Genomic DNA, 115,343 nt, shown 5'->3' with positions numbered 1-115,343 from the left:
GACCGCGCACACGAGCTCGACCTGTGCGCGTGGCACTTCCGCCTCGACGACAACCCCAGTCTTTCCGCCGCCTACGTCGCCGCCCTGGCCGCCGAGTACGTCGGTCTGTGGAAACGCCGCATGATCGACGGTGCATGGGTCGTCGCCGAGGGCGCCGTATTCGACATGTACGACGAGCAGCAGCAAGTCGTCGACACCCTGCCCCCGATGCGCCGGCACTGGCTCGGCATCGACTACGGCACCACCAACGCCACCAGCGCCGTACTGCTCGGCCTCGGCACCGACGACCGGCTGTACGCCTGCGCCGAGTGGCGTTGGGACTCACGCACCGCGCACCGGCAGCTCACCGACATGCAGTACAGCGCCCGCATACGGGCCTGGCTCGACGAGCAGGACGTCGTGCCCGAGTGGACGTTCATCGACCCGAGCGCCGCGTCGTTCACGGTGCAGATGTGGAACGACGGACACCCCGGCATCGCGCGTGCCAATAACGACGTGCTTGACGGGATCCGCTCGACGGCGACCGCGCTCGACTCCGGGCTGCTGCTCATTCACCGTTCCTGCTCCGGGCTGCTGGATGAACTGCCCGCGTACGCGTGGGATCCGGCCGCCTCCGAGCGCGGCGAGGACAAGCCGATCAAGCGCGACGATCACAGCGTCGACGCGCTGCGCTACGCCGTGCACTCCGCCGCCCATGAGTGGCGTCACTTGCTACCCGTCCCAACTGCCCAGGGGGTGAGCTGACGTGCCGTTGCCAGAGAACGGGGCCCCGTGGCCGCCGACGCAGTTCGCCGCCGAGTACGCCGAGATGCGGGTCGACGACGCGTGGTACGCCGGCGACCGCAAGCGACTGTCCGAGGTCTACGCCCGCGACCAGCTGCGCCCCGACGGTCGCCGCCGTCTGTGGGGCCGGCGCCCGCCAGCACCGGGACAGGCCGATACACGGCTGCACATCCCGCTCCCCGCCGACATCGCGAACACCTCGGCCTCGCTGCTGTTCTCCGAACCCCCGACGTTCACCGTCGAGGACACCGCCACGCAGACCAGGCTCGACAAGCTCGCCGAGGCCGGCGGTGTGGCAAACACGCTGCTTGAGGCCGCCGAGGTCGCCGCAGCGCTCGGCGGGGTCTTCCTGCGCGTCACGTGGGATGCCAGCCTCGCCGCCCGCCCGCTGCTCACCGTGGTGCATGCCGACAGCGCACTGCCCGAGTTCCGGTTCGGCATCCTGTCGGCCGTGACGTTCTGGCACGAGTTGCCGAGCGACTCGGTGACCGTATGGCGCCACCTTGAGCGGCACGAGCCCGGCCGCATCCTGCACGGCCTCTACCAGGGCGACGCCGACCGCCTCGGCGTGCGCGTGCCCCTGGTCGAGCACCCCACCGTCGCCGGTCTGGTCGACTCCCTCGGCGAGGCCGGCGACACCATCGAGACCGGACTGCCAGACGCGATCACCGCCGCCTACGTGCCCAACATGCGGCCGAACCGAGCGCACCGCGGCAGCCCGCTCGGCCGGTCCGACTTCCAAGGGGGCGCGCACGACCAGTTCGACGCCCTCGACACCACTTGGACCAGTTGGATGCGCGACATTCGCCTCGCCCGCGCCCGGCTGATCGTGCCCGACGGGTACCTGCGATCCAACGGCGCCGGCAGTGGCGCGTCGTTCGACGCCGACCGCGAGATCTGGCAGACACTGAACATTCCGCCGACCGAGACCGGCGCGGCGGGAATCACCCTGTCGCAGTTCGCTATCAGGGTGGCCGAGCACCAACAGACCGCCGAAGCCATCGTGCGGCAGACCGTACACAGCGCCGGCTACTCCGCTCAGTCCTTCGGACTCGGCGACGCCACCGCGGTTACCGCAACCGAGGTTGTCGCCCGAGAGCGACGCAGCATGATCACGCGTGACGTGAAGGGCCGCTACTGGGCGCCGGCCCTCGCCGACATGCTGCACGTGATGCTGCGTCTTGACCGGGCCCTCGGATTCTCGGCGGTGGCCGTCGACGAGCGACCGCACATCCAGTTCGGCGACGCGGTGTCGGAGGACCCACAGACGACCGCGCAAACGCTCGCGCTACTGGCGCAAGCCGAGGCCGCGAGCACCGACACCAAGGTGCGCATCCTGCATCCGGATTGGTCCGACGAGCAGGTGCAGGCCGAGGTCGACCGTATCCGCGAGGAGGCTGGCACGGCCGTGCCCAGCCCCATGGGTGCGTTTCCGATGTAAGAGGAGCGGGCCGCCCACAAGGCGACCCGCTCTCTGGTGACGGGTTGACGGGCCACTTCCAACCGCCCGCCTGGTAACTACTGGCGGAGCATGCATCCACCAGCGAGAAAGAGTCAGACGACGACTAGCGCTAGAAAACCGTCGAGTGACTCGACCTGCTACCTACACAGTTACTCAGTGAGACGCTGGCACACCGTCTCAACCACTTCGATCGAATGCTTCTTCGATACACACGTTTGATCGACCGTGTTGACAGTGTCGATCACGTAATGGCCCACGACCACGAGCTTGAAGGCGAGCATGGCGGCTGCGAACCATCGGCGAGTGCCAGGGGTTGCGCTGGCCCCGCCGCGGCACCCTCGGAACGCGTCACCAACGAACCTCAGTAGCCGCTGCGGGCACCGATCACCGGATGGTGGTGATTTACTCATTTCTGCCTCCTAATAGGTTGTTTTCACACGCTAGATCGCGTGAAGGAACAGCTTCTCAACCTGCTTCTACGAGCTCAAGCGGTTCACTCATAAACGGAGTTGGGAGAGAAGCATCTTGGCCATCCATCCGGGCATGGTCGAACCCTTGGCGGAGCGCACCCGCGACCTGTATGCCGAGGCAGAGGAGCGACTGCTGGGCATCGTCGCTCGCCAGCTCGCCGGCGGTTACGAGGCGCCCGGGTGGGCGCAGCGCAAGCTCGCCGCGATCCAGCCGCTTCGCCGTGCGGCGCAGGCTGTTGTCGACGAGCTCGGCCGCGCCGTGACGCTTGAGGTGTTCGATGTGGTGGCCGAGAGCTACAACCGCGGGCACCGTGCCGCGGTTGACGAGCTCGGCGCGCTGCCAGATGCCGCCCGCCGACTGGTCGACGAGATCACCCCGAATGCACAGGCTGTGGACAGGTTGGCGCACGAGGCCGTTGAGGTGGTTACCGCGACGCACCGCGGCATTCTCCGGGCGATCGTCGACGCGTTCCGCGACGTCGTCGCCCGCGTGACCTCAACGCCCCTGCTCGGTACGGGGACGCGTCGGCAGGCCACGCAGGACGCCATGCGGGATTTCGCCGACCGTGGCATCTCCGGTTTCACCGATCGGGCCGGCCGACGCTGGCAGCTGACGAGCTATGCCGAGATGGCGGTGCGGACGTCGGCGGCGCGCGCCGCGGTCGAGGCGCACACCCGCACTCTGACCGAGGCCGGCCTCGACCTGGTGATCGTCTCGGATGCGCCGCGCGAGTGCCCGCTGTGCCGTCCCTGGGAAGGCAAGTTGCTCGCGATCGACGGGCCCGACGGACGCCGCACGGTCGAGGTCGAGCACGCCGTCGAGGACGGACGCATGCTGCGCGTGGTCGTGCAAGGCACCCTCGACGAGGCGCGTCGCGCCGGTTTCCAGCATCCGAACTGCCGGCACTCGGTCTCGGCGTACATCCCCGGTGTCTCGTCGCTCATTCCGCCGATGCGCTCGGACGGCAAGAGTTACGAGGCAGGGCAGCGGCAGCGCGCCATTGAGCGCAACATCCGCAAGCACAAGAAGCGGGCAGCCGCCGCCGTCACGCCCGAGGCCAAGAAGGCTGCCGAGGCCAAGGTGCGCACGTGGCAGGGCACCATGCGCGAGCACCTCGCCGAACACCCGCAGCTGCGCCGCAACCGCACGCGCGAGCAGCTCGGCGCCGGCAACCTTCCCTCTGCCCGCACCGAGGCGCCGCAGGCCGCGGTCGAGGCCGCGCGGCTGCGTGCCGGCGACGCGGACACCCCGCGCGAGATGGACGAGCAGCAGCTCGCCGACGCGATCGGATCGGGCCTGAACGACGAGCGCGACCTCGACCGTGCCGCGGCCGAGCTCGACCGGCGCGACGAGCAGGCCCTGCTCGACCGCATCCGCCCCGGCGGGCAACTCGTCGACGATCTCACCCCCTACAGCGACGCCGAGCTCGGCCGAGTACTGCGCCACCTCGACGACGACCAGGTGCTGCGCGTCGCCGCCGAGATGGACAGGCGCGACACCGCCGCCCACCTGCCCAAGGTGCGCGCGGACCTGGTGGGGCTCTCCGAGGCCGACCTCGCGCACCGCACACGGATCGCCACTGACGCCGAGGAGTTCGCCGCTCTCGCGGCCGAAGCCGACCGCCGGCAGCTGCTCGCCGCGTTGTTCCCCGGCGGGCAGCTCGCCGGCGAACTCTCTGGATTCCCCGACGAGGTGCTCGGGTGGGCCGTGCTCTACGCCCGCGCGGACGAAGCCGAACGCCTCGCCGCCGAGGTCGACCGCCGACACCCCGTGCAGCTTCCGCCGGCCGCCACCGACCGCGGAACCGCGGGGCAGCTCGACGACGCCGCGGCGATCGACCAGACGCTCGCCCCGCTCCCCTCGCCGGCCGCGTGGGGATGGCTCGCACTCGACGAACCCGACCGGTTCGCCGGCATGAGCGACACCGAGCGATGGATCGCCGAACGCGAGGCCGAACAGCAGGCCGCCCGCGGCGCCTACACTCGCGCGCAGATCCGCGAGATGTACCGGGAGTACGTCTACCGGCAGTGGCTCGCCGCCGAGGACTGGTGCCGCGGCTACCTGCTCAGCAGGCGCGCGCAGCACGAGGGCATCGACCCCGAGTCGCTGTTCTCCGGCCCCGCGCACGTCGCCTACGCACGCGCCTCGGAAGAGCTCAAACGCTATTGGGCCGAGGTCGAGCCGCGGCTGACTCTGGCAGAATTTACGGAGCAGATCAGCGGGCAGCGCAGCGACGAGGCCGAGCGCGCGCGGCAGTCCCGAGGCGACCAGGAACACCGCCAGTAGAGGAGGGGGCACGTGGAAGCGCGAGCGCAGTTGGTACGCGCGATTACCGAAGGTCAGCAGGCTGGCATCGACCGGCAGCCCGTGACCGCATGCCCCTACCCCGCCGGCGATCTGCGCCGCTCAGCTTGGGTACGCGGGTATGCCGCCGGCCGTCGAGCCGCGAGCTAGGCTCGTGGGCTTTGCCGATTCCGCTGCCAAGCCCTGAATGCGCGAACCGATGCTGGCGCCAACGCCCCCATTGGTGAGAATGAGCCGAGACCTTCAGCGAATTCCAACGCCACGTCGATCTCCCGTCCGGGACGGAGCAGCCGAAGGTCTACCCCTTCCAGGGCAGCCACACTGGTCAAGTTCGGCTGTCCGTCGACGAGTAGCGTGTACGTGACCATGTGCCGCTTCTTGAGCAAGCTGGGGCCAATCTTCAGTGTCGTACCGTCCAGCGCCATTCGGGGCGCAGGACTTGTGACGGGCTGATTCTCCGTTTCGAGGACGCCCAAGACCGGCACGCCCATGTCGAAGGTGATTGGCTGCCCGGCGTCATAGCTGCTGCTGGGGATGTCGTGTCGTCCACGGCTCACCATGCGGAACTCGACGATATATGGGTCTTCCAGAACAGCGCCTCTTTGCCGAACCTCCAGCTCGGGGACTCTCCCGGTCTCTTCGGCCAGTAGTCGGGTCGTCCTGTAGATCCCGTACCACAAGCGCCGCTTCGGTGTTCCCACCCGATGCGTGATCACGGCTGCGGCGAACCCCGTCGCGAGCGTCGCGACGCCACCGACAGCGGCCCAGAAGACGTCAGAGGCGTACCACTCTTCCGCAAGAAGCATGGCGCCATCCAAGCAGCGCCGGACCGCACTGCAAACGCCTCAGACACCCCAACCTGCCGCCGCAGCCCCCCTCTTGGCGGGCCTTTCTCATCCCTGTATGAGCCATGGAGGAACGATCCGGTATGCCATCCGAGACCGCCAACACCCCCGCCGCAACAGACTGCAGCGATCAAGGCGAGCCATCCAGCATCGACAGTGCGCGAACCGCGACGACGACGCCCGGCACTACGCCGGATCCAGTCGAAGAGCGGCAGCTCGCCGTGGCTGAGCAGCGCGCGACCGAACAGAGCGAGCGGGCCGAGCAGCTACAGGCCGCGCTCGACGCCGTGCACCAGGCACTCAACCCCGACGGTGGCGAGGGTGGGCAGGACCCCGCGCAGCTCGCTGCCCAGGTCGCCGACCGCGACAAGCAGCTCGCCGACATCGGAGCGCAGCTGCGTACGGCTCAGGTTGAGCTCGCCGCCCACCGCGCCGCCGCCGAACACGGGGCACGCGCCGATCGGTTGCTCAACTCCCGTGCGTTCCTCGACTCGGTCGCCGCCCTCGACCCCAGCGGGCCGAAGTTCGAGCAGCAGCTCGGCGCCGCCATCAAGGGCGCCGTCGATGCCGACCCCGACCTCTACCGCGCCGCGCCGGGCGGCCCGCCCCGCGGCGGCGCGGAGTTCAACGGACCCCCTTCTGCCGACCAGCGGCCGAAGTCGCTGCACGACGCCGTCGCCGCCCGCCTTGCCGGCTGACCGATAGGAGACACCCCACGTGATCACACTCGCCGACGCACACCTCAACGCGCTTGAGGACCTCGATCACCTCGTGATCGATGAGTTCCGCAAGTCGTCGTGGTTGCTGGACAACATGCCGTTTCACGACGCCGTCAACCCGGCCGGTGCTGGAACGACGCTCAGTTACACCTACCTACGCACCATCACCGAGCGCCCCGCCAGCTTCCGGCGGTACAACACCGAATACCAGGACGCCGAGGCCAAGCGTGCCAAGTTCGGCGTAGAGCTCGCCCCGCTGGGCGGCTCCTTCCGCCTCGACCGGGTGCTCGCCAACATCGGGCCGGCCGCGACCGATGAAGTCACGTTCCAGGTGCAGCAGGCCATCAAGAGCGCCCGTGCGTTCTTCTCCGACCAGGTCATCAACGGCATGCGCGTGAAGACCCCCAACGATGAGGAGGGTTTCGACGGTCTCGACTTCGCCCTCGCCGGCAGCTCCACCGAGGTGGGGCTCGGGACCGTCACCGACTGGACCGGGCCGGGTCTGGAGACCTCGGCCGACAAGCACGCCGCGCTCGACCTGCTCGACGCCTTCCTCGCCAAGCTGGACGACCGCCCGTCGGCGATCCTCGGCAACGAGGCCACCATCGCCCGCGTGCGCTCCCTGGCCCGCCGCTCCGGCTACTACACCCGCAGCGAGGACTCGTTCGGCGAGTCGGTCGAGACGTACAACGGCATCCCGTTCATCGACCTCGGTGCGAAGGCCGGCAGCTCTGCCCCCGTGATCCCGGTCGAGTCCCGCATGGTCGCGCCGGAAGGTGCGCCGTCCGGCCCCACCGTGGACGGCCTCTCCGACCTCTACGCGATCCGGCTCGGACTCGATGGGTTCCACGGTGTCTCGACGGCCGGCGGGCAGCTCGTGCGGCAGTGGCTGCCCGACTTCAACACCGCCGGCGCCGTCAAGCGTGGCGAGGTCGAAATGGGCCCCATCGCCGTCGTGCTCAAGGCAACCCGTGCCGCAGCTGTGCTGCGAAACATCAAGGTCAAGTGAGAGGAAACGTTCATGCAGTACCGCATCACCGCCCCGGTTCACGGACACACCGGTGTCATTGCCGGGGTGGCCTTCGCTGAGGGAGTCGCGACGTGCTGCGACCCGGCGCTCGGCGCCATCGAATACTTCCGCCGCCACGGCTACGAGCTCGTGTGCCTGGATATCGAGCCCGAGCCCGACACCGTGATCGGGTTCACCGCCGAGGCGCCCGAGGCGCCGGTCACCCCCAAGGATGCTCCGCCCAAGCCGGCCGGCCGCAACCGCACCGCGGGCAAGCGCGGCGACGAGGAGTAGCCGCATGGGGCGCCTGTTCGCCAGCGTCGAGCAGTACGTCGCACGGTGCGGGCAGCCGGCCCCCGCCGAGGTCGAGGTGCTGCTCGCCCGCGCGTCTGACGACGTCGGCGCCGCGCTGATCACTGCCGTCTACGACCCCACCCTCGACGACGTCGCCGGCCCCCTGGTCGAAGCCGTGTGCGCTCAGGTCGAATACTGGCTCGCCACCGGAAGCGATGGCATCACCACCGGTGAAGCGTGGGACGCCGTGAGCATCGGGCCCGTGTCGCTGTCCGGCCGCAGCGCGCCCGCCGCACCCCCGGTCCTGGTGGCCGGCGTCGAGCTCGCCCCGCGCGCCTACCGCACGCTGCACCTGGCCGGACTGCTGCCCGGGGAGGTGACCGACGCATGGTGACCCGCGTTCCCGGGTGGCTGCTGCGGCACCGCATCACCGTCGAGTGCTACCAGGGCGACAGCGCGTACGGCCCGGCCTACGGCGTGCCCGTGTGCGCACCGGCCCTGGTCGCCGCGATGCGCAAGCAGGTCGCCGACAAGGACGGCCGCGAAACCCTCGCGACCGCACAGATCATCGCCGGCCCCGAGCTGGAGTGCCCGCCCGGTTCCCGCATCACGCTGCCCGACGGGCGCAGGGCAACCGCCATCAGCACCGCACGGCACACGGCTCCCGGGCTGCCCGTGCCCGCCTGTACGGAGGTGATGTGCCAGTGACACAGCGCACCCGCCTGCACTGGCGCGGCGAGCAGGCCCTCGCCGGCACCCAAACCGGCGCCGCCCGCGGGCTACGCCTGGCAGCCGAGCACGTGCTCGCCAAGTCACGCGAGCGCGTACCGATTGAAGAGGGCACCCTCGAACGGTCCGGCGTCGCCACGGTCGACGAGAGCTCGCTTACGGCCACGGTGTCCTACGACACCGTGTACGCGGTGCGGCAGCATGAAGAGCTCGGTTACCGCCACGATGCCGGCCGCACGGCGAAATACCTTGAGGGCCCGCTCAATGAGCAGGCCGCCATCGTCGCGGAGATCATCGCCGCCGCGGTGCGCAGGGCGCTGGATGGCTGAGCCGCTCGACTACCTCGACGCGCTCGCCCGCTACCTGCACGAGCTCGACTTGCTGACCTACGACCCGCACGGCGTGTTCGGCGATTGCTTCGTCGAGGCCATGCCGCCGGCGCCCGACGAGGCCGTGTGCCTGTCCCTGTACGGGGCCGGCGCCACCGATGCCCGCAACGGGTGGGACGAGCGCAGCGTGCAGGTACGCGTGCGCGGCACCGCCGACCCGCGCATTTCCCGCCGGCGCTGCGAGGCGGTCTACAGCGCGCTGCACGGCCTCGCCGGCGTGGCGCTGCCCGGCGACATCTGGCTCGTGCTCGCCGCCGCCGTCGCTGCCCCCGCATCGATGGGTGTCGACGAGGCCGGCCGGCACGAGCACGTCGTGAATCTGCGCCTCGATATCGAGGCTCCCACCCTTCACCGAAATCCGTAGTACCGCAGAAAGGAAGTCCCCGTATGGGCCGACCCATTGATGCCCGCGGCTGGATTTTCGAGGTACGCGACCAGTCGACAACTGTCGAGCGGTGGCTGCCGATTGAGAATCTGACCAAGTGGACGCACAACGCCAGCGAAAATGAAGAGACCGCCGAGACGACGAATTTCGACTCGAAGGGCTGGTTCGAGCAGGACGTCATGCAGCGCGGCGGGCAGATTGAGCTCGAAGGGCAGTATGCCCTTGATCCGCGCACCGGGCGGCAGGTCGCCGGTCAGGCGTATGTCGACCAGTTTTGGGGGCAGCGCCTCGGCATCGATTCCCGCAACGAAATCCGGTACCGCCACGACTCCCAAAACATGTGGGTTGTCTGGGACGCCACGGTGACGCCCGACAAGCAAGAGGGTGAGGTCAACGACAAGACCGGATGGAACGCCACCTTCACGCAGTGCGGACGCCCGCGCTACGAGCCCGTAATCCCGATCCGCATGGACTGTGATGCTGCATGACTGACCACACCCACAACCGCGACCAGGTCGCGGACTTCGACGCGTTCTTCGCTGAGCAGAACGAGGTGCGGTTCGGGGCGACGCTGCGCCTGTACGGACGCGAGTACGTGCTGCCGACCGCGCTGCCGCTGCTGTTCACGCTCCAGATGGAGCGCGTACAGAACTCCAGCGAACCGGACGATATCCGCCGGCTGCTGTCCTCGCTGTTCGGGCCGGCCGCGCTGGATGAGTGGGCTGATCACGGGATGACCGACCGGCAGCTCGGTGTCGTGCTGCTGTGGTCCGCGGCGAATGCCCGCGAGCCCGGGTGCCTTTCGATCGCCGAGGCGGTCGAGCTGTACGACGAGCAGGAAGCAGCGAAGCAGGAAGAGGGCGAGGAGGGAAAAGAGCGGCCGACCCCGAAGACGATCGCCAACGGTTCTGGGCGACAGTCCTAGCGCATTGGGGCGCGGCCGAATCTGACCTCGCCCGCGTATACGGAGTTACCGCCGAGCAGCTCGCCGCCATGAGCACTCGGCGTTTTTTGGTGCTGATCGGGGGTCTTCCTTCCGAGGCCCAATTCCCGCGCATCTGGCAGGGAACGCCGCGCGCTGTGACTGACCCGCGCGAAATCGCCGCGCTTACTGGCATGCCCGCTTAGTCGGCCGCACGGCACAACTTCATATCGACAACTGAATAAGGGGGTGACCCATGGCCCTCACGGTCGGCGAACTCGTCGGGTATATCGACCTCGACGCATCCGGCGCCCGCCGCGGTATCGCGCAGGCCAACCAAGCTATGCAGGGGTTGCAGCGGTCGGCCGACGGCCGGCTGCGGGACATGCGCGGCCGTTTCGTCGCCGCTTCCGCCGCGCTCGGTGCAGCGGTCGGCGACGGCATCGCCAGCGGGGCGAACCAGGCCCGCGCCGGGGGCGACGAGCTCGGCAATGCTCTCGCTGACGGTGTGGGCGACGGGGCCGATCGGGCGCGCGCGAGCGTGGCCGGACTGGGCAACCAGATCGGCAACGAGGTCGGGGGCGGGGCGCAGCGGGCGCGCGCCGCCCTCGGCGCGCTCGGGCCCACCCTTAACGCGCTCAAGCTGTCCACGGTGGCGCTGTCGGGCGGGGCGCTGGCAGCCGGCGGGGCTCTTGCCGCGGTGCCGGCGCTGTTCGCCGCGATCGGCATCAAGGCCGCAGCGTCGTCGCAGCAGGTCAAGGGCGCATTTTCGGGCCTGAAAGACCATGTCACCAGCCAAGTGCAGGGCATGGTCGGGCCGATCAAGCAGCAGCTTGTCGGCATTGCCGGCGACGCTCGGGCGACGTTCGACAAGATCGCCCCGAGCCTGAAGACAGCGTTCGCCGCGGTCGCCCCACAGGTGCGTACCCTGGGGCAGGGCGTGCTCGGCATGGTCGAGAAGCTCGCCCCCGCGCTCGCGCGAATAGCCTCGGCCGCCGCTCCGGTGATGCAGGCGATATCGGGCGGTCTGGTCAAGCTCGGGGCAGGGCTGGCCGGGTTCTTCAACGGGATCGCCAAGGGTGCGGCCGGCGCCGCACAGGGGTTCTCGGGTCTGTTCGCCGGTATCGGGCAGTTGCTGCCCGCGCTGGGGCAGCTGCTCGGGACGCTGGCTCAGGCCGGCGGGCCGGTACTCGGCGCCTTCGCAAAGACGCTCGGGTCGCTGGTGTCCACGCTCGCCGGCGCGCTCGGGCCGGCGCTGGCCAAGCTCGGACCGCCGCTTACCATCCTGATCACCTCCCTGGGCGCCGGGTTGCAGCCTGTCGTCGCCGCCCTGGGGACGGTGCTCTCCGCTGCTGCCGGCGCGGTCGGGGCGCTGGTGAGCGCCGTTGCGCCGCTGCTGCCCATCGTGGGTCGGCTCGTCGCTGCGGTGCTGCCTGCTCTTACGCCGATCTTGACTGCCGTGGGGCAGGTCTTTCGGCAGCTCGCCCCCGTCGTCAAGCAGCTCGCCACCACCTTGGCGACCGCGCTTACGCCGATCCTGGCGCAGCTGCCCGCGATCACGGGGCCCCTGGTGGGGATCCTGACTCGACTGATCTCCGGCGTACTGCCGATCCTTTCCTCACTGATCAAGGCCATTTCCCCGGCACTGGCCAGCCTCGGGCGGACCTTTGCTCAGCTACTGGTCGCCGTAAGCCCGCTGCTAACGGCTTTGGGGCAGTTGGTGAGCAGCATTCTGCGGCCCTTGATGCCGATCCTTACGCCGATCATTGGCCTTATCGGCAGGCTCGCGACGATCTTCGCGAAGGTCTTTGCCGCGCAGATCACCATGGTGGTGATCCCGGTTCTCAAGATCCTCACCAGCCTGCTCAAGGGCGACTTTTCCGGGGCGTGGCGGCAGACAAAGGGCCTGATCTTGGGGTTCGGGTTCTTCCTGCTCGGTCTGTTCAAGAAGCTGGGCGTATGGGCGCAGGCTGGCATCGGTAGGGCCGTCGCCTGGATCAAGTCGCTTCCTGGGCGCGCCGTGGCAGCGGTCGCCCCGCTCGCGGGCCGGCTGTTCACCTCGGCGAGCAACGCTTTCCAGCGCATGAACCTCGCGATCATCGCCAAGGCGAATCAGGCCCTTGCATGGCTGCGGGGGCTGCCCGGTCGCATGGCTGCCGCGCTCGGCAGTCTCGGCTCGCTGCTCGTCGGTAAGGGTCGCGACCTGGTCGCCGGCCTGTGGCGCGGCATCCAAGGCATGGGCGGCTGGATTGCGTCCAAGCTCGCCGGCTGGGCGAAGTCGATGATCCCGGGCCCGATCGCAAAGGCCCTCGGCATCGCCTCACCGAGCCGCGTCATGGCGCGCGATGTCGGGCGCTGGATCCCGGCCGGCGTCGTCGCCGGCATCACCTCCGGACAAGGCGCCGTCCAAAGCGCCATGCGCCGACTCGTACCTGTACCCGCCGCGCCCGCCATGGCCGCGCCCGGCATGGTCGGCGCCCCCTACGGCCGGTCGGCCGGATCCAGCCCCCGCACCAGTTCGGGGGCGCTGTTGCACGTCGAGCACTGGCACGCCGGCACCGCCTCGCCGGATCAGACCGCCGCGGCGCTCGCCTGGAAGATGAAAGCGAGGGGATGACCCCTGATGGACCGCACAACCGTCGACGTCATGCCGACCGCAGCCGGCATGGTCGTCGGCCAACTCCGCTACGGCAACCTTCTGATCGGGGCTGGAACCCCCTACAAGTGGCGCAAGCTGACCGGTTGGGAAGAGCTGCCCGAGGTCGATAACGGCAGTGTTCCGCGCCCGGCTGCGCACGGCGCTTTCTTGGGCCGGCTGCTGTCCCAGACACGCACGATCGGGCTCGACGAGATGATCGTGCGCGCCCCCGTCGAGCAGCTCGGCCTCGCTGTTGAGACCCTGTCCGCGGGTACCGCGCTCGTCGAGGACGAGCAGCCGCTGCTCGTCCACATCGACGAGCGGGGCCCGCTGCTGGCGTGGGCCCGCGCGGTGCGCCGGAGCGTCCCGGTAGAGCTCGGGTACGCGGTCGGCACGGTCGTCGAGGCCAAACTCGAATTCGAGGCCACCGACCCCCGCCGGTACTCCCCGGCGGTGCAGCACGCCGAGCTCGGGCTGCCCGAGCCCTGTCTGCCCTGGCACGCCGACTACGGCCACGGTCCCCGCGGCATTCCGGCCAGCACCGGCGACCACCTCGCATGCAACCTGGGCAGCGCGCCGACGCACCCCGTCGTCGAACTGCACGGCCCCGTCGACACCCCACGATTGACCAACGCAACGACGGGCGCCGTTCTTGAGTACGACGTGATTCTCGACCCCGGGGAAGTGCTCACGGTCGACACGTTCGCCGGCACCGCCACGCTTCCGGACGGCTCCAGCCTGCTGACCGCCGCGAGCGTCGAGTGCTGGCCCGAGCCTGCGTTCACCCTCGCCGGCGGTACCAACTGCCTGGCGTTCCGGGCTGCCCCGGATACGCCGGCCGACCCGCGCGCCGCCGCCGTTCTTCGGTGGCGCTCGGCGCACTGGTGAAAGGGGGCGTCACCGTGAACACCTCCCGTTACCGGGTGCTCGTCTGTGATCTGCGCTCCGACCGGCTGCTCGACGTGCTGCCCCTGCAAGAGGTCACCGTCGAGGACTACATCGGCAAGGCAGGCACGTTGCAGGGCACCGTGCCGATACCCAACGGGGCCATGGCTGACCGTGTGCGCCCGATCCTCATCCCGGCCCGTACGGCGCTGTGGGTTGAGCGCGACCGCGAGATCTGGTGGGGCGGGGTCCTGTGGTCGGTCAACCCCAAGAGTGACGAGCGCGGCCGGATCTCCATCGAGGTCCAGGCCGGCACCTTTGACACCTACCTCGATCACCGGCAGCTGCGCACCACGCACCGCGCCAAGGGGGTGGATCAGCTCGATATCGCCCGCGACCTCGTCGACCAGGCCCAGAACCAGCCCGGCGGCGATATCGGCATCACCTACGACACCGAGCTCTCTGGTGTCCGGCGCGACCGGACGTTCAGCGCGTCGGATCAGCCGAAGATTCGCGAGCTGCTCGACAAGCTCGCCGCGGCCGAGAACGGGTTTGAGTGGCGCATCCGCTGCTACCGCGACCCCATCAGCGGGGCGCGTGTGAAGCTGCTCGACCTCGGATACCCGCGCCTGGTCCGCGGCGGCGACGACGTCGTGCTCACCCACCCCGGGCACATGGTGAGCTATGAATTCCCGGCCGACGGTACGACCGTGGCGAACGTCTGGCAGAGCAGGGGCGCGAGCGACAACCGCAACCAGGCAGCAGCCTCGAAACCGCTGCTTTCCGAGCTGCTCGTCGCCGAGGAAGACCTCGCCGACGGATGGCCGCGCCTCGACGGCAGCAACGACCACCAAAGCATCGACGACCCGCAGGTGCTCGCCGAGCATGCGCGGGCCGAGGCCGCGCTCGCTCGCCGGCCGCAGGTGATTCCCGAGATCACCGTGCACCTCGACGAGCAGATCAGCCCCGACCTGCTCGGCCGCACCGTCCGTATCCGCATCCGAGACGACTGGTTTCCCGAGGGGCTCGACGTCCGGCACCGGGTCGTCGGCATCTCCGTCACGCCGCCCGAGCGCGGCAAGTCCGAATCCGCGAAACTCACTTTGGAGACCCCCTATGGCGACAGTCCGCAATGATCTGCTGGACCGCATCCGAGACCTTGAGCGCCAGGTGCGCGAGATCGCCGGCCGTTCCCAGACCCGGCCCCCGCTCGACCAGATCAAGAACGGCGACGTGAAGATCTCCGAGGGCGGGCAGCTCGTCGTCGTCCCTCCCGACAAGGATTTCTCAACGTTCACCGTCGGTCACTGGCCCGACGGGGCGTTCGGCATGGTCGCGCGCCGCATGGATGGCAGCTTTGCCCTGACCGTCGAGGGCGAGGCCGAAGACCGCGGCACGGTCCGGCTGTGGTCGCGTGACCTCGCTGAGCGCGACCGGATCCTCGTCATGGACGACAAGCACAGCCCGCGCCACCTCGGCCGGCCGTGGTTGCCGCTCCAGCTGCACCCGACCGCCAACCAGCGCACCACCGACACCGCGTGGGGGCACGCGTGGGTCGGCATCTCCCCCGTGCACAACGCCGTCGCCCACCTCCAGCTCACCACCTACGCCGAGGCCGGCGGGCGCGTCCGCGTCCGCATGCGCGTCGGGGGCGGCGAGCCCGAGGTAATCGACGACTGGGAGGTGCCGGCGGGGAAGTGGACCGCGCACACCGTCGAGCGCCCGCTGCACGGCTCGGCGTTCCTCGACGACGTCGCCATACAGGTCGAGCACCTCAGCGCCAAGCGTCGTAAGGCCATCGAGACCCGGCTGCTGTCCGCCTACACCCGCAACACGTTCCGGGCCACCGAGGCACCCGAGCCGGCCGCCGGCCGCGAGGGCGACACCGGCAAGCCCGACCCGACTCTGCCCGTCGAGCACGACGACCAGGGCGACGGGGCCGGCAAGGCCGAGCAGGCCAAGACCAAGAAGTGAGAGGAGACCTCGCCATGACGGACGCAGCCCGCCGCACGGTCCGCACTGTGGTGCAGACCGTGCTCGGCCTCGCCGCCGCGCTCCCCCTGATCATCTCCGCCGCCGGCATCCCCCGCACCGTCGCCGGAATCGCAACCGCCCTCGCCGTCGCGGCCGGCGTCACCCGCGTTATGCAGCTCGACGCCGTGCAGCGGCTCATGCCGCGGTGGCTGCGCAGCGCCGTACCCGACCCGGGCAACGGCGCCGCCGGCGCTCCGAGCACCCCCGCGCCGAGCCGCGCCCCGAACGGGGGCGCCGTGTGACCGAGCCTGGCCCGCACGACGTCGCCCTCGAACTGGAGCGGCTGCGCACCGCCGTCGAGACCGGGTTTGCCCGTATCGACGGCCGCCTCGACCTGCTCGCCCAACGCGACGACCAGACCGACAAGACCCTCGACGACCACGAACAGCGCCTTACCGCCCTCGAACGGGCACGCTGGCCCCTGCCGAGCCTCGCCGTACTCGTCGGCACCGCCGGCTGCGCCCTGTCCGCATGGCAACTCATCCGCTGACACACCGCGCCCCCGCTCCGGCCATGTGCCGAAGCGGGGGCGCTCTTGTCTTACGGCCGTGCGTGGCTGACTACGAGCCCGTGCCCGCTTCGGCAGCAGCACATACGGCCGACGGCCCGGGGAAATCTTCGGGCAGTGCGTCCATAATCAGCTCGTCGGCAGGCTTCCCAAGCCAATAGCCCGACTGCCGGAGCCGCCCGGCCGAGCGGAACCCGGCCTTCTCGTATGCGGCGATGCCCGCCCGGTTCGGTTCGAGGACCTTCAGCCACACCATGCGCAGCGAGCCGAGGTGGAATGCCCAGTCCAGCGTCAGACGAGTGGCCTCGGCTGCATAGCCCTTACCCCGTTCCTCGGGGGCAACGAGCATGATGTACTCCGCTGTTCGCACAGCTTGGTCGACGTACAGCACGGTCATGCCGACCGGCTGCTCATCTTCCAGGCGAACCACCTCGAAGGCGGGGCGCATGCTGTTGCGTGCCTGCCCGTCCCAACCGGCGGCACGGGCTTCCCACGTCTGCGGCATCTGGTTGCCGTAGCCGAGGACTGTGCGCGGATCGTTCTCCCATCGGTGGTAGTTGGGCAGCATGTCCTGCCGTGGCAGGCCAAGGGCGAGTCGGTCGCCGCGCAGAAGAATGTGAGGACCACTCACGGGATGCCTCCTTGTGAGCCCCGGGGAGATGCACCGGGGCCGTCTGGCGTATAGATCGGTGTGAAGAGGAACGTCTCGGCCGGCTCCTCAACCGGCCGCCCTTCTTGGTCAGCTATCCAGGCATGAAGCCGCACCGGATCGGCGGCGACACCGTGCCGCCACTCCGCACGGCGTCCAGTAGCCGCAAGCAGCAGCGCGGCAGCGGCTGACTGCTCAAGGCACGACCACCGCGCAGGGACCATGCTCGACGCCCAGCGGACAGCGCGTACCGCATACACGGCTTGTTCATGCCTAGCGGGTGGAAGGCGTCGACCGCAGCAACTCAGCCGAACGAGGCGCGAAAAACGGCCGGCGGTACGGCCAATCACTCGAACAGCTGAGGTGATGAGCAGTGCTGGTACGGCGGCGAACTTCCATGGTGCGGGCACCGGGGCGTCGTCCGGCAGAACTGCCAGCACCTCCATAGTCCCCCATGATGCGCCTGTGGTGGCGAGCCGTACGGCAGTGTCATCGACAGGCGCATGGGGTGGCCTGGGCCGCAACTCGGTACGGCCGGTCCGGTAGTTGATGCTTATGGAGGAATGATCGGTGAGCACAGTCACTATGTGGGCGTCGGTCACCTGGCACGCTCCGCAATGCCGTGCCACTCGATCGAGGGCGATCGTTCGATCGCTGCAAGCCACATTTCCGCGTTGAGCACAGGGAGCAGCGCCGGCCATGCCGTTTTGGCTCCGAGTGCCGCAGCGTGCAGAGCTGCCCGCAAGGGTGCCGGCTCAACGAGACCGAGCCCGGCAAGTCGGCCGTCGGCGAGGCTGATTACGCGTCGCAGGTTCGCCCGCATCCCGCGGTGGAACTCGCCAACGAACACCCCCTTGGTCTGGCGGTGCCCCACGGCGTAGGGCAGCAATGGGCCGACGGCATCGGCGAGTAGTGGTTTGTACCGGGTGGTGGAACACCGGTACTGCGGCCCTACCGAGAGCACCGCGTCGACGATCCGGCCATCCAGATAGGGATTGTGCAGCTCAATCCCATAGATGTCAGCGAGCTGTTGCTCGGTTCGAGCCGACCGCGCCACATAGTGCGCCTCGCCGAGCAATACGGAGTCCGAGAGACCTTCCGCCTTGTGCGCCCTGGTCAGGTGGTGGGGTATAGCTGCGGAGAGCCACACTGGCCGCGCACCGCCGCCGCCAACCAGGGCATACCTATCGCGACGGGCCGCCGCTTTCAGCAGGCCCCACGGGCTCACTCGGCGAAGCAACGCCCACGATTGCGCGTCGACGATCAGGCGGCCCCAATTGCCGGCGCGGGCGAGGTCGCATAGGTGTGTAGGTGGTGGCAGAAACAGAGTGTCCCCGCCATCTCCGGTCAGGTGGCACAAGACCCCGGCTCGGCCGATGGCCTCTAACTGCGCCGAGAGCCTCGACCAGGTGCTCGACGATGGTGCCGGCTCGTCCGTCGCCGGCAGCATCCTCTCGGCGTTACTCAACGGAAGGTGCCGTTCGTCTAACGGAAACAGCTCATGCCGTAACCGTGGGAGCGCCTTGGCGAGCTCGCGGGCGTAGGTCACATCACCCCCCTCGGCGTTTCCGGCAGGATGGACGGTCATGCCCATCACCGGGCCGTGATGGGTGGCCAGGACGGCGAGGGTGCTGGAGTCCAGCCCTGCAACGTCCGATGAGGTCGGAACACCTTGGACCCGGGTCCGGACCCCTTCGACGAGGGCATCACGCAGTAGGCCGACAGCCTCGCCGTACGGCCGTCGGCGGATCGTCCACCATGACGACACCCGCGCCACGGAGCCGCCAGGCATGGTGAGCTGATGTCCCGCCGGCACCAGATCGACACCGGTCCACGCGCTACTCGCCCCTGTATCCGCCTGCACGTCGAGGAGATAGGCGGCAAGCCATTCCTTGTTGACCTGCGCGTCTGTCAGGCCGGAAAGCGCCCATGAGCTCGAACCCCACACCACACCACCGTCAGGAAGGCGCACCGTATACACCGGGCAGGCGCCGGCCGCGTCGCCGAGCACCTCGACTTGGCCAGAAATACCAGTGCGCACGATGGCGTGAGTCCCTGCCCATGCACCCCCGAACGTGGATAGATCCGGAGCGACCAGCGCACGGGCGAGATCACGCTCATCGGCAGAGCAGGGACCGAACACAGCAAGTCGAGTGCCGCCATCGGCGACCGTGCGCACACGGCCATCTGGCCAAGCTCCCACTGTCCAAAGCGGCGGATCGTCCCAGATCAGCCGCGCTCCCGCCGGAACGACAGGGCGCCCCCCGGGCCCGCACCCTCCGAACCACTTCACTCCACACCTCCCGTTCGCAGCCGGTTACAACGAAGCGGCGGCCCTCCCCTTGGGGAAGGCCGCCGCCGTGTTCATCAGCCGTACTGGTAACGCTTGTCCTCGGTGCTGCTGCCCTGGCCACCCTGCGTGAGGTTGGCCGCGTCGTCGAGGACGATCACCGCCGGCGCGCCGTCGTCCTGCTGCGCCTGGTCGGATGCCCGCTCAGCCTGCATCATGTGCGTTCCTCCTCTCAATCATCTCTGTGGAGCAACGTCGCCCGAGTCGTGCTGTCAGCCCGGGGAAGGGGCGTTGAACCCCCGGGCAGACCCGCCCTCGATGTATGCGGAAGGCGGGCGTCTGGAACCCGCTTCGGTACCGTTACGGTTTGCCGCGAGCCTCGGGGGTCGTGCCCACGGCCTGATGATCGACGCTACCGAAGCGGGGGTTTTGTGGGCCCTGCTGCCGCGGTCTCATGTCCTACCGCCGACGGTTCCTTGTCCGGAACCATCGCGGACGCGAGGACGGGCCGGCTCGAATCAGTCGCAGCCGCAGTGCCGAGTGCCAGGACAGTTAAGAACTGGAGCGCATGCCATAGCGCCTGTCCCGGTTCGAGGCGCTGAGCGCGTATCTGGTGTCGCCTCTTCTTCAACGTGACCGCCCCTTGCCACGTCGTGCCGGGAGACCTGCCGAGCACCGATGGCACCGGCACGGGGGAAACGCCAAACTCACGGGCGGTGGCTTCACGCACGACGGCGGCGCCGGGACTGAGACTGAACCCAAACTCGTGCGAGCCATTGTCCTGGGGTTGACCCGGTACACCTTCATGGTCATCCCCGTCACGACGCACCGCCGAGCTGTAGGTACGTCTTCCAGGCTTCTGTGGACCAGCGACAAGGGTCGCCGTGCCGGTCAACGAACTGCTGGGCCTCGGGCGGCATCGGACGCGGCACAGACGAGTTTGCGACGTACCCCGCACCCGCCCGCGTGCAGCTCCGTACCTTGTTCGCGATCGAACGGCGCGAATTTTGTGCAGTGGACACGGTGACGGTCCTCTCCGTAAGGCTGCGGTGGGGCTGCTCTCATCAAGGCGCGGCAGTCGACAGGAGCAGCCCCGCTGCGTCACTGCGGCCATTCCAGCTCTCCAAAACTGGCCTGAGAGCCAGGGGCGCCGCGGTGGCTGATGTTCAGTGAAGCCCTCCGCGCAGGCTGCTGTAATCCCGCGATGGGGGCCCCACGAGGGGTACACACCATGGGGGTTAGGAGTACGCTCCGTGCGGAATGGGTTACTGACGCACTGTCATCGCCTCGGGGGTGGGATGGAGTACCCGCTGTCACCAGCAGCACTGCCGCGCGCTCTACTCGCCGATACGCGCTTGCACCACGCCCTACAACGCAGGGATTTCGGGGTGGTGTTCGAGCTCGCTCACGAAGCGGCAGGCATCAGCTACAACAAGATCGCCGAAGCATGTGGGCTCAAAGCGGAACGGGTCGGCAAGCTCGCCCGGGGCGACGGAACTGTCACTACGCTTGCCGCCATCGAACGGATTGCAGACGGACTGCGCATTCCGGGGCGACACTTGGGCTTAGCTGCGCGACCCTGGGAGAAGAGCGCCAGTGCCTCCCCTCCCCGCATGGAGCACCAAAATGGAGACGATCCGATGAAGCGCCGCAACCTCCTCCGCGGCGCCCTCGCCGCCGGCCTTACCGGCGCCGGTGCCGCCGCACTCACCGCCGCCCGTCAAGATCTCGACTCGGCTCTGGCCGACCCACCCACCGCGGACCTTTCGTACTGGGAATCCACGGCTGAGCGGTACGGCTACGGATACAACGGCAAAGCCCCTACTGACGTACTGTCCGGGCTTGTCCTCGATTTCGACGACATGAAACCGCTATTCGGGGCCCCGCAATCGGTCAAGTCACGGACACGGTTGTGCCATGTGGCAGGCCAGATGGCGGGCATGACGGCGATCGTCCTCCACGATCTCGGCGATCACCGCGAAGCACATGCGTGGTTCCACACCGCTCGGCGCGCCGCCGGCGAGTCCGGAGACACCGGCCTCCATGCTTGGGCGTTGGCCCGTGAGGCAATGGTGCCGCTGAACTTCGGCGCACCTGCCGTAGCCGCAGACCTGGCCGAACAATCCCGCAGCCTGGCCGGCGGCCAACCATCCGCCGCCGCGGCGCTCGCGTGCGCGGTTGCTGCCCGTGCCCATGCCGCCCATGGCAATCGTGATGCCGCACTGGCCGCCGTCACCGAGGCCGAGCGGCTGATGGACCGCCTTACGCCACAGCAGGCAGCCGACACGTGGTTCGGCTATCCCGAGCAGAAGCACCACGTACACCTAAGCCAGGCGCTCACCATTCTCGGCGAGACGGCACGGGCCTACGCCACCCAGGCCCGCGCCTTGGAACTGTCCCGCAGCCCCAGCCTGATGACGCGCGCCCTAATCTCCATCGACCGGGCTACCTGCCTCGCCCACGATGGAGAGCCCGAAGAGGCGGCCCGCGTCGCTGCGCAGGCATTCGGAGAACTGCCGACCGCCTATCGAACCGGTCTCACCCGTACCCGCGCGCTCACCCTGTACAGGTCCATCCAGACGTCACCGGGCGTAGGACAGCTACGTGACGTCTTGGCTGTGTCTGCCGCCTGAATCGATCCCGGACGGAACACGGCGCACAGCCTGCCTGCCGTGCCGCCCGCTCGCCCGACTGCCCGACTGCCCGACTGCCCGACTGCCCGACTGCCCGAGGCCAACGACGACCTCGAATTCGTCGACAACCTCGGCGAGGTCGCCGGCAACGGGGTCATGCACGGCTGCGGTAACGACGACAACCCGCTTAGCCGCCACCACACCGCGGCCGTCCCCGCCCTCTACACTCCCGCCGTGGCGACCATGAGAATGCATTGGGACGACCTACCGACCGCCACCCGCGCCGCCGTCGCCGCCCATACCGGCCCGATCTACACAGCGACAACCGCCGGAACGGGCCTAAACAGCGAAATCGCCGCCACTCTCGATACACGCGCCGGCCACGTCTTCGTCAAGGGACTGCGCTGCGATCACCCTCGCGTCTGGACACAGCAACGCGAGGCAATCATTAACCCCCACGTCGCCCCCCTCGCCCCCCGCCTGCTGTGGGCTATCGACGACGGCGAGTGGAACCTGCTCGGCTTCGAGCACCTCGACGGCCGCCCCGCCGACTACCGCCCCGGCGCCGACGACCTACCGCTCGTCGCCGAGGCGATCATCAGGCTATCCGCCGTACGCGCCCCCGCCGACGTCGAGCTGAAACACATCGAGCAGCGCCTCGCCGACTACCTCGACCACCCCGACGACAGGGAACTGCTGCTTCCGACACACCAGCACCCCCGGATGCGGAACCGTTCGCATCAAGTCCGAGGTACCGCAGCAGGTCATAGCGCGTCACTCGGTACTGACGCCCCAACCGCAGCACGCGGACCGGGTACACCCCTCGTTTAGCGAGCGCGAACCCTGTCGTACGCCCCAGGCCAAGAGCGCGGTTCGCGACATCAAGCGGGAAGCTCACCGGCAAAGCCAGCAGCTCGTCATGCGTCATCCCCCGGGGCTCCCCCACCCCGTCAGCGGCGCGGATTGTCGACACCGTGCACCTCCTGATCAAAGTAAGTGATCACCGGACACGCTATCGTTTTGCGTTGCTGCGTGCCAGAACATATGGAAGATTGCTCCACCATGAAGCAAGCAGACTGGCCGGAACGGCTCACCGCCACAATCGCGGCCGAGATCTTGAGATACCGGCGTAACCAGAAGATGAGCGCGCAACAGCTCTCCGACCGATGCGCAGAGCTCGGCATGGAGATACCGCGTGCCGTGATCTCCAACCTGGAAAACGGTCGACGTACCTCCATCTCCGTCGCCGAGCTGCTCGTGCTCGCCGCAGCTCTCGACGTACCACCGGCCGCCCTCGCCTTCCCCGTTGGCTACGCCGAGGAGACCGAAGCCCTACCCGGCGCTCACGTGCCCCCATTCGAAGCTGTCCGTTGGTTCGGTGGCGAACCACACTCCGCGCCCCCACAGGCCCCACAGACGGACACCTCGGCCCCACTGCGGCACCTCTCCTGGCGCACGGAAGGCGCCGCCGGCGAGGCCCTCAGCGGCTACCGCCGCGCCGAGCAGATCGCCGAGGACGGACTCAAGTTCGCCGACCGCGCCGACCACATGCGTGCCGACGCCTACGACTTGGAAGAGGAACAGGCACGGGCCGCGCTGGTCCAAGCCGCACAGAAGCAGGACGCCAAGGCCCGCAACGAACACACCAGCCTCATGCAGGTACTCGACACCCTTCACGACCTCGGCGCCACCGTCGAGCCGAACACCCTGCACGTCAGCCTCTTCCGTCAGACCACCCAGGGCAACCAGCCAAGGGACACCCACACAAAGGAATCGGAGTGAAAGGCCAGACGTTCCGTCGCTGCTACTGCCGCGACCCCCAGACCGGCAAGGAACTCTCCACCTCTTGCCCGAAGTTGAAGAACAAGAACCACGGCGTATGGCTCATACGGCAGGAACTGCCCCCGCGGCAGGACGGCACACGCCGCTCGTTCCGCCGCCACGGCTACGACACCAAGACCGAGGCGCAGGCAGACCTCGACAAGGTCCGCGCCCTGCTCGGCATCCCCAGCAAGGACGACACCGAGGGGCGCCAGCGCATCGGCGACCTTCTCGAAACGGTCTCGTCCACCAAGGAAAACATCCCAAGCTACGAAGACACCAAGCGACGGTTCGTCACTGGGGAGACACTCAACTCACACACGACAGTCGGCGAGTGGCTCGAATCCTGGCTCGGCGGTAAGAAGGCACTTCGCACGAGCGGAAAGACCCGGTACGACGTCGACATTCGATGCCACCTGGTCCCCCGTATCGGGCACGTGCGCCTCGACCGACTCACGGTGCCACACCTCGACGTCATGTTCGAAGGCATCGACGAGACCAACGAGGAGATCCTCGACGCGAACAGCATGCGCCACGCGGCACTCGACGACTTGAAGCTCATTCCCTGGAAAGGCACCGAAAACCGCGCCCGGCGCAAGGCGTTGAAAGAAGCCATCGATGCCATGCCGCCCTTCCGGCGGGTTACCGGCCCCGCGACACAGCAACACATCCGGGCGACGCTACGTTCGGCCCTGAACACCGCCATCGCTCGCGGAATGATCACGTTCAACGCCGCGTCGTTCGTCGAGCTCGCGCCCGCCAAACGGCCAAAGGCTCGGGTCTGGGAAGACCATCTCGTCGAGGAATGGCTGCGCACCGGCGTGAAGCCGAGCCCGGTCATGGTCTGGACTCCCGAACAGGCCGGCGAGTGGCTCGACTTCCTCGCCGAGCGCCGCGAGCGCCTGTACGGGCTCTACCACCTGATCACCTTCCGCGGTCTGCGCCGCGGTGAGTCGTGCGGACTCCGCCGGTACGACCGGAACCGCAAGCGGAGCACACTCACCATCGCAACGCAGCTCGTGCAGGACGGTTGGAATGTCGTCGAGAACGCGCCGAAGACCGACAGCGGCGAGCGCGAGATCACACTCGACGGGTACACCGAGCAGGTTCTCGACGAGCACGAGGCGAGGCAGGACGCTGAGCGGGCCGAGTGGGGCGAGGCATGGGTCGACTCGGGCCGCATGTTCACGATGGAGGACGGATCGCCCATTCACCCCGGCTGGCTGTCGGATCACTTCGAGCGGCTCGTCGAGATCTCCGGTCTGCCGCCGATCCGGCTGCACGATCTGCGGCACGTCGCTGCCTCGCTCATGCTCGCCGCCGGCGTCGACGTCAAGATTGTCTCTGACACGCTCGGCCACAGTGACACCCGGATTACACGGGACATCTATCAGTCGGTCATGCCGAAGGCTGCGCGCGAGGCTGCCGAGGCAACTGCCGCCATGGTTCCACGCGGCACCGCCCGCAGCGCCAAGCAAGCGCCGGCCGAGGCGACTGCCGATACCCGAGTCGAGGCGGCCGCGCAGACCGCCCTCGAACGCCTCGTCGCGCAGATCGCCGAGGCTGCCGCGCACGACGGGCGGGCAGTTGAAGACATCGCGCAGCAGGCCCTCGAACAGCTCGCCCAGCAGGCGGGAGAGGCAACTTCCGAGGCCGCCGCGCTCGCATCGCGCTCGCAGGAGGGAGCGAAGATCATCGCGTTTCCGTCCCGCCGAGCTCAGGACAAAGAAAAGCCCAGGTCAGACGATGTCCAACCTGGGCTTTCGCTGAGCCGCCTTCGGGATTCGAACCCGAGACCTACGCATTACGAGTGCGTTGCTCTGGCCAACTGAGCTAAGGCGGCGTGGTGCGCGGCCCAGTCTACACACCACTGAGGGGTGGTCCGTAACCGATTGCGGGGCTGGTCAGAGGTGGGCGGGGAGGGGTGTGGGGCGGGATGTGGGGAGGGGTGTGGGGTGGGTCACGTGACGGGTCGGGTGGGGTCAGGTGCAGTGCTTGTTCTTGGGCGGGGTGGTGCCGGTCAGGAGGTAGGTGTTGATCGCGTTGTCGATGCACTTGCTGCCGCGGCCGTAGGCGGTGTGGCCGTCGCCCTCGTAGGTGAGGAGGGTGGCGCCGGAGAGCTGGGCGGCGAGGGCCTGGGCCCAGGTGTACGGGGTGGCCGGGTCGCGGGTGGTGCCGACCACGACGATCGGGGCGGCGCCCTTGGCCGGGATGCGGTGGGCCGTGCCGGTGGGCTTCACCGGCCAGTACGCGCAGTTCAGCGAGGCCCAGGCGAAGCTCTCGCCGAAGACCGGGGAGGCCTTGCGGAAGGCGGGGAGGGCGGCACGGACCTGGTCGGGGCCGGTGAAGGGGGGCGCCAGGTCGAGGCAGTTGACGGCGGGGTTCGCGTACATCTGGTTGGCGTACTTGCCGCTGGGGTCACGCTCGTAATAGCTGTCCGAGAGGGTGAGCAGCCCGCGGCCGTTGCCCGCCTCGGCCTGGGCGAGGTATTCGCGCAGGACGGGCCAGGCGCGCTGGTCGTACATCGCGGCGATGACGCCCGTGGTGGCCAGGGATTCGGTGAGCTTGCGGGCCTCGCCGGTCGCCGCCGGGTGGGCGTCGAGCTTCTTGAACAGGGCGGCGAGCCGCTTCCCGGCGTCGGCGGTGTTCTTGTGGCCGAGCGGGCACTCCTTCTGCTTGATGCAGTCCGCGGCGAACGCGGTGAAGGCGGTGTTGAAGCCCTTGGTCTGGTCGAGGTTGATCGTGCGGGAGCCCAACGCCGGGTTCATGGCCCCGTCCAGGACGATGCGGCCGGTGCGGGAGGGGTAGAGCCCGGCGTAGGTGGCGCCGAGGAAGGTGCCGTAGGAGGCGCCGACGTAGGTCAGCTTCTTGTCGCCCAGGACGGCGCGCAGGATGTCCATGTCGCGGGCCGCCTCGATCGTGGAGACGTGCCGGAGCACCTTGCCGGAGCGGGCCTGGCAGCCCTTGGCGAAGTCGCGGTACGCGGTGACGAGCTTGTTGACCTCGGCCGGGGAGTCCGGGGTCTGGTCGGTCTGGGTGTAGCGGTCCATCTGCGGGTTGGTGAGGCACTCGACCGGTTCGCTGCGGGCCACGCCGCGCGGGTCCATCGCCACCATGTCGTAGCGGGCGCGGACCGACGCGGGCTGTGGTGCGTACTGCTGGAGGTAGTCGATCGCCGAACCGCCGGGGCCGCCCGGGTTGACCATGAGGGAGCCGAGCCGGCTGCCGGAGCCGGTGGCCTTCTTACGGGCCACCGCGAGCTTCAGGTCGGTGGCCGCGGAGGGGTGCGCGTAGTCCAGGGGCGCCTTCATCGTCGCGCACTCGAAGCCGGCGACCCCGCAGGGATGCCAGGTCAGCTTCTGGTCGTAGTACGGGCGGAGGTCGGCAGGGATCGCGGCCGGCAGGGGCCGGAGGGTGGCGTCGTCGGTGGGCCGCTGGGCGCCGGCCTCCGTCGTACGGCCCGAGGACGCCTGGGCATCGGGGGACGAACTGCCCGAGGAGCAGCCGGAGATCAGCAGAGCGGTGACCGCCACGACGACGGCGGAGGTGCGGAGCAGACGGCTGGTGGCCATGGACGGTCCCTTGGTCGCGGTCCCTGGAAGCTGGAGCCTGGGTCTGGTGCCGGGAGAGCGGGAGAGCTGGGGTCGGGGGGCTGGGTACCTCGTGGTGGTGGTGCTTCGGTGGAGTTGGTGAGGTTGGTGGGGTTGGTGGGGCTCTGGTGACGTTGCCGGGGCTGTGGGCTGTGGGCTGTTGGCTGTGGCTGGTTTACGGAGGGGGACGGCCGGGCCGGGGGTCAGCCGGCTCGGAGGGCGGCGGTCATGGCCTCGACCGCCAGGAGGGGGGCGACGTTCCGGTCGAGGGCCTCGCGGCAGGCGATCACCGCTTCTATCCGGCGGAGGGTGCGCTGGGGGGTGGAACCGGCGGCGATGCGCTGCAGGCTGTCGCGCACCTCGTCGTTGGCGAGCGGGACCGAGGCGCCCATCTGGAGGGCGAGGACATCGCGGTAGAAGCCGGTGAGGTCGACCAGGGCCAGGTCGAGGCTGTCGCGCTGGGTGCGGGTCGCGCGGCGCTTCTGCTTGTCCTGGAGCTCCTTCATGGCGCCGGCGGTGCCCCGGGGCAGCCGGCCGCCCGTACCGGCGGCGGCGCCGAGCGCGGCGCGCAGGTCCTCGGTCTCCTTGGCGTCGACATCCTCGGCGACCTGCTTGGCGTCCTCCCCGGCGGCGTCGATCAGCTCCTGGGCGGCCTTGAGGCAGCCGCCGATGTCGTCGATGCGGAGTGGGAGCTTCAGGACGGCGGCGCGGCGGGCGCGGGCGCGCTCGTCGGTGGCCAGGCGGCGGGCCCGGCCGATGTGCCCCTGGGTGGCGCGGGCGGCGCGGTCGGCGGCCTCCGGGTCGATGCCGTCCCGGCGGACGAGGACGTCGGCGACCGCGGCGACCGGCGGGGTCCGCAGGGAGAGGTGACGGCAGCGGGAGCGGATGGTGGGGAGGACGTCCTCGATGGAGGGCGCGCAGAGCAGCCAGACCGTACGGGGCGCGGGCTCCTCGACGGCCTTGAGGAGGACGTTGCCGGCGCCTTCGGTGAGGCGGTCGGCGTCCTCCAGGACGATCACCTGCCAGCGGCCGCCGGCCGGGGAGAGCGAGGACCGGCGGACCAGGTCGCGGGTCTCCTTCACGCCGATGGACAGCAGGTCCGTACGGACGATCTCGACGTCGGCGTGGGTGCCGACCAGGCTGGTGTGGCAGCCGTCGCAGAAGCCGCAGCCGGGGGCGCCTCCGAGGGCGCGGTCGGGGCTGACGCACTGCAGGGCGGCGGCGAAGGCGCGGGCGGCGGTGGCCCGGCCGGAGCCGGGCGGGCCGGTGAACAGCCAGGCGTGGGTCATCTGGGAGGCCCCGCCCCGCTCCCCCGAAGGCGTCCCGGCCCGGCCCTCCGCCTCACCGGTCCGGCCCTCCGCTTCGGCGGTGACGAGGGCGTCCGCGTCCCGCGCGGCGGCGGCCAGCTGAGCCGTCACCCGCTCCTGGCCGACCACGTCGTCCCACACCGCCATCGCTGTCGCCGTTCCTCTCCCGGAATCTGCTGTCTTCGGCCGCGGTCGCCGCAGCGGCCGGGATCGCCGTCCGCGCGTCGCCCGCGACGGGACCCATTGTGGTGCAACCCACTGACAAACGAATCCGGAAGCCGGTGCCGGCGGCAGCCTGACGGGGCCCGCGCGCCCCGGCGGAAGGCCCGCCCGGGACCTTCACGACGCCCGCAAAAGGGCCGTGGCCGCAGTGTTTCCACCGCGGCCACGGCCCTTCCCCGCAACGGCTTACGCAACGGCTTCCGCCAGGCTCCCGGCCCGGCCATGACCCGTCGGACAGGCCCTAACGGCGCCGGCCCCGGCCCCCGCGACGGCCGTCGTCGTCCGCGCCGTCGTCCGCGTTCTCGTCCTCACGCGGCCCGAGCAATTCGTCGGCGAGCGTCGGCAGATCGTCCAGCGGGGTCTCCTCCGCCCATTCGGGTCGCCGGCGGGTGCGCGGCGGGGTCTCTGCCGGCTGGCCCGTCGACGGGTCGATCTGCGGGAGTTCGCGGGTGCGCTCGACGCCGGACTCGGCGGTGGAGGCACCGTTCGGGGTCTCCTTGCGGAACATCCACGACGGGACCCGCTCGGTGGGGTCCTCGCCCCGGGCGTCCCGCGCCTGCCCGTCGTTCCGCTGCTCCTGGGTGTCCTGGTGCCAGCCGCTCCGCTGCTGCTCCTGACGGGTGCCCTGGTGCCAGCTGTCCTGGCCCCCCGGCCAGGTGTCCTGACCACCCTGGCGGGTGTCCCGTACGGGCGGCAGGACGGCCGTCTGCTCGGCGTCCGTGCCTGCGTCGTGGCCTGCACCGGGGTCCGCATCGCGGCCGGCGTCCCGGAACGGCGGCAGCACCGCCGTCTCGTCCACCGCGCCGGGCGCGTCGCCGCCCCGCGTCTCGGGCCGCGGCAGCGACTCCGTCCGCTCGTGCGGCGCGACACCCGCCGAACCGGAACCGGACGCCCCCGAACCGGACGGCCCCGAGGCGGAAGCCCCTGACGTCCCCGGCCCGGACGAGGAGCCGTCGCCGCGCTCCTCCCCCAGCCGCTTCCGCAGGTCCGCCACCGGTGTCTCCTTGGTGGGCGCCTCCGCCGACTCGGTGGCCGCGGCCGCCTCGGCCGCCGCCTTCGCCTCCGCCGCGGCCGCCGCCTCCGCGGCCGCGATCCGGGCCTGCTCGGCGCGGAGCAGGGCTTCCTCCGCCTTGCGCTGCTTCTCCAGGCGGCGCTCCTCGGCCTCCTGGCGCAGCCGGGCCTGCTCCTCGTGCTGCTTGCGCAGCCGCTCCTGCTCGGCCTGGCGGGCCCGCTCCTCGGCCTCCCGGCGCTGCCGCTCGGCCTCGGCCGCCTGGCGGGCCTCCTCGGCACGCTGCCGGGCCTCCGCCGCCTGGCGGGCGGCCTCCAGCGCCTTGGCCTGCTCGGCCTCCTGGCGCTTGCGCTCCTCTTCCTCGGCGCGCAGCTTGGCGAGCTGCTCCTGGCGCTCCCGCTCCAGGCGCGCCTCCTCGGCCTTGCGCGCGGCCTCCTCCTCGGCCCGGCGGCGGGCCTCTTCCTCGGCCGCCTTACGGGCCTCCTCCTGCGCCTTGGTCTCGGCCTCGGACAGCGGGAGCACCTGGTCGAGGCGGTGCCGTACGACGGTGGTGACGGCCTCGGGGTCCTGACCGGCGTCGACGACCAGATAGCGCGCGGGGTCGGCGGCGGCCAGGGTGAGGAAGCCGGCCCGGACCCGCTGGTGGAACTCGGCGGGCTCGGACTCCAGCCGGTCGGGGGCCTCGGTGAAGCGCTCCCGGGCGGTCTCCGGGGAGATGTCGAGCAGGACGGTCAGGTGCGGGACGAGGCCGTCCGTTGCCCAGCGGTTGATCCGCGCGATCTCCGTGGGGGCGAGGTTCCGTCCGGCGCCCTGATAGGCGACCGAGGAGTCGATGTACCGGTCGGAGATGACGACCGCGCCGCGCTCCAGGGCGGGCCGGATGACGCTGTCGACGTGCTCGGCGCGGTCGGCGGCGAACATCAGCGCCTCCGCCCGGTCGGACAGCCCGGTCGTCGCGACGTCCAGGATGATCGAGCGCAGTCGCTTGCCGATGGCGGTGGCGCCCGGTTCGCGGGTCACCACGACCTCGTGGCCCTTGTTGCGGATCCACTCCGCGAGCGCCTCTACCTGGGTGGACTTGCCGGCCCCGTCGCCGCCTTCGAGGGCGATGAAGAAGCCGGTGGGCGCGGGCGCCTGCGCCGGGTCGCCGCCGCGCAGCGCCTCGCGCAGGTCGCGGCGCAGCGGGACGCCGTGCCGGTCGTCGACCTTGCCGAGGACCCAGGCGGCGACCGGCAGCAGCAGCGCGCCGGTGAGCATCAGGGTGTAGGCGGCGCCCCCGTAGGCGAAGTCGAAGGTGTCGTTGCCCAGGTGGTGCGGGCCGATGAGGGCGGCGAGCAGCGGCGCCACGATGGCGGCCAGCGCGATCGCGAGCCGTACGACGGCGTGCAGGTGCTCGGTCGTACGGGCGGCGCGGAACTCCTCGGCCTCCTGTTCCAGCAGGACGTGCCCCGTATTGGCGGCGATGCCGGCGCCGACACCGGCCAGCAGGGCGAGGACGAGGACGGTGGTCATGTCCGGGACCAGGCCCATGGCCAGCAGGGCGACGCCGGTGGCGGCCACCGCGAGGGCGAGCAGCCGGCGCCGGGAGAGCCCGGGCAGCACCCGGTGGGCGCCGCGGATGCCGGCGGCCGTACCGCCGGTGAGGACGAGTACCAGGAGGGCGAAGGAGGCCGGTCCGCCCGCGAGGTCGTAGGCGTGCAGCACGGCCAGCGAGACGGCCGCGGCGATCCCGGCGGCGACCGCCGCACATGCCGTGACCAGCAGCGGGATGGCGCCCGTACGGCCCTTGGCGGCGCCGGCCGGCTCGCCCTGCGCGGACTTCGCGGCCTTCGGGCGGCGCAGCCCCTCCAGAGGGGAGCGCGGCCGCGGCGTCTGCCCACCGGGGAGCTCGATGAAGTAGAGGATCGACACGGAGGCGGCGAACAGTCCGGCCGCCACATAGGAGGCGAGCGCCACCTGGTGGAGGTGGAACCAGTCGATGCCGGTGCCCAGGAGCTTGCTGATGAGGGTGACGACCACCAGGGCGGCGGCCGCGATCGGCAGCGAGACGAAGGTGGTGCGCAGCGAGAGGCGGCGCAGGGCGTCCAGGTTGTCCGGCAGCGGCCGGACCGCGGCGCCTTCGGGGGGCGGCGCGGGCAGCAGGCCGGGCGCCGCGCTCTCCCTGGCGACGGTCCAGAAGCGCTCCGCGACACCGGTGACGAAGACGGTGACCAGCACCCAGGCCAGGGCGTTGCCGGGCATCCAGTCGATCCAGAGGGGGGCGATGACCAGCAGCGCGAGCCGCACCACGTCCGCGCCGATCATCGTCCAGCGGCGGTCCAGCGGCCCGGAGGGCGCCGTCAGCGCGGACAACGGGCCCAGGAGGACGGCCCCGAAGAGGAGCGTCGCCAGCATCCGGGCGCCGAAGACCGCGGTCACGGCGAGGGCGGCACCGCGATAGCCGCCGCCGAAGACGGCCTCACCGCCCAGCGGCACATACAGCGCCGCCTGCAGGGCGAGCACCACCAGGACAAGCATGGACAGGGCATCGCCGATGCCCCCGACGAACTGGGCGCTCCACAGTCGCTTCAGTGGGGGGAAGCGGAGCAGGGCTCGCACGGCGCGCTCGCGGGAATCCGCCGCTAGGGCGCCTGAAGTGGGGGTCACGACCGTTGGCTGCTCGGCACGCGTCATCCCGCCAGCCTATCGGGAGGGCGCGGACCGCCGGGCGCCCACCCGAACAAAGGGGCGGGCACGACGGAACGCGTCCGTCGTGCCCGCCCGCACACCATGCCTCACCAGCGGCGCAGGGCCTTCGCCCCGGCCCGGCCCTGGCCTCAGTCCTCCGCCGAAGCCGCCGTCTTCTTGGCCGCCGCGGTCTTCGCGGTGGCCTTCTTGGCGGTCGTCTTCTTCGCGGTGGTCTTCTTGGCCGCGGTCTTCTTCGCCGTCGTCGTCTTCTTGGCGGCCGTCTTCTTCGCCGGCGCCTTCTTGGCCGTCTTCTTCTTCGCCGGCCCCTTGGCGCGCTTCTCCGCCAGCAGCTCGTAACCGCGCTCGGGAGTGATCGTCTCGACGTCGTCGTCCCGCCGCAGCGTCGCGTTGGTCTCACCGTCGGTCACATACGCACCGAACCGGCCGTCCTTGACCACCACCGGCTTGCCGCTGACCGGGTCCGTGCCCAGCTCCTTCAGCGGCGGCTTGGCGGCGGCCCGCCCGCGCTGCTTGGGCTGGGCGTAGATCGCCAGCGCCTCGTCGAGGGTGATGCTGAAGAGCTGCTCCTCGTTCTCCAGGGAGCGCGAGTCCGTGCCCTTCTTCAGGTACGGGCCGTAGCGGCCGTTCTGCGCGGTGATCTCCACGCCCTCGGGGTCCTTGCCGACGACCCGCGGCAGCGACATCAGCTTGAGCGCGTCCGCCAGCGTCACGGTGTCCAGGGACATCGACTTGAAGAGCGAGGCGGTGCGCGGCTTGACCGCGTTCTTGCCGGTCTTCGGGGTGCCCTCGGGGAGGATCTCGGTGACGTACGGGCCGTATCTGCCGTCCTTGGCGACGATCTGGTGGCCGCTCTCCGGGTCCGTGCCCAGCTCGAAGTCGCCGCTCGGCTTGGCGAGCAGCTCCTCCGCGTACGCCACGGTCAGCTCGTCGGGCGCGAGGTCGTCGGGGACGTCGGCGCGCTGGTGGCCCTCGCTGTCCTTCTCGCCGCGCTCGACGTACGGGCCGTAGCGGCCGACCCGCAGCACGATGCCCTCGCCGACCGGGAAGGACGAGATCTCCCGGGCGTCGATCGCGCCGAGGTCCGTGACCAGTTCCTTCAGCCCGCCGAGGTGGTCGCCGTCGCCGTTGCCGGCGTCCGACGCGGCACCCACCGAACTCGCTTCGCCCTCGCCGAAGTAGAAGCGCCGCAGCCACGGCACGGCTTGCGCCTCACCACGGGCGATGCGGTCGAGGTCGTCCTCCATCTTGGCGGTGAAGTCGTAGTCGACCAGCCGGCCGAAGTGCTTCTCCAGGAGGTTGACCACCGCGAAGGAGAGGAAGGAGGGGACCAGCGCGGTGCCCTTCTTGAAGACGTAGCCGCGGTCGAGGATGGTGCCGATGATCGACGCGTACGTCGACGGGCGGCCGATCTCCCGCTCTTCCAGCTCCTTGACCAGCGTGGCCTCGGTGTAGCGGGCGGGCGGCTTGGTGGCGTGCCCGTCGGCGGTGATCTCCTGGGCGGCCAGCGCGTCGCCCTCGGCCACCTGCGGCAGCCGGCGCTCGCGGTCGTCCAGCTCGGCGTTGGGGTCGTCGGCGCCCTCCACGTAGGCCTTGAGGAAGCCGTGGAAGGTGATGGTCTTGCCGGACGCGCTGAACTCGGCGTCCCGGCCGTCACTGGAGGTGCCGCCGATCTTGACGGTGACGGAGTTACCGGTCGCGTCCTTCATCTGGGAGGCGACGGTCCGCTTCCAGATCAGCTCGTAGAGCCGGAACTGGTCGCCGGTCAGGCCGGTCTCGGCGGGCGTGCGGAAGCGGTCGCCGGAGGGGCGGATCGCCTCGTGCGCCTCCTGCGCGTTCTTGACCTTGCCGGCGTACGTGCGCGGCTTGTCCGGCAGATAGCCGGCGCCGTACAGCTGCGTCACCTGCGCCCGGGCCGCGGCGACCGCGGTGTCCGAGAGCGTGGTGGAGTCCGTACGCATATAGGTGATGTAGCCGTTCTCGTACAGCTTCTGCGCCACCTGCATCGTGGCCTTGGCGCCGAAGCCGAGCTTCCGGCTGGCCTCCTGCTGGAGGGTGGTCGTCCGGAACGGCGCGTACGGGGAGCGCCGGTACGGCTTGGACTCCACCGAGCGCACCGAGAAGTCGGTGTTCTCCAGGGCGGCGGCGAGCGCGCGGGCGTTCGCCTCGTCCAGGTGGAGTACGTCGTTGTTCTTGAGCTGCCCGTTGGGGCCGAAGTCGCGGCCCTGCGCGACGCGGCGGCCGTCGACGGTGTTCAGGCGGGCGGTCAGCGTGGACGGGTCGCTGGAATCGCCGGCCCGCCCGGTGGAGAACGTGCCGGTCAGGTCCCAGTACTCGGCGGAGCGGAAGGCGATGCGCTCGCGTTCCCGCTCGACGACGAGACGGGTCGCCACGGACTGCACCCGGCCGGCCGACAGGCGCGGCATGACCTTCTTCCACAGGACCGGCGAGACCTCGTAGCCGTAGAGGCGGTCGAGGATCCGGCGGGTCTCCTGGGCGTCGACCAGCTTCTGGTTCAGATCGCGCGGATTGGCGACGGCCTCGCGGATCGCGTCCTTGGTGATCTCGTGGAACACCATGCGGTGGACCGGGACCTTGGGCTTGAGGATCTCCTGGAGGTGCCAGGCGATGGCCTCGCCCTCGCGGTCCTCATCGGTGGCGAGGTACAGCTCGTCGGATTCGGCCAGCAGCTCCTTGAGCTTCCTGACCTGGTCCTTCTTATCGCTGTTCACCACATAGATGGGCTGGAAATCGGCGTCGACGTTCACCCCGAGGCGGGCCCAGGGCTCGCCCTTGTACTTCGCCGGGACCTCCGCCGCGCCGTTGGGCAGGTCACGGATGTGCCCCACGCTGGCCTCGACCACATAGCCCGGGCCGAGGTAGCCCTTGATCGTCTTCGCCTTGGCAGGCGACTCGACGATGACAAGTCGGCGGCCGCCGCCCTTCGTGGCTTCGTTGGTCGGGGACAACTTCGCTCTTCTCTCCGGTCGACGCGGGAAATGCCCCCCGGCCGGATGCGGGGGCGCACTGCGGTGACGCTTGACGCTGCGGAGTGTGACGGTACCTCCCGCCCCCGTGTCAAACGGAAAAACCCCGCAACGCCACTCGAACGGTAACCCGACTACATGCCTTCATGCCGCCCGGACCACCTGAGCCGTCCGCCACGGTCCCGGCACGCGGCATCTGGATCATGACGGCTCGACGGCTCCGGCCGGCGGCCGGCGCGCGCCCTGGTTCATGATCCGCACGCCGCCCCGGCGACTGTCACAAGGCGGCCCCGGATCCGGTCGTTGTCTTGATACGTCGGGTGAGCGGGCTGGCAGGATGGGCGCAGGATGGACACGGCACGGCCCACCGCTCGGGCCGGGTACCGCCGTCGTCACGCACACTCTCGGGGGGAATCTCACCCATGGCGAACCAGTACCCCGGACCGCCACCGGAGCAGCCCGGCCAGCCCGGTCAGCCCGGTCAGCCCGGCCAGAATCCGTACGCCACACCGCCCGGCCCGGCCGACTCCGCCTACGGCTATCCGCAGGGCGGCCGCCCCGGCGAGCCCGGGTACGGCTATCCGCAGCCCGCCCCGACGCCCCCGCCGCCCGGTTTCCCGCCTCCCGGCGCTCCGGCCGCACCGCCGCCGGGGCCCGCCGGCTTCCCGCCGGGTCCGCAGCCCGGCGGGATGGCGCTGTCGCTCGGTGACATCGCGGTGAGCGGCGACACGATCTCGACGCCCACGGGGTCGATGCCGCTCAAGGGCGCCGTGTGGACCGCGACGGACATGTCGCGGACCGAGGAGAAGATGCCGGCGCACGCGGTCGTGCTCGCCATCATCTTTTTCTTCTTCTGTCTGCTGGGCCTGCTCTTCCTGCTGATGAAGGAGCGGACGACGACCGGCTTCGTGCAGGTCACGGTGGCCAGCGGGGGCCGGCACCACTCCACGATGGTCCCGGTGCAGTCGCGCGAGCAGGTGATGTTCGTGCTCAACCAGGTCAATTACGCCCGGTCGTTGAGCGTGTGAGCGGCGTGGAACAGGCCGGGCCGCCCTCCGGGACGGCGATCCGGAGCCGCACCGTCCGGCGGGCGTCGCTCGCCCTCGCCGCCGGTGCGGCGGCCGCCGTCTACCTCTGGCACACCGATCCGCACCAGCCCGGCCAGGTATTGATCCCCTGCCCGTTCCGGCTGATGACCGGGGTGCTGTGCCCGGCGTGCGGCGGCACGCGGATGGCGTACGACCTGCTGCACGGCGATGTCGTACGGGCCTTCCACGACAACGCCGTGCTGCTCGTCCTGGGCGTGCCGGCGCTCGCGTACGTCCTGCTGCGCTGGCTGGTCCAGGGGCTGCGCGGGCGCGCTTTTCGGCTGCAACTGACGGGCCGCGGCAATGCCGTGGTGTTCGGCATTGCCGCGGTCTGGATGCTCGTCCGCAATCTCGCGGGCTGACGCCCGGCGGCCTCGGCGCACGGTGACCGAGACCACCGGGGTCAGCGCACGGTGACGGAGACCACCGGCGAGACGGTCCTGGCCGCGGCGATCCGGAGCTGGTTGACGCCCTTGATGCCGAGCTTGACCCGCACCGAGTAGGCGCCGGTCCTGCCGACCGGGGACTGCGCGGGCAGCGAGACCCACTTGGTGCCCTGCTTCTGCTGCACGGTGACCTTGGTGCCCGCCGTGATGCCCTTGGCGGCGCCGGAGATCCGGAACTCCTGCCACGCCTTGACGGAGTTCACGCTGGCCTTGGCGGTCAGCGACGCGGCGGCCGGGGCGGCGGCCACGACCGGCTTGGCGGTGTGGAGGTCCTGCGGCGCGGCGAAGGCGGCGGCCGAGCCCCCGGCGAGCAGGGAGACGGCGATGGCGCCGACGGTGGCGTAGCGGAGTGCGCGGTTCATGGGAGTTCCTCACTGTCGGTGTGGTGGCCGTGGCGACCTTCACCGAGGAACATGACGGACGACCCGCGGGCGTTCCACGTACCGTCACAGATCAGCCATCCGTTACAGAACTGTCTGGAACTGGACGTACCGCCGCGCGCCGACCTCCCTGTGTCCGATGCCCGGCTACAGGGCCAGCAGCAGCCAGGCCCCGGTGGCCAGGAACAGCAACCCCGCGAAGAGCGCGGTGACCGCGGCGACCGGCCGGCTGACCCCGTCGGCGACCGGCGTACCGGTCCGGGCGCACGCCCCCGTCCACACCAGCAGTCCGGCGCCGAACAGCGCGAAGGCCACACCGGCGAATGCCTCGGGTCCACTCTCCATGCGGGCAGCGTGGCACCCCGGGGCGGCATCCCGGCGAACACCGGATGAACGCCTTCCGCCCGTCCTGCACGAACCCCGTTCCGCCCCGGTCACCCGTCACGGGCCCGCTCCGACCCGCGTGCTCCCCCCTTACTCCTCACTCCCCGCTCCCTACTCCTTGCCCCTACTCCTCCGTCACCGGCTCCAGGAAGCCCTGCTCGACCAGCATCCGGATCGAGGCGGGCGTACGGTCCCGCAGCAGCACCGGGTCCTCGCCGACGAGTTGGGCGATGGCATCCAGGATCCGTCCGGCGGGCAGCGTGCCGTCACACACACCGGCGAAGCCCGCCCCGACGGTGTCCACCTTCGTCGCCCGCCGCATCCCGCGGTTCTGACGGAGCACCACATGCTCGGGGTCCTCGGCCCCCGGCAGCCCGACCTGCTCCTGCACCACGCCGTCCGCGAGCCGGAAGCGCCCGGCCAGCAGCGCGGCGTCGTCCGTGGCACGCAGGTAGTCCTGGCGCTCGAAGTGGGCCACGACCACGTCCCCCAGCGGCTGTTCGACCGGATGCGGCCATTCCTCGACCGTGATGGACGGGGCGTCGGACCCGGACTTGCGCAGCGTGATCCAGCCGAAGCCGACGGCCTTGGTCTTCCGGGCCGCGAACTCCTCCAGCCAGGCGTCGTACCGCGCGGCGTACTCCTCGTCACCGGCGCGGTGGTCACCGGCGTCCCGCAGCCACAGCTCGGCGTACTGGGTGACGTCCTGCACCTCACGCTGCACGATCCAGGCGTCACAGCCGCGCGGCACCCAGGAGCGCAGCCGGTCCTGCCACTCCTCACCCCCCACGTGCTGCCAGTTGGCGAGCATCTGGCAGTACCCGCCGTCGTTGAGGTGCGCGGCGGACTGCTGGACGAGGATCCGGCACAGGTCGTCGCCGCCCATCCCGCCGTCCCGGTACGTCAGACGGGCGCCGTCCGGCCCGAGGGGCGAGATCACGAACGGCGGGTTCGACACGATCAGGTCGTACGTCTCGTCCCCGACCGGTTCGAACAGCGAGCCTTCCCTGAGGTCCGCCGCGCCCGCCCCGGAGAGGGCCAGCGTCAGCGCGGTGATCCGCAGGGCGCGGGGGTTGAGGTCGGTGGCGGTGACCCGGGTGGCGTGCCGGGCGGCGTGCAGCGCCTGGATGCCGGAGCCCGTGCCGAGGTCGAGCGCCTTGCCGACCGGCCGGCGCACGGTGATCCCGGAGAGGGTGGTGGACGCGCCGCCGACGCCGAGCACCAGTTGCGCGCGCTCGGCCGCCCCGGCGCCCCGGATGCCGCCGGCGCCGCCGACCGCGCAGCCCAGGTCGGAGACGATCCACCAGTCCTGCCCCTCGGGGCCGCCGTACGGGCGGACGTCCACCGTGGCGCGCACGGTGTCGCCGTCCTGGACCACCCAGCCGTCGGCCAGGCAGTCCTCGACGGGCAGGGCCGCCCGCGCCCGCCCCAGCTCCACCGGACGCTGCAGCAGGAACAGCCGCACCAGGGTCTCCAGCGGGCTGTCGCCGCTGGTCGCGCGCAGCGCGGGGACGGTCTCGTTGCGCGCCAGCGCCGCGTAGGCGGGCGCGCCGAGCAGATCCAGCAGCCCGTCGGCGGTGAAGGCGGCGGTCAGCAGCGCCTCACGCAGCCGGGCGGTGCGGGCGTTGCTCTCGGGGTCCTGGACATCTGCGGTGGGGAGGTGCGTACTCACACCGACCATTGTCCGTGCTGCCACTGACAATCGGCGCCGGCCCGGCGGCACGCCCTTCCCGGGCGCGTCGCCGGGCCGGCGGAAGGCCCTGCGGAGGCGTTACGACTTCTTGGACGGCGTGGGCACCGGGGACCCGGACGCGGCCTGGTTCTGACAGCCCTTCTGCTTCGCCATCGCGGCGCCGACGTCACCGGCCTCCAGGTTCTTGAAGGCGGCCTCGCTCTGCTTGTTGAGCTTGTTGATGCCGTTGGACAGGTCGCGCAGCCCGTCGGCGAACTTGAGCTTGTCCGAGGTGTCGAGGTTGTTGACCTGCTTCTGCAGGTCCGCGTAGCCCTTGGAGAGCGAGTTGAGTTCCTTGACCGCGTTCTCCTGCGCCTGCTTGCCCTGGTCGGTGGGCGGCGGACCGGCCTGCTGCAGGGACTTGGCCAGTGAGGCGTACGCCTGCGAAATCTTCTGGAAGGCCGCCGAGTCGGTCTGCTGGACCGTCTTGGAGTTCGCGCTGGCGTTGTCCGCCTTCTGCATGGCGGCGTTGGCGTCCTGGATCTGCTTGAACGGAGCCTGCGCGGGGTCGCAGAAACTCTTCGCCCAGTCGTTGAGCTTCTTGCTGTTGTCCTCGCTGCAGCCGGTCAGCGCGAGCATCAGTGCCGCCCCGCCGGACAGTGCAGCCACAAGCTTCTTGTTCACCGGATTGGTCCCTTCCATGGCTCTCGGCCCCGGAACATACACGTCCGAACGCCCTGGTCCCCGGGTCGGGCATCCGGCCCCGCCCTCATTGCAGCCATTTGCACCAAGGAGCACAGGGCCACCCGGGCAGACCGAGGGCGGGTGGCCGGCGCCTGCAAAATGCGCCGGCCACCCGCCCAGTTGAGCGGTCCGCGAGCCCTTCCGACGGTCGGTTCCGGTTAGGACGCCACCGCCGTCTCGGCCGACTTGGCGACGCCGTCGGGCTCCGCGGAGTTGCCTTCGTCACCCACGGCGATCCCGCGCCGCTTGGAGGCGTACACGGCGCCGATGATGACGGCGAGGGCCAGTGCGGCCGCCGCGATCCGGATGCCGATGTTCTTGTCCTCGCCGTATGAGAACTTCACCACAGCGGGCGCGATCAGCAGCGCCACCAGGTTCATCACCTTCAGCAGCGGGTTGATCGCCGGTCCTGCGGTGTCCTTGAACGGGTCTCCTACGGTGTCACCGATGACGGTGGCGGCGTGTGCCTCGCTGCCCTTGCCGCCGTGGTGGCCGTCCTCGACCAGCTTCTTGGCGTTGTCCCAGGCGCCACCGGAGTTGGCGAGGAAGACCGCCATCAGGGTGCCGGTGCCGATCGCCCCGGCCAGGAACGAGCCCAGCGCGCCCACGCCCAGCGCGAAGCCGACCGCGATCGGGGTGAGCACCGCCAGCAGGCCCGGTGTGGCCAGCTCGCGCAGCGCGTCCTTGGTGCAGATGTCGACCACCCGCCCGTACTCGGGGGTCTGGGTGTAGTCCATGATCCCGGGCTTCTCCCGGAACTGCCGGCGCACCTCGAAGACCACCGCTCCCGCCGACCGCGAAACGGCGTTGATCGCCAGCCCGGAGAACAGGAAGACGACCGAGGCCCCGAGGACCAGCCCGACCAGGTTGTTGGGCTGTGAGATGTCCAGGCTGAGCCCCATACCGCCGGCCGCCCGGCCGATGCCGCGCACGGCGGTGGCGATCGCGTCCCGGTAGGAGCCGAAGAGCGCGGAGGCGGCCAGTACGGCGGTCGCGATGGCGATGCCCTTGGTGATGGCCTTGGTGGTGTTGCCGACCGCGTCCAGGTCGGTCAGCACCTGCGCGCCGTCCCCGGAGACGTCGCCGGACATCTCGGCGATGCCCTGGGCGTTGTCGGAGACCGGTCCGAAGGTGTCCATCGCCACGATCACGCCGACCGTGGTCAGCAGACCGGTGCCGGCCAGCGCCACCGCGAACAGCGCCAGCGTGATGGACGCGCCGCCCAGCAGGAACGCCCCGTAGACGGCCAGGCCGATCAGCACCGCCGAGTAGACGGCCGACTCCAGGCCGACCGAGATGCCGGAGAGGACGACGGTGGCCGGGCCGGTCAGCGAGGTCTTGCCGATGTCCCGTACCGGGCGCCGGGTGGTCTCGGTGAAGTAGCCGGTCAGCTGCTGGATCAGCGCGGCGAGCACGATGCCGATGGCGACCGCGACCAGGGCCAGCATCCGCGGGTCACCGCTGTGGCCCAGGACCAGGGGGTCGCTGACGCCGGTCAGATCGCGGTAGCTGGACGGCAGGTAGGTGAAGACCGCGGCGGCCACCAGGACCAGCGAGATGCCCGCGGAGATGAAGAAGCCGCGGTTGATGGCGGTCATTCCGCTGCGGTCCCGGCGCCGCGGCGCGACGACGAAGATGCCGATCATCGCGGTGAGTACGCCGATGGCCGGCACCAGTAGCGGGAAGGCCAGGCCCGCGTCCCCGAAGGCCGCGGTGCCCAGGATGAGGGCGGCGACCAGGGTGACCGCGTACGACTCGAAGAGGTCGGCGGCCATACCGGCGCAGTCACCGACGTTGTCGCCGACGTTGTCCGCGATGGTCGCGGCGTTGCGCGGGTCGTCCTCGGGGATGCCCTTCTCGACCTTGCCGACGAGGTCGGCGCCGACGTCGGCGGCCTTGGTGAAGATGCCGCCGCCGACCCTCATGAACATCGCGATCAGCGCGGCGCCGAGACCGAAGCCCTCCAGCACCTTCGGCGCGTCGACCGCGTAGACGAGGACCACACAGGACGCACCGAGCAGACCGAGTCCCACAGTGAACATGCCGACCACACCACCGGTGCGGAAAGCGATCTTCATCGCCTTGTGGGATACCGCCGTAAGATCCTTTTCCCGGGATTCGCCCTCGGCCGGAGTGGCCTCCCGGGCGGCCGCCGCCACACGCACATTGCTGCGCACCGCGAGCCACATGCCGATATAGCCGGTGGCCGCCGAGAATGCCGCGCCGATCAAGAAGAAGGCACTGCGTCCGGCGCGCTGCGACCAGTTATCCGCGGGCAGCAGCATGAGCAGGAAGAACACCACGACCGCGAATACGCCGAGGGTCCGCAACTGCCGTGCCAGGTAGGCATTTGCGCCTTCCTGCACCGCCGCCGCGATCTTCTTCATACTGTCGGTTCCCTCGCCGGCCGCGAGCACTTGGCGGACCAGCACCGCCGCGACGGCCAGCGCCGCCAGCGCCACCACGGCGATCACCAGCACGATGCCGCGGTTGCCCGCGGTCAGTGACGGCCCGGCCAGAAAAGAGGGGGTGTCAAGCAACTGAGGGGTGTAAGGCCCCGCCATTCGTCCTCCTTGACGTTTGGCACATGGGCGCGCGGAAGCACGCTCAGGCGTCCTGAGCAAGAGATGTGGACGGATTGTAGGGAGCCCCGGTTGATCAAAACAGGGCGCCTCAAAGGGAATTCGCCGGTAGTCGCGAAGATCAAAAGGCAGACGGCGCCCGGAATTCGCCCGGACGAAGGAATGCACCGAATTCACTGACAGCTGGCAGATGATCTCTTCGTCGTACTGATCACCGCTTGATCACGCATTGATCGCCGCTGCTCAAGGACGCCGCCCCGGCGGTTGGGCCATATGGGGCACAGGTGACCCCGGAGAGAATTGAGCCGCCCGGCCGCGGCCGAACGGGTGACCCACCACCCACAGCCGTCTCTCTGCCTACCTGTGCGGGCCCATGAGGACCTGTCAGATCGAGTCCGGATCGCAACGAATGAGGGGGCGGTGGCGGCTCCATGGTCAGGCCGCAGAGCAGCGCCCCAGGACACGGCATGAAGACGGCAGACACCCGGTACGGGTACGGGAACGGGCGGTACGCGCCAGCGGCTGCGGCTGCGGCTGCGGCTGCGGCTGCGGTACGCGTATCGGCTCTCGGTACGGGTACGCGCTATGGCGGGGCAGCTGTCGGCCCGGCTACGAGATCGTTGCCGTCGTCGTCGTGGGCCAGCTCATGCGGATCATGCCGCCCTCTTCACCGGCGGTCACCTCGACGTCGTCGACCAGCCCGCTGATGACCGCGAGGCCCATCTCGTCCTCGCCCTCGGCGTCGCTCTCCGCGGCGCCCTCGGCCGCGCCGGCACCCCCGGCACCCGCCGCGGAGGTCCCGCCGGGCACGCCGTCGCCGACCTCGATCGAGAACTTCTTCTCGTCCTCGATCAGCAGCACCCGCACCGGCGACGCGATGTCATGGCTCTCGTGCAGCCCCACGGCCCGGCTGCAGGCCTCGCCGACCGCGAGCCGCACCTCGTCCAGGACGGCCTCGTCCACCCCGGCCCGCCGTGCCACGGCAGCCGCGACCAGTCGCGCGGTGCGGACGTGCTCGGGAAGGGCGCTGAAACGGAGTTCGACGGTGGCCATGCCATCCCCCTCGATATGCGGGCGTGCGACGCAGGGGGCCGGACACCCGTCCGGTACCCCCCACTCCTTCCTCCCCCCGCGCCTGTCGGCGCGGGGGTCCGGTAAGCCGTCAGTCAGTGGCTGCGACGGCTTCGTCGACCGAGGTGTGAATCGGGAACACCTTGGTCAGACCGGTGATACGGAAGATCTTGAGAATGCGCTCCTGGTTGCAGACCAGGCGCAGCGAGCCCTCATGGGCGCGCACCCGCTTGAGTCCGCCGACCAGGACGCCGAGCCCAGTGGAGTCGAGGAAGTCGACACGTTCCATGTCCACCACGAGGTGGTAGCTTCCGTCGTTCACAAGCTCGACCAGCTGCTCTCGCAGCTTGGGCGCGGTGTATACATCAATCTCGCCACCGACCTCGACGACCGTACGGTCGCCAACGGTCCGGGTCGACAGGGACAGGTCCACGGATCCTCCAGCACCTTGCTATCGAGCGGTCGCCCCCCTGGGGCCTCCCCACCGAAGGTAGGGGCGGATCTGGCAGCCGCGATGGCATTCAATCACTTACCAGCAGGCGTGCACGACGCCCTTTGAGCATTGTCCGTCACTCCGGTGACACACTCGGTGCCGATGGCCTCCAATCGACTCCCGCCGGATGCGGGCGCGCGCCCTTCCCCAGGCATGATTCTTCAACGTCTCGCCCGGGGCGCGACCCGCGCTGCGCGCATCACTCATACGGAGCACTTGCCCCCGCGCATCGGCAGCCATGCCGACTGGCCCGATCGGATCCGGCCGGAAGTGATCGACGCGATCCGTTCGTCCGGAATCGAGCGTCCCTGGGCCCACCAGGCACGGACGTCCGAACACGCCTTGCGCGGCGAGTCGGTCGTGGTGGCCACCGGCACCGCCTCGGGCAAGTCCCTGGCCTATCTCGCGCCGGTCCTCTCCACCCTCCTGGACGGCTCCGAGGCGCCCAACGGCCGGGGCACCACGGCCCTGTATCTGGCCCCGACGAAGGCCCTGGCCGCCGACCAGCGGCGTGCCGTACGCGAGCTGGCCGCCCCGCTGGGCACCGCCGTCCGGCCCGCGGTCTACGACGGCGACACCCCCGTCGAGGAGCGCGAGTGGGTCCGCCAGTACGCGAACTACGTGCTGACCAACCCCGACATGCTGCACCGCGGCATCCTGCCGTCGCACCCCCGCTGGTCCTCCTTCCTGCGCGCGCTGCGCTATGTCGTCATCGACGAGTGCCACACCTACCGCGGCGTCTTCGGCTCGCACGTCGCCCAGGTGATCCGCCGGCTGCGCCGGGTCTGCGCCCGTTACGGCTCCGAGCCGGTCTTCCTGCTCGCCTCCGCCACGGCCGCCGAGCCGGCCGGGGCGGCGACCCGGCTGACCGGTCTGCCCGTGGTGGAGATCACCGAGGACACCTCGCCGCGCGGCGAGTTGGTCTTCGCGCTCTGGGAGCCGCCGCTGACCGAGCTGCACGGCGAACAGGGCGCACCGGTGCGCCGCACGGCCACCGCCGAGACCGCCGATCTGCTCACCGACCTCGCCGTCCAGGGCGTGCGCACGGTCGCCTTCGTACGCTCCCGGCGCGGCGCGGAACTGATCGCGCTGATCGCCCAGGAACGCCTCGCGGAGGTGGACCGTTCGCTGCCCGCGCGGATCGCCGCCTACCGGGGCGGCTATCTGCCCGAGGAGCGCCGCGCCCTGGAACGCGCCCTGCACAGCGGCGCGCTGCTGGGCCTGGCCGCCACCACGGCGCTGGAGCTGGGCGTGGACGTCTCCGGCCTGGACGCCGTGGTCATCGCGGGCTATCCGGGGACCCGTGCGTCCCTGTGGCAGCAGGCCGGCCGGGCCGGCCGGGCCGGGCAGGGCGCGCTGGCGGTGCTCGTGGCCCGCGACGACCCGCTGGACACCTATCTCGTCCACCACCCCGAGGCGCTCTTCGACCAGCCCGTCGAGTCGACCGTCCTCGACCCCGACAACCCCTACGTACTGGCCCCGCACCTGTGCGCCGCCGCCGCGGAACTCCCGCTCACCGCCGATGACTTCCCGCTCTTCGGGCCCGCGGCCGAAGGGCTGATGCCGCAGCTGGAGGCCGCGGCCCTGCTGCGGCGGCGCGCCACCGCCTGGCACTGGACGCGCCGCGAACGGGCCGCCGATCTCACCGACATCCGCGGCCAGGGCGGGTCGCCGGTGCAGGTCGTGGAGGCCGGGACCGGGCGGCTGCTGGGGACCGTGGACGCCGCCGCCTCGCACACCACCGTGCACGACGGCGCGGTCCACCTCCATCAGGGCCGTACGTACGTCGTGCGCCACCTCGACCTGGACGACGACGTCGCGCTGGTCGAGGAGGCCAGCCCGCCGTATTCCACGACGGCCCGCGACACCACGGCCATCTCCATCCTGGAGACGGACACCGAGGTCCCCTGGGGGGACGCGCGGCTGTGCTTCGGCTCCGTGGAGGTCACCAACCAGGTCGTGTCCTACCTGCGCCGCAAGCTCATCACCGGCGAGGTCCTGGGCGAGACCAAACTCGATCTGCCGCCGCGCACGCTGCGCACCCGCGCGGTGTGGTGGACGGTCACCGAGGACCAGCTCGACGCCGCGCGCGTCGGCCCCCCGCAGCTCGGCGGCGCGCTGCACGCCGCGGAGCACGCCTCCATCGGCATGCTGCCGCTCTTCGCCACCTGCGACCGCTGGGACATCGGCGGGGTGTCCGTCCCGCTGCACCCGGACACCCTGCTGCCGACCGTGTTCGTCTACGACGGCCACCCGGGCGGCGCGGGCTTCGCCGAACGCGCCTTCCACACCGCCGCCGACTGGCTCGCCGCCACCCGAAGCGCCATCGCCTCCTGCGAGTGCGACGCCGGCTGCCCGTCCTGCATCCAGTCCCCGAAATGCGGCAACGGCAACGATCCCCTCCACAAACGCGGCGCCATCCGCCTGCTGGGCGAACTGCTGCGGGGGGCGCCGAAGACGCCCGCATGAGGGACGTACCGGGAGCGGGAGGCGGGCGGGGGCCGTGCTTCGTGCCGCCCGGTGGCTGGTGAGCGTGGCTTGCGCCGCCGTCCGCACGGCAGACGTCCGTGCCCCAGGTGCCCCCCTGCGGGCAGGGGGCGCGCCCTCCGCTGCCCTATGAGCGGCAGGGGGTGGCCTGCGCGGGGCAGGGGATGCCCCGCGAGCGGCTGCCGATGCCCTGCGCACGGCAGGCAGTGCCCTGCGCGCGTCCGGGCGGGCGACGGAGGGCCTTGGTGCCGCCGTACGGGTAGCGGAGGGCCTTGGTGCCGCCGTACGGGCAACGGACGTCCCTTGTGCTGCCGTACGGGCAGCGGAGGGCCTTGTGCCTCCCGTAGAGCGCCCTGTGCTTCCGGTACGGGCAAGGGACGTCCTTTGGGCCGACGTACGGGCAGCGGTGGGCCCTGGTGCCGCCGGTCCGGCGCGGGCGCGTGACCGGGAGGTGAAGGGTGCGCTGCCTGCCTCGACCGAGACGTCCGCCACCGCGCCGGACAGCGCGCAGCGCACCAGCCGCGTGTGCTGCGCCGCCGCCACCCGGCCCGCCGCCGCACAGGCTGCGGCCGGGCCCCGTACGGCGCGGTCCGCGGCCGCCAGTGCGGCCAGGTCGGCGGCGCCGCCCGCCCGGTGGCGTGCCGTGACGGCCTGGCCCAGCCCCATCAGGGCCACGAAGACCGCGCACAGCGCCGCGGCAGCGAAGACCGTGCAGACCGTCGCCGAGCCCTCATCGCCCCACCGTTTCCTCCGCAAGAGCCGCCGCCTCCCCTCCGACACGTACCGTCAGTTCCCCGACACCGGGCAGCGCGGCCTCGACCCGCACCCGCACCAGATCGCCCTCCCGGGCCAGCGCCACCCGCGCGCCCCGGGGCGCCACGCGGCGCGCGGCCGCGAGCACCGCCGTCCGCGGTTCCGACCGCGCCGCCGCCCGAGCCCCGGCCCGCGCCGCATCCACGCACTCGATGCGGGCACAGGCGGCCATCAGCCCCCAGATGAGCACCGCCACGACCACCACCAGCACCGGCAGCACCAGAGCCGTCTCCGCTGTCACCGAGCCTGCGTCGCGGGCCCTCCGCGGGGCCGCGCGGGCCCCGCGGAGCGTCCTTGCGCCGTCACGACGGTGCATGGAGCGCCTGCTCGATCAAGGACCGCAGTGCCGCACGCACCGTGCCGCTCGTGATGAGCCGGTAGAACACCACGGCCAGCGCACAGGCCGCGAGCGTGACGATCGCGTACTCGGCCGTCGCCATCCCGCGGTCATCGGCCGCCCTCCTACGCAGCCGCTTCCTCCATCGCCGGAACATTCCAACCCCCGTTCCCCGGCCGCCTCCCGGCCGGTCGTTGTCGTTGTCGTTGTCGTTGTTGGTGTCGTTGTTGGTGTCGTTGTTGTCTGAGTCGTTGTGGGTGTCTGGGTTGTTGTCGTTGTTGGTGTTGTTGTTCGGCGGCGTCGTCTCACGTAGCCGCTAGCCGCTACTCGTCAGCCCTCGCGGTCAGTTGCGCCCCAGCAGGCCGTCCGCCAGCCCGATGAGCACCGGTGCCACCCCGAGCAGGAGGAACGCCGGGAGAAAGCACCCGGCGAGCGGGAGAGTGACCAGCACGCCGGCTCGGCGGGCCCGGGCGGCCGCGGCTCTGTCCCGTTCGGCGCGTAGTTCAGCGGCGATCCGGGACGCGGACTCCACCGCCGGTACGCCGGATATCCCGGCGCGCTCCATACAGCGGGCGAGTTCCTCGGCGCCGGGCAGTGCGGCCAATCGCCGCCATACGACGGCCGGTTCGCCGCCCAGTCGCAGCTCCGCCGCCACTTGCCGAAGTCGTTCGGCCACCGGCCCGTCGAGGGACCGGCCGACCGCTTCCGCCGCTTCCCGGGGCCCGGCTCCCGCTGCCAGACAGGCGGCCAACAGGTCGCCCGCCGGCGCCAGTTGCCGGTGCACCTCCTCGGCCGCCGACCGTGCGGCCTGCGTCTCCCGATGGCGCGCCAGCCTGCGGTGCGCGACGAAACCCGCGACGAGTCCCGCCAGGACGCCCGCCGCCCCGCCGGTGAGGAGGGCCACGAAGACCGCGGCCCCCAGCGGCCCGGCCCATCTCGCCGACCCGCCGACTCCAACTGGACGGTTTCGGGCTTTCGCTCGCGGAGGACGTACCCGCCATACAGGACCCAACAGCCTGCGCGACCAGCCGGGCCCGCCGCCGGTGCCATGATCGCCGCCCCTGTCCGGCCCGCGGCCCAGGACCGCCGCCACCCGTCTCCCTACGGCCCGGCGGCGACGCACCTCGTCCAGCGCCGCCATGGCGCACCCCGTCGCCATCGCGCACAGCACCGCCGTGGTGACAGCCGCCACGACGACCGCCGTCATCCCCACCCTGTGGACAACGTCCGCGACGCCGACCCCTACGCCCATCACTGCACTCACGAGATGTCCCTTCTGCGCACGTTCCGTACGCCCGCGCCTTCGTTCTCCACTCCCGCGCCGTCCGCGCCGTCCCCGCCATCCGCACCGTCCGCGCCGTCCCTGCTGGCCACGCCGTCCGTGGCCGCCACGCCCTCCGCGCCTTCCGCTTCCGCGACGATCCGGGCCGTCCACACCACCCCGCCCCACTCCAGGAGCCCGCCGAGTACCAAGCAGCCCCAGCCGGCCGGGGAGTGCAGCAACACGCCCAGAGGGTCGGCGCCCAGGGCGGTGCCCAGCAGGAGGCCGCCCACCGGGAGCAGCGCGAGCATCAGCGCGGTCGTTCGGGGCCCGGCCAACTGGGCCCGCAGTTCCTCGCCCAACTCGCGGCGGGCGCGGAGCCCGGCCGCGATCCGCTCCAGTCCGGAGGCCAGGCCCGCACCGCCCTCGACCGCCACCTGCCAGCACGCCGCCACCGCGGTCAGCCCCTCGGCCCCGGGCTGCCGTGCCGCGGCCCGTAGCGCCCGGGTCACGTCCCCGCCGTAGCGGGCGGCCGCGGCCGCCGCCCGGCCCGCCGCGCCCAGTGCCGGTGGTGCCCCCGCGGCATACAGCGCCTGGGCCGGCTGCCGGCCGGTCCGCAGCTCCCCCGCCACCGCCGCGCACAGCCCGATCACCGCCGCGGTCCGCCGCTCGCGCGCTCGTCCCGCCCGACGGCCGGCGAGCCACCGCCGGACGAGGTGGGCCGCCACCGGTGTCGCGAGCACCGGTAGTACGGACCCACCCAGCACACCCAGCGCCAGCCCGGCCGGCAGACACCACAGCTCCCGTCCGATGTCGGCCCGGCGCCCGAGGCGCCATCGCCGTTCCCCGTCGGTCACCCGTCCCGCGCACCATGTGCGCACCTCCCGCAGCCACCGGGCCTGCCCCTGGGCGACCCGGTCGCCCGCCTCGCCGCCGAGGATCGCCCGGGCCCGCCGCCGTACCTCCTCCCGTCTCCCGGCCGCCAGCCGGGCCGCGGCCCCCGCGCACATCACCGCGCCCACCAGCGCGACCCCGGCGCCATTCATGGCCACTCGCCTCCGCCGCGCTCGCACAGGCGGCGCAACCGGTCCCAGCCGGGGGCCGGTTGGAAGCCGTCCGGGCTCCAGACGGCCGCCGGGACGGTCGCCACGCAGCCGTCGCGATGGCGCTCGAGGACATGGACCTCGGCGATCCGGCGGCGGCCGGTACGGTCACGTACGAGGTGGAGAACGACGGAGAGCGCGGCCGCCAACTGGCTGTGCAGCGCCGCCCGGTCCAGGCCCGCGGTCGAACCGAGGGCCTCCAGGCGCGCGGGGACATCGCAGGCGGCGTTGGCATGGACCGTGCCGCAGCCCCCCTCATGGCCGGTGTTGAGGGCGGCCAGCAGGTCCGTGACCTCCGCGCCCCGCACCTCGCCCACCACCAGCCGGTCCGGCCGCATCCGCAGCGCCTGGCGTACGAGATCCCGCAGCGTCACCCGTCCCGCATTAGGAACAGTTCACCTGTCTCAGCCGCCCACCCGTCTCAGCAGGCCGGAGAACCAGCGTTCCGCCTGTTCAGCCTGTGAGCCGCGGATGTGTCTCAGAGGCATACATGCATTGTTATGAGTTCGTGACCATTGGTCCACGCTGGCCACGCTGTTGGCGACCGCCCGACTGGCGCGCGGTCGCACGGCCGAAGAGCCGGCCGGAAGGTGGTCCGCAGATAACGGGCGAAGCAACTAAGCAGCATCGAGCTAATGGTTACGAGACCTCGGGCGCCCACCCCGGGCCTTACGCTCTTTACGGGATTGGATAATTGCTTCCCGGTGCTCAGCCTGGCCCGGACGCAACTGTCGTTCGTCCAATATCAACAGGTCGAGGTCATGGTTGGCACAAAGCCGCTCCGCTTTCTCCCTAATCTCGCGTGGCATGGTGTCAACGGATGCTATGAGATGGATATCTACACCCAAGCGACGGCTGATTTCAACATCTTTCTCTAGCTGGGTGTCATTGAAGTCGCTAGCTTGGGTTTTGACTTCTCCAGCAAGGATCTTCCCGCCCCAGATTCCGTATATATCGCTCTCCAATTGCTTCCCTCCCCCAAAGTGGAGGTTGACACCCGGCAGGAACGAGGAGTGGGGGTGCTCGCCGATCAAGTACTCGACGACGAGAAGGTGGGGGAGGGTGCCAAGGTCGCTGGCGCGGTCGATATAAGAGTTCAGGCGGTAGTGAAGGGCAACGGCTTTCCCGTTCTCACGTACATACCGCGATGGTGCTGAGCATCCCGGGCATTGGGCCACACCTGCGACATCCGAAAGGGGAACGAAGCTCTTGACCTTGCATTGGGAGCAAATGATTCCCAAGCCACGCTCGACCCAGCCCTCCTCGCAAGCCCGCTCCAGGGCGGGAACCAGAGAATCTGCCCCCAGACCCGTAATGATGTCTTGCGGCATCCTGAAGACACGTTCAGCACGTCCGCCCCAGTCGCCGGCGAGCGCCCTCAGTGCCTCATTATCACGCACTTCGCCCGCAAGCTCTTTGAAGCGCTTGACCAGATGGTCGGATCGTGGGGTGGTCAGGCCGACCAGTGCTTCATAGACATGAAGTTCCAGCAAGGGGTTAATTCCAGTTGGCGCGCCCACTCCTGTAGCCAACCGACCCTTGTCTGACAGCTCCCAACGCTCTGTCGACGCGTCCAACAACGCAGACAGAACCTCCCGAAGCTGAGGAATCCTCAGTTCAAACCGGAACCGCGAAACGGCGTTAACTTGAAGCTGCAGTCTGTCCCGGTTCCACGTGGCGGTGCGAAGGATCAACTGGGCGACTTCCGGGCGACGAGGGAGCCCGTCGAATGCCTCGCTCGTCAGCCGAAGCAGTGCCGACCCGCTCCCCAGAAACCGGACTGGAGGCTCAAAGTCGAGGACGGTTCTATCGGCATAGACGTGCACGTCGAGCGACGTCCTTTTCCCCCATGGCACCTCGCCCACAAGCCATTGCGGCTGTAGGTTCGTCGTGTACGTCGGATGCGGACACGGCCTTGCTAGCCGGCCAACAGCCCCCCGAGCGTCTGTAGCAGTAAGACCGAGGACCTCAGCCATCCTCTCTAGCTCGTCGTCAGACAGGTTTGGAGCATTGAGCCACACTGTCGGGATACTGCCTACCCTCGCCAGGGCTCTGGCCACCTGTTGTCCGAAGCCGGCCCAACCGTCTACGCCGTGGCGAGGCAAGAGCATCACCGGCACTTGGTCAAGGAAGGGCTGCACGGCTCGGGCGTTCCAGAATGCGATGCACTGGGACACGTCGTCTGCATCTGACACCACGATCACGGCGGGGCCAAACAAGAAACGAGTTTGAAATCGGAACCGCCCAACAAGCTGCTGCTTAGTTTGCGCAAGCAGCGTGCTGCCGCGAAGTTGCGCTTCGGCTATCTCAACATCGCCGCGAAAAGGCGGCCGCGGAATCACCGAAGGCTTTCCATCACTCCTCGTTTCGACCCGCCCGCGCACGCCGGGCCGCCCCACAGTCATCTGCATCTGAGCTCGCAATAGGTCCTCGGGGGAGAGGTCTCCGGCCACCGCAACCTGCCAGAGTGGAGCGTCTTCATCGGCGATCAGTGTGGGCTCGTTCCGCAGCATCACCGAGGCTGGAGGGCATGTGAGTTGGCTGACGGTTTCGTTGTTGATGTGTGCCAACGGAACCAACGGCAACCTCACAGCATGCGCCACGCGCTGCGCGCGGTCCTCCGCCACGTTGACGTTCACAACTGCGTCGATGCCCATCTGCGTGGTGAGCGCGTCCATGTCCTCCGGCGTCTGTCCATCAGGCGCCACAGGAAAAATGAGTTCGGTGATACCGCCCCACCGAACACTCGCCTGCCGCACTGCGGCGCGGAAACCGTCAGCACTGCCCTCGTCGATCAAGTAGGCGACCCTGGCTGGCACAACTGTTGCCGATACGCCAAATTGTCCGAAATATTCTCTACGCTTCACAGCCACCTCACTTGCCCGACGGCGCGTCAACTGCAGGTTCCCGTATAAGGACGGCCTCGCGTGCGAAAAGAGGAGGATCTGGCCCTTTGCAGTGTTGGGTGCCCTGACCGGTGACGGGAAGGGCACCCAACACGCCCGGTCAGCAAAGGGCGTCGGCGGCGCGGTGTCGTAGGCGTTCGTCGCTGAGTGTGTCGAGGAGGCGCCAGGAGGCGTCGGTGACCTCTTCGGTCTGCAGCTGTCCGATGTCGGTGGTGGTGCGGAAGAGGAACCGGAAGTCGATGTGTTGGTGGGCGGCTTCCCCCTTGGCTTCGTTGGCGGGGATGGGGTGGATGTCGATGTGGACGGGCCGGTGGCCGACGGCGGTGACGGCGTCGGCGGGGATCCCAGTCTCCTCGGTGAGTTCCCTCAGGGCAGCCTCCAGCAGCGCGTCGTCCGCGGGTTCCAGGTGGCCGCCGGGCAGGAGCCACTTGTCCAGGGCGAGGTGGTGGATGTGCAGGATGCGCCCGACCGGGTCGGCGAGGATGGCGCCGGCGGTCGCGTGGCCGCGGAACTCCTTGCGGGAGGTGAGGTCGGCTCCGGTGTCCAGGAGTTCGAAGGCCTGGGCCAGTTCGGGCTTCTCGTCGGGGTGTTCGTCGAGGTAGGCGGTCAGGGTGGTGCGGATGTGGGCTTCTGTGATGGCCATGGTGATCACCTGTTGAAGTAGGAGAGCCAGGTTGCCGCGATGGCGGCTCGGTCGTCCGCGTTGGCCTCGTGCATGCCGGGGGCGAGGTCTCCGCGGGTGAGCATCCTGATCCCGGCGAGGATTTCGGCCTGGACCAGGAAGATGAACGGCCCAACGCTGGCGCCGTGCAGGAAGTTGACGGCGTTGCCGCCGTTCGCCAGATAGAAGTAGTGGCCGGTGGTCTGGTAGCGGGTGACGTGGTCGCCGACCGTGGTGCGGGTGTAGACGTCCGGCAGGCCGCTGAGCTCTAGTTCGTCCTCGCTTGAGGTGACGGTGGCGACGTAGGCGCCGTTGCGCAGGTGGGGGAAGTCCTCGCCGTGCAGCGAGACCGCGCCGGTCGCGCAGAGCACCAGGCCGGCCCCCTTGAGTGCGTCCTCCCGGTCGCGGGCGACAGTGAAACCCTGGGACAGGGCCTGGGTGCGGCGGACGGGGTCGATGTCGTGGACGGTGACCTGGACTCCCTTGGCGTGCAGGAGGCGGGCGATGGAGCTGCCCAGTTTGCCGAAGCCGATCACCAGGGCGGGGCGGCCGTGGAGGATGTCGCCGCGTCCGCGCATGACGGCCTCGGTGGAGAAGACCACGGACTGCCCGACCAGGAAGTCCTCGGGGTCCTTGAGGGGTGAGCGGGCGACCGAGATGACCGGGCAGGGCAGTTTGTCGAGGTCCTCGTAGCGGCGGTGGCCGTTCTCGGTGTCCTCGATCACTCCGAGGATCTGCCCGGAGAAGCGGGAGTGCAGCTCGGCGAGGGCGGGGGCGAAGTAGCCGCCGACGTCGAGCAGCACGACGGGCTCGCCGGCGGCGCGGGACTCGAAGTAGTCCAGTGCGGTGTCGGGGTCGGCGAACAGCTCGCGGGAGAGCGTGTCAACCGGGATGGTCTGCTCAACCTCGCGCTGGGCGGCGGGGGTGATGGACTTCGGCTTGGGCAGGACCGCCCGCAGGCGGCTCATCGCGGCGACCGCGCGGACGAAGCCGGGACGCTCGGGCAGGAGGTGAGTCACCAGGAATGAGGTGACCTGGTCGGTGGGGGCGAACTGGGCGGCGATCTTGGCGAAGTAGGCGTCCAGCCGGGCGCGTTCGAAGGATTCCATGGCCGTTCCCTCTCGTTGGGAGTCAGGGCAGTGCATGGGTGGCTGGTGCGTTCAGGCAGGTCGAGCGAGGCCGAACAGGAGGCGGCCGGAGGCGAGGCCGGCATCGAGGTAGGCGTCGACGCGGGGGAGGTCGGCGCTTCGCGGCAGCGGATCCAAGCCGATCACGACGACGGCCTGCCCGTGGTCGCGGACGTGCCGGGTCCAGCCAGGCCGGACCGGCAGCCGGGCGCCGAAGCGACTGCCGCGGAACCGCAGCAGCACCGTGGTCGCGTCCACGATCAGCAGCCGTTCCCCGAGGTCAGGGACGGAGTCCTGCGGTTCGGCCAGGCCGCCCAGGGAGGCGGCGAGGTGCCGCATCCGGAACTCTATGGCCTGGGCGGTGTCGTGCCCGGTGGGGCCGGGCGGGTGGGCGAGCAGGAGGTGCGCGTGGTCGGTGTCGGCAGGGTCGATGCCGAGCCAGGTCCAAGCGCCCAGGGCCGCGAGCAGGCTGGGTCCTGGGCCAGCGGCAGCCAGCAGGGTGCAGGCGGTCAGCATGGTGCCCCCTGGGTGGCCGGGGCGGTCTTGAAGCGTGACCAGACGACCTTGCCTGTCGCTCCCCGATCCTCGACGCCCCAGTCGTCGGAGAAGGCGTCGACGATGTGCAGGCCGCGGCCGGAGACATCGTCGTTGGTGGGACGACGGCGCCGGGGCCGGTGAGGGTTGGAGTCGTGGACCTCGATGCGGACGATGTCGTCCTCCGCGCTCATCGCGACGTGGAAGCCGTAGCCATGGCCGCGGCGTGTGTCGTGCGCGAGGGCATTGGTGGCCAGCTCGGAGACACAGAGGCGGACGTCATCGGCCCGCCCCTCCAGGTCCCAGGCGGCCAGGGTGCGAACGACGAAGTCCCGGGCCTGACCCACGGATTCGGGGACAGGGGCGAAGAATCGTTTGATGGCATCGGGCATGGCGAGCCTCATGTCTCGGCGTCCAGGGCAGGGGCAGAGCTGGGAGTGCGGCGGCGCGAGCGGTTCGGAGTCCGACGCGAGGGCTTGCTGTCTCGGACGACCATCAGCCGGACTCCGGATCGGGCGATCTCCCGCTTCCGCTCGACGGCTATCGACTTGGGCCCCAGGTGGGAGGCGGCAGGCAGGACCACTCCGTAGACATCCGGCAGGTCGAGCACGTCCAGCAGCCCGGTGAACGCCGCGCTGCGGGCGCTGTTGCCGCCGCGCTCGATGAAGATCGCGCCCAGCACCAGCTCGTGGCAGCGGCAGTACTCCGCCAGGGCCCCGGTCAGGGCCGTCTGCCGGGCGGCGGAGCTCTTGAAGAGCCGGAGGAAGCCATAGACGACCGGGCCGTTCACCGGGCGATGCTCCGTGAGGGGTTCCATATGCGTGTCCGTCCAAGGGATCAAAAGGGGCGGAAGGCGTGGCCGGTCCGACAGGATCCGGGCCGACTCTTTCGAGAGTGGCCCTGCTCTAACCCCCAGGAAATGACCCGCTGTTGTACTTCCGTTGCACTTGCGTGTCCCCGCCTGCGTGCATCGTGCTTCGATGCTGTGCGGAAGGGAGCGACGCGTGGCGACCGTGCACCACTGGAGCGGCCTGGAGGCCCATGCCCTGCGACTCGCGCTGCGGATGAGCGTCAGGGGCTTCGCCCAGCATCTCGGGGTCGCTCAGCGCACTGTCGCCAAGTGGGATCAGCTTCTTGAGTCCACCGAGCCGAGACCCGACACCCAGGCGATCTTGGACACCGCACTGGCCCGTGCGGATGCCGCGGTGCATCTGCGGTTCGAGACACTGCTGTCCGAGGCCGGCCACCCCTCGGCCGGGCCGGGGCGGCGGGTGACGGCGTCCGGCCCGAGGGCTTGGGAGTACGAGTCCTGGACCGATGACCTGGACCGGGTCGTGGTCGCGCTGTCCCGCCAGAGTTTCGCGTTCGCCGACAACCTGCTGGGCCGCTGGCTGGGTCGCTTCAAGCCGGCCGAGCTGGACGACAAGGGCCTGTATCTGTTCGCCCGCTCAACGGCCCTGCTCGGCGATCTCCAGCGGGACCAGGGGGCCGTGCTGGGGCCACTGTCAGCCCAGCACGCGTATGTGGGCGCCCGCTCAGCGTTCACCCAGCTCGACATCCCCCGCCGCATCGCCCAGCTCGACCTGTCACTAGCCGTGGTCGCCGAGATGTCCGGCAAGCTGGAAATCGCCGCCCGCCACTACGAAACCCTGGCGGTGGATGACCGGCTCTCGCGCCGCGACCGGGCCAGGGCCCGGCTGTGGGTGGGAACCGCGCTGAGCAAGGACGGCAACCACGACTATGCCGCCCGCGTCATGCTCGCCGCGACCCGCGACTTCGAGGACCTGTCCGAGCCCGAAGACTGGTCCGTCGCCCACCAGAAACTCGCCCTCGCCCACCGCGGCGCCGGCGACCTCACCAAAGCCCTGCACTTCATCGACATCGCCCGAACCACCGGCACGACCGACTCACCGATGCAACGCGTTCGCCTGGACACCGCCCACGGACACATCCTGCTCTCCGACCCGGCCACCCGGGATGATGGACTGCACGTCCTCGACCAAGCCGCGAAGACGGCCGCGCAATACGGCATGAGCCACCAACTCCGCAGCATCGAGGGCATCCGGACCACGATCCAGGGGACACCGCGTCCCCGGCGACGGTGACCAGGGAGAGAAGCGAGTGACGGACAACCAACGGGCCATCACCGACGACCAGCGCCAGCGGGCCAAGCTGATCTGGGACTACCACCAGATGAGCCACGACGTGCGGCCGGTCGACGCCGCGATCGGCCTGGGCAGCCACGACCTCGGCGTCCCCGCCTTCTGCTCCGAGCTGTATCGAGCCGGACTGTTCCCAACGCTGGTCTTCACCGGCGGTCCCAACCCCACCGCCCCGGAACGATTCCCCCGCGGCGAGGCCGTGCACTTCCGCGAGCACGCCATCGACCTCGGCGTCCCCGCCGAAGCAATCCTGCTGGAGCCCACGGCCCGCAATACAGGCCAGAACCTCACCTTCTCCCGCGATGTCCTGGCCGCCGCCGGGATCATCCCCCAGACCGTGCTGCTGGCCTCCATGCCCTATATGGAGCGACGCGCATTCGCCACCGCCCGCAAAGTCTGGCCCGAGGTCGAGGTCATCTGCGCGTCGGCGCCACTGGAGTTCGACGACTACCTCAAGACGATCGGCGACGACAAGCACGTCGTTGACCAGCTCGTCGGCGACCTCCAGAGGGTGATCGAGTATCCGAAGCTCGGATTCGCCATCGAGCAGGAGGTCCCGGAGGACGTGCATGGCGCGTACGAATCCCTCATCCGCGACGGCTTCACCAGCCGGCTCCTCGACTCCTGACCTGCCGGCCCCGGGCGGGCTGTGTGCCATCCACCAGCCCAACTTCCTGCCCCGGCTGACCACGCTGGCGAAGCTGTTCGCGGCGGACTACTGGATCGTCCTGGACGACGTGCAGTTCACCCGCCGCGACTACCAGCACCGGGCCCTCCTCCCGGCCCCTGGCGAGGCGGAGGGGCGCCGGTGGCTGACCATCCCCACCCATCTTCCCCACGGCCGCCAGACGGCCATCTGTGAAGCTCTGATCGTCGATGCCGACCTGGCCCGGCGAAGGACCGCGGGGATACTGCGGCAGACCTATCGCTCCAGCCCCCACTGGCCCGCGTTCGAGGAGGCCCTTCAGCAGGTGCTGGCCGCGTTCGACACCGGCCGGACCGCGGCCGTCGCCGAGACCTCCACCCGCGTCCTGCTGGACCTGCTCGGCTGGCAGGGGAAGATCCTCTCCAGCAGCCGACTGCCCGCCCGGCCCGGCCGCTCGCAGCGGCTCGCCGACCTGGCCGCCGCGACCGGCGCCCGCGCGTATCTGTGCGGGACCGGCGGCATGAAATACCTCCAGCCGCAGCTGTTCACCACCCGCTCGATCACCGTCACCCACTTCACCCCGCCGCCACTGGGGATCTGGGCCGCGGGCCGCAGGGACAGCGCCATCACCCCCCTCATGGCGCTCGGCCCCGCTGCCCTGGCCGACGAGGTGAAGGCCGTCGCCTCCCGCGACGACCTCCACCCCGCCGCAAAGACGCCGCGGCTGCTTTCCCCCCTCGAGGGAGTACAGACGAACGTGCTCAACCGCGTACGACTTCGTGCCTGATGCCAGGCGGCATCATTCCTGTGCCGGGATCGAGGCCAGCCGTCGGCTGTTGCCGAGCTTCTTCTTCAGCGCGAGGTTCTCTTGGTAGAGGTTCGCGGTCACCGAAGCGAGGGCGTCGAGCTTGCCCTGGACCTCGGTGACCTGGGCCTTGGCCTCCCGCAACTGCTTGCGGAGCTCGGCTATGGTCTCGTCCCGCTGGACTTCGCCGGGGGTGCGGAGGACCGGGCGGGCGACCTTTGCGTCCCACTCGGCAAGTATGTCCTCGGCCCGGTGGACGGTCGCGTGGCTGACCTTGGCCTCGCGGGCGAGGTTTTCCTTGGTCAGGGACCCGTCGGTGTGCAGGGGCTCTCCGGCCAGCAGCCGGGCCATGGCCTCCCGCAGCTTGGTCTCGGTCGCAGCGGACACCGGCATCAGGCGGCTCCTCCTTCTTCTTGTTCTCTCAGTGCTCGGGTGATGCGCTGGACGTCGGCGAGCCGGATCAGCACGGCTTCGCGGCGCGGTGGTGCCAGGCTGCGGTCCTTGACCATGGCTGTCAGGTCTTCCTCCTCGGCAGTCCAGATGGGCGCATGCTTGCGGGTGACCACAGAGTTGCGGCAGCGTGCGGGTTGGCAGGCGCCGATCAGCGGGGCCTGGCCGCGCTGTGCTTCTGGGAGCTGGTTCTGGCACTCGGCCTGCGGGGCATCGAACATGCAGTGGTTCAGGGTGCCCAGGTGCAGGTCGGGGAATTCCGCGGTCAGCAGTGAGGCTTGGAGGCGTTCGTCGGCGATCTGGGCCCGCAGTGACGGGTCGCTGTCCATCATGTCGATCACCTTGTCCAGGCCGGCATGGAGGCGAGCCGCCCCCGGCCCGACCGCCACTGCTTCGCCGCCTCGCCGGTCCTTGAGCAGTCCCACCAGCCGCCGTGCGGCGGCGGATTCCAGCTCCTGGTTGAATTCCTTGGCCCAGTTCGCGTCCATCTTTGCGTAGGCCGGGGTGAGCGAGTTTGCCAGCGCTCGCCGTGCGGCGTGCTTGAGCTGCATGCCCAGGGCGATCTCCGAGTCTGGCTGCTGCCCCGTGATGATCGACATGGTCTTGCGAAACATGTGAGGTCTCACGTGTGCCATCGGGATTTCCTGTAGACCGGTCCGGTCCCGATCGGCGTTGATCTTCTCGATGAAGAAGTCGATGTCGCTGGCAGGGTCGATGCCCCGCCGTCCGTAGGCGCGTTTTCCCTCCGCAGACTTCGGCGGGTCAAGGGAGGCGAACAGGTGCGTCGGGTGCCAGGACAGCCGCTCAAGCACCGTCAGCGCCTCGGCGACGGGTTCGATGATCCACCAGTGGCGAGACGGCTGTTCCGGATCCTTCTTGATCTTCCGTGAAACCACGGCGGGCGAGCCATAATGGCTGCCCAAAGCGCCCCGTTCGATCTCCTGAATCTCACTGTCACGCATCAGGCTTAGCCCTGCCGCGAATATGTAGCAGGCGGCTCTGACCATCCGCAGCTCATCGTCGAGGCTGGTCAGGGTGATCTCCGAACGCCATGGCCTGTGGTGCCCGTCCGGCCTTCTCACCACTGCAAATTCCGGGCAAGCTATCGGCACGTCGCGATACGTGGCCTCCCCGCCCAGTTCCACCGCCTGGCCAGAGGCCACTGCCTGCTCAATCCGTTGTCGACGACGTCGGCGATGGGCAGAGGTGCCCAGGAACACATTCCCCGACGCCGCATTCTCGAAGATCAGACGGTGCAGAACCTTGAAGCTCGGGGTTCCCACGCCGCCGCTGCGACCGCTCTTCGCCCGCACCGGCACTCGATGGCTGGGGTCCGCCAACCACGCCTCGATGGCAGCATCTATGTCGGCCTGTTTGCGAATCGTCCGCTTCGGGGCGTAAGCCGTGGCGCCAACAGCAGCAGCACCCCGCGTGCTGTTGACCAGCTGGGTTCTTCCCTCAGCAACTGCGCGGAGCGCGCTCGCCCGCCGAGCCCGTTGGCGCTCACCCCGGTTCGCACCCTTCTCGGTGAACAGGTTCTTGCTCCTGCCGCCGGTTATCTGCAGGCTCAGTGTCGTCCAGACCGGAGTGCCGGCCTTCGCGCCGCGGAAGTCACGGTCGTGGACCGGAACCAGATGCGCCGAGTCTGCGAGCCATTCGTGCACCAGTCGGTCCGCATCCTCACTACTCATCGGCCCGGGCAAATCCGGCAGTGACTCGCCCTCACCCCGCTCGTCGGACAGCTTGTCTCGGAGATCGAGAATGTCGGGTGCGAAGGTGTGGATGTAGGTCCAGGCAGCCCGCAGGAGAGGCCACCAGGTCGAAGGCGGGATGGACGGTGTGGCAATACCGTCTTCGGAGGCCGTGACGGAACCTCCCAGCACGCTGTCGCTTACTTCCTTACCGGTTTGCCCCGGCCACGGGTCGTCAAAGAGGGCTGTGCCGGTAAGGATTCGGGATACGGACTGCATGCGGCGGATGGCGTGAACATGTTTATCAAGGCCCGGGGCGCCCCCCTCGCCGACCTGTTCGTGCAAGAAGCCCAACCATGCGTCGGATGGCCAGGTGCTGAGGTCGTCGGGCATATGGTGTTTGCGAGCCCATCTGCCCAGCTCACCGAGCAGATAAGCCTCCGTCGCGGCCGTTCCCAGCGCCGTCGGGCGGGGGCGGAAGATGTTGGCCTCGCGCAGGATGCGGTGGGCCGGGTTGAGTACGGCGAAGGAAACCTCCCTCACCCGCAGATTCCACAAAGCATCTTCCTCGCAGAACCGGACCGACCAGCTGGCCCGAGACCGGTTGCTGGGGCGGCGAATGCACTCCCCTGACCAGGCTCGGGTCTGCCCAAAGACCGGGATGTCCACCTCGGGAAGGAGGGCATGTGACGTTCCGAAGACCGGTTCGTCGTCGCGGAAGACCTGCGAGGGCAGCGGCACGGGAGCGGGACTGGCCATCATCGGTCGTACTCCGTCCGCAGTCCGAGTGGCAGATCAAGGCGAAGCCCACGGTCCGTGATCTCCTGCCGCGCGGCGGGCAACTGATCTGCGCACTCGGCGAACAGCCCCTTCAGCGCGGCTGCCTGCTTGCCCCACACCGCTTGCCAGCGGGACGGGTCCAGGACCGCGCGCATCCGCTCGATGTGGTCGGCGAACAACAGCAGTCGGGGCAGCTGCGAGGTGAAGATCACCGCATTGCGGCAGAGCATGCACATCGCCGGGGCGACATGACACAGCTGAGCCCCTGGTGTGTGAGGGGAATCGTAGGGATTGCGGCAGTGTGTCAGTCCCATGTCCAGCTGCCCCATACGCATGTTGAGGGCCTGGTCAGGGGCCATGCCGACTGCCTCAGCCACCTCGGGCTCTTCGAGTCGTTGTTCGGCCTCTTTTTCAATGAACAGCGGCCGCTGGGAAACACGCTCGAATACCCATTGCTGTGCGCGGTTGACGGCCCGGCCTGCCATGACGTGGGCAGTAGTGCCGTGGGCGTAATGGTTCCGGTAGATCTCGACATGGTGGTCATCACCCGCAAGGTCGGTCACCGTGCCCCCCAGGGCGACGGCCCGCGTGGTCTTCGCGGTTTTGCGGAGGCGTCGTACGTTGTGGGGCAAGGAGATGGCCAACGGATTGCCGTTGGTGTCGCGCTGTACGTCGATCCAGTTGGAGAATCGTCGCCCGCGTTGCTTGAATCCTGCGCAGGCGGCCGTGAGCTCGCCCGTTTCCTTGCGGAGTTCAACGGCCAGGAACAACCAGGGCGTCGCCATGAACGCCTCTCGGGTCAGCGCAACGGCCGCGAACAGGCGTCGCATCAGACCGGGGACGTCCCATTCGCCGCGTCCGGGAAAGGCCAACGTCTCTGCAGCCGTCGAGCTCTCCTCCGGATCGGGATCGGGATGAAGGTCGGCGCGGATGCGGCCGGCTCGTTGCTTGCGCTGGACCAGTCGGACGCCGGCATCGGTGAGCTCGATGTCGGACATTTGCAGGTCGTGCAGTTCCTCCGGGGTGGTGTCGTTCATCTCCAGCAGCAGCAAGATCCTGAAGGGCATCAGGTCCCTCTCCGAGGGGAACAGCAGGCGTCCCACGGCGATCACCAATCCGCGGCGGTCCTTGCCCTTGCCCTCGTCGTCCAGCAGGTCCCTCAGCTCCTGCGGCCACCAGCGGCATCGGACCGGCAGGTGCTCCCGCACTGCGGCTGTCGTCAGCAGGCCGTGGCGAGCGGCCCAGACCAGGTTGGCCAGCTCGCGCCAGCCGCCTTCCCGGGGATCGACACCATGCTCCAAAAGTCCCTTGCCCCGGGCCAGGCGCTCCTCAAGTTCGCGCACTGCCCGGCGAGCGGCATCACGCAATGTGATGCGTTCCGCGTTGGAGAACTCATCGAGTGGCTCTCCCTCGGTCTTGGGCGCCGTGGGCGGCGCCTGTGCTCGCAGCCGCAGCCGTTCGGGCACTGATTTATCCCAGGAGGCCCGCTGTTCTATCAGCAGCAGCAAGGTGCTCGCCATCTTGTAAGGCATGGGTGACTGGGAGCTGTACTCCTTCCGCAGGGCTTCCTCCCAGGCGAAGAGCACGTCCGCCAGATCGATCTGCGCGCCGTCAAGCCGCGCATCCTGGGGGGCCAGGCCCCTCCGGGGAAGTTCTTCGTCGATGAAACGTGCGAAGTGCCGCACCGGGCTCGTATAGGTCGAGCCGGCGTCCTGCAGGCCCATCCGTCGGATGTAGTCCACCGCTTCATCCGCCAATTGCGCGGCGAGGAGGGAGCACTGGTAGTCCGCCGGGTCGATCACATGCCGGGAAACCTTGCCCCGGCGCTCGCTGGTGACAACTCGCCGTCCCACGTGCTCAATTCGCCGTGCGTCTTCGCGCTTGGGCGCCGTCCGCTGCCGGGGCTTGCGCTCACCTCGGCGAGCCATCAGCCGCACCCCCGCCCACCACGTGCGCTGCATAATCGGCGTAGGTCTTGTCCCTGTCGTTCCACTCGGCGATTGCCTGGCTGACCAGCGCATTCGTGTTGCGAATGTAAACGAGATACCGCATCGTGGAACTAATATTCCGGTGGCCTAGTAGCCGTTGCAGGATCATCAGCGGGTTGCGTGACAGGTGGTCAGCAAGGAAAGCGCCGTGCCCGCCAGCTGCCACCCGCTGAGCCTCTTCTCTCAGGACCAGCTGCGTCAGCATCTGCAGCATGTAGATCGCGAAGGTGTGGCGCGTGTCGTGGATCCGCAGCTGGGACGGCATGACGAGGTCGAGCTCATACTCCTCGATCAGAAACAGCGTCCGCCCAAGCGCTTCGGCGAAGATCTGCTCCCAGCGCTGCTTGGACGGCATCCGCCCACCCCGGCCGACGAACAGCGCCATCGGCTCCAGGCCCCGGTCCCCCTCGATGGCGGCAAGACGACGAACCTCCGCCGGCATCGCCTTGATGCGGAACGTCCGGCGCCGCCCATGAAGCATCCCGCTCAACTTCATCTGCCGCATGTTGACGTCGTCGACGATGAACAGTTCGTCGCGACGCCGGTAGAGCGCCTTCGCCGAGGCCCGCACCGTCGCCGCCCGCTCGGTGCGGCGATACATGTCCAGCTCCCGCAGCGTTGCGTCCTGGATCGCAACCGTCCTGGGCAGCCCGTACTTGGCTATTGCCTGCAATGGCACCTCAGCCGCTGAACCGTCCCTGCGGGGCGGCCCCACCTCGATGTCGAGCAGGCAGCTGAACTCCCGCAGCCGCATCCCTGTTGTGATCGCCAACTCCGCGCCCGCACTGTTGCGCAGCGGCGACCGCCCGCGGAAGGCGGGATCTATTCGGTCGCCTGGCAGGTAGCCGCGCAGGCCCACCTGCTTGAAGAACCGCCACTGCCGATACGTCAGGTGCCGCACATCCAGCTCGGTCGTCGCCCCCCAGGCCAGAACATCCCGGCCACTGCGGCGCCGGTGATAGGGCCGCATGTCCAGCAACTTCTCCTGTACCGCCCAGTCGTAGAAGTTGTTGATCGTTGCCCGACGCCGCTTCCAGGTGGCCGGGGCGTCGGGCGCCTCCCTCAGCTCGGTGCAGTCCTCGCGGTAGGCCACCAAGTCGTCCTCGGTGGCCGACAGAAGATCGGTCGGCGGATCCAAGTCCGCCAGGAAGTCCACCAGGTCCAGCGCGTCATACGTGTAGTCCTCCAGGGACTTCGCCTTCAGCGCCTTCGACATCTCAAAGAAGAACGAGCACAACGGCTCTACCGGCCGCATGTCCGCCCCAAGGAAGAACGGCGTACCTTCCTTGAGCGCCCCCGGCCTCTGTACATACGCAGCGGCGTCGAGATCGACTCCCGCAGGCGCTTCGTAGAACCGGCGGACCTTGTCATGCGAAACGAAGAAGTGGTCCAACTCAACCCCCATTGAGACAACACGAGTTCATCGAACCTAACAACTTTCCCGCTCGCATCAACCACTGAGGAAGGAATCTTGAGACATCTAGAGTTTCTTGCCCTAACCCGCACCTTCCTGGTTTGCGGGCCGGGTCTCCAGCCGCACCACATGGGGGTGGTCGGGGCGCAGTTCCGCCGAGTCCTCGGCCAGGACGATCCGTTCGGCCGGGCCGACCAGGCCGAGCAGCGTGCTGAGGAGCGTCGTCTTGCCGGAGCCCGTACCACCGCTGACCAGGAAGGACAGCCGGGCCGCCAGCACCGCACGGAGCAGTCGGTCGCCGCCGGGCGGGACCGTGCCGGCCGCCACCAGCTCGGAGAGCGTGAAGGCCCTGGGCCGCAGCACCCGTAAGGACAGGCACGTCCCGCCGACCACCACCGGGGGCAGGACCGCATGCAGCCGGGTTCCGTCCGGAAGCCGGGCGTCCACCCAGGGCCGGGCATCGTCCAGCCGCCGGCCGGCCACCGCCGCCAGCCGCTGGGCGAGCCGACGGACCTCCGCGCCGTCCCGGAAGCGGACCTCCGTACGCTCCAGGCCGGCGCCGCGGTCCACCCACACCTCGTCCGGCGCGGTGACCAGGACATCCGTCACGTCGGGCGCGGCCAGCAGCGGCTCCAGCGGTCCGCTGCCCACCATCTCGGAGCGCAACGCCCCCACCACGCCCAGCACTTCGGTGTCCCCGAGCAGCCGTCCCTCCTCTCGCAGCGCCACCGCCACCCGGGCCGGCGTCGGTTCCGCCCCCGCTTCGGCGAGCCGCCGCCGCACCGCCTCCAGGAGGCCCTCCCCCTCTTTCACGGCCGGCCACCGTCCGCTCCGTCCGGGCGCGCGGCCGCCGGGTCCGCGCCGCCGGGCGTCGCCTTCCGGTCCGCTCCCGGCAGCACGGTGCCGCCCCGGCCCGCCGTCGCCCGGGACCAGAAGTCCCCGCAGAACCGCGCCAGCGGACCGCGCGCCTGGGAGCCCGGCGGCAGACCGCGCGCCAGATCCGCGAACAGGCCCATCTCCCAAGGAAGTTCGCCGGCCAGCGGCAGGTCCATGAGGCGGGCGATCTCGGCCGGGGGCAGGCCGTGGCCGTGGCGGTCGGGGGTTCCGCGCGCCACCAGCCGCAGATCGCCGAGCAGCGGCTGCACCCCGGCGGCCACCCGCTGGGCCGCCGCCACCGCCCGCAGCTCCGTGGGGACCAGCAGCAGCCCCATGTCCACCTGGGACAGCGCCTCCGCCGTCGCCTCGTCGGCACGGCGCGGCAGGTCCATCACCACGACCCCGCCGCGCCGGCGCGCCGCGGAGACGACCGCCCGCATGGCCGGCGGCGGAATGGCGACCTCGGCCCCGCGGTCCCAGCTGAGTACCCGTAAGGAGTGCAGCCGGGGCAGGGACTCTTCGAGGGCGCCGCCGGCCACCCGGCCGCGCGACTCGGCGAAGGCCGGCCAGCGCAGTCCCTTCTCCTTCTCGCCGCCCAGCAGCACGTCCAGCCCGCCGCCCAGCGGATCACCGTCGACGAGCATGGTGCGCCGCCCGGTCCGCGCGGCGGTGACGGCCAGCGCGGCGGCCAGGGTGCTCGCCCCGGCGCCGCCGCGGCCTCCGATCACGCCCACCGTGAGGGCCGGCGGCCCGTCCCCCTCGACCGCGTCGGCGATCCGGTCGACCAGCCAGCGCTCCCCGTCGGGAAGGGCGAGCACCCGCTCGGCGCCCAGGGCGACGGCCTGCCGCCAGGTCTCCTGGTCGTCGGTGCCCCGCGCCGTGAGGATCACTCCCGAGCGGCGTCCGGCACCGCGTAACCGGCCGGCGCAGTCGGCTCCGACGATGACCAGGGGCGCCGCTTCCCAGCCCCCTTTGCGGGCCGGCAGGCCGTGCGCCACTTCGGGCAGCGCGCCGGCCGCCGCGCACAGCCGCAGCAGGTCGTCGAGGAGCCGTTCGTCCTCGGTGATGATCAGCGGGCCGCCCCACTCTTCGCCGGCCCGGACCGGCCCTTCCGATGGCGTGGTTCCAGCCATGTCCGTCCCCCTATCGCTACGCGACTCGCACTCCGCGAACTCGCGGACTTTTACGATGCAGGGATCGGGAAATCCGTGTGGATCTTGGTCCAAATCTGTGGACAACTCCGCGCCTGTGAATATCCCCGTCACCTATTCCAGCGACCGGCGGCCACTTCCGTGACGCAAGAGGGCCTCGCGACAGCACTCCAGGGGCACGAGGGAGCGACCCTCCGGGGCCTTCCACAGAGCAGCGTGTTGACTACGGTGCGTAAGGGGAGGAAGGCGTCGTAGGCGTGGGCGCCGAGCGGGCGCAAAGAGGGGCGGATCGGCGCCTCGGGGCGGAAAACGGCCCCGGACATGCGACGACCCCCGCCGGGGGGGAGAGCGGGGGTCGTCCCCACGGCCGACTCGGGGGGGGGAGGAGCCGGACCGGGTTAGCACGGTCGCGAACGATCCGTGACTTCCATGGTGTACCCGAGAGCCTTCTCAGGCAAACCCACGCGCCACACCTTACGCCGAATGGTGGGCCGCCTATGCTCACCCCGTGGAAAACCACTCCGTGCCTCACCCGACGCCCCGTACTGCCGCGTTCTTCGACTTGGACAAGACCGTCATTGCTAAGTCGAGCACGCTGACCTTCAGCAAGTCGTTCTACCAAGGCGGCCTGATCAATCGGCGGGCCGTACTGCGCACTGCGTATGCCCAGTTCGTGTTCCTCGCGGGCGGCGCCGATCACGATCAGATGGAGCGGATGCGGGAATATCTCTCCTCCTTGTGCCGCGGCTGGGATGTGGCCCAGGTGCGGGAGATCGTCGCCGAGACACTGCACGATCTGATCGACCCGATCATTTACGACGAGGCCGCCTCACTCATCGAGGAGCATCACGCCGCGGGGCGTGATGTCGTCATTGTCTCCACCTCCGGTGCCGAGGTCGTCGAACCGATCGGGGAACTCCTCGGCGCCGACCGGGTCGTGGCCACCCGTATGGTCGTCGGCGAGGACGGCCGATTCACCGGAGAGGTGGAGTATTACGCCTACGGCCCCACCAAGGCGGAGGCCGTCCGGGAGCTCGCCGCATCCGAGGGCTATGACCTGGAGCGCTGTTATGCGTACAGCGATTCGGCGACCGATGTCCCGATGCTGTCGGCCGTGGGGCATCCGTGCGCGGTCAATCCGGACCGCGCGCTGCGCCGCGAGGCCGTCGCCCGGGGCTGGCCGATCCTCTCCTTCAACCGCCCGGTTCCGCTCAAGCAGCGGCTGCCGGCGCTGTCCATGCCGTCCCGCCCGGTGCTCGCCGCCATGGCCGCGGTGAGCGCGGCGGCCGCCACCGCCACGCTGGTCTGGTACGCGAACCGACGGAAAACCCCGAAGCCGCACCTCGCCCGTATGGACCGGATCGGCCGCACCGCCCGTATTGACCGCGTTTGAAGCCAAACGTAAAGATCTGCGACCCGGGGTTCCGCTTGCCCGGCGCGAGGAGTACAAAGGACTTAACGGCCCGCGAGACCAAGGACATCCGAGAGGAAAACCTTTAATCAGCAAGTGGCCCACGGACCGATGCATGAATGCCGGGCACCCACGCGACGCCGACCCGTCGATTACGGGCCAGCCACACCAGGTAACCGGACGAAGATTCCGACCTGATGGGCACATATTCGAGCACGCACTGGTAACCCGGCAGACATGCCAGCGGCGGTACCACCGATTGGTACCGCCGCAACCCTGTGTTCGGGCCAAATCAAGCAATGCGTTCCGGAATTCCGGCTACCGGGTCGGATATCGCCGTCCTCGGCGGCCGGATACCGCGCCCCGCCGCTTACGCCGCGCCGCGCTGCAGGGCCTCACAGACCGCCGTGCTCTCCCGTACGCCGAGTTCCACCGCGCGTCCGCAGTGGGCGATCCACCCGGCGACGCCCTCCGGGGTGCCCGAGACATAGCCCTCCAGGGCCGCCACGTAGGCTGCCCGGCCCAGTTCCGCGTGCCCCACTTCGGCGGGGCAGATCGCCTTCGGGTCCAGCCCGCTGCCGATCAGCACGATCCGCTCGGCGGCCCGGGCGACCAGCCCGTTGTGGGAGGCGAACGGCCGCAGCGCCAGCAGCTCGCCGTGCACCACGGCGGCGATCACCAGGGCCGGCGCCTCCGTGCCGGCCAGCAGCAGCCGCGACAGCCCGTCCAGCCGCCCGGCCACCTCGTCGGCGTCCGGCAGCGGCAGCTCGATGAGCGGCTCGTCCACGGGTTCCGCGGCGAGCCGGGGCCGCCCCACCGTGTCGTCCGCCGTCTCCTTGCCGGCCGCCACAAGGTGGAGCCGCGCCAGCACCCGCAGGGGCGACTGCCGCCACACGCTCAGCAGCTGGCCCGCCTCGGCGGTCAGCCGCAGCGCCGCGCCGACCGTCCGCGGCTCCCCCTCGACGCCGAAGTCGGTCCGGCGCCTGACCTCTTCGAGCGCCCAGTCGGCGCCCGCCAGAGCCGCGGAACCGCGCGCTCCGCGCAGCGCCGCCTCGGAACTGACCTCATTGCTGCGGCGCCGCATGACCCGGTGCCCGTAGACCCGGTCGACGCCCTTGCGCACGGAGTCCACGGAGTCGGTGACTCCCGGGAGCGAGGCCAGGGTCGCGAGCGGATCGTCGCTCGCCTTGGGGGGTGCGGGGGTGGTCCCCCGGGAGTTTCCAGCCATGGGTACGACCCTACGCACCGGCGGCCCGAACCCCTCGAAGGAGTGGTCTTCTTCACGCGGACCTCTTACTCAGCGGAACAGCGGTATTACCCTTAGTGAACATGAAGATCGCTTTCGTAGGCAAGGGCGGCAGTGGCAAGACCACCCTCTCCTCCCTGTTCATCCGTCATCTCGCCGCGGCCCGGGTCCCCGTGATCGCCGTGGACGCCGACATCAACCAGCATCTGGGTGCCGCCCTCGGCCTCGACGAGGCGGAGGCCGCCGCGCTGCCCGCGATGGGCGCCCATCTCCCGCTGATCAAGGACTACTTGCGCGGCAGCAACCCGCGGATCCCGTCCGCCGAATCCATGATCAAGACGACCCCGCCCGGGGAGGGGTCGCGCCTCCTCCGGGTCTGCGAGGACAACCCCGTTTACGACGCCTGCGCACGGACGGTGGAGCTCGACGGCACCCCGGTCCGGCTGATGGCGACCGGCCCGTTCACCGAGTCGGACCTCGGCGTGGCCTGTTACCACTCCAAGGTCGGCGCGGTCGAACTGTGCCTCAACCACCTTGTTGACGGCCGCGAGGAGTACGTCGTGGTCGACATGACGGCCGGTTCCGACTCCTTCGCCTCCGGGATGTTCACCCGCTTCGACATGACCTTCCTGGTCGCCGAGCCGACCCGTAAGGGCGTCGCGGTCTACCGCCAGTACAAGGAGTACGCCCGGGATTTCGGGGTCCCCCTCAAGGTGGTGGGCAACAAGGTGCAGGGGCCGGACGACCTCGCGTTCCTGCGCGACGCGGCGGGCGAGGACCTGCTGGTGACGGTCGGGCACTCCGAGTGGGTGCGCGCCCTGGAGAAGGGCCGCCCGGCCCGCTTCACCTATCTGGAGCAGGCCAACCGCCGCGCCCTGGAGACCCTGCACGACACGGCCGATGCGGCCTACGGGCGCCGCGACTGGGAGCGCTACACGCGCCAGATGGTGCACTTCCACCTGAAGAACGCGGAGAGCTGGGGCAACGCCAAGACGGGCGTCGACCTCGCGGCCCAGGTCGACCCGGCGTTCGTCCTCTTCGAGGGGACGGCCACCCCGCAGCCGGCCTGATCGCCGGACGGCGCGAGTCGGCGCACGGCTCGCGCCGGACCCACCGGTCCGGCGGGCTCCGCTTCCCGGCCTCGGCCGTCACAGCGCCCGGTCTTCACCCGATAGAGGGGTGGATTGCGGCAAATGCCCGCAAAGTCTTCTCTGAACCTTTACGTGTCATTACGCTTCGTTTACCGCCGCTTGAGAGTCACCGGACCGTCGCTCACCGCGACACCCGCCGGCCGGCTCGCGACCCGCCGCAGTACACCGCCGCCCACGATCGCGCCCCGCGCGACCGCGTCGCCCCGGAGGAGACGGGAATGTCGCAGATCGAGAAGCCGCCGCAGCCGCCCCGGTACCCGCACCAGGCAGCCGTCCCTCCCGAGCCCCGCAACCACCCCGCCGAACCCCGCCCGAAACGGGCCGCCCGGGCCGCCTGGCTGCGGGACCTCTCCGCGTCGGCCGTCGTCTTCCTGCTCGCCGTCCCGCTGTCGCTCGGCGTCGCACTGGCCACCGGAGCCCCGCTCCAGGCCGGGCTGATCGCCGCGGTCGTCGGCGGCATCGTCGCCGGGCTGCTCGGCGGCGCGCCCCTTCAGGTGAGCGGCGCCGCCACCGGCCTCCTGGTGGTCACCACCGACCTCGTCCAGCGCTACGGCTGGCGGGCCACCTGCGCCATCACGGTCCTGGCCGGCCTGACCCAACTCGCCCTGGGCGCCCTGCGGGTGGCCCGGGCGACGCTGGCCGTCAGCCCGGCGATCGTGCACGGCATGCTGGCCGGCATCGGGGCCACCATCGCCATCGGGCAGCTCCATGTGGTGCTCGGTGGCCGGCCCGACAGTTCGGCGCTCGACAACATCGCCGCCCTTCCCGGCCAGCTGGCGCATCCGCACATCACCGCGCTGCTGATCGGCGCCGTCACCGTGGCCGTGCTGGCCGGCTGGGGGCGGCTGCCGGGCCGCGCCGGACGGTGGGCGCGGGCGCTGCCGGCGCCGCTGGTCGCGGTGGTCGCCGCGACCGCGGTCGGTGTGGGGTCGGCGGTGCCGCGCGTGGCGCTGCCGTCCTGGCAGGTGCCCGCGCTCCCGGTGGTGCCGGAGGCGTCCGTTCCGGCCCTGGCCGCCGCGGTGCTGACGGTCACCTTCGTCGCCAGTATGGAGTCGCTGCTGTCCGCCGTGGCCGTGGACCGGCTCGCCGCCGAGCGGCCCGGGGCCCCCGCCGGCCGCCTCCGGCTCAACCGCGAACTGGCCGCCCAGGGGGCAGCCAACACCGTCTCCGGCCTGCTGGGCGGGCTACCCGTCTCCGGGGGCGCGATCCGCGGCTCGGCCAATGTGCGGGCCGGCGCCGCCACCCGCCGCGCCACGGTGCTGCACGGCGTGTGGGTGCTGCTGTGCGCCGGCCTGACGGCGGCCGCCCTGGAGCTCATCCCCCTGGCCGCACTGGCCGCCCTGGTGATGGTGGTCGGCGTCCGGATGGTGAGCTTCGCGCACATCCGGCACGTCCAGCGGCACCGCGAATTCCCGGTCTACGCCGCCACGTTGGGCGGCGTGGTGCTGCTCGGCGTCCTCCAGGGCGTGCTGACCGGCATCGCCGTCGCGGCCTTCCTCGCGCTGCGCCGGCTGACCCACACGCGCGTCACGGTGACGAAGGAGGGCGAGGGCTACCGGGTGCGCATCAGCGGCCAGTTGACCTTCCTGGCGGTGCCGCGACTGACCCGGGCGCTGGCACTGGTCCCGGCCCACACCGATGTCGTCATCGAGCTGTGCGGCTCCTTCATGGACCACGCCGCCTACGAGGCTCTGCAGTCCTGGTCCACGGCCCATCGGGCGCACGGCGGCTGGGTCACCCTCGGCGGCCGTTCGGCCCGGCCGGTCGCCGAGCCGGCCGACGCGCACTCCTGCCGGCCGTGGACGCCGTGGCGCCACCACGAGTGCACCCGGCCCGGGCCGGACCAGGGCCCGGCCCCGGAGAGCAGCAGCCAACTGCTGGGCGGGATCAGCGCGTTCCAGCGCCATACGGCTCCGCTGGTGCGCGAGGAGCTGGCGCGGCTGGCGCGCGAGGGCCAGCGGCCCACCCAGCTGTTCCTGACCTGCGCCGACTCCCGGCTGGTGACGAGCATGATCACCGCCAGCGGACCGGGCGACCTGTTCACCGTGCGCAACGTCGGCAATCTGGTGCCTCCGCCGGGCTCGGACGCCTCGTGCGACTCCGTGGGCGCGGCGATCGAGTACGCGGTCGAGGTCCTGCGGGTCGGCTCGATCACCGTGTGCGGGCATTCCGGATGCGGCGCCATGGGAGCCCTGCTGAATTCCGCGGCACCCGGGGACGGCGAGCCGACCCCGCTCTCCCGCTGGCTGCGGCACGGCCTGCCGAGCCTGGCCCGGATGCAGCGCATCGGACGGCTGGGCCGGGGCGAAGTCGCGCTGTGCGGTCGGCCGGTGAGCGATGATCAGGAGCGGCTGGCGCTCGTCAACGTCATGCAGCAGCTCGACCACCTCCGGGCGCACGCCTGCGTGGCACGCCGCGTGGCGGAGGGAGGGCTCACCCTGCACGGGATGTACTTCCACGTCGGCGAGGCCCAGGCGTACGTGCTCGACGAGACCACCGGACGATTCCGCGCGGTCCACGGCGAGGCCTCCGCGATCCGGGCCTGACCTGCGCGGCAGCGCCGGCCCCGCCCCCGCGTCGATCCCGGCGCCCGCTCGTCCGCACGGAACAGACAAGCAGTCAACAGGTCTACACCACTTTTTATCCACAGCCCTTGTCAGGGCCCGGTGCGGGCTGATGAGCTATGGCCTGGGACACATCGGACACCCTGGATTGGGAGAAGTCGTGAGCAACGAAAGCCTGGCCAACCTGCTCAAAGAGGAACGGCGGTTCGCGCCTCCCGCCGAGCTGGCCGCGCACGCCAACGTCACGGCTGCCGCGTACGAACAGGGCGCGGCGGACCGGCTGGCCTTCTGGGCCGAGCAGGCCCGACGCCTGTCCTGGGAGACCGAGCCCACCCAGACCCTCGACTGGTCCAACCCGCCCTTCGCGAAGTGGTTCGCCGACGGCAAGCTGAACGTCGCCTACAACTGCGTCGACCGACATGTGGAGAACGGCCTGGGCGACCGGGTCGCCCTCCACTTCGAAGGCGAGCCGGGCGACAGCCGCTCGATCACCTACGCCGAGCTGCAGCAAGAGGTCTCCAAGGCCGCCCACGCCCTGACCGAGCTGGGTGTGCGGGCCGGCGACCGGGTCGCCATCTACATGCCGATGATCCCGGAGACGGTCGTCGCGATGCTGGCCTGCGCCCGGCTGGGCGCCCCGCATTCGGTCGTCTTCGGCGGCTTCTCCGCGGACGCGCTGGCGACCCGGATCAACGACGCCGACGCCCGCGTGGTGATCACCGCCGACGGCGGCTACCGCCGCGGCAAGCCGTCCGCCCTCAAGCCTGCCGTGGACGAGGCCCTGACCCGGCCCGGCACGGAGAACGTCCGCAGCGTGCTCGTGGTGCGCCGTACGGGCCAGGAGGACCTCGCCTGGCACGAGGGCCGCGACGTGTGGTGGCACGAGATCGTCGACCGGCAGAGCGAGACGCACACCCCCGAGGCGTTCGACGCCGAGCACCCGCTGTTCATCCTCTACACCTCCGGGACGACGGGTAAGCCCAAGGGCATCCTGCACACCACCGGCGGCTACCTCACCCAGGTGTCGTACACCCACCACGCCGTCTTCGACCTCAAGCCGGAGACCGACGTCTACTGGTGCACCGCCGACGTCGGCTGGGTGACCGGCCACTCGTACATCACCTACGGCCCGCTCTCCAACGGCGCCACCCAAGTCCTGTACGAGGGCACCCCGGACACCCCGCACCAGGGCCGCTGGTGGGAGATCGTCCAGAAGTACGGCGTGACGATCCTCTACACCGCGCCGACCGCGATCCGGGCCTGCATGAAGTGGGGCGACGACATCCCGGCGAAGTTCGACCTGTCGTCGCTGCGCGTCCTCGGGTCGGTGGGCGAGCCGATCAACCCCGAGGCGTGGATCTGGTACCGCAAGCACATCGGCGCGGACTCGGCGCCGATCGTGGACACCTGGTGGCAGACCGAGACCGGTGCGGTGATGCTCAGCCCGCTGCCGGGCGTCACGGCGACCAAGCCCGGCTCCGCGCAGGTGCCGCTGCCCGGCATCGCCGCGACCGTCGTGGACGACGACGCCAACGAGGTTCCCAACGGCGGTGGCGGCTACCTCGTCCTGACCGAGCCGTGGCCGTCCATGCTGCGCACGATCTGGGGCGACGACCAGCGCTACCTCGACACGTACTGGTCCCGCTTCGAGGGCAAGTACTTCGCCGGTGACGGCGCGAAGAAGGACGAGGACGGCGACATCTGGCTGCTCGGCCGGGTCGACGACGTCATGCTGGTCTCCGGCCACAACATCTCCACCACCGAGGTCGAGTCCGCGCTGGTCTCGCACCCGAAGGTGGCCGAGGCCGCGGTCGTCGGCGCCACCGACCCGCAGACCACCCAGGCCATCTGCGCCTTCGTCATCCTGCGCGGCAGCGCCGCGGAGGACGAGGGGCTGGTCGAGGAGCTGCGTGCCCATGTCGCCCAGCAGCTCGGCCCGATCGCCAAGCCCAAGCGGATCCTGCCGGTCGCGGAGCTGCCCAAGACCCGCTCCGGCAAGATCATGCGGCGGTTGCTGCGTGACATCGCCGAGAACCGTGACCTCGGGGACGTCTCGACGCTCACCGACTCCTCGGTCATGGACCTGATCCAGGCGAAGCTGCCGAGCGCGGCCGCCGAGGACTGAGCCGGACCGCTCGCGGAGGGGGCACCGGGCCGGGAGCGGCCCGGTGCCCCCTCGCGAGTACGGCCCCCGCGTGACTCCCCACCGGCAGCCCTCGACCCTCCGCCCCAGCGGCCGCGCGCCCGAATTGCCCGTAAAGTGAGGCCACCGCATACTCTCCCGCACCCGCCCGGTAGAGTGGGAATCGCGTCAATGACGCGCTAAGAAACTCTGGGTGCGCCGGGAAGTCTGGTCGGCAACTGCAACAGCCGTACACAGCTGCCGAAGGCCGGAGGTCACCGCGTGAGCGCGCCCACGAGCAATCGCCGATCCATCTTCCTCGGGCGCATGTCCCTGCCCGAGCGGAATTTCGTCGCCGAGGCGCTGCGCGCCGAGACCGTCGGCGGGGTCCTCCTCCTCGCCGCCGCCGTGGCCGCGCTGATCTGGGCGAACACCCTCGGCGGAAGCTACGAGGCGGTCCGCGGCTTCCACCTCGGCCCGGCGTCCCTCGGCCTCGACCTCTCCGTCCAGCACTGGTCCGCCAACGGCCTGCTGGCCCTCTTCTTCTTCGTCGCCGGCATCGAGCTCAAGCGCGAACTGGTCGCCGGTGAACTGCGCGATCCCAAGGCCGCCGCGCTCCCGGTCATCGCCGCCCTCTGCGGCATGGTGACGCCCGCGCTCGTCTACGCCACCGTCAACGGCCTCGGCGGCGGCTCCCTGCGGGGCTGGGCCGTCCCCACCGCCACCGACATCGCCTTCGCGCTCGCCGTCCTGGCCGTGATCGGCACCTCGCTGCCCGCCGCGCTGCGCGCCTTCCTGCTCACCCTCGCCGTCGTCGACGACCTCTTCGCGATCCTGATCATCGCGGTCTTCTTCACCTCGACGATCAATTTCCTGGCGCTCGGCTTCGCCGCCGTCGGCCTGGCCGTCTTCTACCTGCTGCTGCGCAAGGGCGTCCGCGGCTGGTACGTCTATGTGCCCCTCGGCCTGGTCATCTGGGCGCTGATGGAGAACAGCGGGGTGCACGCCACCATCGCGGGCGTCGCCATGGGCCTGATGCTGCGCTGCCACCGCCGGGACGGCGAGCCGCAGTCCCCCGGCGAGCGCATCGAGCACCTCGTACGCCCGCTGTCGGCCGGTCTGGCGGTGCCGCTGTTCGCCCTGTTCTCCGCGGGCGTGTCGCTCTCCGGCGGCGCCCTCCACGAGGTCTTCACCCGCCCGGAGACGCTCGGTGTGGTCCTCGGCCTGATAGTGGGCAAGGCGCTGGGCATCTTCGGCGGTACATGGGTCACCGCCCGCTTCACCAGGGCCGAGCTGAACCCCGACCTCAAGTGGCCGGACGTCTTCGCGCTCGCCTCCCTGGCCGGAATCGGCTTCACCGTCTCCCTGCTGATCGGCGAACTCGCCTTCGCCGGCAATGCCGCGCTGACCGACGAGATCAAGGCATCGGTGCTGGTCGGCTCGCTCCTCGCGGCCGTCTTCGCGGGCATCCTGCTCAAGATCCGCAACGCCAAGTACAAGAAGCTCACGGAGGACGAGGAGCGCGACGAGGACCAGGACGGCATCCCCGACGTCTACGAACTCGACAAACCGGAATACCACCTTCGGATGGCCGCGATCCACGAGGCAAAGGCCGCCGAACACCGGCGGCTTGCCGAAGTGGCCTCCGGCACGCACGCCGGAGACGATGGTCCGGCATGATCTGAGAGGCTTTGCATCCGGTTGACGAGATGAGGGAGACGGCGATGAGCGCAGCCGACACAGGCGCGGACCGCAGCCTCGGACAGCTGGTGGCCACGGCCACCGCCGAAATGTCCGCACTGGTGCACGACGAGATCGCGCTGGCCAAGGCGGAACTGCGGCAGGACGCCAAGCGGGCCGGCATCGGCAGCGCCGCATTCGTCGTCGCGGGCTCACTGGCGCTGTTCGCCCTGCCGGTGCTCAGCTTCGCGGCGGCGTACGGCATCCACAACCTCGGCCTGGGGCTCGCCTGGTCCTTCCTGATCGTGGGCGGCGCCTTCCTGGTCCTCGCCGGTCTGCTGGCCCTCATCGCCATGGCCAAGATCAAGAAGATCAAGAAGCCGGAGAAGTCGATCAACTCCGCCAGGGAGACCGCGGCCGTGCTGCAGAACGCCAAGCCGCACCCGCGCCTGGAGACCAAGGACCATCCGGTCCTGGAGTCTGTGACACGCTCCTCGGTATGACAGCCCCTGACAGCACCGCCTCGGTCGTCCGGCTCGGCGTCCCCGGCGACCGCGAGGTGTCGCACCGCGACGTCGCGGCGAACGGCGCGCGCTTCCACATCGCCGAGATGGGCGACGGCCCGCTGGTGCTCCTGCTGCACGGCTTCCCGCAGTTCTGGTGGACCTGGCGGCAGCAACTCCCGGCGCTCGCCGACGCGGGCTTCCGCGCGGTCGCGATGGACCTGCGCGGCGTCGGCGGCAGCGACCGCACCCCCCGCGGCTACGACCCGGCGAACCTCGCGCTGGACGTCACCGGCGTCATACGGTCCCTGGGCGAACCGGACGCCGCGCTCGTCGGGCACGACCTCGGCGGCTACCTCGCCTGGACCGCCGCGGTGATGCGGCCGAAGCTGGTGCGCCGGCTCGCGGTGTCCTCGATGCCGCACCCGCGGCGCTGGCGCGCGGCGATGCTCGCCGACGTCCGGCAGAGCGCCCGGAGTTCGCACATCTGGAGCTTTCAGCGGCCCTGGCTGCCGGAGCGGCGGCTGACCGCGGACGACGCGGCGCTGGTCGGCCGGATGATCCGGGACTGGTCCGGCCCCCGGCTGCCGGACGACGAGGCGATCGAGGTCTACCGACGGGCGATGAGCATCCCGTCGACCGCGCACTGTTCCATCGAGCCGTACCGCTGGATGGTGCGGTCGCTGGCGCGCCCCGACGGCATCCAGTTCAACCGCCGGATGAAGCTGCCGGTCCGGGTCCCGACCCTGCATCTGCACGGGTCGCTGGACCCGGTGATGCGCACCCGCAGTGCGGCCGGTTCCGGCGAGTACGTCGAAGCCCCGTACCGCTGGCGGCTGTTCGACGGGCTCGGGCACTTCCCGCACGAGGAGGACCCGGTGGCGTTCTCCACCGAGCTGATCAACTGGCTGAAGGACCCCGAACCGGACCGCTGACCGGGGCGGCGCGCACCGCTCAGCGGAGCGCGTTCGCCCGGCGCTCGAACGTTCGTGTGGTGAACGGCGACTTGCCCGGCGCATAGGCCAATTGGCCGTCCCCGAGGCGGTTACGGACCTTGGGCCACGGGCAGAGTCGAGGGTATGGGCTGGACGCACGACTACCGTGACGTGGCACGCACCCGCCGCAGCAGTGCCGCTGCCGTGGGCACTCAGGACAGGGGCACTCCGGACCTCGGGTCCGGCGCATCCCCCCAACCGGCGCATCCGATGGGCATTCCGCGCATCCTGCGCCGCCGGGCGCGCTGGATGAGCGCGCGCCTGCGCCATCCCCGCACCTGACCGCACCGCCCGCCGCGCCGGCGGCGCCCGGACGGTGCCGTACGCCCCACCGAGGCGCTGTGCGGGCGCTCCGGCCGCTCAGATCGCACAGCCCTGGCTGTCGACCTGCCGCTCGGCCGTACGCCCCTTGAGGGCGTCCCCGCGGACCTCGTCGGCGGTCAGTGCGTAGCCGGTGCGCGAGTCGTCCAGCGACTTCGCGAAGACGACGCCGTAGACCTCGCCGTTCGGAGTGAGCAGCGGGCCACCGGAGTTGCCCTGCCGGACCGTGGCGTAGAGCGAGTAGACATCGCGGCCGACCGTGCCGCGGTGGTAGATGTCCGGGCCGTTCGCCTGGATACGGCTGCGGATGCGGGCCGCGCGGACGTCATAGCCGCCGTTCTCCGGGAAGCCGGCCACGATGGCGTTGTTGCCGCTGCTCGCGTCCGTCTTGGCGAAGCGCAGCGCCGGGGCGTCCAGGGACGGCACGTCCAGGACGGCGATGTCGCGCTGCCAGTCGTAGAGCACGACCTTGGCGTCGTACGTCCGGCCCTCGCCGCCCACCTGGACGGTCGGCTCGTTCACCCCGCCGACCACGTGGGCGTTGGTCATCACCCGGTGCCGGCCGAACACGAAACCGCTGCCTTCGAGGACCTTCCCGCAGCTCGGGGCGGTGCCGACGACCTTGACGATGCTGCGCCTGGCCTGCCCGGCCACCGGGCTGGTGGCCAGCTGCGGGTCGGGCGCCGGCACGTTGTTGATCGGTTCGTTGGAGAACGGCGTGAAGACCTGCGGGAAGCCGTTCTGCGCGAGCACCGACGAGAAGTCCGCGAACCAGGTGCTGGCCTGCTGCGGCATCACCCGGGACACCCCGAGCAGCACCTTGGAGTTACGGACCTCCTTGCCGAGCGTGGGCAGCGACGTCCCGGCCAGCGCCGAGCCGATCAGCCAGGCGACCAGCAGCATCGCGACGACGTTGACCAGCGCACCGCCGGTCGCGTCCAGCGCTCTCGCCGGTGACCAGGTGATGTGGCGGCGGAGTTTGTTGCCCAGGTGGGTGGTGAGCGCCTGGCCCACGGACGCGCACACGATCACGATGGCGACCGCCGCGATGGCCGCGAAGGTACCGGGCGTGGCATCGCCGGTGATCTCGTTCCAGATCACGGGCAGCACATAGACCGCGATCAGGCCGCCTCCGAGGAAGCCGATCACGGACAGGATGCCGACGACAAAACCTTGCCGGTAGCCGACGATCGCGAACCACACGGCCGCGACCAGCAGCAGAATGTCCAGGACGTTCACGCCGGACACCGTCTCACGAGCGCCAGTCGAGCGGGACCTGCTTGTCACGGTCCCACGGAATCTCCCACCCCGCGTAGTACAGGATCCGGTCGATCACTCCGGCCGTAAAGCCCCAGACCAGGGCGTTCTCGACGAGGAAGGCCGGACCGACGTGACCACTGGGGTGGCGCGTTGTCACACGATGGGCGGGGTCGGTGAGATCGGCCACGGGGACCGTGAACACCCGGGCGGTCTCCGCCTCGTCCACCGGGCCGACCGGGCTCGGGCGGCGCCACCAGCCCAGTACCGGGGTGACCACGAAGCCGCTGACGGGGATGTAGAGCCGCGGCAGCACGCCGAAGACCTGCACACCGGACGGGTCCAGACCGGTCTCCTCCTGCGCCTCGCGCAGCGCCGCCCGCACCGGACCGGCTCCCTCCGGATCTCCGTCCTCCGGGTCCAGGGCGCCACCGGGGAAGGAGGGCTGGCCCGCATGGGAGCGCAGGGTGCCGGCCCGCTCCATCAGGAGCAGCTCGGGGCCGCACGGACCATGGCCGAAGAGGATCAGCACCGCGGACTGCCGGCCGCCGTCCTCGGGCGGCAGGAAGCGGCTGAGCTGGTGCGGCTCGACCGTGGCGGCCGCGCGGGCCACCGGTTCCAGCCACTCGGGCAGGCCGTCGGCCGAGACCGTGACCTCCCCACCGGACGCCGCACCGGCGGCCGCCGCCGCCCTGACGCCCGTCTCCTCGCCGTACTGCTGCTCCCGTGCACTCGTCATACGCGCCCCCTCAGGCCTGGCTTGGATCATGGGTCCCCCGAGGGGGTGTCGCGGCTGCCGTCATGAAGCGGCGGCCGGGGGCGCCAGCGGAGGCGCCGGCTGGCCCGGGTAGTCCGGCGGCGGCTTCAGGCGCTGGCCCGGCTGGCCGCCCAGCTCGTACTTCAGCAGCTTCCTGGCCTTCTCCGGGTCCGTCTCGCCCTCACCGTACGACGGACACAGCGGGGCGATGGCGCAGGCCCCGCAGGCGGGCTTGCGGGAGTGGCACACCCGGCGGCCGTGGAAGACGACGCGGTGCGAGAGCATCGTCCACTCGCTCTCGGGGAAGATCGCCGCGACGTCCGCCTCGACCTTCTCCGCGTCCTGTTCGGTGGTCCAGCCGAAGCGGCGGGCCAGCCGGCCGAAGTGGGTGTCGACGGTGATCCCGGGGACGCCGAAGGCATTGCCGAGCACCACATTGGCGGTCTTGCGGCCGACCCCGGGGAGCGTGACCAGATCCTCCAGGCGACCCGGCACCTCGCCGTCGAAGCGGTCGCGCAGCGCGGCGGACAGACCGAGCAGCGCCTTGCTCTTGGCCCGGAAGAAGCCGGTCGGGCGGATCAGCTCCTCCAACTCCTCCGGAGGCATGGCGGCCATGTCCTCGGGCGTCGGGCAGACCGCGAACAGCCGCGGGGTGGTCTGGTTGACCCTCAGATCGGTGGTCTGGGCCGACAGGACCGTGGCGACCAGCAGCTCGAAGGGATTGCTGAAGTCCAGCTCGGGGTGCGCGTACGGATACAGCTCGGCGAGCCCGTCGTTGATCTGATGGGCCCGGCGCACCATGGCCGCGCGCGACTCGGCCTTGCGCGCGGGGGCCTTCTTGGCGGGGGCGGTCTTCTTCGCGGTGGTCTTCTTCGCCGCGGTCTTCTTGGCGACGGTCTTTTTCGCGGTGGTCTTCTTGGCGGGCGCAGTCTTGTTGGCGGCCGTCTTCTTCGCGGCTGTCTTCTTCGCGGTGGTGGTCTTGGCCGCGGTGGCCTTCTTGGTGGTGGCCTTCGTCGCCGCCGCCTTCTTGGTGGCGGCCTTCTTGGCCGTGGCCTTCTTCGCGACGGCCTTCTTCGCGGCCGCCGGCTTCTCGGGGGTTTCGTTCACGGCGGCCTTCTTCCCTGCCGAGGTGGTACGTACCGAGGCCGGGCCCGCCTCGTTCGTGTCCTGCGCCGCGGACCGCGACGCGCCGGATTTCCGGACGGTCGGCTTCCGGGTCGAGCTCACCCCGGAGGGCGATTTGTTACTTTTATCCGGTTCGAAAGCTTCGCCGGACGCCTGTTCGCCCACAGCGGAATCATGTCCCGCGCTCACTCGTCCGGCCCCCCAGTCCTCTGCTCTCACCGGCGTATTGGACACTCGGCCAGAGTAAGGCCAGCCACTGACATCCGGCTCGATCACCGTGATCCCTGACTCCAATCGGCCCCCTGCCTTATGGCGCGGGCCACCGGTCCGGCAAACTTGTGATTGATCGCACTGTTTTGCATTCCGGCATGATGGGGACCACAGTCCCCCGGAGCATGTCGACAAGGAGAGATCTCGTGGACGACGTTCTGCGGCGCGCACCGCTCTTCGCGGCGCTCGATGACGAGCAGGCGGCCGAGCTGCGCGCCTCGATGGGAGAGGTCACGCTCGCCCGCGGCGACGCCCTGTTCCACGAAGGGGACCCCGGCGACCGCCTGTACGTGGTCACCGAGGGCAAGGTGAAGCTGCACCGCACCTCCCCCGACGGGCGGGAGAACATGCTCGCCGTCCTCGGCCCCGGGGAGCTGATCGGTGAACTCTCGCTGTTCGACCCGGGCCCGCGCACGGCCACCGCATCCGCCCTCACCGAGGTCAAGCTCCTCGGCCTGGGTCACGGCGACCTCCAGCCCTGGCTGAATGCCCGCCCCGAGGTGGCCACGGCCCTGCTGCGTGCGGTCGCCCGCCGACTGCGCAAGACCAACGACCAGATGTCCGACCTGGTCTTCTCGGACGTGCCGGGCCGCGTGGCGCGCGCCCTGCTCGACCTGTCGCGCCGTTTCGGCGTGCAGTCCGAGGAAGGCATCCATGTCGTGCACGACCTGACCCAGGAGGAGCTGGCCCAGCTGGTGGGCGCCTCCCGTGAGACGGTCAACAAGGCCCTGGCGGACTTCGCGGGCCGCGGCTGGCTGCGCCTGGAGGCGCGCGCCGTGATCCTGCTGGACGTCGAGCGGCTGGCCAAGCGCTCGCGCTGACACACCTGCCACTACGGCGAAGGGCCCCGCTCCGGCGGGGCCCTTCGCCGTGGTGGACGGCCCCGCGTCCCGGTGAAATACGGTCGCCCCCGGCCGTACCCCCTCGCCATAGTCACGCCATGACGCACGACGGGACGCCCTACGGGACGCACGGCAAGACGCCCTACGGAACGGAGACCGGGACCGGGACCGGGACCGGCACCGGCCCCCGTACCGGCACCGGCCCCCGTACCGGCACCGGCACCGGCACTGGCACCGGCAGAGGTTTGGACCACGACGGCTGCTTCGTCCGGGAGGGCTGTCTGGAGCGGGTGCCTCCGGAGTTCGCTCCCGTGGTGGCGGGCCTGCGCTCCCGTATTGCGGAGCAGTTCGGCGACCGCCTGCACAGCAGCTACCTCTTCGGCAGCATCCCCCGCGGCACCGCCGTCCCCGGCGTCTCCGATCTGGACGCCCTGCTCGCCCTACGGGACGAACCGACCGGCGCCGACCGTGCCGCCGCCCGGGCCGTCGAGGAGGCGCTGGACACCGCGTTCCCGGAGATCGACGGCGCGGGGCTGCTGCTGTACGGCGCCGACGGGCTGCTGAGCGACCTGGAGCGGCACGACCTGGGCTGGTTCGTGGCCTGTCTGTGCACCCCGCTCGACGGTCCGGACCTCGCCGCCCGGCTGCCTCGTTACCGCCCCACCTCGCTCCTCGCCCGTGAGACCAACGGGGATCTCTTCCGCGACCTCCCCGGTCTGCGTACGAAGGCCGCGGCGGCCACTACGGGGGCCGCACGCAGCCGGCTCACCCGGAGCGTGACACGGCGGCTGGTACGCACCGGATTCACGCTGGTCATGCCCCGCTGGGGCGGCTGGACCAGCGACCTGGCCGAGTCCGCGGAGGCCTTCGGCCGCTACTACCCGGCGCACGCCGACCAGATGCGCGCCGCGGCCCGCGCCGCGCGCTCCCCAGCCGCGTATCCCCGCCTGCTGGACGAGCTGTTGTCCGGCCTGGCCCCCTGGCTGGCGGACGAATACCTCGCCGTCCACGGGGCGAAGGCTCCCCGCCCGTAGGTGCCGCTCCCCGATGCTCCCCGATGCCCCCGATACTCCTCGATCAGCCCTCGATCCCCCCGGTCACTCCTCGATCAGCCCGTGCTCCCCCAGGTACTCCAGCTGCGCCCGCACGGACAGTTCGGCCGCCGGCCACAGGGAGCGGTCGACATCGGCGTACACACTGGCGACGACCTCGGCCGGGGTCCGGTGGCCGGCCTCGACCGCGGTCTCCACCTGGGCGAGCCGGTGGGCACGGTGCGCCAGATAGAACTCCACCACCCCCTGGGCATCGTTCAGCACCGGCCCGTGGCCCGGCAGGACCGTGGCCACCCCGTCGTCCACCGTGAGGGAGCGCAGCCGGCGCAGGGAGTCGAGATAGTCGCCCAGCCGCCCGTCGGGGTGCGCCACCACGGTGGTGCCGCGGCCCAGGATCGTGTCACCGGTCAGGACGGCGCGGTCGGCCGGGAGATGGAAGGACAGCGAATCAGCGGTGTGCCCCGGGGTGGGCACCACCCGGAGTTCGAGGCCGCCCGTGGTGATGACGTCCCCCGCGGCGAGCCCTTCGCCTCCGAGGCGCAGCCCCGGGTCCAGCGCTCTGACCGGCGACCGCGTCAGCTCGGCGAACCGGGCGGCGCCGTCGGCGTGATCCGGATGACCGTGGGTCAGCAGGGTCATGGCGATGCGCCTGCCGGCCCGTTCGGCGGTGCCGACGACCGTCCGGAGGTGGTCCTCGTCGAGCGGCCCGGGATCGATGACGACGGCGAGATCGGAGTCCGGCTCGGCGACGATCCAGGTATTGGTGCCGTCCAGGGTCATCGCCGACGGGTTGGGGGCCAGCACGCAGTGCGCCCGTGCAGTGGCGGGCCCGGAGATCACTCCGCCCCTGGGCTGGCCCGGGAGAGCGGCGGCGTCGGTCATGTGGGGGTCCCTCCCGAGGTACCGGTGGCTCCAGGTGCCCCGGTGGTTCCGGGGACGCCGGTGGCCCCGCGGGCCCCTGAGGGGGCGTCGGGATCGCCGCCCGCCTCCGTGGCCCCGTGCGTGACGGCACCGTCCCCGGTGGAACCGCCTTCGGCGGCTCCCTCCCCGGTGCCGTCCGCCGGCTCGATGTGCTTGGTGAACTCGTCGTGCCCCGGCCAGCTCAGCACGATCTCGCCGCCCACCAGGCGCGCCCGCGCCAATACGGGCGTCAGGTCCTGCGCCTCCGCGGCGGTCAGCGCGTCCGCGACGGTGGCGTACGGCTCCAGCGAGCGCAGCGTGGCGATCGTCGGCGGCATCATCAGCAGCTCGCCGCGGTCGTACCCGGCGGCCGCATCCCCCGGCCGGATCCACAACGCGAGGTCCGCCTCACCGGCGGCGACGGCGTCCGCCCCGGGGCTGACCGGCTGTCCCTGGGGAAGCGTGCGCTGGCCCTCGGGCAATGCGGCGACGAAGAACCACGTGTCGTAGCGCCGGGGCTCGAACTCCGGGGTGATCCAGCGCGCCCAGGCGGCCAGCAGGTCGGAGCGCAGGACCAGGCCACGGCGGCCCAGGAACTCGGCGAAGGACAGCTCGTGGGCCACCAGGGCGGCCCGGTCGGCCTCCCAGTCCTCGCCCGTGGTGTCCGCGACGACCGTGTCCGCCGAGTCCCCGGCGAGCAGCACGCCCGCCTCCTCGAACGTCTCCCGTACCGCCGCGCACACGATGGCCTGGGCGGTGGCCGGATCGACGCCCATACGGACCGCCCACTGGGCGCGCGACGGACCGGCCCAGGCCACCGGGCGTTCGTCGCGGGGATCGACCGCACCACCCGGATAGGCGTACGCCCCGCCGGCGAAGGCCATGGAGGTGCGTCTGCGCAGCATGTGGACGGCGGGGCCGTCGGTTCCGGTGTCGCGCAGCAGCAGGACGGTCGCGGCCCGGCGGGGCTCGGCAGGGGTGAGCTCGCCGTTCGCGAGCGCCCGGATGCGGCCCGGCCACTCCGGTGGGTACCACTGGCCATTCGTCGTGGACGACATGGCCGGATGCTATGCGCTCACGCGCGGATGTTCGAGGGGTCCTTTTCCGCCGGGCCGCAGCCGGCGACGGCTCCGGCCGGCCAGGACCCGCCAGCACCGACAAGGACGCCCACGGACGCCACTCACGTGGCCCCGTGGGCGCCGTCCGGCCCCTGGCGCCTGCCGGCGCTCGTCGGGACGCCTACGCCTGGTCGGCGACCTCGACCTGGATCTCGACCTCGACGGGCGCGTCGAGCGGCAGCACCGCCACACCGACCGCGGAGCGGGCGTGCACGCCCTTGTCGCCGAGGATCTCGCCGAGCAGCTCGCTGGCGCCGTTGAGGACGCCCGGCTGGCCGGTGAAGTCCGGCGCGGAGGCCACGAAGCCGACCACCTTCACCACGCGCCGGATCTTGTCCAGGTCACCGATGACGGACTTCACGGCGGCCAGCGCGTTGAGCGCACAGGTCGCGGCGAGCTCCTTGGCCTGCTCCGGGCCGACCTCGGCGCCCACCTTGCCGGTCACCGGCAGCGCGCCGCCCACCATGGGCAGCTGGCCGGAGCTGAAGACGTACGAGCCGGAGCGCACCGCGGGCTGGTAGACGGCCAGCGGCGGCACGACGTCCGGCAGTTTCAGGCCGAGCTCCGCGATCTTGTCCTCCGCCGCGCTCACGCCTTGTACTCCTGCTTCTCCCGCTTCATGTAGGCCACCAACTGTTCGGGGTTGTTCGGGCCCGGCACGACCTGGACCAGTTCCCAGCCGTCCTCGCCCCAGGTGTCCAGAATCTGCTTCGTCGCGTGTACCAGCAGCGGCACGGTCGAGTATTCCCACTTGGTCATGGGCCGAGCGTAATGCCTGTCCAGTGCGGCGGCGGACGCCGTCCACCGCCGGCCGCCCGGGCCTGGGCCGGACCGTCCCCTAAGGGACATCCCTGAGCCGCCTCCGGGCCCGGGCCGGGCGGATCTCCGGGTCTTCCCAGGCGTATCCCGTGCGTAGCCGCGACGCGGACTGGTTAGGCTCCTTTGCGTGAGCAGGCTCCATGTCGTCAGCGGCAAGGGCGGCACCGGCAAGACCACGGTCGCCGCTGCCCTCGCCCTCGCCCTGGCCACCGAGGGGCGCCGTACCCTCCTGGTCGAGGTCGAGGGCCGGCAGGGCATTGCCCAGCTGTTCGAGACCGAGGCGCTTCCCTACGAGGAACGCAAGATCGCGGTGGGACCCGGTGGCGGCGAGGTCCACGCCCTGGCCATCGATGCCGAACGCGCCCTTCTGGACTACCTCCAGATGTTCTACAAGCTCGGCAGCGCGGGCCGGGCCCTGAAGAAGCTCGGCGCGATCGACTTCGCCACGACCATCGCCCCGGGCCTGCGGGACGTCCTGCTGACCGGCAAGGCGTGCGAGGCGGTCCGCCGCAAGGACAAGCAGGGCAGGTTCGTCTACGACGCGGTGGTGATGGACGCCCCGCCGACCGGCCGCATCACCCGCTTCCTGAACGTCAACGACGAGGTGGCCGGTCTCGCGAAGATCGGCCCGATCCACAATCAGGCGCAGGCCGTGATGCGGGTCCTGAAGTCACCGGAGACCGCGGTCCATCTGGTCACGCTCCTGGAGGAGATGCCCGTCCAGGAGACCGCGGACGGCGTCGCCGAACTACGCGCCGCCGGCCTCCCCGTAGGCGGCATCGTGATCAACATGACCCGTCCCGCGCTGCTGGACAACGGCGATCTCGATCTCCTCACGGCCCGTGGGGCGCGGGCCGGCGTCGCCAAGGCGCTCTCGCAGGCCGGGCTGGGCGGGGCCCGCCGCGGCGGGCTCGCCGACCGGTTGATCGACCCCCTGCTGGAGCAGGCCCGCGAGCACGCCGAGCGGGTCGAGCTGGAGCGCGCCGAGTACGCCGAACTGACCGCGATCGGCCTGCCCACCTACGAGTTGGCGCTGCTCCCCGAGGGCGTGGACCTCGCCGGGCTGTACCAACTGGCCAGAGACCTGCGGAAACAGGGGCCCATATGACCTCGGACGACACGACGCTGGACGCCTCGGCCCCGCGGCTGGAGGTCGACACACTCCTCGACGACCCGCGCACCCGCATCGTCGTGTGCTGCGGCTCCGGCGGCGTCGGCAAGACCACCACCGCCGCCGCACTCGGCGTGCGGGCCGCCGAGCGCGGCCGCAAGGTCGTGGTGCTGACCATCGACCCGGCCCGGCGGCTGGCGCAGTCGATGGGCATCTCCGAGCTCGACAACGTCCCCCGCCGGGTCAAGGGCGTGGACGAGGCCGCGGGCGGCGAACTGCACGCGATGATGCTGGACATGAAGCGCACCTTCGACGAGATCGTCGAGGGCCATGCGGACGCCGACCGGGCCCGCGCGATCCTGGAGAACCCCTTCTATCAATCCCTGTCGGCCGGTTTCGCCGGTACGCAGGAGTACATGGCCATGGAGAAGCTGGGCCAGCTCCGGGCGAACGACGAGTGGGACCTGATCGTCGTCGACACGCCCCCGAGCCGCTCCGCGCTGGACTTCCTGGACGCGCCCAAACGCCTCGGCTCCTTCCTGGACGGCAAGTTCATCCGGGTCCTGATGGCGCCCGCGAAGGTCGGCGGCCGGGCCGGCATGAAGTTCCTGAATGTCGGCATGTCGATGATGACCGGCACACTCAGCAAGCTCATGGGCGGTCAACTCCTGCGCGACGTCCAGACGTTCGTGGCCGCCATGGACACCATGTTCGGCGGCTTCCGTACCCGCGCCGACGCCACCTACCGCCTGCTGCAGGCCCCCGGCACGGCGTTCCTCGTGGTCGCCGCGCCGGAGCGGGACGCGCTGCGCGAGGCGGCGTACTTCGTCGAGCGGCTGGCCGCCGAGCAGATGCCGCTGGCCGGCCTGGTCCTCAACCGGGTGCACGGCAGCGGCGCCGCCCAACTCAGCGCCGAGCGGGCCCTGGCCGCCGCGGAGACCCTGGGCGAGGGCCTCCCGGAGGACGACGGCACCGACGACGTCGCCACCGGCGTCCACACCGAAAATAATCTTGAACCAACCGGCATTGTGGATCTAGACGCCGGGAAGGATGCAGTCGGTACCGTCGGCGGCCTCTCCCCCGCTGCCGCGGCGGACCCGGCAGCACCCACCTCTGCCTCGGCGGCTCAACTGGCCGCCGGGCTGCTTCGCTTGCACGCGGAACGTATGCAGGTCCTCGCGCGCGAACGGCGCACCCGGGACCGCTTCACCGCGCTCCATCCCGAGGTCCCGGTGACGGAGGTCGCCGCGCTGCCCGGCGACGTCCACGACCTCGCGGGCCTGCGCGCCATCGGCGACCGCCTGGCGCTGGACGACACCACGACGGACCGCGACACCGACGACTGAACCCGCCGACCGAACCGACGGCTGAAACCACCGGCCGAACCACCCACGACGGACACACCGCATACACCGGACATCGCATACGCCGGACATCGTCCGCCGGGTCTCGTCGAACGTGCCGGGCACGCCCGGTACGGCGCCCCACCAGCCCTGTTCCGTCGGCCGGTTGCCTCCCGGCCGTCCGGCTACCCGACCGCGGCGTACTCGTCGAACGTCTCGTCCTCACAGTCCACCGGCAGAATGCCGGTGCTGCGCTCGTATTCCGTGCGCGCCGTCTCCAAGAGACGACGCCATGACGTCACGGTCGGGCGGCGACGCAGCAGCGCCCTCCGCTCCCGCTCGGTCATTCCGCCCCACACGCCGAATTCCACCCGGTTGTCCAGGGCGTCGGCCAGACATTCCGTACGCACCGGACATCCGGTGCACACCGCCTTGGCGCGATTCTGCGCCGCACCCTGAACGAACAGTTCGTCCGGATCGGTAGTGCGGCAGGCTGCCTGTGCACTCCAGTCGGTTACCCAGCTCATGCTGGCGCCGTCCTCTCCCGAATCGAGGCTCCCCCACGGCGGCAAACGGCATATTCACCGTTGCCAGTTGAGGACGTTACGGAAGGCGGACAGGGCGCAACACCCCCTTCGGGCCCAATCTTGAATGGCCCGAACGGACTATGCGTACGCGGCAGATCACCCAACGGAGTGACCGTGCGGCATACCTCACATTGCGCGCAAGGCGGGACAGGTCACCGCGCTGACACGGGGTTTTGGTCGTCAGGCACGGACACGTGGGGGCGCGGTCCGCGAGAGGTAGGGGTTGACGAACCGAGGCGTAACCATTCGGCTGTGGCAGCTGAGTACAGGCTAAGCGAACAGGTGCACCCCTGTCCGGCGAATGAGAACCTCGGCACCTCACGGGCGACGCGACCGCGCCGGTACGGCCGTCGACCAACCGTAGACCGGCCACCGACGGACTGGATCCGGCCGAGCACCAAGATCACATCCGGCCGGATACGGAGATCGTCTCGCGCCTGCCCCGGAGAGCACGCCCGTACGGGCACAGACGTCACCGGGATCACAGAGGTCACGGCCGGACCGCCGCCGAGGTCACAACCCGGTGTGCGAACGACCCCGGGCCACCCCGCTCCGTCCGTACGTATGTGGCAACGGATTAGGCTGCCCCCCATGGCAAAGAAGCGCGATGGCGGAGGCCTGTCCACGACGCAGCGGACCGCCAGGTTCCTCGGTGTCAGCGTCCTGGCCGGGGCGGTGCTCGCCGGTCTCGCGCTGCCGGCGGCCGGGGCGCTGGGCCTCGCCGCCAAAGGTTCGGTCGAGGGCTTCGACGAGATCCCGGCGAACCTCACCACGCCACCGCTCAGCCAGCGGACCAGGATCCTGGACTCGGACGGCGACGAGATCGCCAAGGTCTACTCCCGTGACCGCACGGTCGTGAGCCTCAAGAAGATGTCGCCGTACATCCAGCAGGCGATCGTCGCCATCGAGGACGCGCGGTTCTACCAGCACGGCGCCATCGACGTGAAGGGCATCCTGCGGGCGCTCAACAAGAACGCCCAGTCCGGCGGCGTCTCCCAGGGCGCGTCGACGCTGACCCAGCAGTACGTGAAGAACGTCTTCGTCGAGGAGGCCGGCGACGACCCGGACAAGGTCGCGCAGGCCACCCAGCAGACGATCGGCCGCAAGGTCAAGGAGCTCAAGTACGCGATCCAGGTCGAGAAGGAACTCGGCAAGCGCAAGATCCTGCAGAACTACCTGAACATCACCTTCTTCGGTGAGCAGGCGTACGGCATCGAGGCGGCCGCCCAGCGGTACTTCAGCAAGCACGCCAAGGACCTCAACCTGGAGGAATCGGCGCTGCTGGCCGGCATCGTCCAGTCGCCGAGCCGCTACGACCCGGTCAACAACCCGCAGGAGTCCACCCGGCGGCGCAACACCGTGCTGCAGCGGATGGCCGACCTGAAGGACATCACCCAGGAGCAGGCCGACGCGGCCGCCAAGAAGCCGATCAAGCTGGCGATCAGCCGGCCCAAGAACGGCTGCATCACCGCCACCGACGGCGCCGGCTTCTTTTGCGACTACATCCGCAAGGTCTTTCTCAGCGACAGAACTTTCGGCAAGACCCGCAAGGCCCGTCTGAAGCGCTGGGACCAGGGCGGCCTGACCATCCGCACCACCCTCGACCGGCAGACCCAGAAGTCGATCCAGGCCTCCATCGCCAAGCACGTCTACGAGGACGACCAGGTCGCCACCGCCGCGACCATCGTGGAGCCGGGCACCGGCAAGATCCTCGGCATGGGCCAGTCCCGGCCGTACGGCTTCCGCGGGAACCAGACCATGCTCAACCTCTCGGTCGACCACCACATGGGCGGCGGCGCCGGCTACCAGCCCGGATCGACGTTCAAGCCGGTGATCGCGGCGGCCGCCCTGGAGCAGGGCACCAGCCCCGAGCAGGAATACCCCTCGCCGTACCGGATGCCGTACCCGAGCCCGGTGCAGACCTGTGGCGGCGAGTGGCACGGCACCTCCTCCGACGTGACGCAGAACGAGAACCGCAAGGAGGTCGGCCCGTACGCCATGAAGGAGGCGACCGCGAAGTCGGTCAACACCTACTTCGTGCAGCTGATCAGCGACATCGGCATCTGCCCCGCGGTCAAGATGGCGCAGAAGATGGGCATCGAGCGGGCCGACGGCAAGCCCTTGCAGCAAGTTCCGTCGATGACGCTCGGCGTGCAGGAGATGTCTCCGCTGACCATGGCAGCCGGTTACGCCACCTTCGCCAACGGCGGTGAGTACTGCTCGCCGGTCGCCATCGAGTCGATCACCGACGCCCGCGGCCGGGCCCTGAAGGTCCCGCGGACCAGCTGCCGTACGGCGATGTCCAAGAAGACCGCGGACACGATCAACACCCTCCTCAAGGGCGTCGTCGAGGACGGCACCGGCAAGGAGGCCGGCCTCAAGGGCCGCGACAGCGCGGGCAAGACCGGCACCACCGACAGCCGCTACGCCGCCTGGTTCGTCGGCTACACCCCGAACGCGGCCGGCGCCGTCTGGGTGGGTGACCCCCGGCACCAGCGCAAGATGTACAACATCACCATCGGCGGCGTGCCCCACGACAAGGTCTACGGCGCCGACACCCCCGGCCCCATCTGGCGCGACGCGATGACCGGCGCCCTGGCCGGCCGCCCCGCGCCCGCCCTGCCCACCGTCCCGATCGCCGACCCCGCCAAGGACAAGGACAAGGAACCGGGCGACGACAAGGGCCCCGGCAAGCCGAAGCCCGGCCGCGGCCACGGCGGCGACAACAAGCCCGGCGGCGGCTGGCACCTCCCCGGCTGGCCCGACATCCTGGGCGGCGGCAACGGCGGGTGGTAGCGGCCCGGTTGGCGCCCGCCTCCTGAGTCCCGGGTCCCGCCTCCCGAGTCCTGAGTCCTGAGTCCCGAGTCCGGGTGACATGCGAGGGGCCGCCCCAGCACCAGCTGGGGCGGCCCCTCGTCTGTCACCCGCAGGTGCCCAGGACTTCCGTATCCCCAGGCGGAGGAACAGGCCGGCCGGGACTTCCGTATCGCCGAGCGGAGGAACAGGCCGTCCAGGGACTTCCGTCTCGGCGGACGCTCAGCCGGCCAGGAGTTCCGTATCCGCGCCGACGCCCAGCCGGCCAGGAGGATTCCGTTTCGCGGACGCCCAGCCGGCGGGGCTTCCTTCGGAGACGCTCAGCCGGCCGGGCTACCGTCCGGGAACGCTCAACCGGCCAGCAGCTTCTTCACCATCGCGGCCACCCGGCCGCCCTCGGCGCGCCCGGCCACCTTCGGGTTGACGATCTTCATGACCGCGCCCATCGCCCTCGGCCCCTCGGCGCCGCTGCCCTTGGCCTCCGCCACCGCCTCCGCGACCAGCGACTCCAGCTCCTCGTCGGTCAGCTGCTTGGGGAGGTAGTCGGCGAGCAGCTCGCCCTCGGCGCGCTCCCGCGCGGCCGACTCGCTCCGGCCGCCCTGCTCGAACGCCTCCGCGGCCTCCCGGCGCTTCTTCGCCTCCCGCGCGATGATCTTTTCGACCTCGCCGTCGGACAGCTGGCGCGCCTCCGTGCCCGCGACCTCCTCCTTCTGGATCGCGGTCAGCGTGAGACGAAGGGTGGAGGAACGCAGCTCATCGCGCGCCTTGATCGCTTCGGTGAGGTCGTCCTGCAGCTTGGACTTGAGCGTGGTCATGCCGTCGAGTATGCCCTCACCCACCGACAACCGCCGCGCCTTTTCCCCGCGCCCACCACGAGCCCGCGGCCGACCGGGTCCGACCCGTACGCGCCGGGGCCGTCGGCGCCCGCCGCGCCCCTCCGGTGTACCGACCCCTCGGCACTCTGCAACGATGGGAGCCATGCGCGCGCGATACGGAGTACCCCTGACCCTGACCGCAGTCGGCGCGGCCGGCCTCGCCTACGCCGCCGGCTACGAAGTCCGCTCCTTCCGCCTGAGGCGGGTCACCGTCCCCGTACTGCCGCGCGGAATGCGCCCGTTGCGCGTCCTACAGGTGTCGGACATCCACATGGTCAGCGGGCAGCGCAAGAAGCAGCGCTGGCTGCAGTCGCTGGCCGGGCTGCGCCCCGACTTCGTCATCAACACGGGTGACAACCTCTCGGACCCCGAGGGCGTCCCGGAGACCCTGGACGCGCTCGGCCCGCTGATGGAGTTCCCCGGCGCCTACGTCTTCGGCTCGAACGACTACTACGGCCCCAGGCTCCGCAACCCGGCCCGCTACCTGCTCGAGCGGGTCCAGGGACGCCACGGCCTCAACGGCAACGCCCCCGTCGTGGGCGCCGTCCACAACCCGTGGGAAGAACTGCGCGACGCCTTCGACGCGGCCGGCTGGGTGGGCCTGTCCAACACCCGCGGCCGCCTCAAGCTGGAGGGCGTCGAGATCGCCCTGACCGGTCTGGACGACCCGCACATCAAGCGCGACCGGTACGCGGAGGTGGCCGGCGGCCCCGAATCGGGTGCCGATCTCTCCCTCGCCGTGGTCCACGCCCCGTACCTGCGCTCCCTGGACGCCTTCGCCGCCGACGGCTACCCGCTGATCCTGGCCGGCCACACCCATGGCGGCCAGCTCTGCATCCCCTTCTACGGGGCGCTCGTCACCAACTGCGACATCGACACCGACCGCGTGAAGGGCCTCTCCACCCACACCGCCGCCGGCCGCACCTCCTACCTCCACGTCTCCGCCGGCTGCGGCACCAACCGCTACACCCCGGTCCGCTTCGCCTGCCCCCCGGAAGCGACCCTCCTCACCCTCACGGCCCGCGACTGAGACGTAGGGCTGATCTAGGGCCGCTGGTACGGCGGCCCGGGGCGGCAGGTCCCGTGGTCCGGGGCAGCCGGTCCGGATGAACCGGGCGGCCGTAGGTCCACGGGGGACGGCTGAGGGAAGGCGCCCGCCTCCCTCTGAGCGGGGCGAACCGGACCGTCCCGAGGCCTCCGCCAGGTCCCGAGGCCGCCGCCAGGTCCCGAGGCCTCCCCAGATCGCGAGGATCTCCCCCAATCCCAACAGCTTCCCCCAGGTGGGACGAACCGCCGAGAGCCAGCCCTCCCTACGAGTCGGCAACCGCCCGGAGGGCCTCTCTCCTCCCCGCAGTTCCCCTCCCCTAACGTGGAGGAATGTCCGACCCCAACCGGACCTCGCAGTCCACGCGCCACGCCACCGGCCCGGCCGGCGCCGCCGCCCGGACCCCCGCCGCAGCCGTCGCCCCCGCGACCCGCCACCCCCTGGCCGCCGCCTACCGCCTCCTGATCACCGTGGCCGCCCTGACCGGTCTGGTCCTGGAGGCCGTCGCCACCCCCGACGCCGCCCGCCTGCTCGCCTCCTTCACCGTGCAGGCCAACATCGCCGCCGCCCTGGTCTCCGCCGCCTCGGCACACCGCGCCTGGACCGGCCGCCACCCCCTGAGCCCCGGCCTCACCGGCGCCACCCTCTCCTTCCTCACCCTCGCCGCCGTCCTCCACCACGCCCTCCCCGCCACCCCCACAACCGCCTTCGCCCTCCCCCGCCCCACCCCCGGCACGCCCGCCCACTCCCTCGCCCCCCTCCTCCTCGCCACGCTCACCCCGTTCGCCGCCCTCGCCGACTGGCTCCTGCTCACCACTCCCCGCGGCTTCCGCCCTTGCCACGCCTGGCAGTGGCCGGCGTACCCCCTCCTCTACCTCGCCATCGCTCTCGCCTTCCCCACGCCGCCCGGCACCCACCCCGTCAACGTCACCACCACCCTCCCCACGACCCTCACCATCGCCCTGGCGAGCTGCCTGCTCCCCGTGATCACCATCGCGATCGACCAGGTCAGGCCCTCCCCACGGCTCCCCGGGAACCGGATTTCGCCTACGGGGATCGGTCCGCTAAAGTAGAGCTCGTTGCTTCGGGGTGTAGCGCAGCTTGGCAGCGCGCTTCGTTCGGGACGAAGAGGTCGTGGGTTCAAATCCCGCCACCCCGACTGAAGGAACACAGGTCGGACCACATACCAATTTTGGTATGTGGTCCGTCTGCGTTTGTGCGTGACCCACTGCGTAACCAGTGCTCCGGAGATCTCTTGGAGCGGGACACCACTGCCCAACAGCGAACAGCAGTGAGACAAAGCTGCTGTGACGTAGCTCACGCTGCGCCCATTCCGAGGCGTTGACCCCTCGGCCTTGTCGAGCGCCAGGCAGAAGCCTCGTCGGACGTTGGTGGAGGCGGAGTCGGGTTGCTTCCCGAGGCGCGGGCTCCGGTGCGCAACGCCGGCACGAAATAAGCGGCATGGACGTGTGCTGAGCGGCTATCAGGACCGCCCCGGCCCGTGCCGGCGTCAGGGCTTCGGACGGCCGTCCCGGCAGGCCCCGTTGGGACGGACAGCGCCCCAGCAAGAGGGCCGACCGCATTGCCCCTGCTCGCCCGGCCGGACCGGACAACCTCCGCCGAAAACAACGCCGCGCCATTCGGCGCCGGTCCCTCCCCTCGTGGGGACCGGTGCCGAACAGCGCGGGCGGCGGGGATCCGCGCCCCCCGTACCGGCGCGGATCCGGGTAGGGCCGGACCGTGGTCGACGCGGCGGCAGTCCGGGCCGAGTCGGGCCGGCTCCTCAGCTCCTCGCGAGCTCCTCGGACCCTCAAGGTCCTCGGGCTGAGGTGTCCCGGACGTTGTTCCCGGCCGGCACCACCGGGTGGTGATTCCGGTGGGCGGTGGCCGGGGACGGGCGTCGGGAGTTGTCTCGCCGAGGAGTGGGAGCCGTCCGAGGACCTGGTGGTTCGCGCAGCACTCCGAGTACTGGGCGGTGGTCCGGCCGGGCCGGGCCCGGTTGCTCGCCGCTGGTGCGTGATACTGCCAGTCGTGGGTCCCGACGAGGAGGTTCCGGAGTCGGGGCGGGGGCTAAAGCACAGGTCAGCCAGCTAAGGTGAGTTTTCCGGTCCGGATGTCCGGATGTCCAGGTGCGGGGGAAGTAAGGAGTGGAGACCTTGAGTTCCGACTCAGGGGCACGCTCAGCCTTCGCCGAGCGGCTCGCGCTGCTGTACAAGGAGGCCGGCAACCCTCCCCTCAAGAAGGTGGCCGAGGCGGTCGTCCGGCTGCAGCGGGTCGACGAACGCGGGCGGCCGGTGCGGGTGTCCGTCCAGCGGATCAGCGACTGGCGGCGGGCCAAGAACGTGCCCGCGCAGTTCGCCGCGCTCGCAGCGGTGCTGCACGTCCTGATCCCCCAGGCCCGGCGGTCGCGGCCGGTGCCGGTGTCGACGGGCCTGTACGACCTGGCTCAGTGGCAGCGGCTGTGGGAGCGGGCGGTCGGCGACCGCGCCGCGGCGTCCGCGCAGGAGGAGGAACGTCCCGCGGACGACGCCGCGCCCGTCCCCGGTGTGTGCCCGTACCGCGGCCTGGCTTCGTACCGTCCCCAGGACGCCCGGTGGTTCTTCGGCCGGCAGCGGAGCACGGAGGCCCTCGTCGCCCAGCTCCGCGCGGCGGAGCGGACGGGCGGGTTGGTCATGCTCGTGGGCGCATCGGGGGCCGGAAAGTCGTCGTTGCTGAATGCCGGGTTGGTGCCCGCTTTGCGGAGCGGCGCTGGGGGTGAGGGGAATGATGGGGCGCGGGAGGTGGTGCAACTCGTGCCGGGGAGCGATCCGGTCGGGGAGCTGACCCGCCGGATTCCCGAGCTCGCCGCCGTCGTCTCCCCGGGGGCCGGGGCGACCACTACTGCCGGGGAGACCACGGCTGTTGCGGAGACCACGACTGTTGGGGAGACCGCAGCTGTTGGGGAGACCACGGCTGTTGGGGAGACCACGACCGTTGGGGAGACCACGGTTACGGAGCCCGAGCCCGATACGCCCCCCTTCCCTCGCATTCCCACCCCGGCGGAGCCCGATACCCCCCGCTCCCCCCATTCCTCCCAAGCCCCCACCCCGCCGGAGCCCGGTACCCCGCGCTTTGCTCAGGCCGTGCGGGAGGCCTTCGAGCGTTGGGGGGCGGGTCGCGGGGTGGCGGACGGTGCGCGGCCGGTCGTGATGGTGGACCAGTTCGAGGAGGCGTTCACCCTCTGCTCCGACGAGGCGGCCAGGCGGACGTTCATCCACCTCCTGCACGCCGCGTGCACCCCTGCCGGTGCCGGGTCGGGCGGTCCGGCCCCCGTGCTCGTCATCATCGGCATACGCGCCGACTTCTATGAGAAATGTCTGGGATATCCCGAACTGGCCGATGCGTTGCAGCACCGGCACATGGTGCTCGGGCCGTTGACCAGCGCGGAGCTGCGGGAGGCGGTGACCGGTCCGGCCAAGGCCGTGGGGCTGGAGCTGGAGCCGGGGCTGGCGGAACTGATCGTTCGCGAGGTGAGCGCCGACGGTCCCGACGGGGCGCACGACGCGGGCGTGCTGCCGCTGCTCTCGCACGCCCTGCTCGCCACCTGGCAGCGGCGGAAGGCGGGACGGCTGACGCTGGCCGGCTACCGCGCGGCGGGCGGCATCCAGGGCGCGGTGGCGGCGACCGCCGAGCGGGCCTGGTCCGGTCTCGACCCGACGGCACGCACGGCCGCGCGGCTGCTCCTGCTCAGGCTGGTCCGGCTGGGCGAGGACACCCAGGCCACCCGTAGGCGGGGGACGCGGCGCCAACTGGCGGACGAGTCCACCGACCCGCACAAGACGGAGGAATCGCTCGAAGCGCTGGTGCACGCCCGGTTGGTGACGCTCGACGCGGAGGCCGTGGAGATCACCCATGAGGCGCTGCTGCACGCCTGGCCCCGGCTGCGTGACTGGATCGACGAGGACCGGAACGGCAATCTGCTGCGCCAGCGCCTGGAGGAGGACGGCCGGGCGTGGGAGGGCTCGAACCGCGATACGTCCCTCCTCTACCGGGGGTCGCGTCTGGAACAGGCCCGCAACTGGGCGGAATCCGCCGGTGACACCTTTCTGACCCGCAGTGCGGTGGAGTTCCTGGCCGCCTCGGTGCGGCTGCGCCGGCGCACGGTGCTGCTCAGCCGTGGTGCGGTGGCGGCCGTGGTCGTGCTGGCGATGCTGGCCGTCGGGGCGGCAGTGGTGGCGTGGCAGCAGCGGGACGACTCGGTGTTCCAGCAGGTGCTCACCGAGGCCGACCGCGCCCAGTACACGGATCCGTCCCTGTCGGCCCAACTCGGCCTGGTGGCGCACCGCCTGCGGCCGGACGACCAGGGCGCGAACAACCGGCTGATCTCGATCATGAACGCCCCGCTGGCCACCCCGCTCCGCGGCCACACCGGGGCCGTCTACCTCACCTCGTTCAGCCCCGACGGGCGGACCCTGGCCACCGCCGGCTACGACCGGACCGTCCGGCTGTGGGACGTGCACGACCGGGGCCGCCCCGAGCCGCTCGGCAAGCCCCTCACCGGCCACACGAGTTGGGTGAGCAGCGCGGTCTTCGCCCCGGACGGGCACACCCTCGCCAGCGCCGGCGACGACGGCACGATCCGGCTGTGGGACGTGACCGACCCGGGGCACCCGAAGGCGCTCGCCGCACTGGCCGGCCACCAGGGCACGATCTACCTGGCCGCCTTCGCCCCGGACGGGCGCACCCTGGCCTCCGTCGGCGAGGACCGCACCGTCCGCCTGTGGGACGTGTCCGACCCGGGCCGCCCGAAGGCGCTCGCCAAGCTGACCGGCCACACCGCCCCCGTACGCTCCGTCGCGTTCAGTCCCGACGGCCGGAAGCTCGCGGCGGGCAGCGACGACGACACCATCCGGCTGTGGGGCGTGTCCGATCCGCGGCACCCGAAGCCGGTCGGCAGGGTGCTCCGCGGGCACACGGACATCGTCCACTCGGTGGCCTTCAGTCCGGACGGCCGCACCCTCGCCAGCGGCAGCGCGGACGACACCATCCGGCTGTGGGACGTGTCCGACCCGGCGCACGCGGAAGCGATCGGCTCGCCGCTCACCGGCCACACCGGTCCCATCTGGTCGGTGGCCTTCAGCCCCGGCGGCGGGATGCTCGCCGCCGCCAGCGCGGACAGCACCGCGAGCCTGTGGAACGTCAGTGATCCGGCGTACCCGTCGCGGGTCGGCGAGCCGCTCGCGGGCAGCAGCGGCGAGATGTACGCCCTCGGCTTCAGCCCCGACGGCCGGACCCTCGCCACCGGCAGCGGCGACAGCAAGGTCCGCCTGTGGTCGATACCGGCTTCGGACATGATCGGCCGCAACGGGACGTTCCGCCCGGACGGGCGGGTGCTCGCCACGGCCGCCCGCGACGGGAGGGTCCGGCTGTGGAACGTGCAGCATCCCGGCCGGCCCACGCCCCTGAGCAGGCCGTTCATGCGCGCGGACGGGTACCACCGTTCGATGGCGTTCTCCCCCGACGGCCGCACCCTCGTCGTACGGACCGGGCACCGGGTGGTGTACCTGTGGAACGTCACCGACCCGGCCCGCCCGGTCCCCGCGGGACCGCCGCTCACCCTGCACACCCGCTTCGCGGGCCCCGACTCACTGGCCTACAGTCCCGACGGCCGCACCATGGCCACCGCCTATGACGACCGCACCGTCCAGTTGTGGAACGTCAGCGACCCCTCCCACGTGGTTCCGGCCGGCAAGCCCCTCACCGGCCACAAGGGCTTCATCAACTCGCTCGTCTTCAGCCCGCACGGCCATACGCTCGCCAGCGGCAGCGCGGACGGCACGATACGGCTGTGGGACGTGTCCGACCCGCGCCACGCCGCCCCGTCCGGCGCCCCGCTCCGGGGGCACCTCGGCCCCGTCAACGCGCTCGTCTACAGTCCCGACGGCCGTACGCTGGCCAGCGGCGGCGACGACGACACGGTCCGGCTGTGGAACGTCACCGACCCCCGCCGGGCGACGCCGCTGGGCCCACCGCTCACCGGCCACACCGAAGCGGTCGTGTCGCTGACGTTCAGTCCGAGCGGCCGGACCCTGGCGAGCGGCGGCGACGACAACTCGGTCCACTTCTGGAACGTCACGCTCCCGTCCCGGGCCACCCCCATCGGCCAGGCGGCCAGCCCCAACGCCAAGACCGGCAGTTTCCTGGCGTTCAGCCCCACGAGCCGGCTGCTCGGGGTGTCGAGCGGCGCCGGCACCGTCCGGCTGTGGAGCCTGGACCCCGACCCGGCGATCCGCCGCATCTGCGCCACCACGCGGGGCGTCCTGACACCGGAGAAATGGCGCGAGTACCTCCCCCACCTCTCGTACGCCCCGCCGTGCGGCAGCTGACGACGGCCGTGTTCGGCAACGACCGCACATGACCACGACCGCCCGGCGACGACCGCGGATGACGTGACTCCGATCACAACTCCGTGGCGTCGTTCAGCAGTTGACTCCCGCCGTGCTGACGGCCTTGCTACTCTTGGCCGCAGCCCGATCGCTGGTGCATCCCCCGTCGCCAGCGATCGGGCGCTTTCATGCCTGCGATTCCCGGCTCGGCCCCTCAAGTCGTCAACACCTCTTTATGAGTCGTAACCTGGTGTCGTCCGGCCGGCCCGTACGACCGGACACCCCACCGGCCCGCCGGCCGGGGCACCGAGCGACGGGACGGTGAGACCGATGGCAGCGGCGTACGAGCGCATCGCCGATCAGCTTCGGCAGTCCATCCGCGCAGGCCGGCTGAGGCCCGGGGACCGCCTCCCCGCCGAGTCGAGGCTCGCCGAGGAGTTCGGACGCAGCGTGCCGACCGTCCGGGACGCGCTCCGGGTCCTGCGCGACGAGGGACTCATCGAGAAACAGCACGGCCGCGGCAACTTCGTCCGGCGCCCCCGCACCACGACCGTACGCACCAATCTTCGCCACCAGTGGGAGAAGGACCGCGCCCGCCGGCCCCTGGAGGAGCGGGCCCGGACCGGCGCCACCGAGCACGAAACCGGCCTGCACGTCGACGACCTGATCTTCCACGCCGCGTACCGCGAGACCCCTGCGGACGGGGACCTCGCGGCCGCGTTCGGCCTCCCCGAGGGCACCCCTCTCCTCGCCCGCTCCTACCGGACGCGGTGCGCGGCCGAGAGTGCCCCCTTCAGCCTGGTGACGTCCTACCTCGTCCGCGAGCTGATCGCGGAGAACCCGGACCTGCTCGACGCGGCCAACGAGCCGTGGCCGGGCGGCTCCCAGGCCCAGCTCGCCACCGTCGGCATCGAGGTCGACCGCATCGAGGAGCGGGTCACCGCCCGGCCGCCGACACCCGAGGAGGCGGAGGAGCTGGAGCTGCCGCCCGGGACCTCGGTGCTGGTACTCCGCAAGACGTCGATCGACACCCGGGACCGGATCGTGGACGTCTCGCACGTCGTCCTGCCCGGCGACCGCACGGAAATGCTGTTCACCACTCCCCTGGAAAGGTGGTGAGTGCCGTGCGCCGGCGCATCATCATCGTCACGGCCGTCCACGCCCCCTCGGCCCCTTTCCTCCCGGAGGCCTACAAGTCCCTGCGCGAGCAGGAACTCCCCGAAGGGTGGGAGTGGCACTGGGTCATCCAGGAGGACGGCCACACCGACGAGGTCGCTCCGTACGTGCCCGACGACGCCCGGGTGACCTTCCGCCAGGGACGGGCCGGCGGCCCCGGTGTCGCGCGCACCCTCGCCCTGGCCCACGCCGAGGGCGAGTACATCAAGGTCCTGGACGCCGACGACCAGTTGTCGCCCGGCGCACTCGCCCGTGACCTGGCCGCCCTGGAGGGCGACCGGAGCATCGGCTGGGCGACGTCCCGCGTCCTCGATCTGCTCCCCGACGGCTCGACCGCCGGTTTCCCGGGCGACCCCGAGCCGGGCCCGATCGAGCGCGGCACCGTCCTCGACTCCTGGAAGGCGCACGACTTCCGTGCGCCGGTCCACCCGGCAAGCCTCTTCGTGCGCCGCGATCTGCTCCTCGCCCTCGGCGGCTGGATGGCCCTCCCCGCCTCGGAGGACACCGGTCTGCTGCTCGCCCTGAACGCCACCAGCCGCGGCTGGTTCTCCTCGGAGGTCGGCCTCCTCTACCGCAAGTGGCCCGGCCAGGCGACCAGCCAGCCTTCCCATACGGACACCGCGGAACGCCATGCCCGGATGGCGGTCGCCGAGGCCCGGGCACGCGAACTGGCGCATTTCACCTGGCGTTATCCGGGGGGCGAGGGCTGAGGGGTGACGGCTGCGGGGTGACGGCTCTGGGGTGTCTGGGGGGACGGCTGGGGGATGACGGCTGCGCGGTGACGGCCGGGGGCGGATGAGGGGCGGGTGAGGGGTGGGTTCCGGCGTCGTGGCTCTGGTCTGTTGACGCCCGGCGTGCCACCCTGCGCGGCACCCGTTGGTCGGCCCCGCCCGACGCCGTGTCCAAGGCCGTGCCCAAGGCCGTGTCCGGCGCCGTTTCGAGGCCGCCGGCGGTTGCCGACCGACCACCCAGCGCCCTCGCTCTGACAGGCAAGGAGACCGCAATGACCGAGCCCGGTGGAGACGTGCGACGAGACGGAAACCCCTCGCGGGACGCCCTCAGGGCGAGGCATGCCGCCCGCGCCCGCAGCGCCCTTGCCCGTACGGCCGCCGCCTGCCGCTTCGCCGGCTTCGCGGCCGACCCGGGCTCCGTGGTGGCCGTGCCGACGGCGGCCTCCGCGAAGGCCGCCAACGCCCTCCGTTTGTCCGCCGACGCCGTCGCCGCGTTGGCCGAGGGCACTTCGGACCCCGCCGCGGACGCCCGTCAGGCACGCAACGCGGCCGCGGCCGCCGTCCTCGCCGCCCAGATAGCCCGCTCCCACGGCGTCAACCAGCTCTGCGACGCCGCGTACGACGCCGCCCTCAAGGCTTCCCTGGCGGCGGGAAGGGCCGCCGGGCGGGACGGCCTGGGGGCCAGTGAGCCGCTGAACGCCGAGGCGGAGGCGGCCGAGGCCGACGCCGTCACCGCCGCCACGGCCGCCGGCTGGACGTAAGCCCTCATCCCCCTGCTCACCGGTCGCCGCCCTGCTCACCGGTCACCGCCCGGCCCACCGGTCGCCGCCCCGCTCACCGGTCACGGCCCTGCTCACCGGTCACGGCCCTGCTCACCGGTCAAAGGGAAGTTCCAGCATCCGGATCGCGTTCCCGCGCAAGAGCTTGTACGTCACCTCGTCCGACAGCCCCGCCATATGCTCGGCCGCCACCTGCTTGGTGTGCGGCCAGGTCGAGTCGACATGGGGGTAGTCGGTCTCGAACGTCGCATTGTCGACGCCCACGGTCTCGATCGCCTCGACCCCGTGCTTGTCCCGGAAGAAGCAGCAGAAGACTTGCCGGTAGTAGTACGACGAGGGCGGCTCGGGGATCAGGCCCTTCACCCCGCCCCACGCCCGGTGCTCCTCCCAGACGTCGTCGGCGCGCTCCAGCGCGTACGGAATCCAGCCCATCTGGCCCTCGCTGTACGCGAGTTTCAGCCGCGGGAACTTCACCAGCACACCGCTGAACAGGAAGTCCATCATCGACGCCATCGCGTTGTTGAAGGACAGTGCGGCCTGGACCGCGGGCGGCGCGTCCGGTGAGGCCGCCGGCATCTGCGACGACGACCCGATGTGCATGTTCACCACCGTCCCGGTCTCCTCGCACGCCGCGAAGAACGGGTCCCAGTACCCGGAGTGGATCGACGGCAGTCCCAGGTACGTGGGGATCTCGCTGAAGGTCACCGCCCGCACCCCGCGGGCGGCGTTGCGCCGGATCTCCGCGACCGCGAGGCCGACGTCCCACAACGGGATGAGGCACAGCGGAATCAGCCGGCCACCGCTGTCCCCGCACCACTCCTCCACCATCCAGTCGTTGTACGCCCGGACGCAGGCGAGCCCGACCTCCTTGTCCTGCGCCTCGGCGAAGGTCTGCCCGCAAAATCGCGGGAACGTCGGGAAGCAGAGCGACGCCTCGACGTGGTTGAGGTCCATGTCCGCGAGCCGCGCCGTGGGGTCCCAGCAGCCGCGCCGCATCTGCTCCCGGGTGATCCCGTCCAGCGTCATCTCGTCCCGCGAGAACCCCACGGCCGCGATGATGCGCTTGTACGGGAAGATCTGCCCGTCGTACTCCCACCAGTCCGTGATCTGACCGTCCGGGTCCGTGGTGAACCGGTACTTCCCGCCCACGTACTCCAGCTCACCGATGCCCGCGGTGAACGGCTTCGGCCCCCTGTCCTGGTACTTCTTCGGAAGCCAGGTCTCGAAGAGGTGCGCCGGCTCGATCACGTGATCGTCCACGCTGATGACCTTGGGAAGCTCCGCCGTGCCGCTCTCGTTGCTGATCACGCTGTACCCCCAACTGCCCGTCGGTGAGTCACTACGGGCCCGAATCTGACGACCCATCAGCTCCAGAGGCTATGACCTCCCCCTTGCCACGACAAGGCGCGCCCGCCAACTCCCCGGCCCGCGGGCGGCCCCGGGCGTCCCCCCTTGCGTCACGAGCCCTTGCGCCATGAGCCCTTGCCCACTGAACCGGCATCCACTACAACGATCTGACGCTGCATCAGCTCGCGCCGGACGCATCGAAGGACGACACGGACAGGGACAGGAACAGGGGCAGGGGACATGGACGTGGACATGCACACGATCTGGCTCAGCGGCGCCGAGTGGTTCGCGGTCCTCCGGATCGGCCTCGGGCTGTGGTGGCTGGAGAGCTGGCGCCACAAGGACAAGAAGACCTGGTTCGCCGGCGGCGGCATTAACTGGGCGGCCGGTATCGCGGCCGAACACCGGTGGCCGGCCGTCCGCAAGAGCTTCGACCGCTTCGTGAAGCCGCACCCCCGCCTGATGGCGTACGTCGTCGCCTACGCCGAACTGGCCCTCGGCCTGGGACTGATCACGGGCTTCCTGACACCGATGGCCCTGATCGCCGGCGCGGTGCTCAACCTGCTCTACCTGGCACTGATGATCCACGACTGGGCGGAACAGGGCCAGAACCTGATGATGGCGCTGATCTCGGTGGTCGGCCTCCTGGCGCTGAGCTGGCAGACCTGGTCGCTCGACGCGGCCTTCGGCTTGTTCCTGTAGCGGCCCGCCCATCGCCCCACCACCCCCACCACCTCACCGCCCGACCACCTCACCACCCCACCGACTGTCCGGAAAGCGCCTTACGGCTCGGGCCTCGTCGTCCCTAGCCTCGACCCCGTGACCAGATTCGAAATCTGGTCACGAGGTCACGGTCGGCGACAGCGCCTGGCTCCATCAGGGCGTACGGGGAGGCAGGAAGAAGCCGTGGAACGGGCGGAGCGCGGGGAGCGGATCCTGGAGGCGGCGGAGGAGTTGCTGCTCGCCTGGGGGTACGCGCGGGTGACGATCGAGGAGATCGCCCGGCGCGCCAAGGTGGGCAAGGGGACGGTCTACCTCCACTGGAAGACCAAGGACGCGCTGCTCCTCGCCGTCATGCTGAAGGTGCAGTCACGCAGCCAGCAGCGGCAGTTGGAGCGCCTTCGCGCGGATCCGCTGGAGGTCCTGCCGAGCCGGATGATGCGTGGGCGGTTCCATGACTTCCTGGACGAACCCGTGCTGCGCGCCCTCTACACCGACGACTCCGATGTCCTCGGCCGGCTCAACGACCACGCCAAGAAGGAGCTCGCTGAGGTGATCGCCGAGGCCGACCGGACCCTGCGGCGCCACCTGGAGGTGCTGCGGGAACACGGTCTGGTGCGCACCGACACGGAGGTGCGCCACCAGCAGTACGCGCTGATGGCGATCGCCACCGGGTTCTTCACCGCCGAGACGCTGCTCTACGAGCGGGCACCCGACACCCCCGAGACCCGCGCGGAGATCCTGGCCGGAACGGTCCGCAGCACCCTGGAAACCGCCCCCGAGCGCGTACCCGAGGCCGCCGCCTCGGCCGTACCCGAAGTCATCGCCCTCTACGAGCAGTTGGCGGACCTGTGCGCCCGCGAGATGGACCGCCAGATACGTCGCTGAGGCCCATGCGCGTGCCACGCACACGTCACCGAGGCGTACGCGCGTGCCACGCACACCGCGCTGAGGCGTACGCGCATGCACCGGACACGTCGCTGAGATCCAGCGGCAGGTACGTCGTCACCGCGAGAACGTGACGGCGGCCGGAGACGGCGGCCGGTGGCTCACCTCGGCCGCCTCACCCACTCCCAAACGGAGGAGAACGAAAGATGTCGGCATTACCCCGCTCCCCGCTCACCGCGCACGTCGGGAAACACCCGGGCGAGCCGCATGTGATGGATCCCGCCCTGGTCAGCGACCCCTACGGTGGGTACGGGGAGTTGCGCGAGCAGGGCCCGGTGGTCCGTGGCCGGTTCATGGACGACTCGCCCGTATGGTTCGTGACCCGTTTCGAGGAGGTCCGGCAGATCCTGCGCGACCCGCGGTTCGTGAACAACCCGGTCGCCTCCTCTCTGGGCGCCCGGCCCGAGGACTCGCCCACGGTACGGCTGTTGGACATGCTCGGCTTCCCCGAGCACCTGCGCGACTATCTGCTCGGATCGATCCTCAACAACGACGCCCCGGACCACACCCGGCTCCGCCGCCTCGTCTCCCGCGCGTTCACCGCACGCAAGATCACCAATCTGCGGCCGCGCGTCGAGGAGATAGCCGACGCCCTGCTGGACCGGCTCCCCGAGCACGCCGAGGACGGCGAGGACGGCGTCGTCGACCTGATCGAGCACTTCGCGTACCCGCTGCCCATCACGGTCATCTGCGAACTGGTCGGCATACCGGAAGCCGACCGTCCGCAATGGCGCCAATGGGGAGCCGACCTCGTTTCGCTCCAACCGGAGCGGCTCAGCGTCTCGTTCCCCGCGATGATCGACCACATCCACGAGCTGATCCGGGAACGGCGCGGCGCGCTCACCGACGACCTGCTCAGCGAGCTGATCCGCACCCATGACGACGACGGCAGCCGGCTGAGTGACGCCGAGATGGTGACCATGGTCCTCACCCTCGTCCTGGCCGGTCACGAGACCACCGCCCACCTGATAGGCAACGGCACGGCGGCGCTGCTCACCCACCCCGACCAGCTGCGCCTCCTGAAGGGCGACCCGGCCCTGCTCCCGCGGGCCGTCCATGAGCTGATGCGGTGGTGCGGCCCGGTGCACATGACACAGCTGCGGTACGCCACGGAGGACGTCGAGATCGCCGGCACCCGGATCCTCAAGGGCGACGCCGTCCAGCTCATCCTGGTGTCGGCCAACCACGATCCCCGCCACTACAGCGACCCGGAACGCCTCGATCTGACCCGCCATCCCGCGGGCCACGCCGAGGACCATGTGGGGTTCGGCCACGGGCCGCACTACTGCCTCGGCGCGACGCTGGCCAAACAGGAGGGCGAGGTCGCCTTCGGAAAGCTGCTCGCACGCTTCCCCGCCCTCTCGCTGGCCGTCGAACCGGAACGCCTGGAACGGGCCCAGACACCGGGCAGTTGGCGGCTGGTCTCCTTGCCGCTGCGGCTGAGCTGAGACGCACGCGAGCCCTCGGGGGGAGGGGGGCAGAACCCACGATGTGACGGTGGGAGGGGCGGCCGGCCGACCACCGGCCGTCCGTATGAAGGAGGCGGGGCGGCCGTCCGACCACCGGCCGTCCGTATGAAGGAGGCGGGGCGGCCGTCCGACCACCGGCCGTCCGTCCGTCCCGCCATCTCCACGATGCGATGCGCTACTTGCCGTGCACCGACGCCCGCCAGGTGACCTGGTGCGAGCCCTCTCCCTCACCGTTGAAGACCACCGCTGTCGGGGTGTCCCCCTTCGGTACCAGGTGGATGGAGCACTCGGTCACCGTGCCGTTCGGCTTCACCATCTTGTGGGGGACCGCTTCGGGGCACTGGCTCACCCCGGGACCACCGATGTCGATCAGCACCATCTTCCGCACGGTCTGGCCGGCCGCGGTCTGCAGCGTCACCCCGTCGCTCATGCTGGGGAGCAGGTCGTACTTGCCGCTGTTCCGGTACTGCATCGTCACGTAGTACGGGGTCATCTTCTTCTGGTCCGCGTCCAGGTCGAAGCGTCCCAGGTCGGCGATGGAGCCGGCGCGCACGCTCTTGGGGGTGATCCGCAGCGAGACGGGCCGCTTCTCGGCGTCCTCGGTGACGCCGTCGGCCGGCTTGCCCGCGGGCAGGATCCCGTTGGACGCAGCGCCTTCGGCCCCGCCCTGGCCCACCTTCCAGATGAGGGTGTCACCGCTGTCGTCCTTGTAGGAGACGGTGGTCGGCGGCTGGCCCTTGGGGAGCATGTAGATCTGGCAGAGCGCGGACGTGGCGCCGGCCGCGAGCTGCGACGCACCGGCCTCGCGGCACTCGGGCGGCAGTCCGGAGCTGGTGGCCAACGGGTTGGACTGGAACAGCGAGACCTGCTGGGCGGGTTGGCCGTCCGCGCCGTTGACGGAGAAGTTCCGCTCCGGCGACAGGTTCTTCACCGTCTTCTTGCCGGTGTTCGTGTAGGAGAAGGTGAGGTAGTACGGCACCCTCCCCTTCAGGTCGTCGTCCAGCCGGATGTGCGAGAGGTCGGAGTCCGAGCCGCGGGCCAGCCGCGTCGGGGTGATCCGCAGCGGGTGCGCCTTGTTGTCGGAGTCGGTCCAGGTGGCCTGGCGGGGCGTGGCCTTCATCGGCAGCGGCTTGGCGGGCGTCACGGCCTCCGACGCGCCCGGCGCCGCCTTGCCCTTACCCGGCCCGCCACATCCGACGGCCAGCAGCATGAGCGCGCTGAGACCCGCGGCACCCGCGATACGTATCGGCTTCCGCACGGCAATCCCCCGTTGTTCTGCGGTGTTCCGCATCGTTCTGAGACGTTGAGACGTTCTGCACTGTTCTGAGATGTACTGCGATGTTCCGCGTTGGCGTCGGCCGTTGGCCGTCGCCTGCCGTTGGTCATAATCCGCCGTTGGCTGTCGTTGGCCGTTGGTTGGCGTCCGCCGCTGGTCGTCGCCCGCCGGCCGGGACCGGTCCGACACCCTAGCCGCAGCGGTACGGACGAACGCCACCGCCCCTGGACCGCAAGGGCACGCGCGCACGCGTTATGGGCTGTCGGCAGAGACAGCGGGCCAGGCGGGGCGCCCCTCAACGAGGACGGCTGGCCCGCAGCGAGTACATGAGGGGAACGCGGGGGTGGTCGCCGGGGAAGCGGTAGTACCCGTCGTCACCAGGCCGGAGTGCGGCGAACCGCTGGAACATGGTCATGTCGTGCTCGTGCAGGAAGTCGATGCGCAGTCCGGCGCCGGCCAGTGCGGAGACGACGTCGCCGAGCGGATGCTGCCATTCGACACTGCGGTTGTTGACCGTCGGCGCATCGAAGTCCGCGTACGTACCGGGCACTTCGTCGATCCAGGCGTCACGGCTGAAGTAGTCGTGGACGATCCGCGCACCGGTCCCGTCGTCGAGGGTGTCGGCCAGCGGGTGGAATTCGGCGAGGTAGAGGAAGCCCCCGGGCGCGACGAGCGAGGCGGCGGTGTCGGCCCAACGCTCCAGGTCCGGCAGCCAGTTCAGGGCGCCGATGCCGGTGTAGACGATGTCGTACGACGCGTCGGGGACGGCTTGGACCGCGTCGTAGACATCAGCGGCGACGAAGGCCGCCCGGTCCGGGCCGTAGCCGAGTTCGGCGGCGAGCTCACGGGCGGCTTCCACGGCCGGTTCGGAGAAGTCCAGGCCGACGACGCGGGCGGCGCCGCGGTGCGCCCAGGAAAGCGTGTCCTGCCCGAAATGGCACTGGAGGTGGAGCAGGGACCGGCCGGTGACGTCTCCGACCTCCGCTACCTCGAAGTCGCGGAGCACGTCCCGGACCCGGCGGAAGCGCTCCTGGTCATAAAAATCGCTCGCGGTGTGGATAGCTACCCGCTCGTCCCACCTCGCGCGATTCGTCTCCCGCCAGTCGTCGGGCCCGGTGTGTTTTCGCATATCGCGAAGTTATCCACAGGCTTGTGGCCCTCGCCAACGCATTTCCGGTGCCGGGCGCAGAATGGGCGCATGACTGACGAGACGACCACCGGACCCGACCGCTCCCCCGACCCGACCCCTTCCTCGGCCGCCACCGACCGCCCCGACCGCTCTTCCGGGACGGCGACGGACTCGGCCAACCCCATAACGGGTCCGGACGCGTCGACACCTGACCCGGCCGGCTCGCCAAAAACCGACACTGCGGACACAACGGACACCGCCATGCCCGCGAACACCGGCGGCCCGGATGCCACCAGGCCCGGCACCACCACCCGCGACACCGACATGCCCGACTGGGAGAAGCGCTTCCGTGCCCCGCGGATCGGGCTGCCGGACTGGGCCGAGGACGCCCCGGACCGCTCCCTGTTCGTCTCGAACGCCACCGGCACCTTCGAGCTCTACACCTGGGACCGGGCGACCGGCGCCCAGCGGCAGGCCACGGACCGGCCGAACGGCACGACGGACGGGACGCTCTCGCCGGACGGCGAATGGGTCTGGTGGTTCTCGGACACCGACGGGGACGAGTTCGGCGTCTGGATGCGTCAGCCGTTCGCCGGCGGTCCGGACGAGCCGGCCACCCCGGGGCTCGCCCCCTCCTACCCGGGAGGTCTGGCCATCGGCCGCGACGGGACCGCGATCGTCGGCCGCTCCACGGACGACGACGGTTCGACCATCCATGTCGTCCGCCCGGGAGAGCCCCCGGTGGAGATCTACCGCCACCGCGAGTCGGCGGGCGTCGGCGATCTCTCGCACGACGGCTCACTGATCGCCGTCGAGCACACCGAGCACGGCGACGCGATGCACTCCGCGATCCGCGTCGTCCGCCCCGACGGCTCCACCGTCGCCGAGCTGGACGACACCAACGGCGGCACCGAGGAACTGGGCCTGGCCGTGCTGGGCTTCGCACCGGTGGACGGTGACTCCCGGCTGCTGGTCGGGCATCAGCGCCGGGGCCGCTGGGAGCCGATGATCTGGGACCCGCTGACCGGCAAGGAGACGGCCCTGGAGATCGACCTCCCGGGAGACGTCGGCGCCGACTGGTACCCGGACGGCTCGGCCCTGCTGGTGGAGCACGAGTACCAGGCACGGAGCGAGCTGTGGCGCTACGACCTCGGCGAAGAGCCGACGGGCGCGATACTGACCCGGGTCGAGACCCCGGCCGGCACGGTCTCGGGCTCGACGGCACGGCCCGACGGCACCGTCGAGTTCCTGTGGTCGTCGGCCGCGCAGCCCCCGGAGGTGCGCTCGACGAGCGGTGCGGTCGTCCTGGACCCGCCCGGCACGAAGGCGCCCGGGTCGGTCCCGGTGCGGGACGTCTGGGTGGACGGCCCCGGCGGCCGTATCCACGCCCTGGTGCAGCAGCCCGCGGGTGACGGCCCCTTCCCGACGGTGTTCGACATCCACGGCGGCCCGACCTGGCACGACAGCGATTCCTTCGCCTCCTCCCCGGCGGCGTGGGTCGACCACGGCTTCGCGGTCGTACGCGTCAATTACCGCGGCTCGACGGGCTACGGCCGTGCCTGGACGGACGCGCTCAAGCACCGCGTCGGGCTGATCGAGCTCGAGGACATCGCCGCGGTGCGCGAGTGGGCGGTCACCTCCGGCCTGGCGGACCCGGAGCAGCTGGTCCTGGCCGGCGGCTCCTGGGGCGGCTACCTCACCCTGCTCGGCCTCGGCACCCAGCCGGAGGCCTGGGCACTGGGCCTGGCGGCGGTACCGGTGGCGGACTACGTCACGGCATACAACGACGAGATGGAAGCCCTCAAGGCGATGGACCGGACCCTCCTGGGCGGCACCCCCGAGGAGGTCCCGGAGCGCTTCAAGGCATCGTCCCCGCTGACGTACGTGGACGCGGTGCAGGCCCCGGTCTACATCTCCGCCGGCGTCAACGACCCACGCTGCCCGATCCGTCAGGTGGAGAACTACGTCCAGCGCCTGGAACAGCGCAGCCACCCGCACGAGGTCTACCGCTACGACGCGGGCCACGGCTCCCTCGTCGTCGAGGAACGCATCAAGCAGGTCCGCCTGGAACTCGACTTCGCCCAGCGCTACCTCTCCACCAAGCACCAGAACGCCTGACCAGCAGAGCCCGAAGGACAGCAAGCAGGAGGTAAGGCAACACCGAAGCAAGCAGGAAACCCAAGAAATCAAGAAAGCAGAGACCCAGGGAGCACGAAGCAGGGCCGCAGGACGGGGGGATGCAGGACGGAGAGACGCGGGGAGGAGAGACGCAGGGGGGAGGGACGCAGGGGGGAGGCGATCTTCGCGGCGGGAAGGCCCAGGTTCGTATTGCCAGGGGCTCTGGGCCACAACGGCCCCCGCAAAGGCCCCCGCAACGCCGCCGTCCTCCTCTCAGCCCGTCGCGTGATGGGCGAGGGCGGCGTGCGGGTCGGTGATCCCGGTCCCCTCCGTCGTGTGATCGGTGTGGACGGTCGCGGCGGTGAGCCGGGGGACGGCGTGGATGAGTGCGTGCTCGGCGGCGACGGCGAGCGCGTGGGCCTGCACCACGGTCAGCTGGGCGTCGACGACGATGTCGGCCTCGGCCCGCAGCGTGTGACCGATCCAGCGCATGCGGACCTGGCCCACGCCACGGACCCCGGGCACCGTGCGCAGCGCGGTCTCCGCCATGTCGAGGAGTTCGGGGTCAACGGAGTCCATCAGCCGCCGGTAGACCTCGCGGGCCGCGTCGCGCAGGACGACGAGGATCGCGGCGGTGATCAGCAGACCGATGAGGGGGTCGGCAAGGCGCCAGCCGAGAGCTGCGCCGCCGGCACCGAGGAGTACGGCGAGGGAGGTGAAACCGTCGGTGCGGGCGTGCAGCCCGTCGGCGACCAGGGCCGCGGAACCGATCTTGCGGCCGGTGCGGATGCGGTAGCGGGCCACCCACTCGTTGCCCAGGAACCCGACGACGGCGGCCACGGCCACCGCCCCTAGGTGGGTCACGTCCCGGGGGTGCAGCAAGCGATCAATGGCCTCGTAAGCGGCCAGGAGGGAGGAGGCGGCGATGGTGAGAACGATGGCGATACCGGCGAGGTCCTCGGCCCGGCCGTAGCCGTAGGTGTAGCGGCGGTTCGCCGCTCGACGGCCGAGCACGAAGGCAATGCCGAGGGGCACAGCGGTCAGGGCGTCCGCGGCGTTGTGCAGGGTGTCGCCGAGCAGTGCCACCGAGCCCGACAGCACGACGACGACCGCCTGCACCACCCCGGTCAGCCCGAGGATCCCTAGCGAGAGCCACAGCGTGCGCATGCCCTCCCGGGAGGTCTCCATCACGGCGTCAACCTTGTCCGCGGCCGCGTGACTGTGCGGCATGAGGAGATGCCCGACCCGGTGCCGCACTCGCCCCCAGCGCCCGGACTGGGGTGACAGCCTGGCGTGCGGGTGGCCGGGGCCATGACCGTGGCCGTGGTGGCCGTGGTGGCTGGCGTTTACGGGGTGGTTGGGGTTGTTGCCGGGGCCGGGGTGGCCGGGGTCGTCGCCGGGGCCGTGACCATGGCCTTGGTGGCTGGCGACTACGGGGAGGCCGGGGTCGTCGCCGGGGCCGTGACCATGGTCGTGGTGGCCGACGTCTATGGGGTGGGTGGGATCGTCGCCGTGGTCGCCACCGGGGTGCCTGGGATGAGCGTGGCCGTGGCTGTGCGGGTGGGTGTGGCCAGGGCGTTGCGAAGGAGTGCGGTTGCCTGCCATGGGGCTACCGTGGCACACCGATTCCATTGCGGCTACAACGGTCGTACGCCCTCTGACCAGGTGCAATGGCGTTGCAGCTACTGGTCGGAGGGGGAGGGGTGGGGTGGGGTGGGGTGGGGTGGGGTGGGGTGGGGTGGGGTTGGGTGGGGT

95 protein-coding genes, 2 tRNA genes and 6 pseudogenes (1 of these 103 running past the window's edge) are annotated in these 115,343 nt (G+C 70.5%); 53 read left to right on the top strand and 50 right to left on the bottom strand.

Annotated features, from left to right (window positions below; all coding sequences use genetic code 11):
- From ACFV1J_RS14690 to ACFV1J_RS14675, 4 genes are all read left to right on the top strand, one after another.
- A protein-coding gene (locus tag ACFV1J_RS14690; protein WP_385857794.1) for a PBSX family phage terminase large subunit crosses the window boundary here: on the top strand, positions 1 to 744 show its 3' portion. 504 nt of this gene lie to the left of the window's left edge; 744 of the gene's 1,248 nt are visible here — the last part of the coding sequence; its start codon lies beyond the left edge, outside the window; the stop codon is at positions 742 to 744.
- Between the two features lies 1 nt (position 745).
- Positions 746 to 2,224, top strand: a complete 1,479-nt coding sequence (locus tag ACFV1J_RS14685) for a phage portal protein (protein WP_385857792.1) — start codon at positions 746 to 748, stop codon at positions 2,222 to 2,224.
- 546 nt (positions 2,225 to 2,770) lie between these two features.
- Positions 2,771 to 5,002 carry a phage minor capsid protein gene (locus ACFV1J_RS14680; protein WP_385857790.1) on the top strand — a complete coding sequence of 744 codons (2,232 nt, stop codon included), beginning with the start codon at positions 2,771 to 2,773 and terminating at the stop codon, positions 5,000 to 5,002.
- A gap of 12 nt (positions 5,003 to 5,014) precedes the next feature.
- Complete coding sequence (locus ACFV1J_RS14675; RefSeq protein ID WP_385857788.1) at positions 5,015 to 5,170, top strand: Rmf/CrpP fold protein; 156 nt, start codon at positions 5,015 to 5,017, stop codon at positions 5,168 to 5,170.
- Here the strand turns inward: ACFV1J_RS14675 and ACFV1J_RS14670 are convergent.
- The gene (locus ACFV1J_RS14670) at positions 5,167 to 5,826 is read right to left on the bottom strand and encodes a hypothetical protein (protein WP_385857786.1); all 660 of its coding nucleotides are present in this window, start codon (positions 5,824 to 5,826) and stop codon (positions 5,167 to 5,169) included. The two genes, ACFV1J_RS14675 and ACFV1J_RS14670, sit on opposite strands and share 4 nt — an antisense overlap.
- A gap of 260 nt (positions 5,827 to 6,086) precedes the next feature.
- Here ACFV1J_RS14670 and ACFV1J_RS14665 point away from each other — a divergent pair, with 260 nt between their 5' ends.
- The 15 genes from ACFV1J_RS14665 to ACFV1J_RS14595 all read left to right on the top strand — a co-directional run bounded on the left by ACFV1J_RS14665 (position 6,087) and on the right by ACFV1J_RS14595 (position 16,359).
- Positions 6,087 to 6,563 (top strand): hypothetical protein, encoded by a 477-nt coding sequence (locus ACFV1J_RS14665; protein WP_385857783.1) that lies wholly within the window; start codon positions 6,087 to 6,089, stop codon positions 6,561 to 6,563.
- Between the two features lie 19 nt (positions 6,564 to 6,582).
- Positions 6,583 to 7,593 (top strand): major capsid protein, encoded by a 1,011-nt coding sequence (locus ACFV1J_RS14660; protein ID WP_385857781.1) that lies wholly within the window; start codon positions 6,583 to 6,585, stop codon positions 7,591 to 7,593.
- Between the two features lie 12 nt (positions 7,594 to 7,605).
- Positions 7,606 to 7,887 (top strand): hypothetical protein, encoded by a 282-nt coding sequence (locus tag ACFV1J_RS14655; RefSeq protein ID WP_385857779.1) that lies wholly within the window; start codon positions 7,606 to 7,608, stop codon positions 7,885 to 7,887.
- A 4-nt stretch (positions 7,888 to 7,891) separates the two neighbouring features.
- The gene (locus tag ACFV1J_RS14650) at positions 7,892 to 8,281 is read left to right on the top strand and encodes a hypothetical protein (RefSeq protein ID WP_385857777.1); all 390 of its coding nucleotides are present in this window, start codon (positions 7,892 to 7,894) and stop codon (positions 8,279 to 8,281) included.
- The gene (locus ACFV1J_RS14645) at positions 8,275 to 8,595 is read left to right on the top strand and encodes a hypothetical protein (protein WP_385857775.1); all 321 of its coding nucleotides are present in this window, start codon (positions 8,275 to 8,277) and stop codon (positions 8,593 to 8,595) included. The genes ACFV1J_RS14650 and ACFV1J_RS14645 overlap by 7 nt, the downstream gene beginning before the upstream one ends.
- Positions 8,592 to 8,945, top strand: a complete 354-nt coding sequence (locus ACFV1J_RS14640; protein ID WP_385857773.1) for a hypothetical protein — start codon at positions 8,592 to 8,594, stop codon at positions 8,943 to 8,945. Before ACFV1J_RS14645 ends, ACFV1J_RS14640 begins: the two co-directional genes overlap by 4 nt.
- Positions 8,938 to 9,369, top strand: coding sequence for a minor capsid protein (locus ACFV1J_RS14635; protein ID WP_385857771.1), 432 nt, complete (start codon positions 8,938 to 8,940; stop codon positions 9,367 to 9,369). The genes ACFV1J_RS14640 and ACFV1J_RS14635 overlap by 8 nt, the downstream gene beginning before the upstream one ends.
- Before the next feature lie 23 nt (positions 9,370 to 9,392).
- Positions 9,393 to 9,878, top strand: a complete 486-nt coding sequence (locus ACFV1J_RS14630; protein WP_385857769.1) for a phage tail tube protein — start codon at positions 9,393 to 9,395, stop codon at positions 9,876 to 9,878.
- Positions 9,875 to 10,315 (top strand): hypothetical protein, encoded by a 441-nt coding sequence (locus ACFV1J_RS14625; protein WP_385857766.1) that lies wholly within the window; start codon positions 9,875 to 9,877, stop codon positions 10,313 to 10,315. Before ACFV1J_RS14630 ends, ACFV1J_RS14625 begins: the two co-directional genes overlap by 4 nt.
- A 253-nt stretch (positions 10,316 to 10,568) precedes the next feature.
- Positions 10,569 to 12,929 carry a hypothetical protein gene (locus ACFV1J_RS14620; protein WP_385857764.1) on the top strand — a complete coding sequence of 787 codons (2,361 nt, stop codon included), beginning with the start codon at positions 10,569 to 10,571 and terminating at the stop codon, positions 12,927 to 12,929.
- 6 nt (positions 12,930 to 12,935) lie between these two features.
- Complete coding sequence (locus ACFV1J_RS14615) at positions 12,936 to 13,838, top strand: hypothetical protein (RefSeq protein ID WP_385857762.1); 903 nt, start codon at positions 12,936 to 12,938, stop codon at positions 13,836 to 13,838.
- Between the two features lie 14 nt (positions 13,839 to 13,852).
- Complete coding sequence (locus tag ACFV1J_RS14610; protein WP_385857760.1) at positions 13,853 to 14,971, top strand: hypothetical protein; 1,119 nt, start codon at positions 13,853 to 13,855, stop codon at positions 14,969 to 14,971.
- On the top strand, positions 14,952 to 15,809 hold the full coding sequence (locus ACFV1J_RS14605) for a hypothetical protein (protein ID WP_385857756.1): 858 nt from the start codon (positions 14,952 to 14,954) through the stop codon (positions 15,807 to 15,809). The genes ACFV1J_RS14610 and ACFV1J_RS14605 overlap by 20 nt, the downstream gene beginning before the upstream one ends.
- Positions 15,810 to 15,823: 14 nt before the next feature.
- Positions 15,824 to 16,111: a hypothetical protein gene (locus ACFV1J_RS14600; RefSeq protein ID WP_385857754.1), complete on the top strand. Its 288-nt coding sequence runs from the start codon at positions 15,824 to 15,826 to the stop codon at positions 16,109 to 16,111.
- Entirely contained in the window at positions 16,108 to 16,359 is a 252-nt protein-coding gene (locus ACFV1J_RS14595; protein ID WP_385857752.1) for a hypothetical protein, read from the top strand. The genes ACFV1J_RS14600 and ACFV1J_RS14595 overlap by 4 nt, the downstream gene beginning before the upstream one ends.
- A 70-nt stretch (positions 16,360 to 16,429) precedes the next feature.
- On the opposite strand, the gene ACFV1J_RS14590 is transcribed toward ACFV1J_RS14595, so the two are convergent.
- From ACFV1J_RS14590 to ACFV1J_RS14575, 4 genes are all read right to left on the bottom strand, one after another.
- Complete coding sequence (locus tag ACFV1J_RS14590) at positions 16,430 to 17,008, bottom strand: GNAT family N-acetyltransferase (protein ID WP_385857750.1); 579 nt, start codon at positions 17,006 to 17,008, stop codon at positions 16,430 to 16,432.
- Complete coding sequence (locus ACFV1J_RS14585) at positions 17,005 to 17,472, bottom strand: lasso peptide biosynthesis B2 protein (RefSeq protein WP_385857748.1); 468 nt, start codon at positions 17,470 to 17,472, stop codon at positions 17,005 to 17,007. The genes ACFV1J_RS14590 and ACFV1J_RS14585 overlap by 4 nt, the downstream gene beginning before the upstream one ends.
- Before the next feature lie 152 nt (positions 17,473 to 17,624).
- A complete protein-coding gene (locus ACFV1J_RS14580) occupies positions 17,625 to 19,319 on the bottom strand; it encodes an albusnodin/ikarugamycin family macrolactam cyclase (protein ID WP_385857746.1) in 1,695 nt (564 codons plus the stop codon).
- Between the two features lie 74 nt (positions 19,320 to 19,393).
- Positions 19,394 to 19,534 (bottom strand): albusnodin family lasso peptide, encoded by a 141-nt coding sequence (locus tag ACFV1J_RS14575; RefSeq protein ID WP_385857744.1) that lies wholly within the window; start codon positions 19,532 to 19,534, stop codon positions 19,394 to 19,396.
- Positions 19,535 to 20,704: 1,170 nt separating this feature from the next.
- On the opposite strand from ACFV1J_RS14575, the gene ACFV1J_RS14570 reads away from it, so the two are divergent.
- Both ACFV1J_RS14570 and ACFV1J_RS14565 read left to right on the top strand, forming a co-directional pair.
- Positions 20,705 to 21,949 (top strand): hypothetical protein, encoded by a 1,245-nt coding sequence (locus ACFV1J_RS14570; RefSeq protein WP_385857742.1) that lies wholly within the window; start codon positions 20,705 to 20,707, stop codon positions 21,947 to 21,949.
- 39 nt (positions 21,950 to 21,988) lie between these two features.
- The gene (locus tag ACFV1J_RS14565) at positions 21,989 to 22,780 is read left to right on the top strand and encodes a hypothetical protein (RefSeq protein ID WP_385857935.1); all 792 of its coding nucleotides are present in this window, start codon (positions 21,989 to 21,991) and stop codon (positions 22,778 to 22,780) included.
- Here ACFV1J_RS14565 and ACFV1J_RS14560 read toward each other — a convergent pair.
- Positions 22,686 to 22,877: pseudogene (locus tag ACFV1J_RS14560) on the bottom strand (hypothetical protein); the annotation flags it as partial. The gene ACFV1J_RS14565 and the pseudogene ACFV1J_RS14560 sit on opposite strands and share 95 nt — an antisense overlap.
- Positions 22,878 to 23,011: 134 nt before the next feature.
- Here ACFV1J_RS14560 and ACFV1J_RS14555 point away from each other — a divergent pair.
- Both ACFV1J_RS14555 and ACFV1J_RS14550 read left to right on the top strand, forming a co-directional pair.
- Positions 23,012 to 23,731, top strand: a complete 720-nt coding sequence (locus tag ACFV1J_RS14555; protein WP_385857740.1) for a helix-turn-helix domain-containing protein — start codon at positions 23,012 to 23,014, stop codon at positions 23,729 to 23,731.
- A 515-nt stretch (positions 23,732 to 24,246) separates the two neighbouring features.
- Positions 24,247 to 25,110: pseudogene (locus ACFV1J_RS14550) on the top strand (tyrosine-type recombinase/integrase); the annotation flags it as partial.
- 429 nt (positions 25,111 to 25,539) lie between these two features.
- Here the strand turns inward: ACFV1J_RS14550 and ACFV1J_RS14545 are convergent.
- The 5 genes from ACFV1J_RS14545 to topA all read right to left on the bottom strand — a co-directional run bounded on the left by ACFV1J_RS14545 (position 25,540) and on the right by topA (position 35,552).
- Positions 25,540 to 25,613, bottom strand: a tRNA-Thr gene (locus tag ACFV1J_RS14545).
- A 139-nt stretch (positions 25,614 to 25,752) separates the two neighbouring features.
- Positions 25,753 to 27,342: an alpha/beta hydrolase gene (locus ACFV1J_RS14540; protein WP_385857738.1), complete on the bottom strand. Its 1,590-nt coding sequence runs from the start codon at positions 27,340 to 27,342 to the stop codon at positions 25,753 to 25,755.
- Between the two features lie 221 nt (positions 27,343 to 27,563).
- Positions 27,564 to 28,814: a DNA polymerase III subunit delta' gene (locus ACFV1J_RS14535; RefSeq protein WP_385857736.1), complete on the bottom strand. Its 1,251-nt coding sequence runs from the start codon at positions 28,812 to 28,814 to the stop codon at positions 27,564 to 27,566.
- A 316-nt stretch (positions 28,815 to 29,130) separates the two neighbouring features.
- Positions 29,131 to 32,571, bottom strand: a complete 3,441-nt coding sequence (gene tmk, locus ACFV1J_RS14530; RefSeq protein ID WP_385857734.1) for a dTMP kinase — start codon at positions 32,569 to 32,571, stop codon at positions 29,131 to 29,133.
- Between the two features lie 143 nt (positions 32,572 to 32,714).
- Positions 32,715 to 35,552, bottom strand: coding sequence for a type I DNA topoisomerase (gene topA, locus ACFV1J_RS14525; RefSeq protein WP_385857732.1), 2,838 nt, complete (start codon positions 35,550 to 35,552; stop codon positions 32,715 to 32,717).
- Between the two features lie 440 nt (positions 35,553 to 35,992).
- On the opposite strand from topA, the gene ACFV1J_RS14520 reads away from it, so the two are divergent.
- Together ACFV1J_RS14520 and ACFV1J_RS14515 are read left to right on the top strand one after the other, a co-directional pair.
- On the top strand, positions 35,993 to 36,598 hold the full coding sequence (locus ACFV1J_RS14520) for a hypothetical protein (protein ID WP_385857730.1): 606 nt from the start codon (positions 35,993 to 35,995) through the stop codon (positions 36,596 to 36,598).
- A complete protein-coding gene (locus tag ACFV1J_RS14515; protein WP_385857728.1) occupies positions 36,595 to 37,020 on the top strand; it encodes a DUF2752 domain-containing protein in 426 nt (141 codons plus the stop codon). Before ACFV1J_RS14520 ends, ACFV1J_RS14515 begins: the two co-directional genes overlap by 4 nt.
- Before the next feature lie 41 nt (positions 37,021 to 37,061).
- On the opposite strand, the gene ACFV1J_RS14510 is transcribed toward ACFV1J_RS14515, so the two are convergent.
- From ACFV1J_RS14510 to bldG, 7 genes are all read right to left on the bottom strand, one after another.
- Positions 37,062 to 37,466 carry a hypothetical protein gene (locus ACFV1J_RS14510; RefSeq protein WP_385857726.1) on the bottom strand — a complete coding sequence of 135 codons (405 nt, stop codon included), beginning with the start codon at positions 37,464 to 37,466 and terminating at the stop codon, positions 37,062 to 37,064.
- Between the two features lie 165 nt (positions 37,467 to 37,631).
- Positions 37,632 to 37,829 (bottom strand): hypothetical protein, encoded by a 198-nt coding sequence (locus ACFV1J_RS14505; protein ID WP_385857724.1) that lies wholly within the window; start codon positions 37,827 to 37,829, stop codon positions 37,632 to 37,634.
- Positions 37,830 to 37,992: 163 nt separating this feature from the next.
- The gene (locus ACFV1J_RS14500) at positions 37,993 to 39,540 is read right to left on the bottom strand and encodes a methyltransferase (protein ID WP_385857722.1); all 1,548 of its coding nucleotides are present in this window, start codon (positions 39,538 to 39,540) and stop codon (positions 37,993 to 37,995) included.
- A 99-nt stretch (positions 39,541 to 39,639) separates the two neighbouring features.
- Positions 39,640 to 40,224 (bottom strand): small secreted protein, encoded by a 585-nt coding sequence (locus tag ACFV1J_RS14495; RefSeq protein WP_385857720.1) that lies wholly within the window; start codon positions 40,222 to 40,224, stop codon positions 39,640 to 39,642.
- Between the two features lie 218 nt (positions 40,225 to 40,442).
- The gene (locus tag ACFV1J_RS14490) at positions 40,443 to 42,848 is read right to left on the bottom strand and encodes a sodium-translocating pyrophosphatase (RefSeq protein WP_385857717.1); all 2,406 of its coding nucleotides are present in this window, start codon (positions 42,846 to 42,848) and stop codon (positions 40,443 to 40,445) included.
- Between the two features lie 627 nt (positions 42,849 to 43,475).
- Complete coding sequence (locus tag ACFV1J_RS14485) at positions 43,476 to 43,919, bottom strand: ATP-binding protein (RefSeq protein ID WP_385857715.1); 444 nt, start codon at positions 43,917 to 43,919, stop codon at positions 43,476 to 43,478.
- Positions 43,920 to 44,028: 109 nt separating this feature from the next.
- Positions 44,029 to 44,370 carry an anti-sigma factor antagonist BldG gene (gene bldG / locus ACFV1J_RS14480; RefSeq protein WP_004571875.1) on the bottom strand — a complete coding sequence of 114 codons (342 nt, stop codon included), beginning with the start codon at positions 44,368 to 44,370 and terminating at the stop codon, positions 44,029 to 44,031.
- A 162-nt stretch (positions 44,371 to 44,532) separates the two neighbouring features.
- On the opposite strand from bldG, the gene ACFV1J_RS14475 reads away from it, so the two are divergent.
- Positions 44,533 to 46,899: a DEAD/DEAH box helicase gene (locus ACFV1J_RS14475; protein WP_385857711.1), complete on the top strand. Its 2,367-nt coding sequence runs from the start codon at positions 44,533 to 44,535 to the stop codon at positions 46,897 to 46,899.
- Positions 46,900 to 47,400: 501 nt separating this feature from the next.
- On the opposite strand, the pseudogene ACFV1J_RS14470 reads toward ACFV1J_RS14475, so the two are convergent.
- From ACFV1J_RS14470 to ACFV1J_RS14415, 12 genes and pseudogenes are all read right to left on the bottom strand, one after another.
- Positions 47,401 to 47,592 (bottom strand): annotated as a pseudogene (locus ACFV1J_RS14470) (Rv3654c family TadE-like protein); the annotation flags it as partial.
- A 55-nt stretch (positions 47,593 to 47,647) separates the two neighbouring features.
- Entirely contained in the window at positions 47,648 to 48,046 is a 399-nt protein-coding gene (locus tag ACFV1J_RS14465) for a TadE family type IV pilus minor pilin (protein ID WP_385857709.1), read from the bottom strand.
- Entirely contained in the window at positions 48,033 to 48,170 is a 138-nt protein-coding gene (locus tag ACFV1J_RS14460) for a DUF4244 domain-containing protein (protein ID WP_234326474.1), read from the bottom strand. Before ACFV1J_RS14460 ends, ACFV1J_RS14465 begins: the two co-directional genes overlap by 14 nt.
- A gap of 240 nt (positions 48,171 to 48,410) precedes the next feature.
- The gene (locus tag ACFV1J_RS14455) at positions 48,411 to 48,971 is read right to left on the bottom strand and encodes a type II secretion system F family protein (protein WP_385857705.1); all 561 of its coding nucleotides are present in this window, start codon (positions 48,969 to 48,971) and stop codon (positions 48,411 to 48,413) included.
- Between the two features lie 356 nt (positions 48,972 to 49,327).
- The gene (locus tag ACFV1J_RS14450) at positions 49,328 to 50,374 is read right to left on the bottom strand and encodes a type II secretion system F family protein (RefSeq protein WP_385857703.1); all 1,047 of its coding nucleotides are present in this window, start codon (positions 50,372 to 50,374) and stop codon (positions 49,328 to 49,330) included.
- Positions 50,371 to 50,814 (bottom strand): annotated as a pseudogene (locus ACFV1J_RS14445) (ATPase, T2SS/T4P/T4SS family); the annotation flags it as partial. The pseudogene ACFV1J_RS14445 and the gene ACFV1J_RS14450, both read right to left, overlap by 4 nt.
- 249 nt (positions 50,815 to 51,063) lie before the next feature.
- Complete coding sequence (locus ACFV1J_RS14440) at positions 51,064 to 53,229, bottom strand: hypothetical protein (RefSeq protein ID WP_385857700.1); 2,166 nt, start codon at positions 53,227 to 53,229, stop codon at positions 51,064 to 51,066.
- A 208-nt stretch (positions 53,230 to 53,437) separates the two neighbouring features.
- Positions 53,438 to 53,980, bottom strand: coding sequence for an NUDIX hydrolase (locus ACFV1J_RS14435; RefSeq protein ID WP_385857698.1), 543 nt, complete (start codon positions 53,978 to 53,980; stop codon positions 53,438 to 53,440).
- Between the two features lie 5 nt (positions 53,981 to 53,985).
- The gene (locus tag ACFV1J_RS14430) at positions 53,986 to 55,107 is read right to left on the bottom strand and encodes an adenosylhomocysteinase (protein ID WP_385857695.1); all 1,122 of its coding nucleotides are present in this window, start codon (positions 55,105 to 55,107) and stop codon (positions 53,986 to 53,988) included.
- A gap of 51 nt (positions 55,108 to 55,158) precedes the next feature.
- Positions 55,159 to 55,641, bottom strand: a complete 483-nt coding sequence (locus tag ACFV1J_RS14425) for a hypothetical protein (RefSeq protein WP_385857693.1) — start codon at positions 55,639 to 55,641, stop codon at positions 55,159 to 55,161.
- The gene (locus tag ACFV1J_RS14420) at positions 55,635 to 56,051 is read right to left on the bottom strand and encodes an ATP-binding protein (protein ID WP_385857691.1); all 417 of its coding nucleotides are present in this window, start codon (positions 56,049 to 56,051) and stop codon (positions 55,635 to 55,637) included. Before ACFV1J_RS14420 ends, ACFV1J_RS14425 begins: the two co-directional genes overlap by 7 nt.
- An 8-nt stretch (positions 56,052 to 56,059) precedes the next feature.
- A complete protein-coding gene (locus ACFV1J_RS14415; protein ID WP_385857689.1) occupies positions 56,060 to 56,476 on the bottom strand; it encodes a hypothetical protein in 417 nt (138 codons plus the stop codon).
- Between the two features lie 187 nt (positions 56,477 to 56,663).
- Between ACFV1J_RS14415 and ACFV1J_RS14410 the strand changes: the two genes are divergently transcribed.
- The 3 genes from ACFV1J_RS14410 to ACFV1J_RS14400 are packed head-to-tail and all read left to right on the top strand — an operon-like array spanning position 56,664 to position 59,254.
- Positions 56,664 to 57,764 (top strand): helix-turn-helix domain-containing protein, encoded by a 1,101-nt coding sequence (locus ACFV1J_RS14410; RefSeq protein ID WP_385857687.1) that lies wholly within the window; start codon positions 56,664 to 56,666, stop codon positions 57,762 to 57,764.
- A 16-nt stretch (positions 57,765 to 57,780) separates the two neighbouring features.
- Entirely contained in the window at positions 57,781 to 58,449 is a 669-nt protein-coding gene (locus ACFV1J_RS14405; RefSeq protein WP_385857685.1) for a YdcF family protein, read from the top strand.
- Positions 58,391 to 59,254 (top strand): WbqC family protein, encoded by an 864-nt coding sequence (locus tag ACFV1J_RS14400; protein WP_385857682.1) that lies wholly within the window; start codon positions 58,391 to 58,393, stop codon positions 59,252 to 59,254. Before ACFV1J_RS14405 ends, ACFV1J_RS14400 begins: the two co-directional genes overlap by 59 nt.
- A gap of 12 nt (positions 59,255 to 59,266) precedes the next feature.
- Here the strand turns inward: ACFV1J_RS14400 and ACFV1J_RS14395 are convergent, their stop codons facing one another.
- The 6 genes and pseudogenes from ACFV1J_RS14395 to ssd form a co-directional block, all read right to left on the bottom strand.
- Complete coding sequence (locus tag ACFV1J_RS14395) at positions 59,267 to 59,665, bottom strand: hypothetical protein (protein WP_385857678.1); 399 nt, start codon at positions 59,663 to 59,665, stop codon at positions 59,267 to 59,269.
- The gene (locus ACFV1J_RS14390; RefSeq protein WP_385857676.1) at positions 59,665 to 62,175 is read right to left on the bottom strand and encodes a hypothetical protein; all 2,511 of its coding nucleotides are present in this window, start codon (positions 62,173 to 62,175) and stop codon (positions 59,665 to 59,667) included. Before ACFV1J_RS14390 ends, ACFV1J_RS14395 begins: the two co-directional genes overlap by 1 nt.
- Entirely contained in the window at positions 62,172 to 63,995 is a 1,824-nt protein-coding gene (locus ACFV1J_RS14385; RefSeq protein ID WP_385857674.1) for a hypothetical protein, read from the bottom strand. The genes ACFV1J_RS14390 and ACFV1J_RS14385 overlap by 4 nt, the downstream gene beginning before the upstream one ends.
- 109 nt (positions 63,996 to 64,104) lie before the next feature.
- Positions 64,105 to 65,574 carry a tyrosine-type recombinase/integrase gene (locus tag ACFV1J_RS14380; protein ID WP_385857672.1) on the bottom strand — a complete coding sequence of 490 codons (1,470 nt, stop codon included), beginning with the start codon at positions 65,572 to 65,574 and terminating at the stop codon, positions 64,105 to 64,107.
- A 105-nt stretch (positions 65,575 to 65,679) separates the two neighbouring features.
- A pseudogene (locus ACFV1J_RS14375) lies at positions 65,680 to 66,540 on the bottom strand (CpaF family protein); the annotation flags it as partial.
- A pseudogene (gene ssd, locus ACFV1J_RS14370) lies at positions 66,498 to 67,604 on the bottom strand (septum site-determining protein Ssd); the annotation flags it as partial. The pseudogenes ACFV1J_RS14375 and ssd, both read right to left, overlap by 43 nt.
- A 526-nt stretch (positions 67,605 to 68,130) precedes the next feature.
- Between ssd and ACFV1J_RS14365 the strand changes: the two are divergent.
- On the top strand, positions 68,131 to 69,015 hold the full coding sequence (locus tag ACFV1J_RS14365) for an HAD family hydrolase (RefSeq protein WP_385857670.1): 885 nt from the start codon (positions 68,131 to 68,133) through the stop codon (positions 69,013 to 69,015).
- A 388-nt stretch (positions 69,016 to 69,403) separates the two neighbouring features.
- Here the strand turns inward: ACFV1J_RS14365 and ACFV1J_RS14360 are convergent, their stop codons facing one another.
- Positions 69,404 to 70,261, bottom strand: coding sequence for an oxidoreductase (locus ACFV1J_RS14360; RefSeq protein ID WP_385857667.1), 858 nt, complete (start codon positions 70,259 to 70,261; stop codon positions 69,404 to 69,406).
- A gap of 101 nt (positions 70,262 to 70,362) precedes the next feature.
- Here ACFV1J_RS14360 and ACFV1J_RS14355 point away from each other — a divergent pair, with 101 nt between their 5' ends.
- From ACFV1J_RS14355 to ACFV1J_RS14325, 7 genes are all read left to right on the top strand, one after another.
- The gene (locus ACFV1J_RS14355; RefSeq protein ID WP_385857665.1) at positions 70,363 to 71,349 is read left to right on the top strand and encodes an ATP-binding protein; all 987 of its coding nucleotides are present in this window, start codon (positions 70,363 to 70,365) and stop codon (positions 71,347 to 71,349) included.
- A 299-nt stretch (positions 71,350 to 71,648) separates the two neighbouring features.
- Positions 71,649 to 73,976 (top strand): SulP family inorganic anion transporter, encoded by a 2,328-nt coding sequence (locus ACFV1J_RS14350; RefSeq protein WP_385857663.1) that lies wholly within the window; start codon positions 71,649 to 71,651, stop codon positions 73,974 to 73,976.
- A gap of 178 nt (positions 73,977 to 74,154) precedes the next feature.
- Positions 74,155 to 76,119 (top strand): acetate--CoA ligase, encoded by a 1,965-nt coding sequence (acs, locus tag ACFV1J_RS14345; RefSeq protein WP_385857661.1) that lies wholly within the window; start codon positions 74,155 to 74,157, stop codon positions 76,117 to 76,119.
- A gap of 324 nt (positions 76,120 to 76,443) precedes the next feature.
- Positions 76,444 to 77,796, top strand: coding sequence for a Na+/H+ antiporter NhaA (gene nhaA, locus ACFV1J_RS14340; protein ID WP_385857659.1), 1,353 nt, complete (start codon positions 76,444 to 76,446; stop codon positions 77,794 to 77,796).
- A gap of 44 nt (positions 77,797 to 77,840) precedes the next feature.
- Positions 77,841 to 78,299, top strand: a complete 459-nt coding sequence (locus ACFV1J_RS14335) for a phage holin family protein (protein ID WP_385857657.1) — start codon at positions 77,841 to 77,843, stop codon at positions 78,297 to 78,299.
- Positions 78,296 to 79,234 carry an alpha/beta fold hydrolase gene (locus tag ACFV1J_RS14330; protein WP_385857655.1) on the top strand — a complete coding sequence of 313 codons (939 nt, stop codon included), beginning with the start codon at positions 78,296 to 78,298 and terminating at the stop codon, positions 79,232 to 79,234. The genes ACFV1J_RS14335 and ACFV1J_RS14330 overlap by 4 nt, the downstream gene beginning before the upstream one ends.
- Before the next feature lie 144 nt (positions 79,235 to 79,378).
- The gene (locus tag ACFV1J_RS14325; RefSeq protein WP_385857653.1) at positions 79,379 to 79,576 is read left to right on the top strand and encodes a hypothetical protein; all 198 of its coding nucleotides are present in this window, start codon (positions 79,379 to 79,381) and stop codon (positions 79,574 to 79,576) included.
- A gap of 78 nt (positions 79,577 to 79,654) precedes the next feature.
- Here the strand turns inward: ACFV1J_RS14325 and ACFV1J_RS14320 are convergent, their stop codons facing one another.
- The 3 genes from ACFV1J_RS14320 to nth are packed head-to-tail and all read right to left on the bottom strand — an operon-like array spanning position 79,655 to position 82,736.
- Positions 79,655 to 80,854: a MarP family serine protease gene (locus ACFV1J_RS14320; protein ID WP_385857652.1), complete on the bottom strand. Its 1,200-nt coding sequence runs from the start codon at positions 80,852 to 80,854 to the stop codon at positions 79,655 to 79,657.
- Between the two features lie 13 nt (positions 80,855 to 80,867).
- A complete protein-coding gene (locus ACFV1J_RS14315; RefSeq protein ID WP_385857650.1) occupies positions 80,868 to 81,611 on the bottom strand; it encodes an NUDIX hydrolase in 744 nt (247 codons plus the stop codon).
- Between the two features lie 60 nt (positions 81,612 to 81,671).
- Positions 81,672 to 82,736 carry an endonuclease III gene (gene nth / locus ACFV1J_RS14310; RefSeq protein WP_385857649.1) on the bottom strand — a complete coding sequence of 355 codons (1,065 nt, stop codon included), beginning with the start codon at positions 82,734 to 82,736 and terminating at the stop codon, positions 81,672 to 81,674.
- A 434-nt stretch (positions 82,737 to 83,170) separates the two neighbouring features.
- Between nth and ACFV1J_RS14305 the strand changes: the two genes are divergently transcribed.
- Positions 83,171 to 83,845 carry a Crp/Fnr family transcriptional regulator gene (locus ACFV1J_RS14305; protein WP_006604164.1) on the top strand — a complete coding sequence of 225 codons (675 nt, stop codon included), beginning with the start codon at positions 83,171 to 83,173 and terminating at the stop codon, positions 83,843 to 83,845.
- Between the two features lie 119 nt (positions 83,846 to 83,964).
- Complete coding sequence (locus ACFV1J_RS14300) at positions 83,965 to 84,900, top strand: nucleotidyltransferase (RefSeq protein WP_385857646.1); 936 nt, start codon at positions 83,965 to 83,967, stop codon at positions 84,898 to 84,900.
- 63 nt (positions 84,901 to 84,963) lie between these two features.
- Here ACFV1J_RS14300 and ACFV1J_RS14295 read toward each other — a convergent pair whose 3' ends face one another.
- The 4 genes from ACFV1J_RS14295 to ACFV1J_RS14280 form a co-directional block, all read right to left on the bottom strand.
- The gene (locus ACFV1J_RS14295; protein ID WP_385857645.1) at positions 84,964 to 85,800 is read right to left on the bottom strand and encodes an MBL fold metallo-hydrolase; all 837 of its coding nucleotides are present in this window, start codon (positions 85,798 to 85,800) and stop codon (positions 84,964 to 84,966) included.
- Positions 85,797 to 86,876 (bottom strand): NUDIX hydrolase, encoded by a 1,080-nt coding sequence (locus ACFV1J_RS14290; RefSeq protein ID WP_385857644.1) that lies wholly within the window; start codon positions 86,874 to 86,876, stop codon positions 85,797 to 85,799. The genes ACFV1J_RS14295 and ACFV1J_RS14290 overlap by 4 nt, the downstream gene beginning before the upstream one ends.
- Before the next feature lie 181 nt (positions 86,877 to 87,057).
- A complete protein-coding gene (locus tag ACFV1J_RS14285; RefSeq protein WP_385857643.1) occupies positions 87,058 to 87,528 on the bottom strand; it encodes a RidA family protein in 471 nt (156 codons plus the stop codon).
- A complete protein-coding gene (locus ACFV1J_RS14280) occupies positions 87,525 to 87,695 on the bottom strand; it encodes a DUF4177 domain-containing protein (RefSeq protein ID WP_261956499.1) in 171 nt (56 codons plus the stop codon). The genes ACFV1J_RS14285 and ACFV1J_RS14280 overlap by 4 nt, the downstream gene beginning before the upstream one ends.
- Positions 87,696 to 87,882: 187 nt before the next feature.
- Between ACFV1J_RS14280 and ACFV1J_RS14275 the strand changes: the two genes are divergently transcribed.
- Together ACFV1J_RS14275 and ACFV1J_RS14270 are read left to right on the top strand one after the other, a co-directional pair.
- The gene (locus ACFV1J_RS14275) at positions 87,883 to 88,863 is read left to right on the top strand and encodes an ArsA family ATPase (RefSeq protein ID WP_385857642.1); all 981 of its coding nucleotides are present in this window, start codon (positions 87,883 to 87,885) and stop codon (positions 88,861 to 88,863) included.
- A complete protein-coding gene (locus ACFV1J_RS14270; RefSeq protein WP_385857641.1) occupies positions 88,860 to 90,212 on the top strand; it encodes an ArsA family ATPase in 1,353 nt (450 codons plus the stop codon). Before ACFV1J_RS14275 ends, ACFV1J_RS14270 begins: the two co-directional genes overlap by 4 nt.
- 182 nt (positions 90,213 to 90,394) lie before the next feature.
- Here the strand turns inward: ACFV1J_RS14270 and ACFV1J_RS14265 are convergent, their stop codons facing one another.
- On the bottom strand, positions 90,395 to 90,736 hold the full coding sequence (locus ACFV1J_RS14265) for a WhiB family transcriptional regulator (RefSeq protein ID WP_362699447.1): 342 nt from the start codon (positions 90,734 to 90,736) through the stop codon (positions 90,395 to 90,397).
- A 651-nt stretch (positions 90,737 to 91,387) separates the two neighbouring features.
- On the opposite strand from ACFV1J_RS14265, the gene ACFV1J_RS14260 reads away from it, so the two are divergent.
- Positions 91,388 to 93,592, top strand: a complete 2,205-nt coding sequence (locus ACFV1J_RS14260; protein ID WP_385857640.1) for a transglycosylase domain-containing protein — start codon at positions 91,388 to 91,390, stop codon at positions 93,590 to 93,592.
- Positions 93,593 to 93,960: 368 nt separating this feature from the next.
- Here ACFV1J_RS14260 and ACFV1J_RS14255 read toward each other — a convergent pair whose 3' ends face one another.
- Entirely contained in the window at positions 93,961 to 94,425 is a 465-nt protein-coding gene (locus tag ACFV1J_RS14255) for a GatB/YqeY domain-containing protein (RefSeq protein ID WP_385857638.1), read from the bottom strand.
- Positions 94,426 to 94,588: 163 nt separating this feature from the next.
- On the opposite strand from ACFV1J_RS14255, the gene ACFV1J_RS14250 reads away from it, so the two are divergent.
- The 7 genes from ACFV1J_RS14250 to ACFV1J_RS14220 all read left to right on the top strand — a co-directional run bounded on the left by ACFV1J_RS14250 (position 94,589) and on the right by ACFV1J_RS14220 (position 104,563).
- Positions 94,589 to 95,515, top strand: coding sequence for a metallophosphoesterase (locus ACFV1J_RS14250; protein WP_385857637.1), 927 nt, complete (start codon positions 94,589 to 94,591; stop codon positions 95,513 to 95,515).
- A gap of 347 nt (positions 95,516 to 95,862) precedes the next feature.
- Positions 95,863 to 96,603 (top strand): integral membrane regulator, encoded by a 741-nt coding sequence (locus ACFV1J_RS14245; RefSeq protein WP_385857636.1) that lies wholly within the window; start codon positions 95,863 to 95,865, stop codon positions 96,601 to 96,603.
- Between the two features lie 12 nt (positions 96,604 to 96,615).
- A tRNA-Pro gene (locus ACFV1J_RS14240) sits at positions 96,616 to 96,689 on the top strand.
- Between the two features lie 997 nt (positions 96,690 to 97,686).
- Entirely contained in the window at positions 97,687 to 101,895 is a 4,209-nt protein-coding gene (locus ACFV1J_RS14235; protein WP_385857635.1) for a hypothetical protein, read from the top strand.
- Positions 101,896 to 102,225: 330 nt separating this feature from the next.
- Positions 102,226 to 103,014, top strand: a complete 789-nt coding sequence (locus ACFV1J_RS14230) for a GntR family transcriptional regulator (RefSeq protein ID WP_385857634.1) — start codon at positions 102,226 to 102,228, stop codon at positions 103,012 to 103,014.
- A gap of 5 nt (positions 103,015 to 103,019) precedes the next feature.
- Entirely contained in the window at positions 103,020 to 103,781 is a 762-nt protein-coding gene (locus tag ACFV1J_RS14225) for a glycosyltransferase family 2 protein (protein ID WP_385857633.1), read from the top strand.
- Between the two features lie 293 nt (positions 103,782 to 104,074).
- Positions 104,075 to 104,563: a hypothetical protein gene (locus tag ACFV1J_RS14220; RefSeq protein ID WP_385857632.1), complete on the top strand. Its 489-nt coding sequence runs from the start codon at positions 104,075 to 104,077 to the stop codon at positions 104,561 to 104,563.
- 111 nt (positions 104,564 to 104,674) lie between these two features.
- On the opposite strand, the gene ACFV1J_RS14215 is transcribed toward ACFV1J_RS14220, so the two are convergent.
- Positions 104,675 to 105,889, bottom strand: a complete 1,215-nt coding sequence (locus ACFV1J_RS14215) for an amidohydrolase family protein (protein ID WP_385857631.1) — start codon at positions 105,887 to 105,889, stop codon at positions 104,675 to 104,677.
- A gap of 291 nt (positions 105,890 to 106,180) precedes the next feature.
- Between ACFV1J_RS14215 and ACFV1J_RS14210 the strand changes: the two genes are divergently transcribed.
- The 3 genes from ACFV1J_RS14210 to ACFV1J_RS14200 all read left to right on the top strand — a co-directional run bounded on the left by ACFV1J_RS14210 (position 106,181) and on the right by ACFV1J_RS14200 (position 109,044).
- Positions 106,181 to 106,630, top strand: coding sequence for a DoxX family membrane protein (locus ACFV1J_RS14210; protein WP_385857931.1), 450 nt, complete (start codon positions 106,181 to 106,183; stop codon positions 106,628 to 106,630).
- Positions 106,631 to 106,834: 204 nt separating this feature from the next.
- Positions 106,835 to 107,536 carry a TetR/AcrR family transcriptional regulator gene (locus tag ACFV1J_RS14205; protein ID WP_385857630.1) on the top strand — a complete coding sequence of 234 codons (702 nt, stop codon included), beginning with the start codon at positions 106,835 to 106,837 and terminating at the stop codon, positions 107,534 to 107,536.
- A gap of 206 nt (positions 107,537 to 107,742) precedes the next feature.
- Positions 107,743 to 109,044, top strand: coding sequence for a cytochrome P450 (locus ACFV1J_RS14200; RefSeq protein WP_385857629.1), 1,302 nt, complete (start codon positions 107,743 to 107,745; stop codon positions 109,042 to 109,044).
- A 196-nt stretch (positions 109,045 to 109,240) separates the two neighbouring features.
- Here ACFV1J_RS14200 and ACFV1J_RS14195 read toward each other — a convergent pair whose 3' ends face one another.
- Both ACFV1J_RS14195 and ACFV1J_RS14190 read right to left on the bottom strand, forming a co-directional pair.
- Positions 109,241 to 110,323 (bottom strand): hypothetical protein, encoded by a 1,083-nt coding sequence (locus tag ACFV1J_RS14195; protein WP_385857628.1) that lies wholly within the window; start codon positions 110,321 to 110,323, stop codon positions 109,241 to 109,243.
- Positions 110,324 to 110,636: 313 nt separating this feature from the next.
- A complete protein-coding gene (locus ACFV1J_RS14190) occupies positions 110,637 to 111,470 on the bottom strand; it encodes a class I SAM-dependent methyltransferase (protein WP_385857627.1) in 834 nt (277 codons plus the stop codon).
- Between the two features lie 324 nt (positions 111,471 to 111,794).
- Between ACFV1J_RS14190 and ACFV1J_RS14185 the strand changes: the two genes are divergently transcribed.
- A complete protein-coding gene (locus ACFV1J_RS14185) occupies positions 111,795 to 113,588 on the top strand; it encodes a S9 family peptidase (RefSeq protein ID WP_385857929.1) in 1,794 nt (597 codons plus the stop codon).
- A gap of 273 nt (positions 113,589 to 113,861) precedes the next feature.
- Here the strand turns inward: ACFV1J_RS14185 and ACFV1J_RS14180 are convergent, their stop codons facing one another.
- Positions 113,862 to 115,193 carry a cation diffusion facilitator family transporter gene (locus tag ACFV1J_RS14180; RefSeq protein ID WP_385857626.1) on the bottom strand — a complete coding sequence of 444 codons (1,332 nt, stop codon included), beginning with the start codon at positions 115,191 to 115,193 and terminating at the stop codon, positions 113,862 to 113,864.
- Between the last annotated feature and the right edge of the window lie 150 nt (positions 115,194 to 115,343).

Source organism: Streptomyces sp. NPDC059649 (assembly GCF_042734445.1).
Taxonomy (GTDB): domain Bacteria; phylum Actinomycetota; class Actinomycetes; order Streptomycetales; family Streptomycetaceae; genus Streptomyces.
Note: the sequence above shows the minus strand (reverse complement) of the source record. Positions and strands in the feature narration are given on the sequence as shown.

Excerpts from the sequence above, each read along its gene's own strand:
- ACFV1J_RS14670 (WP_385857786.1), bottom strand. The coding sequence starts at position 5,826 with ATGCTTCTTGCGGAAGAGTGGTACGCCTCTGACGTCTTCTGGGCCGCT.
- ACFV1J_RS14655 (WP_385857779.1), top strand. The coding sequence starts at position 7,606 with ATGCAGTACCGCATCACCGCCCCGGTTCACGGACACACCGGTGTCATT.
- ACFV1J_RS14650 (WP_385857777.1), top strand. The coding sequence starts at position 7,892 with ATGGGGCGCCTGTTCGCCAGCGTCGAGCAGTACGTCGCACGGTGCGGG.
- ACFV1J_RS14645 (WP_385857775.1), top strand. The coding sequence starts at position 8,275 with ATGGTGACCCGCGTTCCCGGGTGGCTGCTGCGGCACCGCATCACCGTC.
- ACFV1J_RS14635 (WP_385857771.1), top strand. The coding sequence starts at position 8,938 with ATGGCTGAGCCGCTCGACTACCTCGACGCGCTCGCCCGCTACCTGCAC.
- ACFV1J_RS14630 (WP_385857769.1), top strand. The coding sequence starts at position 9,393 with ATGGGCCGACCCATTGATGCCCGCGGCTGGATTTTCGAGGTACGCGAC.
- ACFV1J_RS14625 (WP_385857766.1), top strand. The coding sequence starts at position 9,875 with ATGACTGACCACACCCACAACCGCGACCAGGTCGCGGACTTCGACGCG.
- ACFV1J_RS14620 (WP_385857764.1), top strand. The coding sequence starts at position 10,569 with ATGGCCCTCACGGTCGGCGAACTCGTCGGGTATATCGACCTCGACGCA.
- ACFV1J_RS14615 (WP_385857762.1), top strand. The coding sequence starts at position 12,936 with ATGGACCGCACAACCGTCGACGTCATGCCGACCGCAGCCGGCATGGTC.
- ACFV1J_RS14605 (WP_385857756.1), top strand. The coding sequence starts at position 14,952 with ATGGCGACAGTCCGCAATGATCTGCTGGACCGCATCCGAGACCTTGAG.
- ACFV1J_RS14600 (WP_385857754.1), top strand. The coding sequence starts at position 15,824 with ATGACGGACGCAGCCCGCCGCACGGTCCGCACTGTGGTGCAGACCGTG.
- ACFV1J_RS14585 (WP_385857748.1), bottom strand. The coding sequence starts at position 17,472 with ATGGAGGTGCTGGCAGTTCTGCCGGACGACGCCCCGGTGCCCGCACCA.
- ACFV1J_RS14575 (WP_385857744.1), bottom strand. The coding sequence starts at position 19,534 with ATGATGCAGGCTGAGCGGGCATCCGACCAGGCGCAGCAGGACGACGGC.
- ACFV1J_RS14555 (WP_385857740.1), top strand. The coding sequence starts at position 23,012 with ATGAAGCAAGCAGACTGGCCGGAACGGCTCACCGCCACAATCGCGGCC.
- ACFV1J_RS14540 (WP_385857738.1), bottom strand. The coding sequence starts at position 27,342 with ATGGCCACCAGCCGTCTGCTCCGCACCTCCGCCGTCGTCGTGGCGGTC.
- ACFV1J_RS14535 (WP_385857736.1), bottom strand. The coding sequence starts at position 28,814 with ATGGCGGTGTGGGACGACGTGGTCGGCCAGGAGCGGGTGACGGCTCAG.
- tmk (WP_385857734.1), bottom strand. The coding sequence starts at position 32,571 with ATGACGCGTGCCGAGCAGCCAACGGTCGTGACCCCCACTTCAGGCGCC.
- ACFV1J_RS14520 (WP_385857730.1), top strand. The coding sequence starts at position 35,993 with ATGGCGAACCAGTACCCCGGACCGCCACCGGAGCAGCCCGGCCAGCCC.
- ACFV1J_RS14510 (WP_385857726.1), bottom strand. The coding sequence starts at position 37,466 with ATGAACCGCGCACTCCGCTACGCCACCGTCGGCGCCATCGCCGTCTCC.
- ACFV1J_RS14505 (WP_385857724.1), bottom strand. The coding sequence starts at position 37,829 with ATGGAGAGTGGACCCGAGGCATTCGCCGGTGTGGCCTTCGCGCTGTTC.
- ACFV1J_RS14490 (WP_385857717.1), bottom strand. The coding sequence starts at position 42,848 with ATGGCGGGGCCTTACACCCCTCAGTTGCTTGACACCCCCTCTTTTCTG.
- ACFV1J_RS14485 (WP_385857715.1), bottom strand. The coding sequence starts at position 43,919 with ATGGCCACCGTCGAACTCCGTTTCAGCGCCCTTCCCGAGCACGTCCGC.
- ACFV1J_RS14475 (WP_385857711.1), top strand. The coding sequence starts at position 44,533 with ATGGCCTCCAATCGACTCCCGCCGGATGCGGGCGCGCGCCCTTCCCCA.
- ACFV1J_RS14465 (WP_385857709.1), bottom strand. The coding sequence starts at position 48,046 with ATGCACCGTCGTGACGGCGCAAGGACGCTCCGCGGGGCCCGCGCGGCC.
- ACFV1J_RS14460 (WP_234326474.1), bottom strand. The coding sequence starts at position 48,170 with ATGGCGACGGCCGAGTACGCGATCGTCACGCTCGCGGCCTGTGCGCTG.
- ACFV1J_RS14450 (WP_385857703.1), bottom strand. The coding sequence starts at position 50,374 with ATGAATGGCGCCGGGGTCGCGCTGGTGGGCGCGGTGATGTGCGCGGGG.
- ACFV1J_RS14435 (WP_385857698.1), bottom strand. The coding sequence starts at position 53,980 with ATGGCCATCACAGAAGCCCACATCCGCACCACCCTGACCGCCTACCTC.
- ACFV1J_RS14430 (WP_385857695.1), bottom strand. The coding sequence starts at position 55,107 with ATGGAATCCTTCGAACGCGCCCGGCTGGACGCCTACTTCGCCAAGATC.
- ACFV1J_RS14425 (WP_385857693.1), bottom strand. The coding sequence starts at position 55,641 with ATGCTGACCGCCTGCACCCTGCTGGCTGCCGCTGGCCCAGGACCCAGC.
- ACFV1J_RS14420 (WP_385857691.1), bottom strand. The coding sequence starts at position 56,051 with ATGCCCGATGCCATCAAACGATTCTTCGCCCCTGTCCCCGAATCCGTG.
- ACFV1J_RS14415 (WP_385857689.1), bottom strand. The coding sequence starts at position 56,476 with ATGGAACCCCTCACGGAGCATCGCCCGGTGAACGGCCCGGTCGTCTAT.
- ACFV1J_RS14400 (WP_385857682.1), top strand. The coding sequence starts at position 58,391 with ATGGCGCGTACGAATCCCTCATCCGCGACGGCTTCACCAGCCGGCTCC.
- ACFV1J_RS14395 (WP_385857678.1), bottom strand. The coding sequence starts at position 59,665 with ATGCCGGTGTCCGCTGCGACCGAGACCAAGCTGCGGGAGGCCATGGCC.
- ACFV1J_RS14390 (WP_385857676.1), bottom strand. The coding sequence starts at position 62,175 with ATGATGGCCAGTCCCGCTCCCGTGCCGCTGCCCTCGCAGGTCTTCCGC.
- ACFV1J_RS14360 (WP_385857667.1), bottom strand. The coding sequence starts at position 70,261 with ATGGCTGGAAACTCCCGGGGGACCACCCCCGCACCCCCCAAGGCGAGC.
- ACFV1J_RS14355 (WP_385857665.1), top strand. The coding sequence starts at position 70,363 with ATGAAGATCGCTTTCGTAGGCAAGGGCGGCAGTGGCAAGACCACCCTC.
- ACFV1J_RS14350 (WP_385857663.1), top strand. The coding sequence starts at position 71,649 with ATGTCGCAGATCGAGAAGCCGCCGCAGCCGCCCCGGTACCCGCACCAG.
- nhaA (WP_385857659.1), top strand. The coding sequence starts at position 76,444 with ATGTCCCTGCCCGAGCGGAATTTCGTCGCCGAGGCGCTGCGCGCCGAG.
- ACFV1J_RS14335 (WP_385857657.1), top strand. The coding sequence starts at position 77,841 with ATGAGCGCAGCCGACACAGGCGCGGACCGCAGCCTCGGACAGCTGGTG.
- ACFV1J_RS14330 (WP_385857655.1), top strand. The coding sequence starts at position 78,296 with ATGACAGCCCCTGACAGCACCGCCTCGGTCGTCCGGCTCGGCGTCCCC.
- ACFV1J_RS14325 (WP_385857653.1), top strand. The coding sequence starts at position 79,379 with ATGGGCTGGACGCACGACTACCGTGACGTGGCACGCACCCGCCGCAGC.
- ACFV1J_RS14315 (WP_385857650.1), bottom strand. The coding sequence starts at position 81,611 with ATGACGAGTGCACGGGAGCAGCAGTACGGCGAGGAGACGGGCGTCAGG.
- ACFV1J_RS14300 (WP_385857646.1), top strand. The coding sequence starts at position 83,965 with ATGACGCACGACGGGACGCCCTACGGGACGCACGGCAAGACGCCCTAC.
- ACFV1J_RS14295 (WP_385857645.1), bottom strand. The coding sequence starts at position 85,800 with ATGACCGACGCCGCCGCTCTCCCGGGCCAGCCCAGGGGCGGAGTGATC.
- ACFV1J_RS14290 (WP_385857644.1), bottom strand. The coding sequence starts at position 86,876 with ATGTCGTCCACGACGAATGGCCAGTGGTACCCACCGGAGTGGCCGGGC.
- ACFV1J_RS14280 (WP_261956499.1), bottom strand. The coding sequence starts at position 87,695 with ATGACCAAGTGGGAATACTCGACCGTGCCGCTGCTGGTACACGCGACG.
- ACFV1J_RS14270 (WP_385857641.1), top strand. The coding sequence starts at position 88,860 with ATGACCTCGGACGACACGACGCTGGACGCCTCGGCCCCGCGGCTGGAG.
- ACFV1J_RS14265 (WP_362699447.1), bottom strand. The coding sequence starts at position 90,736 with ATGAGCTGGGTAACCGACTGGAGTGCACAGGCAGCCTGCCGCACTACC.
- ACFV1J_RS14260 (WP_385857640.1), top strand. The coding sequence starts at position 91,388 with ATGGCAAAGAAGCGCGATGGCGGAGGCCTGTCCACGACGCAGCGGACC.
- ACFV1J_RS14255 (WP_385857638.1), bottom strand. The coding sequence starts at position 94,425 with ATGACCACGCTCAAGTCCAAGCTGCAGGACGACCTCACCGAAGCGATC.
- ACFV1J_RS14250 (WP_385857637.1), top strand. The coding sequence starts at position 94,589 with ATGCGCGCGCGATACGGAGTACCCCTGACCCTGACCGCAGTCGGCGCG.
- ACFV1J_RS14245 (WP_385857636.1), top strand. The coding sequence starts at position 95,863 with ATGTCCGACCCCAACCGGACCTCGCAGTCCACGCGCCACGCCACCGGC.
- ACFV1J_RS14230 (WP_385857634.1), top strand. The coding sequence starts at position 102,226 with ATGGCAGCGGCGTACGAGCGCATCGCCGATCAGCTTCGGCAGTCCATC.
- ACFV1J_RS14220 (WP_385857632.1), top strand. The coding sequence starts at position 104,075 with ATGACCGAGCCCGGTGGAGACGTGCGACGAGACGGAAACCCCTCGCGG.
- ACFV1J_RS14210 (WP_385857931.1), top strand. The coding sequence starts at position 106,181 with ATGCACACGATCTGGCTCAGCGGCGCCGAGTGGTTCGCGGTCCTCCGG.
- ACFV1J_RS14200 (WP_385857629.1), top strand. The coding sequence starts at position 107,743 with ATGTCGGCATTACCCCGCTCCCCGCTCACCGCGCACGTCGGGAAACAC.
- ACFV1J_RS14190 (WP_385857627.1), bottom strand. The coding sequence starts at position 111,470 with ATGCGAAAACACACCGGGCCCGACGACTGGCGGGAGACGAATCGCGCG.
- ACFV1J_RS14185 (WP_385857929.1), top strand. The coding sequence starts at position 111,795 with ATGCCCGACTGGGAGAAGCGCTTCCGTGCCCCGCGGATCGGGCTGCCG.
- ACFV1J_RS14180 (WP_385857626.1), bottom strand. The coding sequence starts at position 115,193 with ATGGCAGGCAACCGCACTCCTTCGCAACGCCCTGGCCACACCCACCCG.